The sequence below is a fragment of the Polaribacter sp. OB-PA-B3 genome, assembly GCF_054589375.1.
On record NZ_BAAIIX010000004.1, the window covers coordinates 230,685 to 313,876 of the forward strand.

Here is an 83,192-nt window from a genome sequence, read left to right on the forward strand (position 1 = left end):
ATTTTGGTGTTACTTTTTTAATGACAGAAAAAATTGATGTAAAAGGTACAAAACAACATCCACTTTATACTTGGCTTACAGATAAATCTTTAAACGGAACTAAAAGTTCTTCTGTAAAATGGAATTTTCAAAAATATTTAGTTTCGCCAGAGGGCAAGTTAATTGACTACTATTTTTCTATTACAAAACCTATAAGTTCTAAAATTACAAAACATTTAAAATAAAAAATATGTTTGGTTTATTCAAGAAAAAATCAGCTGTAGAAAAGCTCCAAGAAAAATATAAAAAACTAATGGAAGAAGCTTATAAGCTTCAATCTATTAATAGAGCTGATAGTGATACGAAATATAAAGAAGCAGACGATTTACTAAAGAAAATTACAGAATTACAAGCTAATTCATAAGAATGAAACAATTAAAAATAACACTGCTTTTTCTAGTTATTAATTTCGGTGGATTGGCATTTGGAAATTGGTTAATGGATAATGGTCCGCTTTCGGATTGGTACACAAATTTAAATCAAGCTCCTTGGACACCTCCAGGAATTGTATTTGGTATTGCTTGGACAGTAATTATGGTTTGTTTTTCGATTTATTTAGGCAAACTTTTTACTATTGAAAATACTCTCGAAAATAAAATTGCTTTTTTAATTCAATTTATATTAAACGTAAGCTGGAACTACATTTTTTTTAATCAGCATTTAGTGTTAACCGGCTTAATTACAATATTAGTACTCACCGCTTTACTTTTTGTTTATTTTTTAAAACTTAGTTCTAAAACTTTAAACTACAAATACTTGCTACTACCATATATTATTTGGTTGTGCATAGCAACATCATTAAACTTATATATTCTAATACATAATTAAGATGAAAATTTACACACTTCATAAAAAACAAAATTTACCAATTTCTAAGGAAGAAGCTTGGAAATTTTTATCAGACCCAAAAAACTTAAAAACAATTACACCAGATTATATGGGATTTAATATTCTTTCTGGTGCAGATAGAGATATGTTTTCTGGTCAAATTATACAATATATTGTGACACCTGTTTTAGGAATAAAAACAAAGTGGGTTACAGAAATTACACACGTTGTAGATAAAGAGTATTTTGTAGACGAACAAAGGTTTGGACCTTATGCCTTATGGCATCATAAACATTTTATTCATGAAATTGAAGGAGGTGTAGAAATGGAAGATATTATCGATTACAAATTACCAATGGGAGTTTTAGGACAATTAGCACATCCTATTTTAGTAAAACCAAAATTAGAAGAAATTTTTAACTACAGACAAAAGAAGTTAATAGAACTTTTTGGAGAATATCAAAAATAATGAAAGAAACAATAAATATTTTTTGGTTTAGAAGAGACTTAAGACTTGATGATAATGTTGGTTTTTACAACGCATTAAAAGGTGACTGCAAAGTGTTGCCTATTTTTATTTTTGATGAAGAAATTTTATCAAAATTACCAAAAAATGATGCCAGAGTTAGCTTTATTTTCAAAACGCTACAGAAAATGAGAAAAGAGTTGCAAGAAAATAACAACAGTAGTCTTGCTATATTTCACGGAAAACCCTTAGATATTTATAAAGAATTAATTGATACTTATACCATAAATTCTGTTTTTACAAATAGAGATTATGAACCTTATGCCAATAAAAGAGATAAAGAAATTGAGAAACTATTAAACGAAAATAATATCGCGTTTAAAACTTTTAAAGATCAGGTAATTTTCGAAAAAGATGAAGTTGTAAAGAAAGACGGAAATCCGTATGTAGTTTATACTCCTTTTATGAAAGTTTGGAAAGAAAAGTTTAAAGAGCACAATTTAGATATTTATTATACAAACTCTTACCTGAATAATCTAGTAAAAAACACAAGGTTGCCAAATTTAAACTTATCAGACTTAGGTTTTACGAAATCAAAACAAGAGATTCAAGATTATACCGTTACGCCAACTTTAATTCAAGAATATGAAGAAACTAGAAATTATCCTGCTTTAGATAACACTTCTAAATTAGGGCCTCATTTACGTTTTGGTAATGTTTCAATTCGTAAAATGGTAAAAAAAGCAATAGCAGAAGCAAATGAAATTTTTTGGCAAGAATTAATTTGGAGAGAGTTTTTTATGCAAATACTTTGGCATTTTCCGAAAACAGCAAACGCGTCTTTTAAACCGAAGTACGATAGAATAGAATGGAGAAACAATGAAGAAGAGTTTAAAAAATGGTGTAAAGGAGAGACTGGTTATCCGCTTGTTGATGCTGGTATGAGGCAACTAAACGAAACAGGTTTTATGCACAACAGAATTAGAATGCTGGTTGGTAGCTTCTTGTGTAAACACCTTTTAATCGATTGGCGTTGGGGAGAATCTTATTTTGCAGAGAAATTGCACGATTATGAAATGGCTAGCAACGTAGGTAATTGGCAATGGGTTGCAGGTTCTGGCGTAGATGCAGCGCCATATTTTAGAATTTTTAATCCAACCACTCAAATTAAAAAATTTGACAAAGACTTACAATACATTAAAAAATGGGTTCCTGAATTTCAAGAATTAACCTATTGTAAAGAAATTGTAGATCATAAAGAAGCTAGAGAACGCTGTTTAAAAACTTACAAACAAGCATTAAATTAAAAAATTTTATTTATAACCATTTAATTTTCATATTTTTAAATTCAACCTAAAAAATAAGATATGAACACAATTGAAGTTGCACAGAAATGGAAACAAATGTGTGAACAAGGTAAAAATTTAGAATGCATTACAGAATTATATGCAGACAACGTTGTTAGTAAAGAAATGCCTGGTGTACCGCACGGAGAAATCGTGTCTGGAAAACAAAACGTAATGGAAAAAAGCAAACAATGGTTAGAAGACGTAGTAGAATTCCATTCTAACGAAATCTCAGAACCGGTAGTTGCAGACAAGCATTTTACAAGTAAAATGAACTTTGATGTAACATTTAAAAGCAGAGGAAGACAACAAATGGAAGAAGTTTGCGTTTTTGAAGTACAAGATGGAAAAATTGTTAACGAACAGTTTTTTTACTCTATGTAATATTATTATTTCTTGACTGAGAAAGCTTCAATTTTAATTGAAGCTTTTTTTTTTAAAAAAAGTAAAATTTAGTTTGGCAGTTATGGTTTTTTGTATTTAATTTGCCATCTCAAAATAAAAGCCGATGTAGCTCAGCTGGCTAGAGCAGCTGATTTGTAATCAGCAGGTCGTGGGTTCGAGTCCCTCCATTGGCTCAATTTTTTACAAAGTCTCAAAATTCAATTTTTGAGACTTTTTTTATGTCTAAATTTATGTGAAACAAGTAATTATTTAAATAATATTAATACTTTGTTTTACAAAAGATACTTTTCGAAAGTAAATTAAATAGTTAAACTCTTTTTTGATTCTGAAAAACAAGCCACATAACTTATAAATTTATATATTTATAATATCTTTACAGCTTTAAGTAAATATTTTATCAAAATCATAATTTTTTATGCTAATTATAGGAATTGCAGGTGGAACTGGAAGTGGTAAAACTACAGTTGTTAATCAAATTATTAAACAATTACCAACAGATGAAGTTTGCGTAATATCTCAAGACTCATATTACAACGCAACAGACGATTTACCATATGAAGAAAGAACAAAAATAAATTTCGATCATCCGAGAGCTATAGATTTTGAACTGATTAAAAAACATTTAAAAGCTCTAAAAGCTGGCAAAACAATAAATCAACCTGTATACTCTTTCGTTACTCATAATAGGACTAAAGATACAATTAAAACGCATCCAAGAAAAGTTGTAATTGTAGAAGGAATCTTAATTTTTAATAATAAAGAACTTAGAGATTTATTTGATATTAAAATTTTTGTACATGCAGAAACAGACGAACGCCTAATTAGACGTTTAAAAAGAGATATTACAGAAAGAGGAAGAGATATGGACGAAGTTTTAACAAGATATCAAACTACTCTTAAGCCAATGCATCAACAATTTATAGAACCAACAAAAAACTTTGCAGATTTAATTATACCAAATGATAGGTTTAATAATGTCGCAATTGATATTGTTAGAACCGTAATAAACGAACGTTTGTAAAAAATGTCTTTAAAAAATATTAAAGAAAATAAAGCTTTTAAATTTTTGACAAACATTTTTGTCTTAATTTTTATCCCATTCTTAATATGGATGTTGTTTTTTGATGAAAACTCATATCTAGTACACAGAAAATTTAATCAAGAAATTAAAGATTTAGAGAGCACGATTTCATTTTACAAATTAAAAATTGCCGAAGACAAAGCAACTATAAAAAAACTTGGTGACTCTTTACAATTAGAACGTTTTGCAAGAGAGAAATATCTTATGAAAAAAGAAAATGAAGATATTTATATAATAGAATTTGATACCATAAAATAGCATGAGTAAATTTTTGTTTAATGAATTTGAAGAAATATCACCTTCTGCTTGGAAACAAAAAATTCAAGTAGATTTAAAAGGGGCAGATTATAACGACACTCTACTTTATACAACTAACGAAGGCATAACTATAAAACCTTTTTACACAAAGGAAGATAGAACAAACCTAAAAGTATCGGCAACGCAAAAAACTTCTTATAATATTTGCCAAACCATACTTATTTTAGATGAAAAAGAAGCAAATAGTTTAGCAATCGATGCTTTAAAAAGAGGTGCTAATTCCATTCAATTTATAGCAAATAAGAAGTTCGATTATAAAACAGTATTAAATCAAATTAATTTTAACGAAAATATTGTTTATTTTAAAATCAATTTTTTAGACGCAAGTTTTATAAAGAAAGTTGATACATTTATCAATCATAAAAACAAGTTTTTTCAAACCGATATTCTAGGCAACTTAGCCGAATCTGGGAATTGGCATGTTAGTTTAAAAGAAGATACTCAAAAAATTAACGAGATTATAAACAGCGTTGATAATTCCATATCCATTTCTGGGGATTTATACGAAAATGCAGGTGCTAACATTGTACAACAATTAGCATATATGCTAGCACATGCAACAGAATACATCAATATTTTTGGAGACAAAATTAGTAATAAACTACATTTCGAAATTTCTGTTGGCACTAATTATTTTCATGAAATTGCTAAGCTTAGAGCGTTTAAACTTTTGTGGAAATCCCTTTTAAATCATTTTAAATTAGAAGGTAAAGAAGTGCATATTTTTGCAAAACCAACTTTAAGAAACAAGACAATTTACGATTATAATGTTAACATGCTTAGAACTACTTCTGAGTGTATGAGTGCTATTTTAGGTGGTGCAACTACAATTTCTAATGTTTCATATGATGAAATTTTTGATGTTAAAAATGAATTCGGAGAACGAATCTCTAGAAATCAATTGTTAATTCTTAAAGAAGAAAGTGGTTTTGAACAAGCTAACGATTTTGCTAATGGAAGTTATTACATTGACACTCTAACAGAGCAAATGGCACAAAAAGCATTGGCAATTTTTAAACAAATTGAAAAAGGTGGCGGATTTTTAAAGCAACTAAGAGAAGGTATTATCCAAAGAAAATTAAAAGAAAGCGCAACTAAAGAAGAAACACAGTTTTTAAATAATGAATTGATTTTATTAGGGACCAATTTACAACCTAATAAAGATAATTTAATGTACGATAAGCTAGTTTTAGATCCTTTTTTAAAACAGCGAAATATCAAAACTTTATTTCCGCCAATTAATAGAAAAAGACTTTCCGAAAAATTAGAACAGCAAAGACTTAAAGAAGAAAAATCAGGTGAATAATAATAACGAAATTTTAGAATACCAAAAAGAGCAAAAACTTTTAAAAAAAGAAGTTGAACAAATAAAAAAAGCAATTCCTATTTATTTGACTTCAATAATCTTTGTTATGTTTTTATTGTTTTTTCTATTAGAATCTAAACTTTACAGCTTTTTTGGTGGTATTAAAAATTTTATAATCTTCTGCATTCTTTTATCTGTAAGTATTTGTGGTTTTTATGTTTATTTAAGCACAAAAAAAATTAAGCAAAAAGAAAAATTATCAAAAAATATAGGTTCGAAAATATATAATTTAATGAAATTAGAAGATGAGTAGAAAATCTGTAGAAAACATATCGTTACTAAAAGATAATAATCTTAAAGAAAAAAGTTTTAAACACGAAAACTTTGTCGCCGGTATTGCACCAAATTTAAGAGGCCCCTATTCTACAATGTACGTAAGAAGACCTTGGACTATTAGACAATATGCAGGTTTTTCTACCGCAGAAGAAAGCAATGCCTTTTATAGAAGAAATTTAAAAGCAGGACAAAAAGGTTTGTCTGTTGCCTTTGATTTAGCAACCCACAGAGGTTACGATTCTGACCATGAAAGAGTGCAAGGAGACGTTGGTAAAGCTGGTGTTGCTATTGATTCTGTAGAAGACATGAAAGTCTTATTTGATCAAATACCATTAGATAAAATGTCTGTTTCTATGACAATGAATGGTGCTGTATTACCTATTCTAGCATTTTATATTGTAGCAGCAGAAGAACAAGGGGTTTCATTGGACCAACTCTCAGGAACCATTCAAAATGACATTTTAAAGGAGTTTATGGTAAGAAATACTTACATATACCCTCCTTCTCCATCCATGAAAATTATTGCTGATATTTTTAAATATACCAGTAATCATATGCCTAAATTTAATTCTATTTCTATTTCGGGTTATCATATGCAAGAAGCTGGTGCCACTGCAGAAATTGAATTGGCTTATACATTAGCAGACGGTTTAGAATATATTAGAAAAGGAATTGATGCGGGTATGGATATTGATTTGTTTGCACCAAGATTATCTTTCTTTTGGGCTATTGGTATGGATCACTTTACAGAGATAGCAAAATTAAGAGCAGCAAGAATGTTATGGGCAAAAATTGTAAAACAATTCAACCCTAAAAATCCAAAATCTTTAGCCTTAAGAACACATTGCCAAACTAGTGGCTGGTCTTTAACAGAACAAGACCCTTTTAATAATGTTGCAAGAACTACCATAGAAGCAATGGCTGCAGCATTTGGTGGCACGCAAAGTTTACACACAAATGCTTTGGATGAAGCCATTGCTTTACCAACAGATTTTTCTGCAAGAATTGCTAGAAACACTCAAATTTACCTTCAGCAAGAAACTCATATAACAAAAACAGTAGATCCCTGGGCAGGTAGTTATTATGTAGAAGAGTTAACCGAAGAAATAGCGAATAAAGCTTGGGCACTTATACAAGAAGTAGAAGAATTAGGCGGAATGACAAAAGCTATTGAAAAAGGGATTCCGAAAATGAGAATTGAGGAAGCTGCAGCAAAAAAACAAGCAAAAATTGATAGCGGACAAGATGTAATTGTTGGTGTTAATAAATATAAATTAGCACAAGAAGACCCACTACATATTTTAGAAGTAGATAATGAAGCTGTTCGTAACTCTCAAATAGCGCGTTTAAATAAATTAAAAACAGACAGAAATAATGATGCTGTAAAATCTTCACTTTCTGATTTAACGAACGCTGCAAAATCCGGTAAAGAAAACTTATTAGATTTAGCTGTTAAAGCTGCTAAAAACAGAGCAACTTTAGGTGAAATATCTGACGCTTTAGAAGTAGAATTCGGAAGACATAAAGCTGTTCACAAAACAATTTCTGGTGTGTATAGTAAAGAAATTAAAGAAGACAAAATATTTAAAGAAGCTAAAGAATTAGCAGATAAATTTGCCGAACTAGAAGGTAGAAGACCTAGAATAATGATTGCTAAATTGGGGCAAGATGGCCACGATAGAGGCGCAAAGGTTGTTGCTACAGGTTATGCCGATTTAGGTTTTGATGTAGATATTGGTCCTTTATTTCAAACACCAAAAGAAGCAACCAAACAAGCGGTAGAAAATGATGTGCATATTTTAGGGATATCTTCTTTGGCTGCAGGCCACAAAACCTTGGTTCCGCAAGTAATTGCCGAATTAAAAGCATATGAAAGAGAAGATATTATGGTAATTGTAGGTGGTGTTATTCCTGCGCAAGATTATCAATATTTATTTGATGCAGGCGCTGTTGGGGTTTTTGGCCCAGGAACTAAAATTGCACAAGCAGCAATAGATATGTTAACCATATTAATAGATAGTATTTCTGAATAATTTAAAAAAAGCAACTTTAAAAGTTGCTTTTTTTAATTCTATTTATTTTTTAAACATAATATTTTCTGATTCAGAAAAATTCTCATCAGGAATTTTATTAAAAAACTCTAAAGTCTCTGTTTCGTTAGTATTACCATACGGAACCAAAATTGTTCCTTTAGTATCGTCTTTCGTTTCAATTACATATAGTATAGACATATCAGACGGGTTACTGTTACCTTCATATCTGTGTTTAGCCACAACCTTAATTCCGTTTGGTGTAAACCTCATGTCAGATCCGTTTTCAATCAACATATTTCCGTCTACTCTGTAACTATTTGTATAACCTTCGTTTTCGTATTTTTTAATGAAATCTAATTCATTTGTTCCTTCGTTGTTCATAATATACATTTTTTAGTTTCCACTAAATTACAAGCATTGTCAAATTCTAAATATCGTAATCCATATAAAAATTAACTCAAATAAATAATCTATATTTTTTCTTGATAGAGTTAATTTTAAATTGATTAACGACAACTTTACAGCTTACAATCAATTAAATTTGTGTAAAACAAATCAATCATGGCTATTTTAGGAAATATTATTAAAGGAATTATCAGTTTAACTGATACACTTTCTTCAGAAGTAAACCACATCGAAAATCAGAAAGAAATTTTAAATAAATTATTAGAAACTGCTAAAAAAACACAATTTGGAAAGCATTATAATTTTGAAGAAATTTTAAATTCAGAGAATATTCAAGAGGCATTTCGTAAAGAAGTTCCTTATTTCGATTACAATTCTTTACATAAAAATTGGTGGTACAAAATTCATGAAGGCGAAGAAGATGTAACTTGGACTGGTTCTCCCTCTTATTTTGCATTAAGTTCTGGTACGACTGGTAAAACAAGCAAAAAAATTCCTGTTACCGATGATATGATTTCTGCCATTAGAAGTTCTGGAATAAAACAAGTTACTGCTCTTAACAACTTCGAGTTACCAGCAGATTTTTTCGAAAAAGATATTATGATGTTGGGAAGTTCTACGGATTTAGCTGAAAAGGATGATCATTTAGAAGGAGAAATTAGCGGAATTAGCGCTAGTAACATTCCGTTTTGGTTTAAAGGATATTATAAACCAGGAGAAGAAATTGCTAAAATTGAAGATTGGGATGAACGTGTAAATCATATTGCAGAAAATGCCAAATCTTGGGATATTGGTGCTTTAAGTGGTATACCTGCTTGGATAGAATTGATGTTACAAAAAGTAATCGAACATCACAATTTAGAAAATATTCATGAAATATGGCCAAATCTAAAAGTTTATACTTCGGGAGGAGTCGCTTTTGGTCCTTATGAAAAAAGTTTTAAAGCTTTATTAGGTAAACCGGTAACTGTTATCGATACATATTTAGCATCCGAAGGATATATTGCAACACAAACCAGACCAGAAACAGATGCAATGCAACTAAATACAGAAAATGGTATTTATTTCGAATTTGTACCCATGAATCCTGATTATATAAACGAAGATGGTTCTTTAAAACAAAATGCACCATCAGTTAGTTTAGAAAACGTAGTGTTAAATCAAGATTATATTTTAATAATTAGCACTGTTAGTGGTGCTTGGCGATATTTAATTGGAGATACAATCGAATTTACAGATGTAGAAAAAGCAGAGATTAAAATTACGGGTAGAACAAAATTCTTTTTAAACACAGTTGGTTCTCAATTATCTGTTAATAAAATGGATGATGCAATTCAACATTTAGAAGAAAAGTTTTCGACTCAAATAACTGAATATACCATTTGTGCAAAAAGATTTGAAGATGGGGAATTTTACCATTCTTGGTATTTAGGAACTGAATTAAAAGAAGAAAACTCTAAAATTGTTAATGAATTAGATAATTATTTAAAAAACGCTAACAAAAATTATAAAGTAGCTAGAAGTAAAGCTTTAAAAGGAGTAAAAGTAAACATTATTCCGGTAGAAAAATTTTATGATTGGAATGACAGTAATAAGAAAAAAGGCGGTCAAGTAAAAATGGAACGTGTTATGAAAGAGTCTAAATTTGCAGAATGGGAAAGTTTTGTAAATAATAACCATCTTAAATAATTAATTATGGAAACTATTACAACTATAAATCCGGCAACGGAAAAAGAAATAAAAACATATAATAGAGATTCTAAAGAAGAAGCTTTGTATAAAATTGAAAAGGCAAATGAAGCTTATTTAAATTGGAAAAAAACTTCTTACCAAGAACGCTCTAAATTAATGCATAAACTGGCAGATATTTTTGATAAGAAAAAAGACGAATATGCAAATTTAGCTACGGAAGAAATGGGAAAAATAATTTCTCAATCTAAAAAAGAAATTGAAAAATGTGCTTTGGTTTGTAGATATTATGCAGATAATATTGAAGAATTATTAGCGGATAAAATTATAGAAACAGAAGCTCAAAAAAGTTATGTTACTTATCAACCTCTAGGCGTTACTTTAGCTGTTATGCCATGGAATTTTCCGTTTTATCAAGTAATTCGATTTGCTGCACCTGCTTTAATGACAGGTAATACTGCAGTTTTAAAACACGCATCTAACGTACAAGGTTGTGCATATGCTTTAGAAGATGCATTTAATGAAGCTGGTTTTCCTAACGGAACATTTACCAATTTAAATGTTACATCAAAATTAATTAAACCCATTATAGAAAATAAAAATATTGTTGCAGTTACATTAACTGGTAGCGAACCCGCAGGTAGATCTGTTGCCAAAATTGCTGGAGAAAATTTAAAGAAAACCGTTTTAGAATTAGGTGGTAGTGATGCCTATATCATTTTAGATGATGCAGATTTAGAGAAGGCGTCAGATTTAGCCACCTATGGTAGGTTACAAAACAACGGGCAAACCTGTATTGCTGCAAAACGTTTTATAGTTTTAGAGAGTATTTATGATGATTTTCTAAAATTATTTACAAAAAAAATGCAAGATGCAAAACTAGGTAATCCTACTGATGAAGATGTATATTTCGGACCAATGGCAAGGATTGATTTGAGAGACGAAATTCATGAACAAGTAGAAAAAACGATAAAACAAGGTGGCAAGTTAGTTTTAGGAGGAAAAATTCCTGATAGAATTGGAGCCTTTTATCCGGCAACAATTTTATCAGACTTAAAACCAGGTATGACAGCTTTTGATGAAGAACTTTTTGGACCTGTTGCTTCTGTTATTAAGGCTAAAGATGAAAACGAAGCTATAGAATTAGCCAACAATTCTACCTTTGGTTTAGGTTCTGGTGTTTTAACCGGAAACTCTAAAAGAGGAGAAAAAATTGCTTTACAATTAGAAGCCGGAAATAGTTTTGTTAATAAACTTGTGGCTTCTGACCCTAGAATGCCTTTTGGAGGAATTAAAAATAGTGGCTACGGAAGAGAACTCTCTAGTTACGGAATTAAGGAATTTGTAAATACAAAATCTATTTGGATAGATTAAATAATCTAAAAACATTTAACTAAAATACACAAGAAAAATCCGATTTATAAATTGGATTTTTTTTATGTTAAATCTAAAATTTACGGCTATAGAACCCTAAAATATTTTGTAAATTGCAAAGCTATTTTCATTTTAAAACAAAACTCTCAAAAAACTGATTATCATAAATTTATGTCTTTTACAAGAACCCTAGAAAAACTTAAAATACTTGCTGACGCCGCTAAATACGACGTTTCGTGTTCTTCTAGTGGAAGTAAAAGAACAAATACTAACAAAGGTTTGGGTGATGCGACAGGTATGGGAATTTGCCATTCGTATACAGAAGATGGTAGATGTGTTTCGCTATTAAAAATACTACTCACAAATCATTGTATTTTTGATTGTGCTTATTGCGTAACCCGCAAAAGTAATGATGTTAAACGTGCCGCCTTTAAAGTACAAGAAGTAGTTGATTTAACTATAAATTTTTACCGAAGAAACTATATTGAAGGCTTATTTTTGAGTTCCGGGATTTTTAAAAGTGCAGATTACACAATGGAACGTTTAGTTGCCGTTGCAAAAAAACTACGCTTAGAAGAAAATTTTAATGGGTACATCCATTTAAAATCAATTCCGGGTGCTTCTGATGAATTGATGCGAGAAGCTGGTTTATATGCCGATCGATTAAGCGTAAATATAGAAATACCTACAAAATCTGGTTTAAAGTTATTGGCACCAGATAAAAATTTTGATGATTTTATAAAACCAATGAATAAGGTTAAGAATGAAATCATACAATATAAAACCGAAAAGAAAATTATTAAAAGTACGCCTAAATACGCGCCTGCTGGCCAAAGTACCCAAATGATTGTTGGTGCAAGTGGCGAAAATGATTTTCAAATATTAAAAACTGCAGAACATTATTATAAAAACTATAACTTAAAAAGGGTTTATTACTCTGGTTATGTGCCTATAAGTTTAGATAATCGATTGCCAAAAATTGGTACAGAAGTACCCATGTTAAGAGAAAATCGATTGTATCAATCGGATTGGTTGACTCGTTTTTACGGTTTTCAAACTAATGAAATTGTAAATCTAAATCATCAAAATTTAGATTTAGATATCGATCCTAAATTAAGTTGGGCACTTAGAAATTTACATGAATTTCCGGTTGATGTAAATACTGCAGACAAAAGGATGTTAGCCAGAATACCAGGAGTTGGTATGAAATCTGTTGCTAAAATTTTAATGGCAAGAAAATACAGAAGATTAAATTGGGATCATCTTAAAAAAATAGGTATCGCTTTTAACAGAGCGCAATACTTCTTAGTTTGCGATAGTAATATTTTTGAAAGACGAGATTTAACGGCAGAGAAATTGAAAGCAAAAATCTTAAAGAACTCTAAGAGTAAATATGACAAAATACTAAGTCCGCAATTAAATTTATTCTCTTAAATGCAAGAGAAAACACTAATTTACGATGGCTCTTTTGATGGATTTTTATGCTGTGTTTTTTACGTTTTTGAATATAAACTTAAAAACGCTAAAATTCAGAATGAATTTGTACAACAAAACGCCTTATTTTCAGAAAACGAAAAAATTACTACCAATAAAGAAAAAGCAGATAGAGTTTGGAAAGGTTTAAAAACAAAAGCATCTACAATTAGCACTACCAAAATTTATTACGCTTTTTTAAGCGAGCAAGCAGGTGTAGAAAATATACTCTTAGATTACATCACATATATTTTTAAAAGTAATAAAAAAGTAGATACAGATTTTACTAATAATAGTGTTTTAAAAACATCAAAAATTGCTAAAAACGTAAGCAGAGAAAAACATAGAATGGAAGCTTTTGTTAGATTTAAACTCACAAAAGACGCAATTTATTTTGCTAACATAGAACCAGATTTTAACGTTTTACCTTTAATTTCTAAACACTTTAAAAGTAGATATGCAGACCAAAAGTGGGTTATTTATGATATTAAAAGAAATTACGGATTATATTACGATTTAGAAGAAGTAACAATAATGCAAATGGAATTTCCTAAAAATTTCAATTTTTCTAAAACTGATAAAAACTTTTTTTCTGAAGAAGAGTTTGATTTTCAAACACTTTGGCAGAACTATTTTAAAAGCACCAATATTACAGAAAGAAAAAATATGAAACTTCACATACAACATGTGCCTAAGCGATACTGGAAATATTTAAGCGAAAAGCAACCTTAATTAGACAACTTTTAAGTTATTCCTTTCCTCTACAAGAACCATAATTTCTTCTGGAGACAAATAATATCTTTTAATTCTTTTTTTATAAACTTCAGAAATATCGGCATTATTTAAAATAAAATCTTTTGTTTTTAAAATATACGATTCCATTTTATGCTTTACCGCAAAACTATCGGCAGCTCTTTCTGCTTCTACAATATGATTTTCAGAAAAAAGATATTTAATTCCGAACCAAATCAAGTTCAATTTACTTCTATCTTGATAATCCATAATATGCCCAAGTTCATGACCAATCCAACCAATAAAAACATCCGTAGGAATATCTCTTGTAGAAAATTCTTTATCGGAAATTTTAAATTTTTCGCTTATTAATATTAAAAATTTACGATCTACTTTAGACTTAAAAAAACTATCAAAAGTTGGTCTTGCTTGCATGGTAGATTTTTTAATATTCTTTTTAAATTTAAATTCTATATGAATATTTTTTAACTGCGGATAGTATTTTAAAGCGGTTTCAACTTCATCTTTTATAGAATTTGGTATGATATGATATGTAGACATAAATATTGTGATTTTTTTAAAACTTTAATACATAAATATACCGCTATCTAGAAGTTCTTTTGTGCTTTTATGCTTAAATTTGTAACTCTTTTAAAAAAGCATTTCAAAAGGATGAAAAAAATATTCAATTTCCTATACTCAACACGTTTAATGGCATTTTTATTTATATTATTTGCCACTGCAATGGCAATTGCCACTTTTATAGAAAACGATTACGGCACACAAACTTCTAAAGCTCTAGTTTACAATACTTGGTGGTTCGAAGCTATAATGATTTTCTTTATTATTAATTTTTTTGGTAATATTTTTAGATACAGATTATACAAAAAAGAAAAATGGCCAGTATTAATGTTTCACGCAGCATTTTTACTAATAATTGCCGGTGCTGGTATTACTCGTTATCACGGTTATGAAGGTATTATGTTAATTGAAGAAGGTGAAACTACCAATAAATTTTTATCTGAAACTACATATTTAAATGCAATTGTAGATGACGGAATTTCACAAAAACCAGAAATTAATGCCCCAATTATGCTTTCTGCTTGGGGATCTAATTCTTGGTCTTATTCTGATAATTTTAAAACCAATGAAAATGATATCAATTTTGAGTTTGAATTGGTTGATTACATTCCGTGGGCAGAAAAAAAATTAATTGAAGATGAAAACGGAACCGAACATTTATTTTTCGTTGAATCATCTGAAGGTAGTAGACACGAACATTGGATTAAAAAAGGAACTTTACAAAATATTCATGGTGTTTTAGTTGGTTTTGAAGCCGATAATAATAACGCTTCTATTAATTTTACAAATAAAGACGGCGCTCTAAAAATGATTTCTAAAGATGATGGAGATTGGTTTAGAATGGCAGATCAAAAGAAAGGCAAAGTCGTTAAAGATTCTTTACAAAATTTTCAATATTTAACTTTACACAATATTGGTAAGTTACAATTTGTAATACCAAGACCTGCAGAAAAAGGAATAATGAAAACTGTTAGCGGTCCTAAAAGCGATAAAGTTTTAGATGTTATTGTTTTAGATATTAAGAGTAATAACCAAACCGAAAGAGTAGAAATAAAAGGTGGTAAATTTAATTCTGAAGGAACCAAAGAAGTAAAAGTTGGTGATTTAAATTTTAGATTATTATACGGTTCAAAAATTTTAGAAACTCCGTTTAGTTTAAAATTAAACGATTTTCAATTAGATAAATATCCTGGTTCGGAAAGTGCTGCGGCATATGCAAGTGAAATTACCGTGATAGACCCAGAAGAAACTTTTGATTATAGAATTTTTATGAACCATATTTTAGATCATAAAGGTTATAAATTTTTTCAAGCAAGTTATGATTTATCAGACGGAAAAGAAGAAACACACCTTTCTGTAAATCATGATTTCTTAGGAACTTTTGTTACTTATTTAGGTTACTCTTTATTATATACTGGTTTAATTTGTATCCTTTTTGCAAAAAACACTCGTTTTGATCAACTTAAAAAGAGCTTAAATAAAATTAGAAAGAAAAAGCTAACTATGTCTATAGTTGCTACTGTATTCTTGTCTTCTATTACATTTTCTCAACACTCAGACGCTAACAGTCATAATCCTGTTAAAATAACCAATCAACAAATAGATTCTATTTTAAAAGCGAATATGGTAGATGTTGCGCATGCAGATAGTTTTAATCAATTGGTAATACAAGATAATGGTAGAATGAAACCTGCTCACACTTTTGCATCTGAGTTGGTAAGAAAGGTAAGTAAATCAGAAAACTTTAAAGATATGGAACCAAGTCAGGTTTTATTATCTATAATCGAAAATCCAAGACTTTGGTTTGAAGTTCCTGTAATTTATTTAGAAAAAGGAAATACCCAAATTAGAGAATTTTTAGGTGTAGCAGATACTACAGAATATGCTTCTTTATCAGACTTTATAACGCCAGTAGGTATTTATAAAATAGAAAAGAAAGTAGCAGAAGCTCAAAAGAAAAAAATTAAAAATAAATTTGAAAAAGATCTAATTAAAATTGACAGAAGAATTGGTTTGTTATATTCTGCTATTGGCGGCGGAATTCTAAAAATCTACCCAATTCCTGGTGATGAGAACAATAAGTGGGTTTCTCAACCAGAAACCTCTACAGCTAACTTTAAAGGAACAGATTCTGTTTTTGTAAGACAATCTTTACCAGTATATATTAACTTTTTACAAAAAGGTAAAAAAACAGGCGATTATACAGATGCAAATAAAATTTTAGACGGAATTAAAAAGTTTCAACAAAAATTTGGTTCGGAAGTTATACCTACAGAGAAGAAAATCGATTTAGAAATATCGTATAACAAAATACAACCTTTTCAAATGCTATCTAAGTATTATGGTTATGCAAGTATCTTTTTAGTGATTTTTGTAATCTGGCAAATATTTAATTCTAAAAAATGGATTAACACAATTGTAAGAGTTTTAACAATTGGTGTCGTTGGCTTGTTTATATTTCATACTTTAAGTTTAATTTCTAGATGGTACATAAGTGGTTATGCGCCTTGGAGTAATGCTTACGAGTCGATAATTTTTGTTGCTTGGGCAACGATGTTGTTTGGTCTTTTCTTCGGACGAAAATCTGCGCTTACAATTACGGCAACTGCATTTTTGGTAGCCATAACTTTAGGTTTTGCGCATCAAAACTGGTTAGATCCAGAGATTGCCAATTTACAGCCCGTTTTAAATTCTTGGTGGTTATTAGTACATACATCTATTATTGTAGCTAGTTATGGGCCGCTTTCTTTAGGAATGATTTTAGGAATTTTCGCACTTTTATTAATGGTTTTTACCACTGATAAAAACAAAAAGAAAATGGATTTAAACATCAAAGAAATTACCATTATTAACGAAATGACAGTTACTGTTGGTTTGATAATGTTTACGATTGGTAACTTCTTAGGCGGAATGTGGGCTAACGAAAGTTGGGGTCGTTATTGGGGTTGGGATCCAAAAGAAACTTGGGCTTTAATTTCTATTATGGTGTATGCTTTTATTTTACACATGCGTTTAATACCAGGTTTACGTGGTAGATATACTTTTAATTTATGGTCTATTATTGGTTATGCATCTATAATGATGACTTATTTTGGGGTTAACTTTTACCTTTCTGGATTACATTCTTATGCAAGCGGAGATAGAGTAATTACACCTACTTCTGTATATTATTCTGTAGGATTTGTTTTAATTCTTGGTAGTTTTGCATTTATCAAATACAAAAAATATTATAAAAAATAAATTTAAAAGGAAGTAACTTTATATTTTAAGAAGAAAATGTATTTTTGCTGCTTTAAAATCAATCTATAAATAATCTAGTTTACTAGAAATTACAAAAGAGATATTATATGTTTCATAAAAATATTAAATTAATTTTAGCCGGTTTAATTTCTGTTTGGGCAGTTTACCAATTTGTGCAAGGAAATATCATGAACGGAATTTCAATCTTGTTGTTAGCAGGAATTTTTGTTTTATTTTATTTTAAAAACGAATTTATTTTACTTGCTTTTTTACAACTTCGTAAGCAAAACTTCGAAGGAACCAAAAAATGGTTAGATTATATTAAAAACCCTGAGGCTGCATTAATTGTTAAGCAACAAGGTTATTATAATTATTTACATGGAATTATGTTAAGTCAAAAAAACATAACACAATCAGAAAAATACTTACGTAAAGCTGTAAAACTTGGCTTATCTATGGATCATGATTTAGCAATGGCAAAATTGCAATTAGCAGGAATTGCAATGACTAAAAGGCGTAAAAGAGAAGCAACTAATTTAATGGCAGAAGCTAAAAAACTAGACAAACATGGTATGTTAAAAGAGCAAATGCAAATGATGAAACAACAGATGAAAAAAATCTAAAGTTTTTTTACATGTTATAATTAAAAAAAATCCGATGAAAATATTTCATCGGATTTTTTTATATTCAAAATTCTAAGATTATTTAATTCTTGTTAGCGTTAAATCATCATTGTACTTTACAATAAACAAACCTCTATTTTCAACAATTTTAAAAAGCTTATCTGTATAATCAAACTTACTTTCTACTCTGTAAGAATAACCATCATCAAATGTAGATTTTAAGCTTTTACCCGAAGCCAAACGCATTAAAATATCATATGTTACATCAAAACCTTTAGTTGCATACGCGGAAGGTAAAACTCCGTTTTTAGCTAAATAACTTTTATTAAAAGCCATGGCACTGTAAGAATCTTCTCTAACATACTCATCGCTAACATACGTAAAACCTAATTTAGCTAATTTAGAATTGTCTATTTTATCAAATGCGCTAACCTTATCAAAAGTAAATAATGATGCAGTTGTTTCTTCTGGCAAACTAATTAAACTATTGATAACACTTGCAATAATAATTTTATCGCTTGTTGTTAATACAACAATATTTTTCATGTTTGGCTTTAACACATCTGTAAATTTTTCCTTTTTTATGTAACCATCTTTTGGTGTAATTAAGCTAACACTATTTATAGAATCGTGTGATTTTAAAACTTCTCTAATTTTATTAGAATCAAAGTTAGAAGTTGTTTTTCCATCTCCTACAATAATTATGTTTCCGTCATGAAAGCTTTCTTCTATATAACTTAACAATTTATCTCTAAATAATTTTTTATTTGGAGACGTTTTGATAATTCTGCCAGAAGAAAATTTTGATTGTTTTTTAGAATATACCGGAAAAACAATAGGTGCATTTACATTATCTGCTACATACTCCACCTCTTCAGAATACAAAGGACCAATAATTACATCTTTCTTCTTAAGATTATTCTCTGCAACAATTGTTTTAATTTTTGTACTATTTCTACTTGTATCAAAAACTTCTACATTTAATTCTACACCTTGTTTTCTTAACGAATCTATTGCTATTTCTGCACCCAAATATAAATCTGTTACAATATTTGCCAATCTACTGTTTCCAAAGATTTCATCGCTAGTTTTTGCTTCTAACTCTTGCGCTCTAAAAGGCAATAAAATTGCAGCATCTATAGAAACACCATCTTTAATATTATCAACATAAACTTGTTCTTCTTCAAAAACATTTTCTATAGGCATAATTTTTATAAGTTGTCCAAGTTTTAAACCATCATTTAATTCTGGGTTTAATTTGATTAACTCTTCTCTAGAAACATTGTAAAACCTTGTTAAGCTATAAAAAGTATCTCCTTTTTTAACTTCGTGAATTTTGAATTTTTTTTCTAACTCAGAAATTAACAAACTTCTTTGTTTTTCTTTTTCTGATATTAAATCAACATCTAAGTTTTCTGTTTCCTTTACTTTAAAATTATCTTCTGTCGCATTTTCATCCTTTTCTTTTGAAATAGAATTACTTACGGAATTCATATTCTTGTTAGGAATAATGATTACAGTATTTGCATCCGGATTTTTATCTACATCAGGATTAAGGCGCAATAAATCTTTGGTTTTCATATCTAATTTCTTAGCAATCTCACCAATAGATTCTCCTTCTTTTACTTTATATTGAATGTATTTTTTTTGCTGACCGCATGATACGGTAAACGTTAGAATACACAGAAAAACAAAAAATTTAAGATGTTTCATATATTTTATTCCCATTCTATAGTTGCAGGTGGTTTAGAACTAATGTCGTACACTACTCTATTAACGCCTTTTACTTGATTTATTATTTTATTTGATGTTTTTTGTAAAAATTCATACGGTAAATTTACCCAATCTGCTGTCATACCATCGGTACTTTCTACAGCTCTTAGAGCAACAACTTTTTCATATGTTCTTTCATCACCCATCACGCCAACAGAGTTTACAGGCAACAACATTGCTCCTGCTTGCCAAACTTTATCGTACAAACCGTCTTCTTTTAATCCGTTTATAAATACAGCATCAACTTCTTGTAAAATCCTTACTTTTTCTGCTGTTATATCTCCTAAAATACGAATTCCTAAACCTGGGCCTGGAAATGGATGACGTCCTAACAATTCAGAATCAATTCCCATTGAAGCTCCTACTCTTCTTACTTCATCTTTAAAAATCATACGTAAAGGCTCTACAATTTTTAATTTCATATAATCTGGCAATCCGCCAACATTATGATGACTCTTAATAGTTGCCGATGGTCCTCCATTTACAGAAACCGATTCGATAACATCAGGATAAATTGTTCCTTGTGCTAACCAAGTTACGTCTTTTATTTGATTTGCTTCATCATCAAAAACCTCTATAAACGCATTTCCTATAGCTTTTCTTTTTTTCTCTGGATCAGAAATTCCTTCTAGTGCTTTCAAAAAACGTGCCGATGCATCTACTCCTTTTACATTTAATCCCATTCCTTCGTATTGTGCCAGTACACTTTCGAATTCATTTTTACGTAAAAGACCGTTGTTTACAAAAATACAGTATAAGTTTTCTCCGATTGCTTTGTTTAGTAAAACTGCTGCTACTGTAGAGTCTACACCTCCTGAAAGTCCTAAAACTACCTTGTCGCTACCTACTTTTTCTTTGATAGCGTTTACTGTGCTTTCTACAAAAGAATCTGGAGTCCAGGTTTGAGCTACACCCGCAATTTTTACAAGAAAATTTTCTAATAATTGTTTACCATCTGTAGAGTGATAAACTTCTGGATGAAATTGAATCGCGTAAGTATCTTCACCTTTAATTTTATAAGCGGCATTTTCTACATCTTTTGTACTAGCCAATAACTCGCCATTTGTTGGTAATTCTTTAATTGTGTCTGAGTGACTCATCCAAACTTGGCTACCTTCAGAAATGTTGTCAAAAAAAGTTTCATTACCTTTTACATAAGATAAATTTGCTCTTCCATATTCTCTAGTGTTAGAAGGTGCTACTTTTCCGCCAGAAAAATGAGCCAAATATTGTGCGCCATAACAAACAGCTAGCATTGGCTTTTTCCCTCTAAGATCTGTTAAATCTGGATGTAAAACATTTTCTCCTCTAACAGAATTAGGACTACCTGATAAGATAATTGCTTTAAATTCTGATTGATTTTTTGGTGGATGGTTGTAAGGATGAATTTCACAATAAATGTTTAATTCTCTAACTCTTCTTGCAATAAGTTGTGTGTATTGCGATCCGAAATCTAAAATAAGTACGTTGTGTTGTTGCATGCGCAAAAATACTATTTCAGTTTAAATTTCAAATACTGAAATCGATATTTTTTACGATAAATTAGAATTCGTTCATTTTGAATAGAATTCGCACTTTAAGATTAAATTTTATAAACAATTGCATTGATATTCATACCAGCACCAACAGATGCAAGAATTACTACATCTCCTTTTGCAACTGTTTGATTTTCTATATTACCTTTTAAAACCAAATCTAATAACGTGGGCACTGTAGCCACAGAACTATTACCTAATTTATGAATACTCATTGGCATAATTGCTTCTGGCACTTTTTCTTTAAACAATCTATAAAATCGTTTTACAATTGCCTCATCCATTTTTTCATTAGCTTGATGAATAAAAATCTTTTTAACATCATTAATTCCGTAACCACTTTTATCTAAAGCAGTTTTCATGGCTGCAGGTACATTTGTTATTGCAAACTCGTAAATTTTTCTTCCATACATTTTTATGTATTGTGTATTGTCGGTTTCATTTAAATTATAAGATTTACCGAAATGTAAAAAATAAGCTTCATCATTTGCAAATGTTTGAGTTGCATGACTAATAATCCCAGAATCATCTTCTAAAGTTTGCTCTACTATACAAGCGCCAGCACCATCGCTATATATCATAGAATCTCTATCATGTTTATCTACAATTCTAGACAATGTTTCTGCACCAACTACCAAACATTTTTTTGCTATTCCGGCTTTAATAAATGCTTGAGCTTGTATAACACCTTCTACCCAACCTGGGCATCCAAAAAGTATGTCATACGCAACACAATTAGGGTTTTTAATATCTAACTTATGTTTTACCCTACTCGCTAAACTTGGTAGTGCATCACCCTGAATTTGATCTTTTTTTAAATCCCCAAAATTATGAGCTAAAATTATATAGTCTAATTCTTCTGGATTTATATTGGCGTCTGATATTGCTTTTTCTGCAGCAAAAAAAGCCATATCAGAAGTATTTATTTCTGGCTTTGCATAACGTCTTTCTTCGATACCTGTTATATCTTTAAACTTTTCTATAATAACATTATTGTCTGCAGAAAAATTTGAACCATCATTATTTAAAAATTCTGAGTTTAAAAACGTATTATTTTCTACTTTTAAAGAAGGAATATAGCTTCCTGTACCAGTAATTTTAGATGAAATCATATCTTAAGAGGTTTATTTCTCAAAAGTAAGAAAGCTATTTTATTTAAATTTACTATGCATGCATAGTATTGGAAAGTTCAAATGAGAATTTTACTAACAATTAAAAGCTATACAAAGGCTGTTTAAGACTTGTATAAATTCATTTTTAACTGCATAACTGTAGCAATAGAAGTAGCTCTATTTTTCATTTGCTCTGCAACTTCTCCAGAAAAATTTGCATCAATAGTAGTAAATAAATACGATGTCCAAATTGCAAAATGTTCTTTTTTAAACTTAATAAATGCATTTTTATCTATATGTTTTTGCATTGTATTGTTTTTATAAGAAGTTGTTTGAAACAAAATATCATTCCAGAAATCTGAAATAATTTCTAAATGTTCATTTAAATGATTCTTAATTACAATATCTTCAAAAAAAGGAATCATTATTACATCATTTAAAAGTAAATCGTAAAATTTTGTAATAATTAATTTTATATCTTTTCTAGAAGAAATGTCTCTTTCAATCATTAGCAATGATTATAAGTAAGAACTATCAAAAGAAAATGGCAACAGAGATAAAAGTGATTCTGTTTTTACAATTTCTCCAACTTCTCCCATAAATAAAAGCGGAAAAGCTTGCTTCTGTTTTATTTCGTATTCTGATAGAGATTGTCTGCATGCACCACAAGGACCTACAGGTTTATCAACTTTGGTAATTGTAGAACTTGCAGAAATTGCCAGCTTTATAATTTTAACTCCAGGATACGTTGCTCCTGCAGCCCAAATAGCTACTCTTTCTGCACACATACCAGAAGGATATGCTGCATTTTCTTGATTATTTCCTAAAACAATTTCTCCGTTTTCTAATAATAAAGCTGCACCAACATTAAACTTAGAGTAAGGAGCGTATGCTTTTTTACGAGCATCGATTGCCTTATTCATTAAAAATTTATCCTCTTTAGATAACTCTTCTAGGTTGTTATAAACAATGGCAGAAGAAGATATTTTAATTTCTTTCATATTTTGAAGTCAAAAAAAGCAGCCCAAAAACGACTGCTTTATATATTGTGATAAAATTACTAAAAAATTATGATTTTTTAATACTCATCGTATATTTCACCTAAATCAAAAGATAAAGAAAAACGCAATGAATTTTCTAAAGGATTATTTACATCTGAAGAATTAATTAAATATGATAAATCGATATTTAAAGCATTGGTTTTAAAACCTCCACCTAATGTAAAGTATTGTCTATTTCCTTTATCTTCACTTTCATGAAAATATCCTGTTCTTAAAGCAAAAGCATTGTTGTATAAATATTCTGCACCAAAAGCATAAGTAACTTCTTTTAATTCTTCACTAAAACCTCCAGGAGCATCACCAAAAGAACTAAAAATTCCGTCAATCCAACCTTTTTCGTCATTAGGATCATTAACTGTTGGCACTAGTAATTTTGTAAACTCTACGGTTGTTGTAATTGTATTATAATCATCTAAAATAAAGTCGAAACCACCTCCTAATTTTAAGTTTGTTGGTATAAAATCTTCTTCACCAGGTGTGTAAGAAACCTTCGGACCAATGTTTGCGATATTAAAACCAATTCTATATTTACCATTAAAATTACCATAATTTTCTTCTAACGATTGGTAATAACCAGAAACATCTACTGCAAAAGAATTGATTGGTTGTAAAGAATTACCAGAAGTACCATTAAAAGCTAAGTTAGATCTTATGTATTTTAAAGAAACCCCCATTGCAAAAGTTTCACTTAACTTTAATGAATAAGAACCCGTTGCAACAAATTCGTTTGGATTTATAGATCCGTTTTCTGCACCGTTGCTATCAGTTAAATCTATTTGACCCAAAGAAAAATATTTAAAATCTGCACCCCAAGCAGCATTTTCGCTAAACCTATTTATATATGAGCCACTTCCTATAAAAATATCATCTGTTAAATTACGTAACCAAGGCGAATAGGTAATACCAGTGTAAATTTGTCTATTGCTAAATGCTATTTTTGCTGGATTATGAAACAAAGAAAAAGCATCTGCACTTGTAGCAACACCAATATCTCCCATACCACCTGCTCTTGCATCTGGTACAATTAATAAGAAAGGTGTAGCAGTGGTTATTCCTCCTGTTTGTTGTGTATCTGTCTGTGCCGCGATTTTAAATGTTGCAAAAGCACTTAATAATAAACATAATCCTAATTTCTTCATTGTATATTCTCTGTTGAATTTTATTCTAATTACAAATATCTATATTTTATTGAAGTATTACTAATTTTTCATACTTCTCTGACACTAAATTACTTGTTGTAGATTTAACTTTTAGTTTATAAACATAAACTCCTTTCCCAATTTTATTACCAAAATCGTCTAAACCATTCCAAGTTATACTTCTAGACAAATTACCAACCGTAATAATATTTCTATTAATTGTTTTTACCAATTTACCAGAAATTGTAAAAATTTGCACTTGTACTTCTAAATTTTCATTTGGTTTGTTATGATTAAACCAAAACTCTGTATAATTTACAAATGGGTTTGGATAGTTTAACACATTTTCTAAATTTAAAATGGCATCACTAACAACTACGAAGTTCAACGTTAATTCTGATGAGTTATTGTATGTATCCCAAACTTTTATTTTTAAAGTATGTGGGCCAACTTCTAAATCTCTTAATCTATAAGTTACTTTCCCTTTTGTAAAATCGTTTAATTCTGTTTGATAAAAATCATTTAACACAATAGGGTTGGTTGTATCACCGTCTAAAATACCAATAATATCATGATCTACAGCCGTAATAGAAGTATTAATACCACTAACGTCTGATAAGACAGCAATTAAATTCGGCGAAGCATTTGTGTTACCACCATCTATAAACGATTCATCATTCATAAATAATTTAATTTCTGGCCCAACAGTATCTTCTGGTGCATTTTCATTAATACCACCAATTACTAAATCTAGATTATAACCTGCTTTTTCTGATACACCGTTTTCTGCATAAAAACTTACTTTACCGTTTCCTAGTGCAATTTTAATATCTTTTGGTACAATAAAATCAAACTTAAACGCACCATTTTCTATACTAGATTTTCCTCTAAACAATTTACTATCTTGTGTATCGAAATCTAGAGTTTCTCCAAAACTATTATTTCCTAGAGTTGTTTTATCAATAATTTTATCGAAAACTGTTGTAGATAAAACTCCGTTAAAATTATTTAAAACTGCACCAGAATTGTCTACAACTACACCCTCGATACTTACTTTAGATAATGCTTTTAAAGTATCTAATGGTTGCGAAATATCTTTATCGTTTAGTTTTGTAATTTTTATGTTTGGTTCTGGAACAGCAAGTTTCATTGCCGGATCACCAAAAGAATAGATAAAAAACTTCTGAATACTCGAGAAATTGTTTTTGGCTTTCGTTAAAGATTCTGAGATTGTAAGTTTTTCGTCATTAAATTCTAATAAAAGTCTAATTAAACTTTCATTAAATTGTTGACCAACATTTATAAAAACCTCTCTTGTTGTAGTAATCATGCTAGATGCGCCTCCATTTTTATTCCATAATGTTAACTCTCCTGCGGTAATTCTATTCGGATTATCGAATCTAGAAAAATCACAAGTAACCGTAATTAAAAGTGGCAACGTATTAACATTACTAAACTCTTGAATTTGAGGTTTTTCTAATATTCTTTCAGAAGCAAAACCATCTTCACCACCGTGACCAAAATAATCAAAAACCAAAGTTCCCTTTTCTATTGCATTGGTAATTGCTGTTTTTACTTCAGGGTAACGTTCTCCGCCCGAAGAATTTTGTTGCACAAAAGCATCTGCATAAATTTTACTAACATTAAAAATTGGTTTTCTATTTTTAATTTCATCAGCAATAGATTCTACACCTTGCTGAATTGGTATATCAAAATCATCATCAATATCATCTGCTAAAAGTGTTACAGTATTTCGCCAATCGCCTTTAGAACTTTCACCGTAATAACTTAAAATTTTAGTTACAACATCTTCTGCTTGCGATATTCCTGTAACAGGTATTCTACTAGAAACAACATCAATTGTATGAGAAGAACTCATACTGCCTTCATTATCATCTAACATCACAAAAAAATCGTCTGTTACATATGAAAAAGCTAAATTAAAGTGATAAATATCATCCGTTTGAGAAGGTAACTTAACCGGAACAACATTATTATTATTTGCAATTCTATCTTTATAATCATAAGATGAATCGCCAAAGAAACATACAAATTTTAATTTTTTATCTTCGGATGAATTTGTTGTATAAATATGTTTAATAAAGTCTCTAATACCAGTAATATCTTTAGATCCAGATGCAAATTCATTATAAATTTCTTCTAAGACTACAACTTTTGAAGTTAAACCTGAATTTGTTTGATGATAATCTGCTAATCTCTGTGCTTGAGAAACCAAATCTCTATTAGTAATTACAAGGTAATTTATATCTTTTAAAGCATGTAAATTTTGATTTTCTACTCTTGAATTTTCAATGGTTTCTGGTATATAAAAATCCGAAGAATTTAATACCACGTATTCATTTAGAGTTCCTCCGTTGGCTTTAAAGGTAAAATTAGAAGTTGCACTTTCGTTAGTTATTAATTCTGGATTAATAGCATTCGTAACATCCCAAATTTGGTAAATATCGGTATTGTTTTTTATTTGAAACTCAACTGTTCCGCTAGCATCAAATTGATTAAAACTTCTAAAACCAAACTGTTTACCATTTGCTAATAAATCTTTTTTACCATAAATTTCTATGAAATCTAAGTAAGCATTTGCAGACGGATTTCCGTTATTGTTATAATTTAATTCTAAAGTTATTGCGTTTGTAGAGTTGTTAAGTGCCGCAGTTCTTTCTGATGTAACTGCTTTGGTTAACGAATTCGGATTTAATCCACTAAAACTAAGCGTATATAAATCTGTATTATTTGCTTTTACAGATAATGTCGAAGAAGAAATAGAATTACTAACGGCTCTTGTTCTAATAAAAACATCTTCATTTAAAAGTGCATTATCAAAAGGAATTGTAAAACTCTGCGTATTTTCGATATTAAAATTATCATCAAAAAACCACTGAGTCCCTGCTCCTAACAAGTTTATTTCTTCTTTTTCATAAAAAATAAAGTCATCAAAACTTGTAATTTGAGTTGTTGCATTACTTGTATTTGTAGCTTTATTTTGAATTCTTTTTCCGGCTGTATTACCTACTGTTATAAAATAATACGCTTTATCAGAATATATATTTTGTCTGTGTTTAGCGCTTTTATCAGCAGTATCCAAAACCCAATCATGGGGGCCTTTTGCATAAAACAAAATAAAATCGTTGGTATCAAAGCTTCCATCAGATTCACCTTCTACGTAAATAGCATTTTCCTGTAAATCTTCATATCTAAATTCGTTATTTACAAACGGTAGTAGAACCCCACCGTTCCCATAAATCTTTATATTTTTAGGATTTATACTATTTGTAGAAACACCAATTCTTTGTAATAAGCTTCTATCAATTTTAAAAACACCAGTTGTGTCTACAGAAAATTTAAACCAATCTCCAGAAGCCAAAACAGATGAATTTACTTGCGCACAAAATTGCAACGCATAAAATACTGTTAGAAATAGAAGAAGATTTTTTTTCATAAAATAATAATCAAATAACGTAAAAAAATTGTAGATATTTTAACTACTACAAATATAAGTTATACTAAATATATAAAGCTTACGTTTAATAGAATGTGTATAAAAAATTGATGCGTTAAAATTTATATTTTTCTTGCACTAAATTTTATTTATTGTAAATTGCATCCTTAATAAAAACCCTAAATAATTTTCGATTAGGAAATGGAAAAAATTTTTAAAATATCTTTAGTTGTTTTCACAACATTGCTTTTAGCAAATTGTAATAGATCTACAACTGGTAAATCTAGATTAACTGGTTTATCTTTTAACGATCCTAAAAACGGAAATTATATAAGAAACAGCTCTTTCGAAGGCCAAGAAACTCCGTTAGGAATGGTAGATATTGAAGGTGGTTCTTTTACAATGGGGCAAGTTCAAGACGACGTAATGTTCGATTGGAATACAACTCCTAAGAAAATTCATGTTCGTTCTTTTTTTATGGACGAAGCAGAAGTAACAAATTCTGAGTATTTTTTATACGTGCAATACATGAAAGATGTTTTCTCTCCTTCTGAAGAGAAATACAAACATATTTACAACTCTACTTTACCAGACACATTGGTTTGGAGAAAAAGTTTGGGTAACACAGACATCTTAACAGAAAACTATTTTAGACACCCTGCATATGCAGATTATCCTGTTGTTGGTGTTACTTGGTTACAAGCAAATGAATATTGTAAATGGAGAACAAATGCTGTGAACTTAAAAAAGTTAATTGATAAAGGTCATATTAAAAACATTTTTGAATCTGATTCTACTAGAAACTTTTTTGATACAGAAAGATTTTTAAATGATGCAGATAGACTTTTTGATGGAGATACTACTATTTATAAAAGAGGAGTAAGAACTAGAGTTGTTAGAAAAAAAGGAGACCCTAAACCAGGAAAAGATGATTTTCAAGGTAGAAAAATTACACAAGCAGACGGTGTTCTTCAACAAAAATTTAGATTACCAACAGAAGCTGAATGGGAATTTGCAGCAAAAGCTATTGTAGAAAACAGAGAATATAATACTGTTAGAGGTAGAAAAAAATATGCTTGGAATGGTAAATATACAAGAGCTCAAAAGAAAAGATTTAGAGGAGATCAATTAGCCAACTTTAAACAAGGTAAAGGGCAATATAGTGGTTTACCAGGTTGGAGTTCGGATGGTTCTGATATTCCTATCAGAATTAAATCTTACCCTCCAAATGCCTTCGGGTTGTATGACATGTCTGGTAACGTAGCCGAATGGGTTGCTGATGTATATAGACCAATTATAGACAACGAAGCAAATGACTTTAATTATTTTAGAGGTAATTTATTTACTAAAAAAATGATAAATCAAGAAGGAAAAGTTGTTATTGTGGGCAACGATGTAGCTGTAGAATATGATACATTACCTAACGGAAGCGTTATACCAAAACAACTTCCAGGAACTATCAAATATATGCCTATTACTAAAGACGATGCTTCGTTTAGAACAAACTTTTCTAGAGCAGAAAATGCAAATATTAATGATGGTGATTTAAATTCTAGTAGATTTTACGAAGATGATGAAGATAGGTTTGCATCTAGACCAAGTATGTACAACTCACCAAAAAAACCAACAAGATTAAGAGATTCTTTATCTGGTAGAGACGTGTTAATAAATGATGCTAAGAAAAGAAGAACTTTAATTAGTGATCAAACAAGAGTTTATAAAGGTGGTTCTTGGGCAGATAGAGAGTACTGGTTAGACCCAGCGCAAAGAAGATATTTACCAGAATATATGGCAACAAACTTTATTGGTTTTAGATGTGTTACAGACAAATTCGGACCAATGACTTACAAAAAACGTACTGCTAGAAATCCTAGTAGATAATATTATAATTTTATAAAAATTAAACCTCATTGTAACTTCACAATGAGGTTTTTTTATATCTTTATTTTATGAATATACCAGAAATCTACAAGCACTACTCAAAACATTTTTTAGTAGATACAGATACCAGAAAAATTAGAAAAAACACGCTTTTTTTTGCTTTGAAGGGAGATAATTTTAATGGAAATAAATTTGCTAAAGAGGCTATAAAAAAAGGTGCTAGTTTCGCTATTATAGATGAGGAAGAATACCATAATAATAAAACTACAATACTTGTAAATAATGTTTTAGAAACGTTACAAGATTTAGCTCGCTATCATAGAAAGCAATTAAAAACTACAATTATTGCACTTACGGGTAGTAATGGTAAAACAACAACCAAAGAATTAATTAATGTTGTTTTATCTAAAAAACACAATACAAAAGCAACATATGGTAACTTAAATAACCACATTGGTGTTCCTTTAACACTACTTTCTTTTACACCGGATGTAGAAATGGGAATTGTAGAAATGGGTGCAAATCATCAAAAAGAAATTGAATTCTTATGTTCGATAGCTAATCCAGATTTTGGATATATCACAAATTTTGGAAAAGCACATTTAGAAGGTTTCGGCGGTGTAGAAGGTGTAATTAAAGGTAAAAGTGAATTATATGAATATTTAATTGCGAATAATAAAACTGCTTTTATCAATCCTAATGACGAACTTCAAGTACAAAAAACTAGCAATTGCAATACAATTCGTTTTAATAATTCTATAAAATTACTTGATGCTTCTCCTTTTGTAGAGCTTACGTATAAAAATCACAAAATTTCAAGTAATTTAATTGGCGAATACAATTTTACAAATATTGCTGCAGCAATTACTATTGGTCATTATTTTAAAATATTAGACAGAGATATTCAATCTGCTATTGAAGATTATGTTCCTGCAAATAATCGTTCTCAAATTATCAATAAAGAAAAAAATTATATCATTTTAGATGCCTACAATGCAAATCCCTCTAGTATGAAAGTTGCATTAGAAAACTTTTCTAAACTAGAATCCACATCTAAGACTGTTATTTTAGGAGATATGTTTGAGCTAGGAAGTTCTGCTGAAATAGAACACCAAAACATGGTTGATTTAGCTGATAATTTTAATTTCGAGAATACAATTTATGTAGGTGAAAATTTTTATAAAACAAAAACTAAAAGCAAAAAATTAAGTACATATCAAGAATTAGAAAACTTTATAAAAAAGAATCCTCTAGAAAACCAAAAAATATTAGTTAAAGGTTCTAGAGGAATGGGATTAGAAAGAATATTAAATTTTATAAATTAATATTTTCTTTATGGTAATTTAAAAGATTATCAATGGGTCTTTGTATTACTCCCGTAATTTTAAGATTATATTTGCCTGCAACTTTTTCTAAAATATCACTAAAGTAATGCGCAATAGAGCCAATAAAATAAATTTTTGTTGATTCGTCTTTGTTGTAAGGCAAAATTCTATATTTAAAAAATTCTTGAAAGCCTTTTTTGATTAACCTCTTAATATATTTTTCATCTTTAAAATCGAACATAAATTTAGCAAATGATGCCAAATACATATTAGGGTTAGCTTCTTTATAAATATTATTTTTTATAAAGTCAGCATCTAAATTAAACTCATTTTCAAATTTTGAAGCAATTTTTTTTGGCATTTTCTTGTAATAATAATCAATGATTAATTTTTTACCAAAATAATTTCCACTTGCTTCATCCATTAAGATGTAACCGAGAGATGGCACAACCATTTCCATATGTTCTCCATCAAAATAACAACTATTAGAACCTGTTCCTAAAATACAAACAATCGCTGGCTCTTTACCTGTAGCTGCATAAACAGCTGCGAGCATGTCTTCTGCTATAAAGACTTTGGCATTCACAAAAATGGTTTCTAGCACTTTTTTTAAGACTGCTGTTGGTTTAGCAGTTCCGCAACCTGCACCGTAAAAATGAATTTCTGTTACATCATCTTTGATGTTAATAAGCTGAAACATATTAATGATTCTATTATGCAGCTCTTCCTCTTCTACAACTACAGGATTTAACCCTAAAGTTCTAACTCTAAATTCTTCTTTTTTATTTGTATTTAAAGCAATCCAATCTGCTTTTGTAGAACCTCCGTCTGCAATTAAAATCATAATTTTATTGTTTTAATCAAATATATAATAACTTAAATCAATTGGCAATAGCTTGTAAAACTTCAATCGTTTTCGTTTCAAAGAAATTTTAAATTAGTATTTTTGCCTAAAATAAAACCTATATGTTTTTCTTTAAAAAGAAAGAAATTCCGTTAACAGAATTCTTTACAAATAATTTTATTGATATACACTCTCACCTACTTCCAGGAATAGATGATGGTGCTAAAAATATTGATAATTCAATTGAATTAATTTTAAAAATGTACTCTTACGGAATTAAAAACTTTATAACAACACCGCATGTTTTAGGAGACGTATATCCTAATTCCTCAGAAACTATAAAAAGCAAATTAGAAGAAGTAAGAACTGCATTAAAAAATAAAGGGTTTAAAGACATCAAAATTAATGCAGCCGCAGAATATATGATGGATGAACAGTTTGTTAACAGGCTAAAGTCTGGTGATATTTTGACTTTAAAAGGAAATTATATTCTTGTTGAAATGTCTTATTTTAATGCACCAATGAATTTATATGATGTACTTTTCGATATTCAGTTAAAAGGTTATAAGCCTGTTTTAGCACATCCAGAGAGATATAATTTTTTTCATAATGATTTACAAAATTACCACAAACTGAAGAAGGCGGGTTGTTTATTTCAATTAAACCTGTTATCATTAACAGAACAATATGGTAAAAATGTTCAGAAGATAAGTAATGAATTATTAAAACAAAATCTTTATGATTTTGTTGGATCTGACACACATCATAAAAATCATTTACAATTGCTAAAAAAAATTGGCTCTCAAAAAAATCTAAAAAAAATAAAACATTTGTTAGATAACAATAGTAAGATATTTAACTAAAAAAAGGAGCAATTTAAATTGCTCCTTTTTTTATATCTATTTAATAATAGAATTAACTTCTATTAAAAATCTTCCCAAACCAAGATTTACCTTGTTCTTCTTCAGCTAAATAACCATAACCATAACCTCCATAACCGTAGCCGTAACCGTAACTTCTCTTAGGATCTGTATCATTTAAAACGATAGACATATTAGGCAAACGTTTATTTTTATAAAGTTCTTGAGGGACAGCCAATAATCGTTTATCTAAATAATTTGCTCTAACAATATATAAGAACATATCTGCGTACTTAGAGATTAACAAAGTATCTGTTACTAAATTAACTGGCGCAGTATCTACAACAACATAATCGTAATCTTGCTGTGTATCAATCTCTTCAAATAAATTCTTAACATTATCACCACTTAATAATTCTGCAGGATTTGGAGGTATTGCACCTGAAGAAATAATATCTAATGTTGGCGCCTGAGGAATTTGAAATTTCAATTCGTCTAATGTTAAATCATCACTAGTGATATAATTTGTTACACCTTTTTTACTTTCTAAACCTAAATATTCAGTAACCTTTGGTGCTCTTAAATCCATACCAATTAGTAACACCTTCTTACCAGATAATGCTAATGTTGCAGAAAGATTTATCGAAATAAATGATTTACCTTCTCCACTTGTTGTAGAAGTGATAAAAATAAATTTTTTAGAACCTTTTTTACTCGCTAACATAAAATCTAAATTGGTTCTAACCAAACGAAAAGCTTCGGAACCACTAGAACGAGCATCGCTACCAACGATAACTTTTTCTTTAGATTCTGATCTAGGTATGTCTCCTAAAAAAGGAACTGTTAGTGCATTTTCGATATCTTTTTTGTTGTGTACTTTGGTATCTAAAAGATTTCTTAAATATATTATTATGAAAGGTACAATTAAACCTAATAATATTGCTGCTAAATAAATTATTTTCCTTTTGGGAGAAACAGGAATCCCCGTACTATAAGCCTTATCAATAATTTTCGCATTTGGAACAGTAACGGCCAATGATATTGCAGTTTCTTCTTTCTTTTTAAGTAAATACTCATATAAACCAGAAATAATTTCTTGCTGTCTTGCTATATCAATGAAACCTCTTTCTAACAAGGGGATTGTTGAGACTTTATATTTTACCTTATTAGCTTCTTTATTGATCTGATTGTACTGTGTTTCTAAAGATGCTATTAAATTTGAAATACTTTGTTTTAAATTAATTTTAAGGATTTCAATTTCTTTGTTATATTGTATAATTTGCGGATTTTTACTTCCTGCATTTACACTCAATCTATTTTTTAGTAAAACTAAATCATTAAATTGCTTGATTGATTCAGCTATCGAGGCATCTGAAAAACCTAAATTTTGTGGCAGCGTTTCATTATTATTAGAGTTTTTTCTTATATTTTGGTAAACTCCCTTAGCTATTTCAAGTTCTGTTTTTACTGCAATTAATTTCTCATTATTGGCATTTGCAGTAGCTAACGCCAATTCTCCTTCACCAGAAAGCCCTGTAATATTATTGTCTGTTTTAAAATCTTTTACCTTATCCTGTATCGCATTTAAATCTTTACCAATAGCCTCTAATCGATCATCTATAAAGTTCTTTGTTTTCTGTGATACTTCACTTTTATCTGCTATTGCATCTATGTTATATTGTTTTACCAATTCATCTAAAAAATCTTCTGCTTTTTCCTGAATTGGATATGTAATAGATAAATCTAATACACTCGCATTCTTATTAACAGGAGAAATACTTACAGCATTTTTAAATTTATCAATTATTTTATCTCTTCTAACAATTGTTATAAAAATTTCACTTTGGTTATCACTAGATGATTTTGATTTTTCAATAAAAAACTCTCCTAAATCAGAAATAACAAGTTCGCTAAACTGATGTTTAGAGATTACACCTCCTTGAAGGTCTTTCAATTCGTATGAATTATTAGAATTAAAACCGATTGCAAAAGAAGTATCTTTTCTTCGCTTTAAAAAATCTACATTAAAGCTTATTAGTTTTAAATTAATAGGATTACTTGCTCCATAAATCTCAGACCTCTTCACTCTACCTTCACGAGAATAGATGGTTGTAAGGTTTAGAGAATCAACTACAGTTCCAATAATTTTTCTTGATTTTAAAATTTCAATTTCATTATCTGTATTATTAGCAGAGCTACCTCCTACAATCCCCATATCTTTAAAAGCTTCCAACTCTTTAGATATACCCGATTTTTGATTGTCTTTTATTAAAATTGATGCAGAAGCACTGTATTCTGGTGTGCTATACCTTAAATATAAAAAAGCCAAAATAAATGAAACAAAAACGCCGAATACAAACCATTTCCAATGATAAATATATTTCTCAATTTCTTCTCTAATATTAATTGTTTCAGTTGATTCATCAATATTTAATGAATTACTATCTTTTTGTACTTGCATTTTTTACCTTGTTAAAAGAGATACTATGGTTATAATTAAACCTGTAACTGATATAAATAAACTCGTATTTGTATTTGAAGAAGCAGATTGAATTCTCGCATAATTATGCTCAACATAAACTGCATCGTTTTGCTGAAGATAATATACAGGTGAAGTTAAAGTTTTATTGGAGGTAAGGTCTACGAAATACTTGTTTTTTTGGTTATTTTCTTCTCTAATCACCATTACATTTTTTCTATTACCAGATATATTTAAATCACCTGCCAAACCTAATGCATCTAAAATACTAACACGCTCGTTTGGTATTGTATAAGTACCTGGTTTTTTAACATCTCCATATACAGAAATTTTGAAATTAGAAATACGTATGTTAATGGTTGGATTCTTAATATAATCTGGATCTAATTTATTTTTGAATAGTTGTAATGCTTGCTCCCTTGTTAATCCTCCCAACTTTAATTTGCCAAGAACAGGAAAGTCAATTTCTCCTTTACTATCAATCAAATAAGCTTGTTGCCTCGGTTGTCCAACAGCAGAGTTTGAAGTACCAAATGATGCTACTGGCAAATTGAAAGGTTTCGTAGCTTCTAAATCATCAGAAGAAATTGTAATTTGTAACAAATCATCTGGTTTAAAAATCGTTTGAAACTTATTACTCACTTTACTTTGATCTATTTCATCAAACTGAAAATAGGCAATATCTTTATTAGAAACACATGCTGATGATGTGATAATTAAATAAAGTAAAAAAATAAATTTAATCTTATTCATGTAAAATTTTTTTCAAAAATAATATAAAAATCAAATACTAACTAACATTATCTAATTTTTCAAATTCAGAATTGTTAGATACATATTCTGGCACTAAACCTTTCATAACAGCAACTAAATCACTGTTATTTAAATCACTAAAAGTAGTTGTTAATTCTTCAATTTTAAGTTTGATCTCTTTTGCCTCTATTTTTTGAGTTTTCGCAATCATAATTTTTTCATGGTAAGTCTTAATTGTATTTTCACCATTTGCCAATAACTCTTCATACAATTTTTCTCCTGGTCTTAAACCTGTAATTTTTATATCTATATCTTCTGGATACTTTAATCCAGATAAATAAATCATTCTTTTTGCTATTTCAAAAATCTTTACAGATTTCCCCATATCAAAAATATAAATCTCACCACCTTTCCCCATAGTACCAGCTTCTAAAACCAAACTACAAGCTTCTGGAATTGTCATAAAATATCTTGTAATTTCTTTGTGAGTAACTGTTAAGGGACCTCCTGCTTCAATTTGCCTTTTAAATAAAGGAATTACAGATCCGTTTGAACCTAAAACGTTACCAAATCTAGTAATTGTAAATTTGGTTTTTTTAGACTTTTTACTAACACAACTTACATACAATTCGGCTATTCTTTTAGATGCGCCCATTACGTTTGTAGGGTTTACAGCTTTATCTGTAGAAACCATAACAAATCGCTCTATTTTATTTTCAATAGCTAAATCTGCTAAATTTTTTGTTCCTAAAACATTCACCTTTATTGCTTCGTAAGGAGATTTTTCCATTAAAGGTACATGTTTATATGCTGCGGCATGAAAAATTCTTTGCGGTTTGTATTTTTTAAAAATCCTTGAAATTTTAAATTTATCTCTTACATCAGAAACAATAGCAACAAAGTTTGTAACACCTTTCTGAATCAATTCTTGCTGTAAATCATACAAAGGTGATTCTGCCTGATCAATTAAAACAATTAATTTACAATTATAAAGGCTCAATTGTCTAGAAATTTCACTTCCTATAGAACCTGCTGCACCTGAAACTAAAATCACCTTACCTTCTACTTCTCTTTGTACAATAGGGTTGTCAATTAAAATTTGTTCTCTATCTAACAAATCTTCAATATTTACTTGCTTAATTTGATTTGCTTGCAAATCTCCATCAATCCATTTAGTTAAAGGCGGTACAATTTTAACTTCTACATTTAATTTTATCAAACTGTCGGTTATTTCTAACAACCTACTTGGTTTAATTTTCTGAATCGAAATAATAACTTCTGTAATATCATGTTTATCTATAAAAGCTTGATCTATCATAGATATATCGTAAACACGAATTCTATCAATTTTTTTGTTAACTTTATTTTTATCATCATCTATAAAACCTAAAATCTGATATTTCCCCTTTCTTTCTCTATTTAAAGCACCATAAGTTATAATTCCTGAATCTCCAGCACCATAAATTAAAGCATTTGTTATCGTGTCTAACTCTGTTGATATAATTTCGTAAAATGCTTTAAAAACATATCTACTAACTATCAACACAAAAACAGATACTAAATAATGTATTAATATGATAGAATTCGGAATTGTAAAAGATGGGTTGATCTTAAATAACTGATTAAGAACAACAATAAAACTTAAACTAATACTTAAAATGGTAACACCAATAAAAACGTTAAAAACATCTTTGGTTCCTGTATGTCTAATAACTCCTTTGTAAGAACCGATTATTAAAAAACTAATTGCTGCAACCAGAAAGATGACAGTTAGTTGCGGTATAATTGTATTAAAATCAAAATTAAAACTGATATCTAATCTAATAGAATAAGCCAAAATAAAAGACAAACAAACAAGAAGAATATCAATTGCAAAAACAACCCATTTAGAGGCGTATTTATTTAATGCTTTTAAAAAAAAATTTCTTATCATTATTTTTTGGGATATAAAGAACGAATTTACAAAAATTTCTGAATTGAATTTGATATTCGATTAAAATCCTTTTTTGTTAAATTGGAACTAGAAGGCAAACATAACCCTTTTTTAAATAAGTTTTCTGCTATATTTTCTCCATAATAAACACAATTTTCAAAAATTGTTTGTAAATGTAAAGGTTTCCATAGCGGTCTTGATTCGATATTGTCTTTCTCGAACTGATCTCGTAAATTCTTATTAGTAAATTCTGAAGTCTTAGAATCAATCAAAATACAACTTAACCAATGATTTGATTTCATAAAATCATCATTTTCTTTTAATAATGAAACACCATCAACATCTTCTAAAAGACTTTTATAATTTTGATGATTCGCGATTCTTGCACTTACATATTCTCTTAAATGACTTAATTCTTCAACACCAATAAGCGCAGCGATAATACTCATTCTATAGTTAAACCCTAATTTAGAATGTGAATAAAATTCTGATTTATCTTTAGCTTGCGTTGCTAAAAAAATAGCTTCTATTTTTTCTTCAATATTGTTACAAACTAATGCGCCACCACCAAATGAGGATACTATTTTATTATTATTAAAAGAAAAAATACTAAAATCACCAAAAGTTCCACATTTTTGATCTTTATAAACAGAACCTAGTGCTTCTGCAGCATCTTCAATTAAAGTTATTTGATACTTTTTAGCAATAGATACAATTTCTTCAACTTTACACGGCATTCCATATAAATGAACGATAATAATTGCTTTAGGTTTTTTCCCGTTGGCAATTCTGTCTTTAATTGCTCGTTCTAAGTGTTTCGGACAAATATTCCAAGTATCTGACTCACTATCAATAAAAACTGGTTTTGCTTTTTGGTATAAAATAGGATTTGCCGTTGCAACATAAGTGAAAGATTGACATAAAACCTCATCTCCTTCTGTAACTCCGCTTAAAATTAAAGCTAAATGAATAGCAGAAGTCCCGGAATTTAGAGCTACAACATGTTTTTTTGCTCCAAGGTATTTTTCGAGTTTACCTTCAAAATCAGCAATAACATTATAATTAGTAGTATTTATTTCTGAAGGTAAATCCACAGAGATATTACTACTCGAAAGCGCTATTCTTTTACTCATTTTTTAAAGCTAAATCTTGTTTTATTTTCCTAAACAAAAATATGTAACCCAAGATAAAAATAAATATTAATGCAAAAAAAACGATAAACTGTATTGACAATTTTAGATTATACGTTTTATAAACTATAAAATTAACAAGTAATTGCAGTATTGCATAAATACCCGCAACCTTTAAATGAGAAATTTTATAAACATCTACTAATTTTTGATAAATATGATGCCTATGTGGATCGAAAATGCTTTCTTTCGTGAAAATTTTACGGTACAGCAACGTATTGCCCGCATCGGCTCCGTAAACAATTATTATCAATAAGATTAATGGTGATGCTAATTTTATTGCCATTAAAAAACCTACAAAATACATAAATAACCCTATTGCAATACTACCTATATCCCCTGCAAAAAACAGTGCTTTTCTTCTAAAATTATAATATCCAAAAATAACTAAGGATATTGCTGTATATATTAACAAATTATTATCTACAATATTTTCAGTATTATTAATCATAAACAACCCCGAGATCACTGCTAAAGAATATAAGCCCGTTATGCCATTAATACCATCCATAAAATTGAACATATTTACAACTCCAATGCCTAAAAACAAGAATGAAACATATAAATAAATTGGAGAAAAAGGGTAATCAACTTGATATAAAATTAAAAAGACACCTAAAAACTGAAAAGGAAATCTAATTTTAGAGCTTAAGGTATAAATATCATCTAAAAAGCTAATCACTGAAATCAAAAAAACGCCTAAAACAAAATAAGGGTATTGATAATCGTTTAAAATAAAAAACAATAGAATGGCAATCGGAAAAATAATTCCGCCTCCTCTAACAGTAATTTTTGTATGAGAACTTCTTTGATTTGGTTTATCAATTATCTTAAATTTAATTGCTAATTTTAAGTATAAATAAGACAATATTGCTAAAAGTAATGTAACAAGTACGTAGATTTTCATAAATATTAAAATGATGCTATCGTTTTTTCTATTCCTTTTTCTGCGGATAAAGGTAATTCTTTTTCTATTTGATTTTTAATTTTTTGATTAGAAACAACATAGTTTTCTGTTAACTTTTGCAATCGTTCTGAATTTATAGGTAAAGGTAAGATGTCACCTAATTTGGCTAAAGTGTTCACTAAAAATTTAGGTGTCTTCAAAATCTTAGCAGGTTTATTTGTAACCTCTCCCATTATTTTTACCAAATCTTTTGTAGATAGTGATTCATTGTCGGCAACATTATAAACCCCAGATTCTATATTAGTGTTATCTATTAATTCATTAATCACAAAACACAAATTTTCTACTGAAACAAAAGATCTTTTATTTTCATATTTACCAAAAGGGTAAGGTATTCCTTTTGATACAAAACTGTATAGAAGGTTTAAATTACCTTTATTATTTGGCCCATGAATCATACAAGGCCTTAAAATATAGACCCTTTTACCTTGCGGAATCTCTTTAGACAAAATATAGTTTTCTGCGGCTAGTTTAGATTTTCCGTAAACAGTTACAGGGTTTGGTGTAACATCTTCTGTTAAAATACCCTCAACAACATCTGCTGCAGCTTTTACAGAGCTCATATAAATAAAAACTTCACAATCACTTTTTAAAAATTGATCAAACAAAGTTTTTGTTAACTCTGTATTTACTTCAAAATATTCTGAATCTTCTGATGTTTTTTTTAAATCGTGGGCTTTTCCTGCTAAATGGATACAACTTTTCGCTTTATTTAAGTCTTCTGAACTTAAGGCTTGATAACTCAATTCATCTATAGTTGGATTTCTAGAAACACCAATACAAAATTTATCTTGGTTAATTAAATATGAAGATAAATTACTTCCAACAAAACCTTTATTACCTGTTACAATTTGTAATTTCTTATTCAAATTAAGCTTTATTTAAAAATCCAACAATCTTCCAGAAACCTCTTAATTTAACTTTAGCATAATTAAATGGAATATTATTTCTTGTTAAAGCTTTTTTTATCTCTTTAGAAATCAATCTATAGCTACTTAAACCAGAACTACTTAACCCTCCTATTAACATAGAAGTTGTTGTAATATCGGAAAACTTCCATGTAATGTTATGCTTCAGAAAAAAACGTGTAATTAATTCGTAATCTGCACCTATGGTAAAATCTAAATGATAAACACCATATTTATCAAACAATTCTCTATTGAAGAAAATTGCAGGATGTGCTGGCATAAAACCAATTTTTAATTTCTCTGGGTTCCAGTTTTTTGCTGAATATTTACGAACCGTTTTTCCTGCTTCATTAAACTGTATAATGTTACCTATAGATGCTTCTACCTTGTTTTGTAAGTGAAAATTCGCTACATTTTCTAAAACTTTATTGTCCGTAAAGATATCGTCAGAATTTAAAATACCCACAATATCTCCTGTTGATAAAGCAATACCTTTGTTCATTGCATCATATAAGCCTTTATCAGGTTCTGATATCCATTTAGATATGTTAGATTCATAATTCTTTATGATATCTATCGTGGTATCTTTAGATTTACCATCTACAATTATATATTCTATATTTTTGTAGGTTTGAGAAATAACTGATTTTATAGTTTTCTCTATAGTTTTATCACTGTTATAGCAAACAGTTATAATTGATATTTTCATATTATTAACTTACTTTAGTGATATCGTAGCCATATTCATCTTTAAAATATGAAATTAGTTTTTCTTTGTCTTTACCAGCATTTTTATATGCTTCAAAAATTTTAGTATCTACTAAAAAACGATACCAAAAACACTGTAAAATATTCCATACAAAACCTCTTTTTCCCTCAACAAAACCAAGCTGTAAAAAATATCTAATAAACCAAAACAAAAAGGGTCTAAAAAACAAAGGTAATTTTAAATACTTTAGTTTAAGCCAACGTCGTCTTTCTTCTGAGTTTCCAAAAAAATTACCCTTTACAACATTAGAGTTCGTAAAATTGTAAATTTTATCTAAAATATCTATAGCTTCACGTGTAGCATAATTATTATGTTTAGTCGTCCACCAATTGATGTTGTTCAAGTTATCGTCTATCAAATCTCCTTCTAAAGTAGCCGTTTCACCTTCAATCAATTTCATACGCTCATCCATCCAACGCTGTTCACAATGAGCTTTACCATTTCTCCATAACTTTAAATGCCAAATGGGATACATTCCTCCTTTTTTAAGAGGTTTATTAAAAAAATACATTAACCTTTTTACTCTTATTCCTGTAATAGTATCGTTTACGTCAAATAACTTGTTTTTTATATTTAGTGCCAATTCTTCGGAAATATATTCGTCAGCATCAACACGAATAACCCAATCAGTTTTTATTTCTCCATTATTGATACCCCAGTTCAATTGAGCTGCATGATTCGTAAATGGATTCTGGTAAAATCTTGCTCCAAATTCTTTAGCAATACTTTCTGTTTTATCTTTTGAATAGGAGTCTATTATTAAAATTTCTTCACAAACATCCTTTAACGATTCTAAACACCTCTTTAGATGCATTTCTTCGTTAAAGGTAAGTACTAAAGCCGTTAAAGATGGTTTTTGTTTACTCATTACCTATAACTCTTTTTTTTATAAATTTAGCAGGATTACCACCAACAACTGTCCAAGAATCTACATCTTTAAAAACGGAAGCTCTAGCACCAACAACAGCTCCTTCACCTATGGTAACCCCCATGCCTACAAAAGTATCGGCAGCCACCCAAGCTCTGTCTTTAATAACAATAGGTGCTGTTATTAAAGGATTATTTTTTTTTGTGATATCATGAGATGCACTACATAAATGCGCTCTTTGAGAAATAGAAACTCGATTTCCAACAATTATCTTCGCAGGATTATAACAAAACGAATTAAATCCTATAGCAACGTAATCTCCTAACTCTAAATTCCATGGTGCCCAAATTTTCACTGAGGCCATAACTTTACAACCTTTTCCTATTTTTGCTCCAAAAATTTTCAATAATAAAATTCGCCATTTTTTAAATAATGGCATGGAAAAAGGGCGAAACAACAAATTCCAAACAAACCACCATAAAAGACGAGCTAATTTGTTTTTAACTCCTAACTTATTTTGATATTTATCATGTTTCATTTTTAATTCGATATTGCCTCTGTTAAAAAACTTAATGAATTAGCTCTATTTTTTTCTAATTTCAAATTTACCTTTGTAAAATCAATAGAAATTACACCTTCATCTGAAACTATATCATCTACAAAAAGTATTCTATCTTCAATTCCTAAATCTGCTAACAAATCAATTTGTCTTGAATTATTTGTTTTATTTTTCTTTAAGATCGTAAAAAATGGAATATTAAAATTAACAGAAAAACAAGTTCCATGAAAAGAAGTTGTTAAAACAAAACTAGCTTTTTCGAACAGACCAAGATATTCTCTTGGGCCAGCATCTATAATATTAATGACTCCTTCAGACTTGTCTTCTACAAACGCATTTTTACAAATTCTAACAATTTGTAAGTTGTGTTTATCAGCTATCTGGGTAGCAAGGTTAGAAATATAATCAGAGTCTGTTAAAACATACATTAATAAATACGGTTTATTAATATCTGTAGAAACAGCAAATTCACTCCATTCTTTTTTATTTAATAAAAAAGTAGGATCTAAAACCCAAGTAGCCGTTTTTTCTGAAACATTATTTACAATTTCTACCCCCGTTTTTTCTCTTGTACCAATTTTATCTATGTTATTTAACAAAGAAGCATATTTTTCTTGGTGAATTTCTGGAATTGAATTTACTCCAAAACTTGAGGCATAAGAGATTTTTAATTTATCTTTTGGTGCAAATGTCAAAAAATAAGGTTCGATATTAATATTTGTATTTGGGTTCCAAACCTGGTCACTTCCTACAACATAAACATCATAATCAAATTTTGATGCATACAATTTATCTATTGTATTTATTTCTTTTGTTTGTTTTGTATTTAACTTATGAAATTCTGAAAACTTATTATCTCTCAACTTTTTTTGTTGCAAATAAGGTAACGATTTAACAATTTTAAAATATGGATACACAAACTCTTTTATTCTTTGTTTTAAAGATAATTTAATAAAAGATTGAGACCTTTTAGTAGGTTTAAATTTAGGATTTTTATAAAACAAATAATTAATAAGTTCAGCATCATAACCTAATTGATTTAACTTATGCTGTAATGCAAAAGCCTGCAAATCAGCCCCATAATTATTTACATGCACAATAGTAATAATTCCAATTTTTTTCATAATGATTTTATTGAACTGGTTATTTGTTTCTTTTTATTTTTTGAAATTTTCTTTGTACTTTATTCTTCAATGCTTTAAAGAAAATACTGGAAAGTTCTAATTTTCTTAAGTTTTCAATTTTTTTATTTGTCGTTTGATAGTAATAGTTATAATCGTTAAGTTCTAAAGCTTTAAAAAAAGACTCTCTAGTTAACATCGTTACTTCTTCCCTTTTAGAATAAATTTTCTTTCTTAAATAAGACACCTTAAAATCAGATGATTTAACACGTTTTTCTGGAACCCATATACCTTGTTTTTCTTTATTTTTAATTCTATGAGCCAACCCTTCTCCTCTTTGTCTAAAACCTCCTGATTGAGAGTTAATCGCATCTTTTTCTGAAATCTCAACTATATTAATTTGATTTCTTTTATTGGCATCCTCAAAAACATCTAAAATCTTTTTATTTCTAAAAATCAACAAATTGGTACCATTATCATCTGCTTCAAACTGAGGTAACCAAGCATCTCCAATTGTTAAGTCTGCTGTTTCTCCTACAACATCGTCACAAAAATTACAAGCTGGTAACATTAAGGCTCCTTGATTAAATTTACCCCCTGCCACTTTTGCTGAATCTGCTTGAATAAAATCATCCTTTTTTGAACCTTTTTCCCAAGCTCTAAAAATATATTTTCGAGCAAGAATTCCATCTCCTTTAGTTCTATATTGAATATTATCCATCATATTTGGCTCAATACCCTTAGCCCAACCAAGAGATAAAGTCCAATTTATACTTTTAAAATGACCACAGACAAGTGAGACAGTAAATGCAATTCTTTCTTTAATTAATGGATCTACTATTTGAATTCTTCTTATACTTTTCACAAGACAAGGGACTCCTATAAACAGATACTTACCTGGTTTATCTTTAACAAGATTTAGTACTTCTGAAACTTCAACAACATGATATTTACTTTTTGCACCATCTCTAATTTCTTCTTGTGAAACACTTAATCCATATTTATAAAATGGATCTCCAGTATTTATTCTATCACTTTTCTTAACATGAATTACCCCGTCAATTAAGCCTAATCTTAGTAATTCTGCTCCTACCCATGTACCTGAACCACCAGATGTACCATTATTTCTAAACTCTTGTTCATTAACATAACCCGCATAAACCTTCTCATAAAATCCAATTTTATCACTAAAGTTAGATTTACCATCTAAAAATTGTTCTCCTAAAACATTTTCATTTAGTTCAGGTTTCAAAAATGGGCAAACAGCTTCAACTTTTTTAATAGTATCTTTATTTTTAAAAACTTCGCTATTTAAGTCAGGTGTATACTCTCCATATTCATTAATTTTCATTACTCCTTTACTTGCAAAAGCACAAGCCCCACAACCAACACAATAATTCCCATCAACAACTTTATATAAATTTCCTTCCATCTATTTCTTCTTTAATTACATAATTTATCGAAACCAAAATTTTCATTTTCTTTGATAACATTAATTTGTGGTTATATATATCTGTTTCATTTTTCAAATCTATCCTTTATTTTCTTTGCAGTAATTCCTCTAAATATAAAAAATGGTTAATCTTTTTTATACTACATGATAATCTGCAATAATTTTACTAATTAATTTTGTACTCCCATCATCTTTTACTACTGAAGAATATTTAACAAACTTAACATATGCTTTGTAATATGCTATTAAAACACCTATATAAAGGCCAAATGGTAAATATTTTTTTATGAATTTTTTCATTATTTTAAAAAGTTATTTATAATATTTTTTTGATTAACAGGATTAAAAACATTATCAATTATTTTGTAACAATTATTTCTAATTACCTCCCTATTCTTATTTTGAGCAAACCAAGTTAAAACTGCATTAACTAGACTGTCCATATCATTATGTTTAAACAACTTGCCATTTTCTCCATCAATAATAGATTCGAATTCTGGCATTTGAAAGTTGGCATTACTATGAGAAATTACTGGTGTACCATAAGTTAATGCATGAATTGCAGTTAAGCCTATCTCACCTGGGGAAATACAGCAATCACTACTAGCTATTAAACTGTAAATTTCAAATTCATCATAAGAAGGTCCATAAAATTTAATTTGATGACTTAATTTTTTATTAAAAGTTAACTCTTCTAAATTATTTTTTTCGGTACCATCTCCAACAAATAGAAGATTAAACTTTTCACCTTTTTTATTTAAAATGTCAATCAAATCTATTAAAACGCTTAATTTTTTTTGTTTTGTTAACCTTCCTATAAATATTAATTGAGCTCTATTATAATTTTTACCAAATATTTTTTTCTTTAACTCAAGAAAATCTTCTGTCTTTAATTTATTTCTATTTAAAACCTGTGTTTTATAATCTAATGAATTATAAATCACTTTTAATTTTTTTTCAGGAAACCCTTTAGCAATCATATTCTTTTTTGCTCCATCTCCATACAATAAAATACCATCAAAAAGTTTGTAAAAATTTAAATAAAATTTAGTTTTAAAATTATCTTCATTTTTTAATAATCCATGAGTCCAATTGTAACATTTTTTTCCTTTTAATTTTAAAATAAAAAAAGAAATTAAAATAGTAATCCAAAATGGAGACGAATGTAATATATATCTATCAAAATCATTTTTTAAAATATAGGATATCATTTTCTTATGAAAAACAAAACTTTTAAATCTAAACGAAGGTGTGTTGAAGAATTTTTTATTCCCCTTAAATTCGTAAGCTTTAATAGATGTTCCCATCATATTTTTATCTCCAATAAAGAAATATTCATTTTCTTTATCTTCTAGTAGCTCTTCAATTACACCATTTCTATAATGTGGAAAACCGGGGTACATTACTAAAATTTTTTTCATTTATATAATACTAATTTATTTTAATAAAGTTTTTAATCGAATAACACCTGCATCAAAAGAAAACTCTTTATTATATTCGTTTCTAATGTAATCTCTATTATTACTATTGTCTTTAATATTTAATAATAATTCATCAAATGTTGTAAAAAAATCTACCTCGTTAGAAAACTTAGTTATAAAATTAGATTCTCCAATATTTTCATAGCCTCTATAAGATTTTTCTTGTATTACACAGGGTAAACCTAGTGCTAGAGCGTCCATTATTCTTAATTTTAAACCACCACCTAATCTTGTTGGGCAAATATAAATATCGCCTTCTGCTATAATTTTTCTGATATCTTTTGGAGATGGAATAATTGTAACACTTAACTCTTTACATTTTTGCATTAACTCTTCACTTGGAGACCTACCTGTAATAATTATTTCTATATTTTTATGTTTTTCTTTTAATTTAGGGTATATAGCTTCTAAAAACCAATTAACCCCATCTAAAGTTTGATATGTAACTAAAGAGCCACTAATAATTAATTTTAAAGTTTCTTTAGAATTAAAAGAAGTTGTATTTTTATTATAAATAATCTCTTTGTTTTTAAAAAACTCGAAACAACCAATTACTTTTTGTGTAGAACTACTATTACCATACTTTACTTTAAATAAATTTAAATCTGGCTGGGTTAAAAACAAATTTATATGAGATGATAAATATGCTCTTTTTTCAAACTTTTTAATCCAAAATAAAAAATTACCTCTAATAGTTTCTATACTTTTATTTTCTTTTTGATATTCTACCTCATAATTATGGTGTATCGTTACTAGTTTACAATTAAATTTTTTAAATATATTTATAAAACTACCACCAACCACACTACCATCAAAAACTACTGTATCTAGATTGTCTTTATTTTTATTTGCCCAAGATTTAATTACTGTATCAAACCTAGTTAGTTTTCCTATTAAGATTCCTAAAATAGCACTAAACTTAGTTCTTGGTAGCACTTTAATAATTTTAGAAGACTCGTAACTTAATACATTCTCTTCATAAGAGTCTGCCACAAACAAAACTACTTGCTTAGGATATATTTTATTTAGAGCTTCTAAATACGCTCTTGTAGCAAATGCCCCACCACCTATTTTGGTAGGATCGTGTTTTGTTATAAATACTATCTTTTTCATTACAAATTAACTATTGAATTATAAAACTTATCTGTTAGAACATTCCAATCTCTAAACTTTAAATTGTAGCTATAATTTGCAGTTGGTTTCTTTAATGCACTATTAATTTTTAATAAAAAGTCTGTTGTATTATATACCGGTTCTATTTCATAATCTTTTAAATACTCCCCATCATGATAAGCAACAATTGGTTTTTTTGCTGCCATAGCTTGTAAATATTTTGCCGTGATACCCCAATTTTTAGTTTTATATCTATCTTTAGGATTGGGTACAATAACTACATCTGCATTTGTAATATAACTAGGTACTTCTGTAGGTTTAATACCTGGTATATAAAAAAGGTTAGTATTTTCTTTTTTTAGAAACTCTAAAAAATTTTGATTTGGCTTTTCTGGGCATACAATTACAAAGTTTAAATGCTTATCTAATTGGGCAGCACTAACAATCATATCCCAATCTATATCTCTAGCACCAACATACAATACCGTGTTTTCTTTTTGTAATACCTCTGGTTTAGAATACATTTTAGTATAAGCATCTAAGTCTACACCGTTGTTTAAAATAGTACAATTTTTAGCTTTTGTGTACTCTTTGTAAAAACATGTAACGGTATCAAAATTTTCATCATTTACTATAAAAACAGCATCTGCATTAAATAAAATTTCTTTTTCTGCGGCTATAATATATTTACTGGCATTTTTATTAGCACAAACAGGGTCTGAGGGCCTATAAATAATTTTTGCTTTTGGAAAAAGCTTTTTTATTTTTTTATAGTATAATAAAGCTTCATTAGATTCAAACACAAAATGCGAAACTCCCTTAAATTTATTTTTTAAAAATTTATTTGTACTTCTTAAAGAAGATTTTTGTAAATATTCATTAATATTATTAGAAAAGAATTTTCTAATTCCTCCTGGTAATGCCAATGTAGGTAGTGTTAAATTATGCAATTCCCCTTTTCCTACTGTATATTTAACCCCTTTGCTTAGTTTTTTTAACACAGCTTTATTTAACCTTTCATCTTTCTTAAAATAAGAATAATAAGGCCTTGGTACACTAAAAAAAAACACTTTCCATCCTTTATTAGCAAAACCTTCTGCAAATTTATGAAACCCACCTTGTCTCTTAGACTCCCAATTGTGAAATGTAAGAAATACTATTTTTTTAGTCATTTAATTATAAATTATGTCTTTAAATCTTCAATTTTAGATAAATTAGAAACAATAAGAAATAAACCAGTAAATTCTGAAAACAAAATTACAATTTCTGTATTCATTAAAATAGTTATACTAAGAAGTAATGCTATTTTTTGAACACTATTCTTCTTTATTCTTATAGGTTTTACTAATAAGTATATTATTAGTAAAAAAATACATATGCCAATTATTCCTCTCTCCATTAACACCAATATAAATGCATTATGCGGAGAAAATAAATTTTTAGATTCTACTTTAGCATATCTGGCTCTTTTATGCATGGTTACCAAATTTGCTCCTGTGCCCAAAATTGGCGATTCATTAAAAAAAGCAATACTAGCTTCCCATCTTCTAAATCGCCCATTAGACACATCTACATTACCATATTCTAAACTATCGTTTCTTGAGGCAATACTATCTATAATACCAATTTTATTAAAAGAAAAGGTTAAGCCTATCAATAAAATAATGATTCCTAAAAATCTAAAAAACTTTTTATTTTTATTAAGCTTTACGCTTTTGTCTCTTTTAAATACGAAAACAAGTAAAATTACATTAACAATCATAACACTTCTTGTTAATGTAATACTACAAACAACTACAGCTATAAGTATAAAAATTTTCTTTAATTTAATTGGCATTACAGTGTATAATATAATACTCATTAAAAAATAAGCCACAGCTGTACCGGTAGCAGCCGCTATTGTTGTACTAATTCTACTAATACCTCCAAAATCGTGTCCACTCAACTCTTTTTCATAAGATAAAATACCAAAGCTATACAAAATTATTTCAAGACTAATTATTGTAACCAATAAAAAGGTCGGTTTTAGTAAATACTTTACATTTCCTTTATTTAAAGGAAAAAATAAAAACACCAATAATGTACCATAGAAATCTGTACCGGCTAAAAAGTTATTAGTAACTTCTGAAGAACCACCATTTACAGCAGATAAATACCCTAAAAAAACACCTAGTAGGGTTAAAAGTATTAATTTAAAGTTTTTATTTAAGGCATTTATTTTTAAGGGAGCTACAAATGGAAGAAGAAAAAAACAAATTTCTGGTAAGAAAAAACTGTAACCAAATATATTCGTAGTTAATTTTATTTCTAAACTTTCTGGTGCTATTAAGCGTAAATAAATAGGTGCTATTAAAAAATATACGTGTAATTTATTAGCAAGTGTATTTATGTGGCTCATTAATAACTCTTCATTAAATTAGAATAAACCTCATTTAAACTAGTAGCCATTGCTAACCAAGTATTTGTTTCAATTTTTTTAAAATTAGCTTCACCTAAGCTTTCTATCTCAGAATTTTCTTTAGTTGACAAAACATCCATCTTGTTTACTAAATCATCACTATCTTTAAAAACGCAATTTGCTGGTATTAACTCTGTCATACTACCAACATTAGAAACCAAACAAGCACTTTTTAAAGACATACCTAAAATTAAACTACCCGAAGTTAAGATGTCTTTATATGGATATACCGTTACATCGGATGTTTTTATATAACCTTGAATTTCGTTATCTGCTACATAACCTGGTTTAAAGTGTATATTAGAAAAGCCTAGTACTTCTTTGTTAATTAATTGAATATCTTTAGGGTTTGTTACATGGCCACAAATTAATAATTGGCAATTATCGTTGTTCATCCTTTTAAAGGCACTTATAAGATCTAAGACACCTTTATAAGGACGAATATTTCCTAAAAAAGTAAATGTAAATTTGTCTTCAGGTATTTTTATAATATCTTTTTTAAACGCTTTCTTATCTCCTAAAAAAGGAGAATAATCCTCACAATAATTACCATGAGGTATTAAAAAAATTTTTTCTTCTGCTATCCCTAATTCATTTACTAATTTGTTTTTTGTAAATAAATTATGAACAAAATAGGCATCTAAAAGTTTGGTGAAATATTTTAAAAAAAACTGATCTATAGCAACATTTTTTTTCTCATGGTTTACTAAATTATGAACCGTCCAAACATACTTTTTATTCTTTTTAAAGAAACTTAATCTAAGTAAAAAAACCATTGCCTTAAACAATGATTTTAAATAAGAATTCGATTTTATAAAAGGTTCAAACCAATGGAAATGAATAATATCAGCAGTATGTAATTTAGGTGTATTAAAAAAGGCGCTAGTTCCTGTAGCTGCAATATCAATTTTTACTTCAATCTCTCTAAACTTATCAATAATTCTTTTTTGATAAGGATTGTTTTTATAATATGGTGTAAAAAAAATTTTGAGATTATTCATTAATTAATCATTTTATTTGAAATTTTATTTGAAATTTTACTAAACATTTGTTTAACAAAAAATTTTTCTTCTTTATTAAATGAATAATAATAAACAGTAAAAACAAATACAGTAATAGATAAGCATATAGTTAAGATAAACCTATATTTGAAATCAAAGATATTCACTACAACATAACAGGTAATAATTGACGAAAAAACCGGAATGATTTGTTTGTAAAGAACTTCAGCAAAGTAATTTTTTAAATTAAAATTGGTTAATTTTTTTATAACAATTATTCTGGTAGTGTTGGCTGCTATTTCGCTTAATGTATAAAAAATCATCCCAAACACAACAGGGTATCCTAAACTAAAGAACAAATAGCTTACAGGTAGCGCCAATAACTCAAAGACACCCACTGTTATTTGATAATTTTTTATTTTTCCTATAGATTGAATTCCTGAGTGTATGCCTATAGTCAGTTGATATAGGAGGATATTAATAAGAATAAAAAAAGTAAAAAGTTCTGTATAATTTGGGTAATCATCTCCTAACCAAAATCTATATATACTCTTAGATTCAAAAAGAAAGGGAATAACTACAAAAGCAGTCAACATAAAACTAAATTTACAACTTTTAAAAATTAGATCCATCAATCTAACTCTATCTCCTTCACCCTCACTACTAGCCATTTGAGGTCTAATTGTTTGCATTAGTGTTCGAGAAAAAAACAATAATTGTGAAGAAATTTGTGTTGCAACTGCATAAGCAGCATTAACTGACGTGTTAAAAAATAAGTTATAAATGATTGTTAAACCTTGATTTTTACCTATCGTGCTTAATGATCCAAATAAATTCCATCCTGCAAATGAGGTTAATTCTTTAATTATGTTTTTGTCAAAAAACTTCGAAAAGTTAATTTTAACATATTTATATTTCCAGTGCAAATAAATAAATTTTAACACCTTTATAAAAACAGTAAGTAGTGCTAGTAATAGACCATAAAAAACTAATCTTTTATCATGATTTACAAATAAAAGGCATAAAACTGCTATAAATTTTAAAATTACTTCTAATGTACTTGATATTGCAAGAAATTTAAAATTTTCTTTTGAAATAATTAAAGCTTCTACAGGAATTGAAAGAATAACAAAAAATGTAGAGACAGCTACAATTTGAATCAACACATTAGCAGCTTCTAACCTACTTAAATCAATATTCAGTTGATTATTAACCATATAAACCCCAACAACCTCTATAAAAAATATAAATAAAACGGCTATTATAAAGTGAATAACAAAGCTACTATTATATAATTTATTAACTGTTTCTTTATTATTAATATTAAAAGATAAGAAACGCTGTGTTGCATTGGCCATAGTAGTGTTTAAAAAAGCAAGCATAAATACAACACCAGCAACTACATTAAATAAACCATAGTCACTTTGTCCTAAATAGTCTAATAGGTACCTAGTTGTAACTAATGAAATAACAATTGTTATTAAAGACTTTAAATATGTAATAATAGTATTTGAAATTATTTTTTTATTTCCATCCATTTATCACAAATTAATTTTATCTCTTTTCTCATCTTTTTGAGGTTGATAGAAAATCAAATGATAGTAATATTTATTTAAAAAATTACTCAACCTGCTTTAAAATTTCATGACCTGCTTTTAAAAGATCTACATCTTTTTTCATTAAAGCAACATCGCTTTCCATCATATCTTTTACTAAAGCAGCTAAATCAAACTCGGGTACCCAACCTAATTTTTCTTTTGCTTTTGTTGGATCTCCTAATAATAAATCTACTTCCGTAGGTCTAAAATAAGATGGATCTACAGATAAAACTTCTTTACCTATTTCTACTTGAAATTCTTTTTTGTTACAAGCAACTACATATGCTTTTTCATCTACACCCTCACCTTTAAATTCTAACTCAATACCTACTTCATTAAAAGCCATTTTCACAAAATCACGTACAGTAGTCGTTACACCAGTTGCAATCACCCAATCTTCTGGTTGATCTGCTTGTAAAATCATCCACATCATGCGCACATAATCTTTTGCATGTCCCCAATCACGTTTAGCCTCTAAGTTCCCTAAATAAACCTTTTCTTGCAATCCTAAAGCAATTTTAGCAACAGCACGTGTAATTTTTCTTGTTACAAAAGTTTCTCCTCTTCTTGGAGATTCATGATTAAACAATAGACCGTTACAAGCAAAAATATTATATGCTTCACGATAATTTTTTGTTATCCAAAAACCATAAATCTTTGCAACACCATATGGAGAACGAGGATACAAAGGAGAATTTTCATCATAAAAACCTCTTTCATTCTTATTTTCAGGTAAACCACCAAACAATTCAGAGGTTGAAGCTTGATATATTCTTGTTTTCTTTTCTAAACCTAGAATTCTTACAGCTTCTAGTATTCTTAAAGTACCAAGCCCGTCAACATTACCAACATATTCTGGCATATCAAATGAAACTTTTACATGAGACATCGCACCTAAATTGTAAATTTCATCTGGTTGACACTCTTGTATGATTCTAGTTAAATTCATAGAATCTGTTAAATCACCATAATGTAGTTTTAACCTTTGATTTGGGTCGTGCGGATCCTGATACAAATGATCTATTCTATCCGTATTAAAAAGAGATGCCCTTCTTTTGATACCATGTACCATATACCCTTTTTCTAATAATAGCTCTGCTAAATAAGAACCGTCCTGCCCTGTAATTCCTGTAATTAATGCTACTTTCATAAAAATTTAATTCGCTTCTAACTTTACTTCCTTTATATTCTCTATATTATTTAAAAACCATTCATAGGTTTTTTCTATTCCTTCTAATAATTCTGTTGAATATTCCCAACCGATATTTTTCATTTTTGAAACATCCATTAACTTTCTAGGTGTGCCGTCTGGTTTTTCAGAATCCCAAACAATATTTCCATTGTGACCTGTAACTTTTTGAATTGTTTCTGCCAATTCTTTTATTGTAATGTCTTTACCAGAACCAACATTATATAAATACTCTGGCAACTTATTTTCTAAAGCATACACTACTGCTTCTGCCATGTCATCTACAAATAAAAATTCTCTCATTGGCGTTCCACTTCCCCAAAGGGTAACATCTGAATTTCCATTTATTTTAGCTTCATGAAACTTACGTAACATTGCAGGTAATACGTGTGAGGTTTCTAAATCAAAATTATCGAAATACCCGTACAAATTTGTGGGCATTAAACTTACATAATCTTTATTAAACTGCTTTCTAATTGCTTGACAAGCTTTTACACCTGTTATTTTTGCAATTGCATACCATTCGTTGGTTGGTTCTAACGAATCTGTTAGTAAATACTCTTCCTTAAGCGGCTGTGGAGCCAACTTTGGGTAAATACAAGAACTTCCTAAAAAAATAAATTTATTAATACCAGACTTTAGTGCACTATCAATTAAATTATTTTGAATTTGCATATTTTCCATTAGAAATTGGTAAGGAAAATCATTGTTTGCTAAAATACCTCCAACTCTTGCTGCTGCATCAATAATAGCCTCTGGTTTTTCTGTTTCAAGAAATTTAAGAACCTCTACTTGATTTTTTAAATCTAATTCTTTGCTAGTTTTACCTATTAGATTTGTATAACCTTTTTTCTCTAAAGCTCTCCAAACAGCAGAACCTACCATTCCACGATGACCAGCAATATAAATTTTAGCTTTTTTATTCATTACAAACTATTTACCAATTTGAAAATATTCAAATCCGTTGTCTTCTAGATTAAATGCATTGTACTGATTTCTTCCATCAAAAATAATTGGAGATTTTAACTGTGTTTTAATTTCTTCAAAATCAGGAGATCTAAACTCTTTCCATTCTGTTAACAAAATTAAAGCATCAGCACCTTGTAAAACCTCGTATTTAGAATTACAATACTTTATATTTTTTGCATCTTTTAAGTAAAACTCTTTAGATTCTTCGATTGCTTTCGGATCGTAAGCATTTACTTTTGCTCCTCTCTTTTCTAATTCTTTAACGATATAAATAGCCGGTGCTTCTCTCATATCATCAGTTCCTGGCTTAAAAGCTAATCCCCATAAACCAAAAGTAAAACCAGTTAAATCTTCGCCAAAGCGTTTTACTATTTTATTAGCAATCACTAACTTTTGAGCATCATTTACGTTTTCTACAGATTCAATTAAGTTTGCTTTGTACCCGTTTTCTTCTGCAATTTTTTTAAGAGCTTTAACATCCTTAGGAAAACAAGAACCACCATAACCTGCGCCAGGGTAAATAAAACTGTAACCTATTCTTTTATCTGAACCAATACCAATTCTTACTTTATTGGCATCTGCACCTACTCTTTCACAAATATTCGCAATCTCATTCATAAATGAAATTTTTGTTGCTAACATTGTATTTGCAGCGTATTTTGTCATTTCCGCAGAACGGATATCCATTGTTATGAAACGATCGTGAGTCCTGAAAAAAGGTGAATATAGTTGTTTCATTTTATCAAAAGCATAATCTGAATCTGCACCAATTACAACCCTATCTGGTTTCATAAAATCATCAATAGCCGCTCCTTCTTTTAAAAACTCTGGATTTGAAACTACATGAAATTCAATATTCTCACCTCTTTTGTTCAATTCTGCTTGAATAGTAGCCTTCACTTTATCTGCTGTACCAATAGGAACTGTAGATTTATCAACAACTATTAATCTTTTATTCATGGTTTCTCCAATAGATTTAGCAACAGCTAAAACGTATTGCAAATCTGCAGAACCATCATCTCCCATAGGAGTTCCTACTGCAATAAACACAATTTCGGCATCACTAATTGCCTCACCTAATTGCGTTGTAAAAAATAAATTATTATTTTTTACATTTTTCAAAACCATTTGCTCCAAACCTGGTTCAAAAATAGGAATAATACCTTGTTCTAATTTTTGTATTTTATTTTGATCTATATCAACACAAGTTACTTTGTTTCCCATTTCTGCAAAACAAGTACCAGAAACTAAACCTACATAACCAGAGCCTATAACAGCTATTTTCATAAACTATTTATCTTTTACTTTTAAATTTTCTTTTTCTTGTACCTCTTTACGTAATCCACTACTAGAAAAACGGTGTTCTCTTTTATTAAAGTATAATTCAATCCCTTTTTCTTCGCAATACTGCCTCCCTGTAAACATCTTACTAGCGTATTCATCACCAATAATACGCACATCAATTTTAAAAGATCTTAAAACATCCTCTAAATCTTGCTCTGTAGCATAAGGCACAATTTCGTCTACATACTTACACCCCTTTAACTGAATATATCTTTCTACAACAGATTGTACTGGCCTATTTTTTTCTGGTCTATCTAAAGTTGGGTCAGTTTGCAAACCACAAATTAAATAATCGCACTCGCGTTTTGCATCTTCTAACATCTTAACATGACCTGCATGAAACAAATCAAAAGCACTAAAAGTTATCCCTATTTTCATTTTCTTATTTTTTATTTAACAACCAAGATGATGACTGTATTTTATCACCTAAACCATCAATTAAATCGATATTTAACTCTTTACAAGTAGGCACTTCTGGAATAGAATTATTATTCTGGTCTCCACCATTTGCAAAGCCCAGTTGATATTCTTCACCAAAGGTATCATGAATCTGTTTAATAGATGCGCATACGGTTCTATCCTTATCAATAGATATAAATGCTTTATCAACAGCTTTTATATTCTGAACAATAAACAAACGCTCTTCTTCCTTTTGAAATTCTTTAGAACCTTTTAGCTCTCTTTGCAAATCGCTGTTAACGATTACAAATAATTCGTCTGCTAAGTTTTTAGCATTGTTAAAATACTCTAAATGTCCTTTATGAATCGGGTTAAAGTAACCAGAAACGATGATTGCTTTTTTCTTCATTTTTAATTTTTATGCAAATATAGATTAATTATTTACTTTACAAAGGGGTGTTTTTCACCTGTTTGTAATATACCTTTATTTCTTATATCATGAACGATTTCTATAGAGTTTTTTACCTCATCTAACCCAAAACCTTTATTTAATAAAATCTGTTGATAACTTTTAGTATGCAATTCTGTAAATCCATTACTAAATTCTAGTTCTTCATTATCTATAGTTATAGATCTATACGTTCTTTGCGATTTCTCTTTAACTTCTATTGGCAGATCGTTTTCATCAATAGATAAAAACCAACGAACTCTAGCATTTTCGAACTCTAAATACCCTGCTGCTTTATGCTTCTTTCTTAAATGCACTACATTCTCTTGCACGTTACCAAAAATCCAAGATAGCATATCATAAAAATGAACACCAATATTTGTTGCTATTCCTCCCGATTTTGCCTCATCGCCTTTCCATGAAATATCATACCACTTACCTCTCGAAGTAATATATGTTAAATCAATATCGTACTTCCCTTTTTTATTTGCTAAATCTACTTTATTTTTCAATTGAATAATAGATTCATGCAATCTTAACTGAAGAATCGTATTTATTTTACCTTGAGACTCTTTTTCAATTGCCGCTAAAGCATCAATATTCCAAGGATTTAATACAATTGGTTTTTCACAAATAGCATCAGCACCTCTTCTTAATGCCATTCTTATGTGAGAATCATGTAAATAATTGGGAGTACAAATACTTACGTAGTCTAAATTTGTATTTTGATTTCTCTTTAACTTCTCTATGTGCCTATCAAATCTCTCGAATTCAACAAAAAAATCTGCATTCGGAAAAAAGCTATCCATTACACCAACAGAATCAAATTTATCTAAGGCTGCAACTAAATTATTATTAGTATCCTTTATCGCTTTTAAATGTCTTGGTGCAATGTAACCTGCGGCACCTATTAATGCAAAGTTTTTCATCTTTATAATGATTTATCTACTACTTTGGAATCGAAAAAATTCTTAACATCATATACTACAGCTTTCTCATTTTTTAAAGAATTCAAATTTATCGTTTTATATTCTTCATGAGAAACTGTCAACACAATGGCATCAAACTTTTTATTTGGTAACGTAGTTTGAGACTCTAAATTGTATTCTTTTTTAACTTGAGCAGGATCTGCACAGGGATCGAAAATTGTAACATTTGTTCCAAAATCAACCAACTCATTTACAACATCAACTGCTTTTGTATTTCTAACATCAGGACAATTTTCTTTAAAAGTAATACCCAACACCAACACAGCTGCATCTTTTACCTCAACACCTTCTTTTATCATTAGTTTCGCCACTTCAGAGGCAACATATTTCCCCATACTATCATTTACTCTTCTACCAGAAAGAATAATTTCTGGATGATACCCAAACTCTTGGGCTTTTTGCGCTAAGTAATATGGATCAACACCAATACAATGTCCGCCAACCAAACCTGGTTTAAATGGTAAAAAATTCCATTTTGTACCAGCAGCGGCTAAAACATCTTGTGTATTAATATCCATTAAATTAAAAATTTTCGCCAACTCATTTACAAAAGCAATATTAATATCTCTTTGAGAGTTTTCGATAACTTTTGCCGCTTCTGCAACTTTAATTGATGATGCCAAATGAGTTCCTGCAGTAATTACAGAATTGTATAATTTATCAACTTTAATACCTGTTTCTTTATTAGAGCCCGATGTTACTTTTAATATTTTATCGACAGTATGTTTTTTATCTCCTGGATTTATTCTTTCTGGCGAATAACCTGCAAAAAAATCTTTATTAAATTCTAAACCAGAAATATTTTCTAAAACCGGAATACAATCTTCTTCAGTTGCTCCAGGGTACACAGTTGATTCATATATAACGATATCATCCTTCTTAAGAACACCTCCAATAAGTTCACTTGCTTTTATTAAAGGAGTTAAAACAGGTCTGTTATTTTTATCAACCGGAGTTGGAACTGTAACTATGTAGTAATTACTATCTTTAATATCTTCTTTAGATGTTGTGAAAAACAATCCTTTTTCGTGATTATTATCATCAACTAAAACCTCTTTTAAAATATCTTCCTCCACTTCTAAAGTCGCATCGACACCCGTCTTTAAATCAGCAACTCTATTTTCATTGATATCAAAACCAACTACAGCATATTTTGTAGCAAAAAGTCTAGCCAATGGCAAACCAACATACCCTAAACCGATTATTGTAATTTTAATTTTACTCATTTATAAATTTTCTACGTACCATTTTATAGACTCTTTTAACCCTTCTTTTAAAGAATATTTAGGATTGTAATTTAAAAATTCTTTGGCTTTCTTGATTTCTGCATGAGAATGCGGAATATCTCCTAACCTATTAGGACCATGAATTACATCTATATTTTTTATTTCTGAATTATATTCTGACAAGTACTCTTTTAAATAACTAACTAAATCATTTAATGAATTTCGATCTCCGAAAGCTGCATTGTAAACAGTATTTATAGCGTTTTTATCAGCAACTAAACTCAATAAATTAATCTGAATTATATTATCTATATACGTAAAGTCTCGAGAATGTAAACCATCTCCGTTAATGGTTGGAGATTCTAACTTAAGTAACTGATTGATAAATTTAGGAATAACAGCCGCATAAGCACCATTAGCATCTTGTCTTTTTCCGAAGACATTAAAATACCTTAAACCAATAGTTTCTATCCCGTATGTTTTGCTAAAAACATCTGCATAAAGTTCATTAACATATTTAGTAATTGCATAAGGCGATAAAGGTTTTCCTATTACAGATTCTACTTTTGGCAATGAATCTGAGTCACCATAAGTTGATGAACTTGCAGCATAAACAAACCTTTTTACTTTATTTTCTTTAGCCGCAACTAACATATTTAAAAACCCACCAACATTAACCTCGTTTGAAGTAACTGGATCTTTAATAGACCTAGGCACAGAACCTAATGCCGCTTGATGCAATACATAATCTACATTTAAACTTGCTTTTAAACAAGTTTCAATATTTCTTATATCACCTTCAATTAAAGTAAAGTTAGGATTCTCTAAAAAAGATAGAATATTTTCTCTTTTTCCTGTTGAAAAATTATCTAAGCAAACTACAGTATTTTCTTTAGCCAGTAATACTTCACACAAATTAGAACCTATAAATCCGGCCCCTCCTGTAACAAGTATTTTTTTTCCTGATAAATCTATATGCATTGTGCTCTTTTTACCTTTTCTCAAGAAAACAAATGTAATAAAAAAGAACCACTTGTGAGATTTTAGATTTATATAAAACTAAAAAATCCCTCACAAATTGTGAAGGATTTTACTTGGTGGGCAATGAGGGATTCGAACCCCCGACCCCCTCGGTGTAAACGAGGTGCTCTGAACCAACTGAGCTAATTGCCCTAAGCGGATGCAAATATATAATGTTTTTTTAATCTAGAGAAATTTTTTCTTAAAAATAAATAATTATTTTAATCAAACAATTTCAATAAAAAAATCCTACTATTTCTAGTAGGATTTACTTGGTGGGCAATGAGGGATTCGAACCCCCGACCCCCTCGGTGTAAACGAGGTGCTCTGAACCAACTGAGCTAATTGCCCTAAGCGGATGCAAATATAAGATAGATTTTAAACCTACCAAATAAAAAACAAACTTTCTTTAAATTATTTCTGCAACTACAAAAGTACTCCCTCCTACATAAACTATATCATCTTGATTAGCAACACTTACAGCTTTATCAAACGCCTTTCTAACTGAGAGAAAAGTTTTTCCGAATAACTTAAATTCTTTTGCTTTTTCTTCTAGAATATCCGCAGGTAATCCTCTTGGAATATCTGGTTTACAGAAATAATAATTAGCATCTTTAGGAAACAAAGGCAATACCTCTTCTAATTTTTTATCAGAAACCACCCCTAAAACAATATGTAAGTTTAAAAATCTTTCTTTTTTCAGTTGATTTAAAACCAAACTTAATCCTTCTTTATTATGCGCAGTGTCACAAATAACTTTAGGAGTATTTTGTAAAATCTGCCACCTCCCTTTTAAACTTGTATTTTTTACTACGTTTAGCAACCCCTTTTTGATATTTTCTTCAGTTACCTTGAATGTCTTTAACTTTTTAATTGACGCCACGGCTGTTTTTACATTTTTAACCTGATAGTCTCCTAACAAATCTGTTTTATAGACTTCTTCGGAATCTGAAGCAAACTCAATTAAAGCATTTTCACTTAATGCTTTATTCATAAAAACCTCCTTAACCTCTTCTTGTTCTTCACCAATTATAACCGGAACTCCTTTTTTTATAATTCCTGCTTTTTCAAAAGCAATTTCAGGTAGAGTTTCCCCTAAAAACTGCGTATGATCTAATCCTATATTGGTAATTACAGAAACTTCTGGAGTGATAATATTTGTAGAATCTAACCTACCTCCTAAACCAACTTCAATAATTGCAATATCTACTTTTTCTGATGAAAAATAATCAAAAGCTAAACCAACCGTCATTTCAAAAAAAGAAAGTTGTTGTTTTTCTAGAAATGCTTTATTCTCTCTAATAAAAGACATTACTCTTACTTCTGGAATTTCTTCTCCGTTAATTTTAATTCGTTCTGTAAAATTTTTTAAATGAGGTGAAGTATACAAGCCAACCTTATACCCAGCTTCTTGTAAAATGGACGCCAACATATGACTTGTAGAACCTTTTCCGTTAGTACCTCCAACGTGAATAGTCTTAATTTTTTTCTCTGGAAAATTTAACTTTTCTGATAATGCTAGAATATTAGTCAAGTCTTTTTTAAACGCTGTTTTACCTTGTTTTTGATACATTGGTAATTGCGAAAACATCCAATCTAAAGTTTCTTTGTAGGTCATTTTAATGAAATAATACTTTTATAAAAAAAGTAACTTTTAAGAAACAAATGTAAGCGATTATTTAGACAAAGAAAACTTATAAATAATTGTACCGGTTTGCACTGCGGGTGCATCACTATCAGGATTCCATGTAGTCTTAAGAGCAGCCGCTTCTGCAGGTTTCGCTAAACAAGGCTTGCTATTTGTAGTTCCTTTTTCACCAGCTTTAGCGTAAATTACTTTACCGTTTTTATTTACTCTAATTTTAACAACCACTATACCTTCTTCGTTACAATCTGGCTGATTAATTGGTTTAGACAATGCTTTTCTACCCGAGAGATTATAATTTCCGCCCGAACCAGAACCTGTGTTACCGTAGTATTTAGAAGATTTTTCATCACCGCCTTTCTTTCCTTTAACACCTTCTACCTTATCATCACCTTCTCCTTTCGGGTCTCCAGACACATCATTACCATTTAATAGTTTGTTTAACGCATCTTGATTTTCTTTAGATGGTTTTGGTTTAGGTTTCTTCTTTACTTCAACTTTTTTTACTTCCTCTTTAGTAGGTTCTTTTTTTAGTTCTTTTACTTTTTCAACAACTGGCACTTCTTTAGTTGTTTCTTGTGTAACTAATTCTTCATTTACAACTTCTTTAGCAGTTTCTTCTACCTCATCAACAACCTCTTCTACTTTATCTATTTTCTTAAACTCTGTCTTTTTTGATTTAACAACTGGCTCTCCGCTTCCTACATTAGAATCTCCAAAATTAATAGCTAAACCATATTCTTCTGGCGGATCTAAATACTGCATTCCATAATTATAAATTCCGAAGATTAATAAAATCAGAATTAGTGCAGTAATTAATGCAGATTTACGCTTATGTGCTGTATCTAAAATTGCCATTTATTTACCTTTAACAGCTAAAATCATTTTTAGTTTATTCTTATTTGCAATATCAATTACTTTCATCACATTTTTATAAGGCACATCTTGATCTCCTCTAATAACAATCGTTTTCTTTTTGTCTACACCTACTTCTCTTAAAATTTCCTTTTCTAAATCCGTAGAAGTTACTTTTGATTTATTAATATAAAATAGAGAATTATTAGTAATTGTAACAGCAACTGACTTGCTATTTTCAGTTTTTCCACCTGCTTTTGGTAAGATAACATCGATAGCACTTACTGTTACTAATGTAGAAGTTAGCATAAAAAATATCAATAATAAAAAAACAATATCTGTCATTGAAGACATATTGAAAGACGGATCTACTTTATTTCTACCTCTTAAATTCATACTAAACAGGTTCGTTTAATAAATCTAAAAACTCTACAGATTTAGCTTCCATTTGATATACTACTTTGTCTGTTCTTACCACTAAATGATTGTAAGTTATATAAGCAATAATACCAACAATTAAACCAGCAACGGTTGTTGTCATTGCAGTATATAAACCATCAGAAAGCATTTTAATATCTATTTGTCCGCCTGCATTCGCTATTTCATGAATAGCCACAATCATACCTATTACGGTACCTAAAAAACCAATCATTGGTGCAGCACCTGCAATTGTTGCAAGTACGCTTACATTTTTTTCTAATTGATACACTTCTAACTTACCTGCGGTTTCTATAGCTGTGTTTATATCTTCTAAAGGTTTCCCTATTCTTGTAATTCCTTTTTTAATTAACCTTGCCGTTGGCGAATTTTTACTTTCACATAAAGATTTAGCTTCATCTAACTTTCCGTTTGACACATAATCTCTAATCTCGTCCATAAAATTTTCATCAACTTTAGAAGCTGCCTTAATTGCAAAAAATCTTTCAAAATATATGTACAATCCTACAGCCAGTAAAACAAATAGTATTGCTATTATTATTTGACCACCAATACCTCCATCCATAATTAAATTATAAATAGAAAGTGTTTTTTCTTCGGAAACTGTTTCTTCTAACAATTCTTTATTTTCTTGAAAAGATGACACCATTTAGTTTTCTTTTAAAGTTCTTACTTAGTAACGAAATTTCTATTTTAAAATTGCTTTAAAATAAAAAGGTTTTTATATAATGTAAAAAATGCCATTTTGTTACTTACAAAATGGCATTTGATAAATATTTTGTTAATTGATTAGATAAACATTCTTAAAACTACGAATGATACAGACCCTATTAAGAAACCTATTAAAGCCAACCAAGATATTTTTTTGATATACCAGAAAAAATCAATTTTTTCCATACCCATTGCAACAACACCTGCTGCAGAACCAATTATTAGCATACTTCCTCCTGTACCTGCAGAAAATGCTATAAAGTGCCATAACGGATCATCTAAACCTTCAGAAAACATCCCTAAACTTGCTGCTACTAATGGTACATTATCAATAATTGCAGAACCAATTCCTAATAAAATCACAACTAAATCAGAAACTCCTGTTCCGCTTAACTCTGTTCCTATTAACGGAATTCCTTGTTTTAAACTGTCTGCAAAATTAAATAAAATACCTAAAGATTCTAACGCTGCAACAGCCATTAAAATACCTAAGAAAAATAAAATACTTGGCATTTCAATTTTTGATAATGACGAATGTACAGGACTATGGTGCGCACCACTTTCATGCTCATCTGCTTGTTCTCCTTCTACCGTAGAAATAGAGAATTTAGAATTACTATAAATCTCTGCAAAAGTTGCAACAATTGCTAAAGAAAGCATCATACCTACATACGGTGGTAAATGTGTAACTGTTTTAAATACCGGAACAAATAAAATTGCACCTAACCCTAAATACAACATTCTTGCACTATGTCTACTTTTCGGTTTTTCAACCTCGTTTTCATCAAAATCTATTTCCCCTTTAAAAGCAGGTAAAAATGTAGCAATAAATGTTGGTACAACCATACATAATAAAGAAGGTATAAATAAATAAGTAAATAACATACCTGTACTTACTTTATCACCAATCCAAAGCATTGTAGTTGTAACATCACCAATAGGAGAAAAAGCTCCACCAGCATTTGCCGCAATAATAATTAAACCAGCAAACCAAATTCTATCTTCTCTTGTTTTAACAATTTTTTGAAGTATAGAAATCAATACAATCGTTGCTGTTAAGTTATCTATAATTGCAGACAATATGAAAGCCAATACAGCAAACATCCAAAGTAATTTTTTCTTACTTTTAAAATTAACATATCCTTTAATTGTAGAAAATCCATCAAAATAATCGATAATCTCTACAATTGTCATTGCACCTAATAAGAAAACTAAGATTTCTGCAGTTTTACCTAAATGATGTAATAACGTTTCTTCTACTAAATGTAACTTATCATCATGTGCCATAGATGCAAAACCATCTACCAAACCATGATTTGCAGAATCAAACCAATTAGAAAAATTATCTACACCTAATGCCACCAAAGCCCAACATACCGCCATCATAATTAAGGCAGGTATTAATTTATCTAATTTTAAATTATGCTCTAAAGTAATGGCTAGATACCCCATTACAAACACTATAATAATTACTGATTCCATATTCTCTTATTTAATTTATATCAATTGTTTTAACGCTATTTCAAATGCTGTTGAACATATTTTTGTTTTAGACGCACTCTTTTTAAATGTTTTTTGCAATGCTTTTTTAATAACTTCAGATGTATCATCAAAAATAGCTTTGTCTTGCATTGGCAATGGCACTTTAGACTCCATTAAATAAGCAAAAACTCTTGCAATACCGCAATTAGAGATAAAGTCTGGCAACAAACTTAAATGATTGTCTGTGTATTCCATTATTGGTCCGAAGAAAATTTCTTTATCTGCAAACGGAACATTTGCACCCGGAGAAATTACTTCTAAACCAGTATCTATCATTTGCTGAACTTGGTCTTTAGAGACCAATCTTGAAGCCGCTGCAGGAATAAATATTTCTGCTGGTAAACTCCAAATTTTACTATTAATTTCATCAAATGGTATCATATTTTCTGAAACTAGTTTATTTCCATCTTTAGATAAAAATAAATCTGTCATTTCATCCATAGTAAAACCATTCTCGCTAATTAAACCACCATCTCTATCAATAATTCCTACTACTTTGGCACCTAACTGAGTTAAATAATAAGCGGCAGCAGAACCTACGTTTCCAAAACCTTGTACAATGGCTCTTTTACCTTCGATGTTACCACCATAAATATTATAATAGTGTTTTACTGCTTCTGCAACACCATAACCAGTTAACATATCTGCAACTGTATATTTTCTAGATAAATCTGGGGAAAAATATTTGTTTTCTATGACTTTAATTACACCTAAACGTAATTGACCAATTCTATTAATTTTATCTGCTTCGGTAGGTTTAAAATGACCATTAAAAATACCTTCTTGCGGGTGCCAAACTCCACAATCTTCTGTGATCGGAATCACATCTTTATCTGCATCAACATTTAAGTCACCGCCAGTACCATAATAATGCTTAAGCAAAGGAGTTACTGCTTTGTACCATCTTTCTAAAACTCCTCTTTTTCTCGGATCGTTTGGATCGAAATTAATACCAGATTTTGCACCACCAATTGCTGGTCCAGATACGGTAAATTTCACCTCCATAGTTTTAGCTAAAGACAATACTTCGTTTTTATCTAAACCTTTTCGCATTCTTGTACCTCCGCCGGCTGCACCACCTCTTAAAGAGTTAATTACAGTCCATCCTTCTGCATCTGTTTCTTGGTCTTTCCAGTGAAAAACTATTTCTGGTTGCTTGTCTTCGTATTTTTTTAATAATTCTTTCATTTTATTTTTTATTGAGTTTCAACTTATTTTCTAAATTTTCCATGCATTTTTACCGACATATTTTACCTAGAGAAGCTAAAGTTGATTCATTTTTAAAATTTTTTATTGAATTATTATATCATTTTACAGACTTCTACAAACTTAATCTAAAAAAAACAATTGTTAAAACTTTTTAAATCAAAAACTAAGGTAAAAATACTACGCCAGATGAATGATTATTACGAGCACCGGTAACACTTTTTAAACAATTTACCTGATTATCAATTTTTAACACGCCTAAGAAAGCAAAAATTAAAGCCTCTTTATAGTTAATTAAGTTATTGGTAGCTTTAACAATTTTAACATTAGTGTAACATTTAATTCTATCTATTAAGAAAACATTAAATACACCGCCACCAGTTATTAAAACAGATTTAGAATCTTCTAAAACACTAGATATTTGCATTGCTACATGCTCTACAAAAGTTCTTAAAACGTTTGGCACATCTTTTTCTAAACCATCAATTAACGGCACTACATGTTGTTGCACCCATTCTAAACCCAAAGATTTAGGCGCTTTTTTCTGATAAAACTCTAATTGATTTAACTTTTCTAATAATACCTTATTAATGATTCCTTTAGATGCAATTTCTCCGGATGCATCATATTCTAACCCTAATTTATTGGCGTATAAATTTAAGACGATATTTACCGGACAAATATCAAAAGCAATTCTAACTCCTTTATTATTGTAAGAAATATTAGAAAACCCACCGAGATTAAGGCAATAATCAATATTAGAAAACAACAACTCGTCTCCTATTGGCACTAAAGGCGCTCCTTGCCCACCTAACTTAACATCTTGTGTTCTAAAATCGCAAACAACTTTTTGCTTTGTTAATTTAGCAATTTCACTTCCAGAACCTATTTGCAAAGTAATTCCTTTGTCTGGTTCATGTAGAATTGTGTGACCATGCGAAGCTACTAATGCTAGATCTCGAACTTTATAATTAAAGACGAAATTATTAATTAAAGACGCCAAATATCTACCATAAGAAATATCTAAAGCTTTTAATTCTTCCGAAGAAAAATGAATAGCATTTTGTAATTGTTGTTTCCATTCTAAAGAATACGGAATGGTTTCGGCTTGTAAAATTTCAAAAAACGAATAGTCATTTTTCTTAAATTTCACATAAACGATATCTACTCCGTCTAGAGATGTACCAGACATTAAACCTAAAGCAAAAAAGTGATTATTATTCATATTTGTAAAATTAACAAATGTCTATTGAAAATATGTTACGAAATCGATATCTTTGATGTCGAATTTTACGAAAATAATAAAAATATAAAATGGATTTTAGCTTAACAGAAGAACACATCATGATTCGTGATGCTGCAAGAGATTTTGCACAAACAGAATTATTACCTGGAGTTATCGAAAGAGACAACAAGCAAGAGTTTCCTAACGAGTTAGTTAAGAAAATGGGAGATTTAGGTTTTATGGGAATTATGGTAGATCCTAAATATGGAGGAAGTGGCATGGATGCTACTTCTTATGTATTAATTATGGAAGAACTTTCTAAAATAGACGCATCTGCATCTGTTATCGTATCTGTAAATAATTCTTTAGTATGCTACGGATTAGAAGCTTACGCATCCGAAGAACAAAAACAAAAATATTTAACAAAATTAGCTACCGGAGAATTTGTTGGTGCATTTTGTTTAAGTGAACCAGAAGCAGGATCAGACGCAACATCACAAGCAACAACTGCAGAAGATAAAGGAGATCATTACGTAATTAACGGTACAAAAAACTGGATTACAAGTGGTGGACGTGCAGATGTTTACCTAGTGATAGCACAAACAGATCGATCTAAAGGACATAGAGGTATCAATGCTTTTATAGTCGAAAAAGGAACAGAAGGTTTTCACGTAGGACCAAAAGAAGATAAGTTAGGTATCCGCGGTAGCGACACACATACACTGCAATTTAACGATGTTAAAGTACCTAAAGAAAATAGAATCGGAGAAGATGGTTTCGGATTTAAGTTTGCCATGAAAACACTTTCTGGCGGAAGAATTGGTATTGCCGCACAAGCTTTAGGTATTGCATCTGGTGCATATGAATTAGCTTTAAAATACTCGAAAGAACGTAAAGCTTTTGGTACAGAAATTTGCAACCACCAAGCAATTGCTTTTAAATTAGCAGATATGTACACAGAAATTGAAGCAGCAAGAATGTTAGTTATGAAAGCTGCTTGGGATAAAGACCAAGGCAATAATTACGACATGTCTAGCGCAATGGCCAAGTTATACGCATCTAAAGTTGCTATGGAACAAACTGTAGAAGCAGTACAAATTCACGGTGGAAATGGTTTTGTAAAAGAATACCACGTAGAACGTTTAATGAGAGATGCTAAAATTACACAGATTTACGAAGGAACTTCAGAGATTCAGAAAATTGTAATTTCTAGAGGCGTTATTAAAGGGTAATCACCTTATTATATAAGTATTTAAAAATCCATCTTTTTAAAGATGGATTTTTTTTATGGCAATTTTTTAAAACAAAAAAACGCGCTATCCACTATATCTTTTTTTTCATTCTTCAAAAAAAGGATGCCGTTTCTATCGCTATTGCACCTTTTTGCCAATTAAAGTTCTAAATCTAAAGCATATAATTGCAAACCAGAAGAAGGTGCAATATTCCTCATAAACATTCTATCATTATCTTCTTTCAGAGAGTTTTCAATAAAATTTAAATCTAAATTACCTTTACCTACCTCAAATAAAGTAGCCATCATCAACCTTATTTGATATCTTAAAAAACCTTTACCCCTAACTTTTAACACATAAGAAACTTCCGGAAAAAAATTTGCAGTTAAAATATCATTTTCAACTATTTCACAACCATCTATAACTCGTTTAAACACTGTATGCTCACTTGGTTTTGTACAATATTTATGAAAATAATGCTCACCCTCAAACAATTTAGCTGCTTTTTTCATCAAATCAATATCCAGATTAAAATCAATATTAATCATAAAAGGAGCCGCAAAAGGGTGGTTCTTATCACCAAAAGAAAAATAATAGTGATATTCTTTAACCTTAGGAGCATTGATAATATTAAAGCTTGTTGATACTTTTTTTACAGAAACAGCTCTAAAATCTGGAGAAAAATTAGAATTCAAAGATTTTAAAAAGGTTAATTCATCAATTTCAGAATTTCTAAAAAGCTGTAAATAATAAGTATTAGCAGAAACTTTAGCATCTGTCCTACCTACTCCAATCGTCTTAAAATCAAAGTCTTCAAAAACAAAAGACAACGATTTATCTACCATATCGTGCAATGTTTTTGCATTTTTTTGCTTTTGCCAACCAGAAAACCTAAACCCTAAGAATTCTAAACAAATAAGGTAAGAAAATGAATATTTCATAGGTGCAAAAGTACATAAATTACATTTTTTTTTACAAAACATGCATTTTTATGAATATCTCAAAATTATAGTTCACTTTTTTACGAACCTAACATTTTACACCTTTCAAAAACAAAAAAATAAACTTATCTCAATTTAACCCCCTTTTTTTTGAGGGTACAACTCCAAAATATGTCATTCTTAAAATTAACACCCCTTGTTATCTTAAATTTAATATATACATTTGACCCGAGTTCATTAACAAAAAATTAACACAACTAAAGAACACACATTATGAAAAAAATTATTCTATCGTTACTATTCATTTCTAGTTTAATAGTAACAGCACAAGAAAACGAAGACAAAGGAACATTTACATTAAGTGGAACTGTAGATGTATATCATACAAGTAATCTTAAAAGCGATTCTCCTGGCTCTTTAGGAATTTTATATTCAAGTGACGATCCTGCAGCAGCTGCAAATGGTTTTGGATTAGGTATGGTAAATACCATTTTTTCATATGAAAAAGGAAAAGCTGGGGTTGTTGCAGATTTAGCTTACGGACCAAGAGCTAAAGCAGCAAACGCATACGAAGGTGCAATTAACCAATTATATGCGTACTATAAAGCATCAGACAAAGTAACTTTAACATTAGGTCAGTTTAACACTTTTTATGGCTATGAAGTTATTTCTCCTGCAGGAAACTTTAACTATTCTGTATCTTACTTATTTAATGCAGGTCCTTTTTCTCACACTGGTTTTAAATTAGATTATGCAGCGTCAGAAGATTTATCTTTTATGTTTGCTGTAACTAATCCTCATGGTATTACTACTGGTGCAAATATTGGTAACGATTATCAATTAGGTTTCCAAACAGGATATAAAGGGCAGTATTTTAACCTAGCTTATGGTGCTGATGGTTTTGGAACTACAGATGTTTTATACTTAGACTATACAGGTGGGTTTGATGTTTCTGAATCTTTCTTCTTAGGAATAAATGCAGCATATTCTAACTCTGACGATGCAGACTATAGCTATAAAGGTGTTGCTTTATACTTACAAAACACTTTCTCTGATAAATTCTCTTTAGGATTTAGACCAGAATTCTTTACAACTACTACAGCAGATGTAGATAGTAGTGTATCTGCTTTTACATTATCTGGTAACTACTCTTTGACGGGTAGCTTAACAATAATTCCAGAGGTAAGATATGACACTTCTGATGATGGTGTTGTTCCTTTTGGAAAAAGTGTAACAGGAGCTACACTAGCAGCAGTATACTCTTTCTAAGAATTAATTAACCAAAAATTATATAAAAATGAGTTTATTTTTAACATTATTACAAGACACTCCAGCGTCTGAAGTAGCGCAAGCTGTTGAACAGATTAATGGAGATATGGGAATGCTTTGGATGCTGATTGCAGGTATTTTAGTATTCTTGATGCAAGCTGGTTTTACATTGGTAGAATCTGGAATGACAAGATCTAAAAACGCGGTAAACATCGCAATGAAAAATCTATTAGACATTTGTGTAGGTTCTTTAACATTCTGGTTAGTAGGTTACTCTTTAATGTACGGAGACACATCTAACGGATGGTTTTTCTGGAGCGGATTATTTCAAGGTGAAGGAGCAGATTTATTCTTTCAAACAATGTTTGCTGCAACTACTGCAACAATTGTATCTGGAGCAATAGCAGGTAGAACAAAATACTCTACGTATATCATTTTCTCTCTTGTGATGACAGCAGTAATCTATCCTATATCTGGTGGATGGCAATGGCAAGGTAGCGGTTGGTTAACAGAAATGGGCTTTATTGATTTTGCTGGTTCATCAATTGTACACTCTGTAGGTGGTTGGGCTGCTTTAGTAGCTGCATTTATGGTAGGTCCTAGAATAGGAAAATATGTGAACGGAAAGGTTTTACCTATTCCTGGTCACAATCAAGTTTTAGCAACTTTAGGTGTTTTTATCCTTTGGTTTGGTTGGTTCGGTTTTAACGGTGGATCTCAATTAGCATGGGGTGGCGCAGATGCTGTTGGTGCTTCGAACGTAGTATTAATTACAAATTTATCTGCAGCAGCAGGTGGTTTAGGAGCTTTAATTACAACTTGGATCTGGTACGGAAAACCAAATTTAGCACAAACCCTTAATGGTTCTTTAGCTGGTTTAGTAAGTATTACTGCCGGATGTGGTAACATGACTGCAGGCGGTGCTGTATTAGCAGGTCTTATTGGAGGTATCATTGTAGTCTTTTCAATTGAATTTATAGAAAAGAAATTAAAAATTGACGATGCAATTGGTGCAGCTTCTGTACACGGTGTTGCTGGGGCTTGGGGAACTTTAGTTATAGGTCTTTGGGGTGTAGATGGCGATACTGCAATTGGATTATTTAATGGTGGTGGTGCTTCTCAATTAGGAGTGCAAGCTATCGGAGTTTTAGCTTATGCTGCTTGGGCAACTGTCTTATCATTTATTGTATTAGCAATATTAAAAGCTACAATGGGATTAAGAGTATCTAAAGAAGTGGAAATTGAAGGTTTAGATATTTCAGAGCACGGTTCTATTGCTTATCCAGGTAAGAGAGTTAGAGATTTTGATGAAGATAAATAGCAGTTATCTATATAAAATTTTAAATCAATTATATATAAAATCACACAACTTTAGGGTTGTGTGATTTTTCTACGAAAAAACATTTTTAAGCACAATTAACTAAATATTTAAAATGAAGAAAATAGAAGCAATTATTAGAAAATCAAAATTTAGCGCAGTAAAAGAAGCATTGCATGATGTTGGTGTTAATTTTTTCTCTTATTGGGATGTTACCGGTTTAGGTAACGAAAAAGAAGGCCATGTTTATAGAGGTGTAAGCTATAGTACAAGTGACATTCAAAGAAGATATTTATCTATAGTAGTAAATAATGAATTTGAAGAAGTAACAATTAAAACTATAATTAAAGCTGCATCTACAGGTGATGTTGGTGATGGTAAAGTTTTTGTAAGCGACATAAGTGAGGCCTACAGAATAAGAACAGGAGAAAAAGGAGGAAAAACACTAAACTAAAACAGAACATTTTTTATATCATGGAATTATTAACAATAAATAATGTATGGATGATGATCTGTACAGCACTAGTTTTCTTTATGCACTTAGGATTTGCGTTTCTTGAGATTGGATTAACTAGACAGAAAAACACAATAAACATCTTATTTAAAAATATTTTTATAATAACAGTAGGATTACTACTCTATGCTTTGGTAGGTTTTAATTTAATGTACCCAACTTGGGCTGCAAATTCATCTGGATATTTAGGTGATTTTATATTTGGTATTTCTGCTCCTTTAAAAGATGGTGTTTTAGATTTAACATATAACGAAGGTTATACTTATTGGACAGACTTTTTGTTTCAAGGAATGTTTGCTGCAACTGCTGCTACAATTGTTTCTGGAGCTGTAGCAGAAAGAATGAAAATTTTACCTTTTATGATTTTTACAATATTATATGTAGGTTTTGTTTACCCAATTGCTGGTTCTTGGAAATGGGGAGGCGGTTTTTTAGACCAATTAGACACACCTTTTTATGATTTTGCTGGTTCTACTTTAGTACACTCTGTTGGTGGTTGGGCTGCTTTAGTTGCTGTCTGTCTTTTAGGTGCAAGAATAGGAAAATTCAAAAATGGTAAAATACAAGCTATACCTGGTCACAACATTCCTATTGCTACAGCCGGCGTTTTAATTCTTTGGTTAGGTTGGTTTGGTTTTAATGGTGGCTCTGTATTATCTGCAGATCCTAGCTTAACATCATTAACTTTAGTTACAACTTGCTTAGCTGCAGCCGCTGGAGGTGTTTTATCTGCAATTACTTCTACCATTTTATTTAAAAATTTAGATTTAACAATGTTTCTAAACGGAATTTTAGGAGGTTTGGTAGCAATTACAGCTGGTGCAGATGTTATGTCTCCGATGGATGCAATATATATTGGGGCAATAGCTGGTGTTCTAATTGTATTTGCTGTCAGCTTAATAGATAAATTAAAATTAGATGACCCTGTTGGGGCAATAGCAGTTCATTTAATATGCGGAATTTGGGGTACTCTTGCCGTAGGAATTTTTGGAGAATTAGCAAGCGGATCTCAATTTATTAGTCAATTAATAGGTATTGGAGCTTATGCTGTTTTTTGTTTATTAACTTCTTTTGTAATTATTTTCACTTTAAAGAAAACAATGGGAATAAGAGTAAATGAAAAGGAAGAATTAGAAGGTTTAGATGCTCATGAACATGGTATGGATGCATACCCAGATTTTAGATTGAACGAACATTAACCTTTAAAAAATACACAATTTTTTACCTGCAATTTTAAAAAAATTGCGGGTTTTTTCGTTTTTTAACGATTTCACAATATAAAAAGATTAAATTATTATTATTAAATTATTTTCATCACTTTTTTGCTTTCATCATAAAAATTATATTAAAACCCATAAAAGGTTAAATTTTTCTTAATAAAAAATATAAATTAGCCAATATAATTGAATACGATATGGAGAAACAAGGGTTATACTTACCAGAGTTTGAACATGAAAATTGCGGTGCTGGTTTTATCTGTAATTTAAATGGTCAAAGAACAAATCAAATCATACACGACGCACTAGAAATCCTAGTAAAACTAGAGCATAGAGGTGGTGTTAGTTCCGATGGAAAAACAGGTGATGGAGCGGGTTTATTGATAGATATTCCGCACGATTACTTTAATAGAGTTTGTAATTTTCCGTTACCAAATCAAAGAGAATATGCTGTTGGTATGGTATTTCTTCCAAAAGTATCAAATCAATACAATTATTGTAAAAAAACTTTTGAAACCGAAATTTTTAATCAAGGTCTATCTGTTTTAGGTTGGCGAGAAGTTCCTGTAGATTCTTCTCAATTAGGTGAAATTGCATTAGCATCAGAACCTAACATAGAACAACTATTTATTGGTAAAACAGAAGATATTGACGAAGCTACATTTAAAGCAAAATTATACGCTGCAAGAAAAATTGCAGAACATACAATTAGAAAATCTAAAATATCTGAAAGTAATTATTTTTACGTTCCTAGTTTATCTATAACTACTATAATATATAAAGGTATAATTATGCCCGAAGATATTGGGCCTTATTATAAAGATTTACAAGAAATAGATTTAGTAACTAGATTAGCTTTAGTACATCAACGTTTTTCTACAAACACAATGCCAACTTGGGAGCTTGCTCAGCCATTTAGACACATGTGTCAAAACGGAGAGATTAATACCTTAAGAGGAAATGTAAGTAGAATGCGTGTACGTGAAGAAATCATGAAGAGTGATGTTTTTGGCCCGCAAATAGATAAACTTTTTCCAATTATACTTCCAGGAAAATCAGATTCTGCATCTATGGATATGGTTGTAGAATTATTAACACATACAGGTAGATCATTACCAGAGATTATGATGATGATGATACCAGAGGCATGGGAAAAACATGCTACAATGTCTAAAGAACGTAAAGCGTTTTATGAATATAATGGTTGTATTATGGAACCATGGGATGGTCCTGCTTCTGTACCTTTTACAGACGGAGATTATATTGGTGCTCTGTTAGACAGAAACGGATTAAGACCTTCTAGATATACAGTTACTAAGAGCGGTAAATTGATAATGTCATCAGAAATTGGTGTAGTAGATGTTGCCCCAGAAGACATAAAAGAACATGGTAGATTAGAACCTGGCAAGATGTTTTTAGTAGACATGAACGAGGGTAGAATAATTCAAGATAAAGAAATAAAAAGTAAAATTGTTTCTGAAAGACCCTACCAAGAATGGTTAGATAAAACTCGTTTACATTTAAAGGATGTTCCATACACAAACGAAACTTGTCCTATTGAAACAATTGATATTAAAACACGCCAACGTTTATTTAACTACACTTTCGAAGATATTCAAGAGGTAATTACACCAATGGCAATTGTTGGTAAAGAAGCATTAGGTTCTATGGGAATAGATACTCCTTTAGCTGTTTTATCAGATAGACCTCAGTTAATTTCTAATTACTTTAAACAATTATTTGCACAAGTTACAAATCCGCCTTTAGACGGAATTAGAGAAAATATTGTAACAGACATTAGTTTAAATTTAGGAAAAGATAGAAATATTTTTAGCATTACAGAAAGACAATGTAGAAAATTAAGAATACAAAACCCTGTAATTTCTAATGCCGATTTAGAAAAAATTAGATCCATAGAAATCGAAAGTTTTAAAGCTGAAACAATTCAAATTTTATATTCGAAAGCTCAAGGTTTAAATGGATTAGAAGATGCTTTAGATAATATTGTTAAGCAAGTAGAAAAAGCTTTAGATAATAAGAGTAATATTATAATTTTATCAGATAGAGGTGTTAATCAAGAATTTGCTCCAATACCAGCATTATTAGCTTGTTCTTATGTAAACCATCAATTAAATCGTTTAAGAAAAAGATCTTATTTTGATATAATTATAGAATCTGCAGAACCTAGAGAACCACATCATTTTGCCACGTTATTTGGTTATGGTGCAAGTGCAGTTAACCCATATATGGTTAACGAAATTATCAGAATGCAAGTTAAAGAAGGTTTTATAACCGGTATGGATGAGCAAAAAGCTGTAGACAACTTCAACAAAGCAATTGGAAAAGGGATTTTAAAAGTGATGAATAAAATAGGAATCTCTACATTACATTCTTATAGAGGTTCTCAAATTTTTGAAATTGTAGGTTTTAATTCTCAATTTGTAGAAAAATATTTTCCATATACAGCTTCTAGAATTGAAGGAATTGGATTATATGAAATAGAAAAAGAAATAGACCAACGTTACAAACAAGCATATCCAGATAATCAAATTGATAAAAATTTAGGTTTAAATGTTGGTGGTGATTATCGATGGAGAAGAAACGGAGAAAGACATTTATTTAACCCTACAACAGTTTCTAAACTTCAGCAAGCTGTAAGATTAAGTGATCAAGCTAGTTATAATGTTTATGCAAACGCAATAAATGAACAGTCTGAAAGTTTGATGACAATTAGAGGTTTATTTGAATTTGACAACTTAGATCCTATTCCTTTAGAAGAAGTGGAACCTTGGACAGAAATTGTAAAACGTTTTAAAACAGGTGCAATGTCTTACGGATCAATTTCTAGAGAAGCACATGAAAATTTAGCTATTGCCATGAATAGAATTGGTGGTAAGTCGAATTCTGGTGAAGGTGGTGAAGATAGAAAGCGTTTTCAAAAAGATATAAACGGTGATAGTAGGAATTCTGCTATCAAACAAGTTGCATCTGGTAGATTTGGGGTAACCTCTCATTATTTAACAAATGCTAAAGAGATACAAATTAAAATGGCACAAGGTGCTAAACCAGGAGAAGGTGGTCAATTACCAGGTGAAAAAGTATTACCTTGGATTGCCTCTGCTAGAAATTCAACTCCCTTTGTAGGATTAATTTCACCGCCGCCACATCACGACATTTATTCAATTGAAGATCTAGCACAATTAATATTCGATTTAAAAAATGCAAATCGTGAGGCTAGAATTAATGTAAAATTAGTTTCAGAAGTTGGTGTAGGTACTATTGCTGCAGGTGTAGCTAAGGCTAAAGCAGACGTAGTTTTAATATCTGGTTATGATGGTGGTACAGGTGCTTCACCTCTTACATCTTTAAAACATGCCGGTTTACCTTGGGAACTAGGTTTAGCTGAAGCACAACAAACATTAGTTTTAAATGATTTAAGAAGTAGAATTGTTGTTGAGTGTGATGGTCAATTAAAAACTGGTAGAGATGTTGCCATTGCTGCATTATTAGGTGCAGAAGAATTTGGATTTGCTACAGCCCCTTTAGTTGCTTCTGGTTGTATAATGATGCGTAAATGTCATCTTAACACATGCCCTGTGGGTATTGCAACCCAAGATAAAGAATTAAGAAAAAACTTTAAGGGTACACCAGAACACGTAATTAATTTCTTTTATTATATAGCAGAAGAATTAAGAGGAATCATGGCACAATTAGGTTTTAGAACATTAGCTGAAATGGTTGGGCAAACTCATAAAATAAATGCAAATAGAGCTATAAAACATTACAAAGCTAAAGGATTAGATTTATCAAGTATTTTACACAGGCCATCAGCTTATAAAAGTATGGTAGTTAAAAATACTGAAAAACAAGATCATAATTTAGAAAATGTTTTAGATTTTACAATTCTTAAGGATTCTCATAGAGCATTATATAGAAAGGAAAAAATGAATTTATTTTATCCTATTAAAAATACCAATAGAACAGTAGGCGCAATTGTTAGTAACGAAATTTCAAAAATATACGGACATTTAGGTTTACCCGAAGATACGCTTAATATAAACTTTACTGGTTCTGCAGGTCAAAGTTTTGGAGCATTTGGTGCCCATGGTTTAACTTTCACCTTAGATGGAAATACAAATGATTATTTAGGAAAAGGTTTATCCGGAGCTAAATTAATCGTTAAAAAACCAGAAAAAGCAGACTTTTTAGCAGAAAATAATATTATAGTAGGTAACGTTTGTATGTTTGGTGCTGTCGCAGGACAAGCCTATATTAATGGTATTGCAGGTGAAAGATTTGCTGTACGTAACTCTGGTGCAACGGCTGTAGTTGAAGGTGTTGGCGATCATTGTTGTGAATACATGACAGGTGGTAAAGTTGTTGTACTTGGTAAAACTGGTAGAAATTTTGCGGCTGGTATGAGTGGTGGAATAGCTTACGTATATGATCCTAAGAAAAAATTTATAAACGGACTTTGTAATACAGAAACGATTGAGTTTGAAACTCTTTCTGAAGAAGATCAAGTTGGATTAAAGTCACTAATAGAAAAACATGTACTGTATACTAACAGTAAAAAAGGTTCTGATTTATTAGCAGATTGGTCTATGAGTTTGCAAAACTTTGTAAAAGTAATGCCAACTGAATATAAGCGTGCATTAGAACGTTTAGAAACAGAAGAACCAATGTTTGAAGAATTAACAATAGCGTAATGTCATGGGAAAAGTAACAGGATTTAAAGAATTTGAAAGACAAGATGAAAAATATACATCTGTAAAAGATCGTATAAAAAATTATAAAGAATTTACAGTTCCTTTATCTGAAGAAGAAATTACCAAGCAAGGTTCTCGATGTATGGATTGTGGTATACCTTTCTGTCATAGTGGTTGCCCATTAGGCAATTTAATTCCAGACTTTAACCATATGGTTCATCAAGGAGAATGGAAAAAAGCATCTTGGATATTGCATTCAACAAACAACTTTCCTGAGTTTACAGGTCGATTATGTCCTGCACCATGTGAAAAAGCTTGTGTATTAGGAATTATAGAAGATCCCATTTCTATAGAAAATATAGAAAAAAATATTGTTGAAAGGGCTTTTAAAGAAGGATGGATAAAGCCACAACCACCAAAAAACAGAACAGGGAAAAGTGTTGCTGTTATAGGATCTGGACCTGCTGGTTTAGCAGCAGCACAACAATTAAATAGAGCAGGTCATAATGTAACCGTTTTTGAAAGAGATGATGAAGTTGGTGGTTTATTAAGATATGGAATTCCTAATTTTAAAATGGAAAAAGGAATTATTGACAGAAGAGTTAAAATTTTAGAGGCAGAAGGAATCATATTTAAAACAAATATAAATGTTGGTGTAAATTACGATGTTGCAGAATTAAAAGAATTTGATAGTATTGTATTATGCGGTGGTGCTACAGAAAGAAGAAGTTTACCAACACCTGGTATAGATGCTGATGGTGTTGTACAAGCAATGGATTTTTTAACACAGCAAACTAAAGTTGTTTTTGGTAAAAAAGTAAAAAATCAAGTTTTAGCTACGGATAAAAATGTTATAGTTATCGGTGGTGGAGATACTGGTTCTGACTGTATTGGAACATCAAATCGTCAAGGAGCAAAATCTGTAGTTAATTTTGAAATAATGCCTAAACCTCCTGGGCATAGATCTCCAACAACCCCTTGGCCATTTTGGCCATTACAATTAAAAACTTCATCTTCACATCAAGAGGGTGTTGAGCGTAATTGGTTAATAAATACCAAGGAATTTATTAAAGATAAAAATGGTAAATTAATAGCACTTAAAACCATAAATGTAGAATGGAAGATGATTCCTGGACAAAGACCAGAATTGATAGAAATCTCAGGAACAGAAAAAACTTGGCCATGTGATTTAGCATTATTAGCACTTGGTTTTACTGGACCAGAAAGCACTTTAGCTGATAAGTTAGGTATTATAAAAGATAATAGGTCTAACTATAAAGCCGAATACGGTAAGTACCAAACAAACCTACCTCATGTATTTGTAGCTGGCGATATGCGTAGAGGCCAATCATTAATAGTTTGGGCTATATCAGAAGGTAGAGAAGCAGCAAGACAAGTTGATCTTTACTTAATGGGTAAATCTGAATTGCCATCAAAAGATATTACAGGTGACTTAGTTGCGATGTAATTTAAAATTTAGATTTTCTTAAATAAAGAACTGTTTGTAAATAATTTTACAAGCAGTTTTTTTTTAAATAATCTATTTAATAATTATAAAAACAAACAATTATTACATTTTTCAAGTAAATTGAATAAAAGTAAAATTTTTGATTATAAGAGAATCAAACAGACAAAATCAATAATGAATAAACTTCATAATACAGTTAATTAAATTTGGTATACTATTTCATTTGGGTTAATAATTTTTCTAAATGGATTTTAATTATTAACTAATTTAGTAAATCAAAAGAAAAACAATGTATTATAGAAAAAAACACGGCAAAGGTTTTACCACATTGATGAGAAAAATCAAACTATAAGAAATAAAAAACTAAAAGATTGGTTTAGATCTTTGGTTATTCCACCAGCTTGGACTAATGTTAAAATTTCATCAAAAAAATCTGATAAAATTCTAGTTACTGGTAGAGATGATAAAAACAGAAAACAATACATATATAACCCAAAATTTAGAGCAAAACAAGAGCAAAAAAAATTTGATAGAATTTTAGATTTCGCAGATAAATTAGAATATATGAGACGTGTAACGGGTCAACATTTACGTAAACAAAAATTATGTAAAGATAAAGTGCATGCTTGTATGGTTCGCTTATTAGAAGCTGCTTATTTTAGACCTGGCAGTGATTATTATACCAAAAAAAATAATTCATATGGTTTAACAACCATGAGAAGCAAACATTTAACTATGCAAGGAAAAGAGTTAATTTTTAATTATATTGGGAAGTCTGGAAAAGAACAAAAAAGAAATATAGTAGATGAAAAATTAGCTAAAATAGTAAAAACAATTGATGATATCCCTGGTTATGAAATATTCAAATATATAGATGAAAATGGCAATAAACATGATGTAAAAAGTGAACATCTAAATGAATATATTAAACAAATTATGGGAAACGAATTTTCTGCAAAAGACTTTAGAACTTGGTCAGGAACTGTAATAGCTGCAATTACCTTAAATGAAATTGGTGCAATTGATAAAAAAGATCAAAAAACATTAGATAAGAACATCAAAAATGCAATAATAAAAGTCAGCGAGCATTTAGGAAATACACCCTCAGTAGCAAGAAGTTCATACATAGACCGAAGAATTATTAAAGAATATACTCACGGAAAAACAATAAAATTCTTTAAAAATGAAATTAATCATTTATTAGAAGATCATAGGAATTTATCACGTGAAGAACTCGGTGTTTTATGTATGCTAAAAAAGAAGTTGAATTAATCCTTCATAAAAAAACAGTTTCTAATTTCGATTTTGCAAGTTATATTATGTCCATAAAAAAACCTCATATCGTATTGATATGAGGTTTATAGAATTCTGAGATCAGAATTAAGAAAGGCGGCGACCTACTCT

At 29.7% G+C, this 83,192-nt stretch carries 71 protein-coding genes and 3 tRNA genes (1 of these 74 only partly in view); 28 read left to right on the top strand and 46 right to left on the bottom strand.

The genetic code is table 11. The annotated features are described in order from the left end of the window. The 11 genes from ACYPV9_RS09725 to scpA all read left to right on the top strand — a co-directional run. Window positions 1-224, top strand: the end of a protein-coding gene (locus tag ACYPV9_RS09725) for a glutathione peroxidase (RefSeq protein WP_299065101.1). 250 nt of this gene lie to the left of the window's left edge; only the last 224 of its 474 coding nucleotides appear in the window; its start codon lies off the left edge, out of view; it ends in the stop codon at window positions 222-224. A gap of 5 nt (window positions 225-229) precedes the next feature. Beyond that, entirely contained in the window at window positions 230-403 is a 174-nt protein-coding gene (locus ACYPV9_RS09730; RefSeq protein ID WP_299065100.1) for a Lacal_2735 family protein, read from the top strand. Between the two features lie 2 nt (window positions 404-405). Further along, on the top strand, window positions 406-867 hold the full coding sequence (locus ACYPV9_RS09735) for a TspO/MBR family protein (protein ID WP_459743326.1): 462 nt from the start codon (window positions 406-408) through the stop codon (window positions 865-867). 1 nt (window position 868) lies between these two features. Next, window positions 869-1,336, top strand: a complete 468-nt coding sequence (locus ACYPV9_RS09740; RefSeq protein ID WP_077811278.1) for an SRPBCC family protein — start codon at window positions 869-871, stop codon at window positions 1,334-1,336. Continuing rightward, window positions 1,336-2,640 (top strand): cryptochrome/photolyase family protein, encoded by a 1,305-nt coding sequence (locus tag ACYPV9_RS09745; protein WP_459743328.1) that lies wholly within the window; start codon window positions 1,336-1,338, stop codon window positions 2,638-2,640. The genes ACYPV9_RS09740 and ACYPV9_RS09745 overlap by 1 nt, the downstream gene beginning before the upstream one ends. Window positions 2,641-2,700: 60 nt before the next feature. Then, window positions 2,701-3,063: a nuclear transport factor 2 family protein gene (locus ACYPV9_RS09750; RefSeq protein ID WP_299065091.1), complete on the top strand. Its 363-nt coding sequence runs from the start codon at window positions 2,701-2,703 to the stop codon at window positions 3,061-3,063. A 120-nt stretch (window positions 3,064-3,183) separates the two neighbouring features. Beyond that, window positions 3,184-3,257, top strand: a tRNA-Thr gene (locus ACYPV9_RS09755). Window positions 3,258-3,499: 242 nt separating this feature from the next. Next, window positions 3,500-4,105: a uridine kinase gene (gene udk, locus ACYPV9_RS09760; RefSeq protein ID WP_299065088.1), complete on the top strand. Its 606-nt coding sequence runs from the start codon at window positions 3,500-3,502 to the stop codon at window positions 4,103-4,105. A 3-nt stretch (window positions 4,106-4,108) separates the two neighbouring features. After that, window positions 4,109-4,423: an FtsB family cell division protein gene (locus ACYPV9_RS09765; RefSeq protein ID WP_299065086.1), complete on the top strand. Its 315-nt coding sequence runs from the start codon at window positions 4,109-4,111 to the stop codon at window positions 4,421-4,423. Between the two features lies 1 nt (window position 4,424). Then, window positions 4,425-5,789 carry a methylmalonyl-CoA mutase subunit beta gene (locus ACYPV9_RS09770; RefSeq protein WP_459743331.1) on the top strand — a complete coding sequence of 455 codons (1,365 nt, stop codon included), beginning with the start codon at window positions 4,425-4,427 and terminating at the stop codon, window positions 5,787-5,789. A gap of 305 nt (window positions 5,790-6,094) precedes the next feature. Further along, the gene (gene scpA / locus ACYPV9_RS09775; RefSeq protein WP_299065082.1) at window positions 6,095-8,158 is read left to right on the top strand and encodes a methylmalonyl-CoA mutase; all 2,064 of its coding nucleotides are present in this window, start codon (window positions 6,095-6,097) and stop codon (window positions 8,156-8,158) included. A gap of 42 nt (window positions 8,159-8,200) precedes the next feature. Here the strand turns inward: scpA and ACYPV9_RS09780 are convergent, their stop codons facing one another. Further along, a complete protein-coding gene (locus ACYPV9_RS09780; protein WP_459743334.1) occupies window positions 8,201-8,539 on the bottom strand; it encodes a hypothetical protein in 339 nt (112 codons plus the stop codon). Window positions 8,540-8,719: 180 nt separating this feature from the next. On the opposite strand from ACYPV9_RS09780, the gene ACYPV9_RS09785 reads away from it, so the two are divergent. The 4 genes from ACYPV9_RS09785 to ACYPV9_RS09800 all read left to right on the top strand — a co-directional run bounded on the left by ACYPV9_RS09785 (window position 8,720) and on the right by ACYPV9_RS09800 (window position 13,831). Further along, window positions 8,720-10,252 carry a GH3 family acyl-acid amido synthetase gene (locus ACYPV9_RS09785; RefSeq protein WP_459743336.1) on the top strand — a complete coding sequence of 511 codons (1,533 nt, stop codon included), beginning with the start codon at window positions 8,720-8,722 and terminating at the stop codon, window positions 10,250-10,252. A gap of 6 nt (window positions 10,253-10,258) precedes the next feature. Further along, window positions 10,259-11,626, top strand: a complete 1,368-nt coding sequence (locus tag ACYPV9_RS09790; RefSeq protein ID WP_459743338.1) for an NAD-dependent succinate-semialdehyde dehydrogenase — start codon at window positions 10,259-10,261, stop codon at window positions 11,624-11,626. 171 nt (window positions 11,627-11,797) lie between these two features. Beyond that, complete coding sequence (locus ACYPV9_RS09795) at window positions 11,798-13,060, top strand: putative DNA modification/repair radical SAM protein (RefSeq protein WP_299066069.1); 1,263 nt, start codon at window positions 11,798-11,800, stop codon at window positions 13,058-13,060. Then, complete coding sequence (locus ACYPV9_RS09800; RefSeq protein WP_459743340.1) at window positions 13,061-13,831, top strand: TIGR03915 family putative DNA repair protein; 771 nt, start codon at window positions 13,061-13,063, stop codon at window positions 13,829-13,831. It begins immediately after the preceding gene. Here the strand turns inward: ACYPV9_RS09800 and ACYPV9_RS09805 are convergent, their stop codons facing one another. After that, a complete protein-coding gene (locus ACYPV9_RS09805) occupies window positions 13,832-14,392 on the bottom strand; it encodes a hypothetical protein (protein WP_299066064.1) in 561 nt (186 codons plus the stop codon). It abuts the gene before it with no gap. Between the two features lie 111 nt (window positions 14,393-14,503). On the opposite strand from ACYPV9_RS09805, the gene ACYPV9_RS09810 reads away from it, so the two are divergent. Beyond that, entirely contained in the window at window positions 14,504-17,653 is a 3,150-nt protein-coding gene (locus ACYPV9_RS09810) for a cytochrome c biogenesis protein (RefSeq protein ID WP_459743343.1), read from the top strand. Window positions 17,654-17,760: 107 nt separating this feature from the next. Beyond that, a complete protein-coding gene (locus ACYPV9_RS09815; protein WP_299066058.1) occupies window positions 17,761-18,276 on the top strand; it encodes a DUF2892 domain-containing protein in 516 nt (171 codons plus the stop codon). 78 nt (window positions 18,277-18,354) lie between these two features. On the opposite strand, the gene ACYPV9_RS09820 is transcribed toward ACYPV9_RS09815, so the two are convergent. From ACYPV9_RS09820 to porU, 7 genes are all read right to left on the bottom strand, one after another. Further along, window positions 18,355-19,989, bottom strand: a complete 1,635-nt coding sequence (locus tag ACYPV9_RS09820) for a LysM peptidoglycan-binding domain-containing protein (RefSeq protein WP_459743345.1) — start codon at window positions 19,987-19,989, stop codon at window positions 18,355-18,357. A gap of 5 nt (window positions 19,990-19,994) precedes the next feature. Beyond that, on the bottom strand, window positions 19,995-21,530 hold the full coding sequence (guaA, locus tag ACYPV9_RS09825; RefSeq protein WP_459743347.1) for a glutamine-hydrolyzing GMP synthase: 1,536 nt from the start codon (window positions 21,528-21,530) through the stop codon (window positions 19,995-19,997). A 101-nt stretch (window positions 21,531-21,631) separates the two neighbouring features. Further along, window positions 21,632-22,696: a 3-oxoacyl-ACP synthase III family protein gene (locus ACYPV9_RS09830; RefSeq protein WP_459743349.1), complete on the bottom strand. Its 1,065-nt coding sequence runs from the start codon at window positions 22,694-22,696 to the stop codon at window positions 21,632-21,634. 122 nt (window positions 22,697-22,818) lie between these two features. Next, entirely contained in the window at window positions 22,819-23,205 is a 387-nt protein-coding gene (locus ACYPV9_RS09835) for a group III truncated hemoglobin (protein ID WP_299066048.1), read from the bottom strand. Between the two features lie 9 nt (window positions 23,206-23,214). Further along, on the bottom strand, window positions 23,215-23,697 hold the full coding sequence (gene cdd / locus ACYPV9_RS09840; protein ID WP_299066046.1) for a cytidine deaminase: 483 nt from the start codon (window positions 23,695-23,697) through the stop codon (window positions 23,215-23,217). 77 nt (window positions 23,698-23,774) lie between these two features. Further along, window positions 23,775-24,896, bottom strand: a complete 1,122-nt coding sequence (gene porV, locus ACYPV9_RS09845; protein WP_299066043.1) for a type IX secretion system outer membrane channel protein PorV — start codon at window positions 24,894-24,896, stop codon at window positions 23,775-23,777. Between the two features lie 46 nt (window positions 24,897-24,942). Continuing rightward, window positions 24,943-28,353, bottom strand: coding sequence for a type IX secretion system sortase PorU (gene porU, locus ACYPV9_RS09850; protein ID WP_459743353.1), 3,411 nt, complete (start codon window positions 28,351-28,353; stop codon window positions 24,943-24,945). Between the two features lie 201 nt (window positions 28,354-28,554). On the opposite strand from porU, the gene gldJ reads away from it, so the two are divergent. Beyond that, window positions 28,555-30,234, top strand: a complete 1,680-nt coding sequence (gene gldJ, locus ACYPV9_RS09855; protein WP_459743355.1) for a gliding motility lipoprotein GldJ — start codon at window positions 28,555-28,557, stop codon at window positions 30,232-30,234. Window positions 30,235-30,302: 68 nt separating this feature from the next. Further along, the gene (locus ACYPV9_RS09860; RefSeq protein ID WP_459743357.1) at window positions 30,303-31,559 is read left to right on the top strand and encodes a UDP-N-acetylmuramoyl-tripeptide--D-alanyl-D-alanine ligase; all 1,257 of its coding nucleotides are present in this window, start codon (window positions 30,303-30,305) and stop codon (window positions 31,557-31,559) included. On the opposite strand, the gene ACYPV9_RS09865 is transcribed toward ACYPV9_RS09860, so the two are convergent. After that, window positions 31,549-32,403 (bottom strand): N-acetylglucosamine kinase, encoded by an 855-nt coding sequence (locus ACYPV9_RS09865; RefSeq protein WP_299066033.1) that lies wholly within the window; start codon window positions 32,401-32,403, stop codon window positions 31,549-31,551. The genes ACYPV9_RS09860 and ACYPV9_RS09865 overlap by 11 nt on opposite strands. 122 nt (window positions 32,404-32,525) lie before the next feature. Between ACYPV9_RS09865 and ACYPV9_RS09870 the strand changes: the two genes are divergently transcribed. Next, complete coding sequence (locus ACYPV9_RS09870; protein WP_459743360.1) at window positions 32,526-33,266, top strand: tyrosine-protein phosphatase; 741 nt, start codon at window positions 32,526-32,528, stop codon at window positions 33,264-33,266. Window positions 33,267-33,318: 52 nt separating this feature from the next. Here the strand turns inward: ACYPV9_RS09870 and ACYPV9_RS09875 are convergent, their stop codons facing one another. The 35 genes from ACYPV9_RS09875 to ACYPV9_RS10045 form a co-directional block, all read right to left on the bottom strand. Next, on the bottom strand, window positions 33,319-35,724 hold the full coding sequence (locus ACYPV9_RS09875; RefSeq protein WP_459743362.1) for a GumC family protein: 2,406 nt from the start codon (window positions 35,722-35,724) through the stop codon (window positions 33,319-33,321). A gap of 3 nt (window positions 35,725-35,727) precedes the next feature. Next, entirely contained in the window at window positions 35,728-36,495 is a 768-nt protein-coding gene (locus tag ACYPV9_RS09880) for a polysaccharide biosynthesis/export family protein (RefSeq protein ID WP_459743364.1), read from the bottom strand. 37 nt (window positions 36,496-36,532) lie between these two features. Further along, on the bottom strand, window positions 36,533-38,428 hold the full coding sequence (locus tag ACYPV9_RS09885) for a polysaccharide biosynthesis protein (RefSeq protein ID WP_459743366.1): 1,896 nt from the start codon (window positions 38,426-38,428) through the stop codon (window positions 36,533-36,535). Window positions 38,429-38,454: 26 nt separating this feature from the next. Further along, window positions 38,455-39,561 carry a DegT/DnrJ/EryC1/StrS family aminotransferase gene (locus tag ACYPV9_RS09890; protein ID WP_459743368.1) on the bottom strand — a complete coding sequence of 369 codons (1,107 nt, stop codon included), beginning with the start codon at window positions 39,559-39,561 and terminating at the stop codon, window positions 38,455-38,457. Then, window positions 39,554-40,525 (bottom strand): MraY family glycosyltransferase, encoded by a 972-nt coding sequence (locus tag ACYPV9_RS09895; RefSeq protein ID WP_459743370.1) that lies wholly within the window; start codon window positions 40,523-40,525, stop codon window positions 39,554-39,556. The genes ACYPV9_RS09890 and ACYPV9_RS09895 overlap by 8 nt, the downstream gene beginning before the upstream one ends. Before the next feature lie 5 nt (window positions 40,526-40,530). After that, window positions 40,531-41,454 carry an NAD-dependent epimerase/dehydratase family protein gene (locus ACYPV9_RS09900; RefSeq protein WP_459743372.1) on the bottom strand — a complete coding sequence of 308 codons (924 nt, stop codon included), beginning with the start codon at window positions 41,452-41,454 and terminating at the stop codon, window positions 40,531-40,533. Window position 41,455: 1 nt separating this feature from the next. Further along, window positions 41,456-42,202 carry a glycosyltransferase family 2 protein gene (locus ACYPV9_RS09905; protein WP_459743374.1) on the bottom strand — a complete coding sequence of 249 codons (747 nt, stop codon included), beginning with the start codon at window positions 42,200-42,202 and terminating at the stop codon, window positions 41,456-41,458. A gap of 4 nt (window positions 42,203-42,206) precedes the next feature. Further along, complete coding sequence (locus tag ACYPV9_RS09910) at window positions 42,207-43,130, bottom strand: glycosyltransferase family 2 protein (RefSeq protein WP_459743376.1); 924 nt, start codon at window positions 43,128-43,130, stop codon at window positions 42,207-42,209. Beyond that, a complete protein-coding gene (locus ACYPV9_RS09915) occupies window positions 43,123-43,668 on the bottom strand; it encodes an LbetaH domain-containing protein (RefSeq protein ID WP_459743378.1) in 546 nt (181 codons plus the stop codon). Before ACYPV9_RS09915 ends, ACYPV9_RS09910 begins: the two co-directional genes overlap by 8 nt. A 2-nt stretch (window positions 43,669-43,670) precedes the next feature. Further along, the gene (locus tag ACYPV9_RS09920) at window positions 43,671-44,813 is read right to left on the bottom strand and encodes a polysaccharide pyruvyl transferase family protein (RefSeq protein ID WP_459743380.1); all 1,143 of its coding nucleotides are present in this window, start codon (window positions 44,811-44,813) and stop codon (window positions 43,671-43,673) included. A 19-nt stretch (window positions 44,814-44,832) separates the two neighbouring features. Further along, window positions 44,833-46,242 (bottom strand): Coenzyme F420 hydrogenase/dehydrogenase, beta subunit C-terminal domain, encoded by a 1,410-nt coding sequence (locus ACYPV9_RS09925; RefSeq protein WP_459743382.1) that lies wholly within the window; start codon window positions 46,240-46,242, stop codon window positions 44,833-44,835. Between the two features lie 156 nt (window positions 46,243-46,398). Next, window positions 46,399-46,563: a hypothetical protein gene (locus ACYPV9_RS09930; protein WP_459743384.1), complete on the bottom strand. Its 165-nt coding sequence runs from the start codon at window positions 46,561-46,563 to the stop codon at window positions 46,399-46,401. Next, entirely contained in the window at window positions 46,563-47,684 is a 1,122-nt protein-coding gene (locus ACYPV9_RS09935; protein ID WP_459743386.1) for a glycosyltransferase, read from the bottom strand. The genes ACYPV9_RS09930 and ACYPV9_RS09935 overlap by 1 nt, the downstream gene beginning before the upstream one ends. A 15-nt stretch (window positions 47,685-47,699) precedes the next feature. After that, the gene (locus ACYPV9_RS09940) at window positions 47,700-48,857 is read right to left on the bottom strand and encodes a glycosyltransferase (RefSeq protein ID WP_459743388.1); all 1,158 of its coding nucleotides are present in this window, start codon (window positions 48,855-48,857) and stop codon (window positions 47,700-47,702) included. Continuing rightward, window positions 48,857-50,029 carry a GumK N-terminal domain-containing glycosyltransferase gene (locus ACYPV9_RS09945; RefSeq protein ID WP_459743390.1) on the bottom strand — a complete coding sequence of 391 codons (1,173 nt, stop codon included), beginning with the start codon at window positions 50,027-50,029 and terminating at the stop codon, window positions 48,857-48,859. Before ACYPV9_RS09945 ends, ACYPV9_RS09940 begins: the two co-directional genes overlap by 1 nt. An 11-nt stretch (window positions 50,030-50,040) precedes the next feature. After that, window positions 50,041-51,255 (bottom strand): O-antigen ligase family protein, encoded by a 1,215-nt coding sequence (locus tag ACYPV9_RS09950; RefSeq protein ID WP_459743392.1) that lies wholly within the window; start codon window positions 51,253-51,255, stop codon window positions 50,041-50,043. Next, complete coding sequence (locus ACYPV9_RS09955; protein ID WP_459743394.1) at window positions 51,255-52,316, bottom strand: glycosyltransferase family 4 protein; 1,062 nt, start codon at window positions 52,314-52,316, stop codon at window positions 51,255-51,257. The genes ACYPV9_RS09950 and ACYPV9_RS09955 overlap by 1 nt, the downstream gene beginning before the upstream one ends. Then, window positions 52,316-53,854 (bottom strand): oligosaccharide flippase family protein, encoded by a 1,539-nt coding sequence (locus tag ACYPV9_RS09960; RefSeq protein WP_459743396.1) that lies wholly within the window; start codon window positions 53,852-53,854, stop codon window positions 52,316-52,318. Before ACYPV9_RS09960 ends, ACYPV9_RS09955 begins: the two co-directional genes overlap by 1 nt. Before the next feature lie 82 nt (window positions 53,855-53,936). Further along, window positions 53,937-55,064 (bottom strand): GDP-mannose 4,6-dehydratase, encoded by a 1,128-nt coding sequence (gmd, locus tag ACYPV9_RS09965; protein ID WP_459743398.1) that lies wholly within the window; start codon window positions 55,062-55,064, stop codon window positions 53,937-53,939. A gap of 6 nt (window positions 55,065-55,070) precedes the next feature. Continuing rightward, window positions 55,071-56,030 carry a GDP-L-fucose synthase family protein gene (locus tag ACYPV9_RS09970; protein WP_459743400.1) on the bottom strand — a complete coding sequence of 320 codons (960 nt, stop codon included), beginning with the start codon at window positions 56,028-56,030 and terminating at the stop codon, window positions 55,071-55,073. 6 nt (window positions 56,031-56,036) lie between these two features. Further along, window positions 56,037-57,359 (bottom strand): UDP-glucose dehydrogenase family protein, encoded by a 1,323-nt coding sequence (locus tag ACYPV9_RS09975; RefSeq protein ID WP_459743402.1) that lies wholly within the window; start codon window positions 57,357-57,359, stop codon window positions 56,037-56,039. A 3-nt stretch (window positions 57,360-57,362) separates the two neighbouring features. Next, on the bottom strand, window positions 57,363-57,794 hold the full coding sequence (locus tag ACYPV9_RS09980; protein ID WP_459743404.1) for an adenylyltransferase/cytidyltransferase family protein: 432 nt from the start codon (window positions 57,792-57,794) through the stop codon (window positions 57,363-57,365). Between the two features lie 4 nt (window positions 57,795-57,798). Continuing rightward, window positions 57,799-58,224 (bottom strand): adenylyltransferase/cytidyltransferase family protein, encoded by a 426-nt coding sequence (locus ACYPV9_RS09985; protein ID WP_299065963.1) that lies wholly within the window; start codon window positions 58,222-58,224, stop codon window positions 57,799-57,801. A gap of 32 nt (window positions 58,225-58,256) precedes the next feature. Then, the gene (locus tag ACYPV9_RS09990) at window positions 58,257-59,192 is read right to left on the bottom strand and encodes a Gfo/Idh/MocA family protein (protein WP_459743407.1); all 936 of its coding nucleotides are present in this window, start codon (window positions 59,190-59,192) and stop codon (window positions 58,257-58,259) included. A 2-nt stretch (window positions 59,193-59,194) separates the two neighbouring features. After that, a complete protein-coding gene (locus tag ACYPV9_RS09995; protein ID WP_077811227.1) occupies window positions 59,195-60,478 on the bottom strand; it encodes a nucleotide sugar dehydrogenase in 1,284 nt (427 codons plus the stop codon). Beyond that, window positions 60,479-61,459, bottom strand: a complete 981-nt coding sequence (locus ACYPV9_RS10000) for an SDR family oxidoreductase (protein WP_459743409.1) — start codon at window positions 61,457-61,459, stop codon at window positions 60,479-60,481. A 114-nt stretch (window positions 61,460-61,573) separates the two neighbouring features. Continuing rightward, a tRNA-Val gene (locus ACYPV9_RS10005) sits at window positions 61,574-61,651 on the bottom strand. Window positions 61,652-61,771: 120 nt separating this feature from the next. Next, window positions 61,772-61,849: transfer RNA gene (locus ACYPV9_RS10010), tRNA-Val, on the bottom strand. A 58-nt stretch (window positions 61,850-61,907) separates the two neighbouring features. Next, entirely contained in the window at window positions 61,908-63,116 is a 1,209-nt protein-coding gene (locus ACYPV9_RS10015) for a bifunctional folylpolyglutamate synthase/dihydrofolate synthase (RefSeq protein ID WP_459743411.1), read from the bottom strand. 57 nt (window positions 63,117-63,173) lie between these two features. After that, window positions 63,174-64,001 carry an energy transducer TonB gene (locus tag ACYPV9_RS10020; RefSeq protein WP_299065951.1) on the bottom strand — a complete coding sequence of 276 codons (828 nt, stop codon included), beginning with the start codon at window positions 63,999-64,001 and terminating at the stop codon, window positions 63,174-63,176. Next, window positions 64,002-64,394: an ExbD/TolR family protein gene (locus ACYPV9_RS10025; protein WP_299065948.1), complete on the bottom strand. Its 393-nt coding sequence runs from the start codon at window positions 64,392-64,394 to the stop codon at window positions 64,002-64,004. It lies immediately after the preceding gene. Window position 64,395: 1 nt separating this feature from the next. Next, window positions 64,396-65,085, bottom strand: a complete 690-nt coding sequence (locus ACYPV9_RS10030; protein ID WP_459743414.1) for a MotA/TolQ/ExbB proton channel family protein — start codon at window positions 65,083-65,085, stop codon at window positions 64,396-64,398. Window positions 65,086-65,225: 140 nt separating this feature from the next. Next, a complete protein-coding gene (gene nhaD, locus ACYPV9_RS10035; protein WP_459743416.1) occupies window positions 65,226-66,629 on the bottom strand; it encodes a sodium:proton antiporter NhaD in 1,404 nt (467 codons plus the stop codon). Between the two features lie 15 nt (window positions 66,630-66,644). Then, on the bottom strand, window positions 66,645-67,877 hold the full coding sequence (locus ACYPV9_RS10040; RefSeq protein ID WP_299065942.1) for a Glu/Leu/Phe/Val dehydrogenase dimerization domain-containing protein: 1,233 nt from the start codon (window positions 67,875-67,877) through the stop codon (window positions 66,645-66,647). 184 nt (window positions 67,878-68,061) lie between these two features. Beyond that, window positions 68,062-69,120: an anhydro-N-acetylmuramic acid kinase gene (locus ACYPV9_RS10045; protein WP_459743418.1), complete on the bottom strand. Its 1,059-nt coding sequence runs from the start codon at window positions 69,118-69,120 to the stop codon at window positions 68,062-68,064. Between the two features lie 89 nt (window positions 69,121-69,209). Here ACYPV9_RS10045 and ACYPV9_RS10050 point away from each other — a divergent pair, with 89 nt between their 5' ends. Beyond that, entirely contained in the window at window positions 69,210-70,352 is a 1,143-nt protein-coding gene (locus ACYPV9_RS10050; protein ID WP_077811218.1) for an acyl-CoA dehydrogenase, read from the top strand. Window positions 70,353-70,510: 158 nt separating this feature from the next. On the opposite strand, the gene ACYPV9_RS10055 is transcribed toward ACYPV9_RS10050, so the two are convergent. Next, window positions 70,511-71,293 carry a tRNA pseudouridine synthase A gene (locus tag ACYPV9_RS10055; RefSeq protein WP_459743421.1) on the bottom strand — a complete coding sequence of 261 codons (783 nt, stop codon included), beginning with the start codon at window positions 71,291-71,293 and terminating at the stop codon, window positions 70,511-70,513. A gap of 273 nt (window positions 71,294-71,566) precedes the next feature. Here ACYPV9_RS10055 and ACYPV9_RS10060 point away from each other — a divergent pair, with 273 nt between their 5' ends. The 7 genes from ACYPV9_RS10060 (at window position 71,567) to ACYPV9_RS10090 (ending at window position 83,060) form a co-directional block, all read left to right on the top strand. Next, entirely contained in the window at window positions 71,567-72,562 is a 996-nt protein-coding gene (locus ACYPV9_RS10060; RefSeq protein ID WP_459743423.1) for an outer membrane beta-barrel protein, read from the top strand. 28 nt (window positions 72,563-72,590) lie between these two features. Beyond that, entirely contained in the window at window positions 72,591-73,883 is a 1,293-nt protein-coding gene (locus ACYPV9_RS10065; protein WP_299065930.1) for an ammonium transporter, read from the top strand. 112 nt (window positions 73,884-73,995) lie between these two features. Then, complete coding sequence (locus ACYPV9_RS10070; RefSeq protein WP_299065927.1) at window positions 73,996-74,334, top strand: P-II family nitrogen regulator; 339 nt, start codon at window positions 73,996-73,998, stop codon at window positions 74,332-74,334. A gap of 20 nt (window positions 74,335-74,354) precedes the next feature. After that, entirely contained in the window at window positions 74,355-75,593 is a 1,239-nt protein-coding gene (locus ACYPV9_RS10075; protein ID WP_299065923.1) for an ammonium transporter, read from the top strand. Window positions 75,594-75,808: 215 nt separating this feature from the next. After that, window positions 75,809-80,320 carry a glutamate synthase large subunit gene (gene gltB / locus ACYPV9_RS10080; protein WP_459743426.1) on the top strand — a complete coding sequence of 1,504 codons (4,512 nt, stop codon included), beginning with the start codon at window positions 75,809-75,811 and terminating at the stop codon, window positions 80,318-80,320. Window positions 80,321-80,324: 4 nt separating this feature from the next. Continuing rightward, window positions 80,325-81,788, top strand: coding sequence for a glutamate synthase subunit beta (locus ACYPV9_RS10085; protein WP_459743428.1), 1,464 nt, complete (start codon window positions 80,325-80,327; stop codon window positions 81,786-81,788). 348 nt (window positions 81,789-82,136) lie between these two features. Next, entirely contained in the window at window positions 82,137-83,060 is a 924-nt protein-coding gene (locus tag ACYPV9_RS10090) for a DNA topoisomerase IB (protein WP_459743433.1), read from the top strand. The last annotated feature ends 132 nt before the right edge of the window (window positions 83,061-83,192 follow it).

Bases quoted from the DNA above. Each gene is read 5' to 3' on its own strand.
- ACYPV9_RS09730 (WP_299065100.1), top strand. From the start codon at position 230: ATGTTTGGTTTATTCAAGAAAAAATCAGCTGTAGAAAAGCTCCAAGAA.
- ACYPV9_RS09735 (WP_459743326.1), top strand. From the start codon at position 406: ATGAAACAATTAAAAATAACACTGCTTTTTCTAGTTATTAATTTCGGT.
- ACYPV9_RS09740 (WP_077811278.1), top strand. From the start codon at position 869: ATGAAAATTTACACACTTCATAAAAAACAAAATTTACCAATTTCTAAG.
- ACYPV9_RS09745 (WP_459743328.1), top strand. From the start codon at position 1,336: ATGAAAGAAACAATAAATATTTTTTGGTTTAGAAGAGACTTAAGACTT.
- ACYPV9_RS09750 (WP_299065091.1), top strand. From the start codon at position 2,701: ATGAACACAATTGAAGTTGCACAGAAATGGAAACAAATGTGTGAACAA.
- udk (WP_299065088.1), top strand. From the start codon at position 3,500: ATGCTAATTATAGGAATTGCAGGTGGAACTGGAAGTGGTAAAACTACA.
- ACYPV9_RS09765 (WP_299065086.1), top strand. From the start codon at position 4,109: ATGTCTTTAAAAAATATTAAAGAAAATAAAGCTTTTAAATTTTTGACA.
- ACYPV9_RS09770 (WP_459743331.1), top strand. From the start codon at position 4,425: ATGAGTAAATTTTTGTTTAATGAATTTGAAGAAATATCACCTTCTGCT.
- scpA (WP_299065082.1), top strand. From the start codon at position 6,095: ATGAGTAGAAAATCTGTAGAAAACATATCGTTACTAAAAGATAATAAT.
- ACYPV9_RS09780 (WP_459743334.1), bottom strand. From the start codon at position 8,539: ATGAACAACGAAGGAACAAATGAATTAGATTTCATTAAAAAATACGAA.
- ACYPV9_RS09785 (WP_459743336.1), top strand. From the start codon at position 8,720: ATGGCTATTTTAGGAAATATTATTAAAGGAATTATCAGTTTAACTGAT.
- ACYPV9_RS09790 (WP_459743338.1), top strand. From the start codon at position 10,259: ATGGAAACTATTACAACTATAAATCCGGCAACGGAAAAAGAAATAAAA.
- ACYPV9_RS09795 (WP_299066069.1), top strand. From the start codon at position 11,798: ATGTCTTTTACAAGAACCCTAGAAAAACTTAAAATACTTGCTGACGCC.
- ACYPV9_RS09800 (WP_459743340.1), top strand. From the start codon at position 13,061: ATGCAAGAGAAAACACTAATTTACGATGGCTCTTTTGATGGATTTTTA.
- ACYPV9_RS09805 (WP_299066064.1), bottom strand. From the start codon at position 14,392: ATGTCTACATATCATATCATACCAAATTCTATAAAAGATGAAGTTGAA.
- ACYPV9_RS09810 (WP_459743343.1), top strand. From the start codon at position 14,504: ATGAAAAAAATATTCAATTTCCTATACTCAACACGTTTAATGGCATTT.
- ACYPV9_RS09815 (WP_299066058.1), top strand. From the start codon at position 17,761: ATGTTTCATAAAAATATTAAATTAATTTTAGCCGGTTTAATTTCTGTT.
- ACYPV9_RS09820 (WP_459743345.1), bottom strand. From the start codon at position 19,989: ATGAAACATCTTAAATTTTTTGTTTTTCTGTGTATTCTAACGTTTACC.
- guaA (WP_459743347.1), bottom strand. From the start codon at position 21,530: ATGCAACAACACAACGTACTTATTTTAGATTTCGGATCGCAATACACA.
- ACYPV9_RS09830 (WP_459743349.1), bottom strand. From the start codon at position 22,696: ATGATTTCATCTAAAATTACTGGTACAGGAAGCTATATTCCTTCTTTA.
- ACYPV9_RS09835 (WP_299066048.1), bottom strand. From the start codon at position 23,205: ATGATTGAAAGAGACATTTCTTCTAGAAAAGATATAAAATTAATTATT.
- cdd (WP_299066046.1), bottom strand. From the start codon at position 23,697: ATGAAAGAAATTAAAATATCTTCTTCTGCCATTGTTTATAACAACCTA.
- porV (WP_299066043.1), bottom strand. From the start codon at position 24,896: ATGAAGAAATTAGGATTATGTTTATTATTAAGTGCTTTTGCAACATTT.
- porU (WP_459743353.1), bottom strand. From the start codon at position 28,353: ATGAAAAAAAATCTTCTTCTATTTCTAACAGTATTTTATGCGTTGCAA.
- gldJ (WP_459743355.1), top strand. From the start codon at position 28,555: ATGGAAAAAATTTTTAAAATATCTTTAGTTGTTTTCACAACATTGCTT.
- ACYPV9_RS09860 (WP_459743357.1), top strand. From the start codon at position 30,303: ATGAATATACCAGAAATCTACAAGCACTACTCAAAACATTTTTTAGTA.
- ACYPV9_RS09865 (WP_299066033.1), bottom strand. From the start codon at position 32,403: ATGATTTTAATTGCAGACGGAGGTTCTACAAAAGCAGATTGGATTGCT.
- ACYPV9_RS09870 (WP_459743360.1), top strand. From the start codon at position 32,526: ATGTTTTTCTTTAAAAAGAAAGAAATTCCGTTAACAGAATTCTTTACA.
- ACYPV9_RS09875 (WP_459743362.1), bottom strand. From the start codon at position 35,724: ATGCAAGTACAAAAAGATAGTAATTCATTAAATATTGATGAATCAACT.
- ACYPV9_RS09880 (WP_459743364.1), bottom strand. From the start codon at position 36,495: ATGAATAAGATTAAATTTATTTTTTTACTTTATTTAATTATCACATCA.
- ACYPV9_RS09885 (WP_459743366.1), bottom strand. From the start codon at position 38,428: ATGATAAGAAATTTTTTTTTAAAAGCATTAAATAAATACGCCTCTAAA.
- ACYPV9_RS09890 (WP_459743368.1), bottom strand. From the start codon at position 39,561: ATGAGTAAAAGAATAGCGCTTTCGAGTAGTAATATCTCTGTGGATTTA.
- ACYPV9_RS09895 (WP_459743370.1), bottom strand. From the start codon at position 40,525: ATGAAAATCTACGTACTTGTTACATTACTTTTAGCAATATTGTCTTAT.
- ACYPV9_RS09905 (WP_459743374.1), bottom strand. From the start codon at position 42,202: ATGAAAATATCAATTATAACTGTTTGCTATAACAGTGATAAAACTATA.
- ACYPV9_RS09910 (WP_459743376.1), bottom strand. From the start codon at position 43,130: ATGAGTAAACAAAAACCATCTTTAACGGCTTTAGTACTTACCTTTAAC.
- ACYPV9_RS09915 (WP_459743378.1), bottom strand. From the start codon at position 43,668: ATGAAACATGATAAATATCAAAATAAGTTAGGAGTTAAAAACAAATTA.
- ACYPV9_RS09920 (WP_459743380.1), bottom strand. From the start codon at position 44,813: ATGAAAAAAATTGGAATTATTACTATTGTGCATGTAAATAATTATGGG.
- ACYPV9_RS09925 (WP_459743382.1), bottom strand. From the start codon at position 46,242: ATGGAAGGAAATTTATATAAAGTTGTTGATGGGAATTATTGTGTTGGT.
- ACYPV9_RS09930 (WP_459743384.1), bottom strand. From the start codon at position 46,563: ATGAAAAAATTCATAAAAAAATATTTACCATTTGGCCTTTATATAGGT.
- ACYPV9_RS09935 (WP_459743386.1), bottom strand. From the start codon at position 47,684: ATGAAAAAAATTTTAGTAATGTACCCCGGTTTTCCACATTATAGAAAT.
- ACYPV9_RS09940 (WP_459743388.1), bottom strand. From the start codon at position 48,857: ATGAAAAAGATAGTATTTATAACAAAACACGATCCTACCAAAATAGGT.
- ACYPV9_RS09945 (WP_459743390.1), bottom strand. From the start codon at position 50,029: ATGACTAAAAAAATAGTATTTCTTACATTTCACAATTGGGAGTCTAAG.
- ACYPV9_RS09950 (WP_459743392.1), bottom strand. From the start codon at position 51,255: ATGAGCCACATAAATACACTTGCTAATAAATTACACGTATATTTTTTA.
- ACYPV9_RS09955 (WP_459743394.1), bottom strand. From the start codon at position 52,316: ATGAATAATCTCAAAATTTTTTTTACACCATATTATAAAAACAATCCT.
- ACYPV9_RS09960 (WP_459743396.1), bottom strand. From the start codon at position 53,854: ATGGATGGAAATAAAAAAATAATTTCAAATACTATTATTACATATTTA.
- gmd (WP_459743398.1), bottom strand. From the start codon at position 55,064: ATGAAAGTAGCATTAATTACAGGAATTACAGGGCAGGACGGTTCTTAT.
- ACYPV9_RS09970 (WP_459743400.1), bottom strand. From the start codon at position 56,030: ATGAATAAAAAAGCTAAAATTTATATTGCTGGTCATCGTGGAATGGTA.
- ACYPV9_RS09975 (WP_459743402.1), bottom strand. From the start codon at position 57,359: ATGAAAATAGCTGTTATAGGCTCTGGTTATGTAGGTTTAGTTTCTGGT.
- ACYPV9_RS09980 (WP_459743404.1), bottom strand. From the start codon at position 57,794: ATGAAAATAGGGATAACTTTTAGTGCTTTTGATTTGTTTCATGCAGGT.
- ACYPV9_RS09985 (WP_299065963.1), bottom strand. From the start codon at position 58,224: ATGAAGAAAAAAGCAATCATCGTTTCTGGTTACTTTAACCCGATTCAT.
- ACYPV9_RS09990 (WP_459743407.1), bottom strand. From the start codon at position 59,192: ATGAAAAACTTTGCATTAATAGGTGCCGCAGGTTACATTGCACCAAGA.
- ACYPV9_RS09995 (WP_077811227.1), bottom strand. From the start codon at position 60,478: ATGAGTAAAATTAAAATTACAATAATCGGTTTAGGGTATGTTGGTTTG.
- ACYPV9_RS10000 (WP_459743409.1), bottom strand. From the start codon at position 61,459: ATGCATATAGATTTATCAGGAAAAAAAATACTTGTTACAGGAGGGGCC.
- ACYPV9_RS10015 (WP_459743411.1), bottom strand. From the start codon at position 63,116: ATGACCTACAAAGAAACTTTAGATTGGATGTTTTCGCAATTACCAATG.
- ACYPV9_RS10020 (WP_299065951.1), bottom strand. From the start codon at position 64,001: ATGGCAATTTTAGATACAGCACATAAGCGTAAATCTGCATTAATTACT.
- ACYPV9_RS10025 (WP_299065948.1), bottom strand. From the start codon at position 64,394: ATGAATTTAAGAGGTAGAAATAAAGTAGATCCGTCTTTCAATATGTCT.
- ACYPV9_RS10030 (WP_459743414.1), bottom strand. From the start codon at position 65,085: ATGGTGTCATCTTTTCAAGAAAATAAAGAATTGTTAGAAGAAACAGTT.
- nhaD (WP_459743416.1), bottom strand. From the start codon at position 66,629: ATGGAATCAGTAATTATTATAGTGTTTGTAATGGGGTATCTAGCCATT.
- ACYPV9_RS10040 (WP_299065942.1), bottom strand. From the start codon at position 67,877: ATGAAAGAATTATTAAAAAAATACGAAGACAAGCAACCAGAAATAGTT.
- ACYPV9_RS10045 (WP_459743418.1), bottom strand. From the start codon at position 69,120: ATGAATAATAATCACTTTTTTGCTTTAGGTTTAATGTCTGGTACATCT.
- ACYPV9_RS10050 (WP_077811218.1), top strand. From the start codon at position 69,210: ATGGATTTTAGCTTAACAGAAGAACACATCATGATTCGTGATGCTGCA.
- ACYPV9_RS10055 (WP_459743421.1), bottom strand. From the start codon at position 71,293: ATGAAATATTCATTTTCTTACCTTATTTGTTTAGAATTCTTAGGGTTT.
- ACYPV9_RS10060 (WP_459743423.1), top strand. From the start codon at position 71,567: ATGAAAAAAATTATTCTATCGTTACTATTCATTTCTAGTTTAATAGTA.
- ACYPV9_RS10065 (WP_299065930.1), top strand. From the start codon at position 72,591: ATGAGTTTATTTTTAACATTATTACAAGACACTCCAGCGTCTGAAGTA.
- ACYPV9_RS10070 (WP_299065927.1), top strand. From the start codon at position 73,996: ATGAAGAAAATAGAAGCAATTATTAGAAAATCAAAATTTAGCGCAGTA.
- ACYPV9_RS10075 (WP_299065923.1), top strand. From the start codon at position 74,355: ATGGAATTATTAACAATAAATAATGTATGGATGATGATCTGTACAGCA.
- gltB (WP_459743426.1), top strand. From the start codon at position 75,809: ATGGAGAAACAAGGGTTATACTTACCAGAGTTTGAACATGAAAATTGC.
- ACYPV9_RS10085 (WP_459743428.1), top strand. From the start codon at position 80,325: ATGGGAAAAGTAACAGGATTTAAAGAATTTGAAAGACAAGATGAAAAA.